The organism is Nonomuraea sp. IBHARD001 (assembly GCF_056106265.1).
The window spans coordinates 670790-784251 of record NZ_JBWBBW010000002.1; the positions used below are offsets into that span (position 1 = coordinate 670790).

Consider the following 113462-nt stretch of genomic DNA (forward strand, 5'->3'; position numbering starts at 1 on the left):
TACACATCCGTGTTTCTTGCAGGCTTTCGTCAGGGCCGAGATCGGTGACGCAGAGTGACATGACCATGGGAGGGGTGTGAGGGGAGAGGCGAGTGGGGGCTCCAGCCAGCCAGAAAGCTTCACAGATGTCAGAGCATGCTTGTGAAGATCGCTCCAGGTGATCAAAAAGTCGCTCAAAGTGTCAGATTTCGGGCATAACACGGGCCCCATCTCGTCCGGATATAACGGATTTCCACCGACAAGCACGGACCCTTGCGACGCGACCCAGAGCTACGGAAGGATCACCCAATCGAACGCTCGCCTGTGTGTGCATCCCGCTTGGCCAGGCTTGCGGCCGGCCCCCCGGGTATCGGCGAGTGACAACGTCTGGAGGCTGTCGTGAACCCACAGGAGAGCATCGACCGGTTCGGTTACCGACAGGAGTTACGGCGCGGCATCGGACTGACCGATCTGGTGTACTACGGCCTCATGTTCATGGTGCCGATCGCACCCTTCGCGATCTTCGGCACAGTGTATTTCACCTCAGGCGGTATGCCGGTCATGGCATACATCGTGGGTGTGGTGGCGATGCTGTTCACCGCCATGTCCTACGCGCAGATGGTCAAGGCCTTCCCGCTCTCCGGATCGGTCTACAACTACGCGGGCCGTGGCATCGCGGCGCCGGTCGGCTTCATGACCGGCTGGGCCATCCTGCTCGACTACCTCCTGGTGCCGAGCCTGCTGTACCTGGTCGCCTCGATCGCCATGAACGCCTCGCTGCCCGCCGTACCCGTGTGGGTCTGGGTGATCGTGTTCGTGAGCATCAACACGGCGATCAACCTGCGGGGCACCCGGGTGACGATGAAGCTCACCAGGGTGATGATCATCGCCGAGCTGGTGGTGCTCGCGCTCTTCGTGCTCGCCGGTGTCTACGCGCTGCTGCAGGGCAAGGGGCAGGGCTTCAGCCTCACGCCGCTGTTCAACTCCGAGACCTTCACCTGGCAGGTCGTCTTCGCCGCGGTGTCGATCGCGGTGCTCTCCTTCCTCGGGTTCGACGGCATCAGCATGCTGGTGGAGGAGTCGACGGGTGGCTCGGCCCAGGTCGGCAGGGCCATGCGCATCGCGCTGATCCTGGCGGGACTGCTGTTCGTCGTGCAGGTGTGGGTGGCCGCGCTGCTGGTGCCCGATCCGGCGGCCCTGCTGGCCGAGGACAAGGGCACCGCCTTCTACGACGCCGCAGCCGTCGCGGGCGGGGAGTGGCTGCGTCAGATCACCTCGACCGCGACCGCCGTCTCGTGGGGCGTCGCCAACACCCTCGTCGCGCAGGTCGCCGTCTCGCGCCTGCTGTACGCCATGGCCCGTGACCGGCAGCTGCCCTCCTTCCTGGCCAAGATCTCGGTCAAGAACTCGGTGCCCGCCAACGCCATCGTGTTCATCGCCGTGCTGTCGACCGGGCTCGGCCTGTGGATGTCGCTGCGCGAGGACGGTGTCAGCCTGCTCGGCAGCCTGATCAACATGGGCGCGCTCGTCGCCTTCGTCGTGCTGCACATCTCCGTCATCGTGCACTACGTCGTCAGGCAGCGTTCGACCGAGCTGTGGGCACATCTGATCGCGCCGATCATCGGCATGGCGATCCTGATCTTCGTCGTGATCAACGCCAATATCCTGGCGCAGATGGTCGGCCTGATCTGGCTCGGCCTCGGCATTCTCGTCCTGGGCCTTCTCTACGCCGTCGGCAGGCCCCCGACCCTGCAGAAGGTCGCCATGAAAGAGAGGATGTGACCGGCTCCATGGATCAACTGCCGCTCTACCAGGACCTGTTCCTCATGTGTCACCACGAGTCCGGTAAGCCGCTGATCCACCAGCCGTCGATGGCCCTGGGACTGGCCGGAGCGGTGCTGATCGAGCTGGTCCTCAGCGAGCGTGTCGCCCTCGCCGCCCGTGGCCGTGCTGTGGTCACCGACCACAGCCGCACGGGCGACGCGCTCGCCGACGGGCTGCTCACCTTGATCGTTCAGGACCGCGCCGACAGGGACGTCGAGTTCTGGATCAAGAAACTCGCGGTCGACATCTACGACCGCACCCGTAAGCAGCTGGTCGCCTCGGGCATCCTGGTGGCCGTGAGCAGCCGTCGTCTCGGCGTGCTGCCCTACACGCGTTACGAGCTCGCCGACATCACCTCCAGCGTGCGGGCCTCGGCGAAGGTCCGCTCGGCGGCCAACGGCCGTACCCAGGCCGATGCCAGGTGTGCCGCGCTGTGCGGCCTGGTCGCCGTGCTGCAGGTGGAGGCCGAGCTGTATGTCGACCAGTCGTCCGGCCAGCTCATCGGCCGCCTTCGTGGCATCGCGGCCGAGCACTCGCCGGTGCTGAGGGACCTCGTCGCCCTCGTCGACACGATGGTCAGGGAGGCCGCCGTGGCCGTGTTCCGCTGACGTACTTCTTCCCGGTAAGGGTGACTTGCGGCCTATCGCGTGATTCGATGATCGAAACGTTGCGCGACCTCCCTTGAGCTGAGGAGGGAAGATGGCCGGCACCCTGGACGCACAGGGCCTGCGACCGCTCGGCGACCGGGAGCGTCAGCTCGCCCCCGACCTGGCCAGAGGGGTCATGCTCGCCCTCATCGCCGTCGCCAACTCCGCCATCTACCTGTACGGCAGGCCCTACGGCATCAGGCAGCACACCGTCGAGCACGATCTGCTCGACCGTGTGGTGGCCGCGGTGAGCCTCACGGTCGTGGACGCGCGGGCCTACCCGATGTTCGCCGCGCTGTTCGGCTACGGCATGGTCTGCATCTGGAAGCGTCGCACGAGCGACGAGCAGGGCCTGCGTGTCCTGGAGCGGCGCAGCTGGGCCCTGCTCACCTTCGGCGCACTGCACGGCACGCTGCTGTTCTCCGGCGACATTCTCGGTCTGTACGGGCTGATCGGCCTGGCCGTCTGCAGGCTGCTGCGCGTGCGCGACCGCACGCTGCTCGTCCTCGCCGCGCTCTGGCTGGTGCCCGTCGCGGTGTCCACCGCACTGATCTACAGCACGCCGGAAGGCACGCCGTACCGGTCGTTCTTCTGGTCGTTCACGATGAGTGATCCGCTGGCGGCGCTGGGCTCGCGGCCGCTGGAGTGGCTGATGACGCCGTTCGGGATGCTGGGGGTGTTCAGCGCGGTGCTGGTCGGCGTGTGGGCGGGGCGCAGGGACGCGCTGACGGCGGGCAGGGGGCTCGGCCGGGTGGCGTTCTGGGGCATCCTGGCCGGCACGCTCGGCGGGTTGCCGGTCGGGCTGATCGGCGGCGGGTTCCTGGTCGTGCACGTGCCGGTCGAGATCATGGCGGTCAACGCCGTGCACGTGGTGAGCGGCATCACGGGCGGCCTCGGCTATGCGGCGCTCATCGGCGTGCTGGCCCGGCGCATCGGCGCGAGGCGCGGCCCCGTCGTCACCGCGCTCGCGGCCTGCGGCCAGCGCTCGCTCACCTGTTACCTGCTGCAGTCGGTGCTGTTCGTCGCCCTGCTGTCCCCGTACGGCGCCGCACTCGGCGGCAGGCTGGGCGCGGCGGCCACGGCCGCACTGGCGATCGGCGCGTGGGCGGTCACGGTGGTGGCGGCCGAGACGATGCGCAGGGCCGGATCGAGGGGCCCGGCCGAATGGCTGCTGCGACGGGTGACCTATCGCAAGGGCGGTTGAGCCGCCGCACACACGGGTCTGTCGGTGATGTTCAGGACGAGTCGCCTTTTGATCACGGCGTCCGGCCCGTTGCGGGTGCCCGTTATGGGCGAACGGTGTGGGATGAGGGGATAAGTATTTATCCAGGCCGTATCGCAGCGTACATTCGCGCTTGCTCGTCGCCATTGGAACGGTCCCCAGGCGGACCGGACACCCCTTCCAGGAGGACACGGCTGTGCAGCCCTACCAGTTCTTCACGCCCATTCCTGCCCCGACGGACGCGCTGCAGACGGTCAAAGACTGGTTCTACCACCGGCGTACCCAGGTCGCGGCGCTCGTGAAGTCCTACACCCCGAAGTCGGACTTCAGCCAGGACGACATGACCGCGCTGCAGAGCAAGCTCTCGGCGATGGAGAGCCTCCTCGCGACCGGCACGCCGCAGGCGACCGTCATCGCCAACTTCCAGGCCTGGCTGGGAGGCGGCAGCGACCGGTGGATGTGGGACTACTACGTCACCGACCAGCAGCGCAAGGATCAGGCCGAGCGGGTGCGCCAGGCCGAGGCCGCCCGGCTCGCCGCCATCGACCAGGCCAGGAACCGGGCCAGGAGCACCGCGCAGGGCGAGTGCGGGCGCAACGCGGGCGGGCTGCTGAGCGCCAAGGGCACCGGCCGGGTGATCGCGGGACTGGCCGTCGTCGGCGCGCCGGCCCAGGTCTACACCGGCTACAGCGGCGCCGACATGCACACCCACGTGACCCACGCGCTCATCACCCCGCTGCTGGCCGGGGTGCGCAAGGCCGAGGAGTGGCCGATCGAGGCCTGCGCCGAGGTCGACGCGCTGAAGTCCTACCTGCACAGCCAGGTGCCCGCATTCGCCTCGATCAACAACATCCCGGAGGGCTCGCTGGTCTTCCATGCGATGGTCTGGCACCCGGGCGGCATGTGGGCGGGCAAGCAGACCTCGGCCCGCTGGCAGGACAGGGGTGCCTGCGCCAACTGCGACCAGTGGCTGAAGAAGATCGGCGCCCTGCGCGCCTGACCTGGCGAGAGGCGAGGCGCGCCCGGCCCGCCGTACCCGGTGGGCCGGGTCGCGCTCGTCAGCCGGTCGGGCGGCTCCTGCGCGCGTGGTTGGCGTGCTTGCGCGCGGCGTAGGCGTGCGCGTCGGCCAGCAGGTTCCGCACGGCGGCCAGGCTCGCCTCGCCCGGGTTCAGCACCGCCGCCCACAACTGGCCCGCGTAGATCGGATGCGGGATCACGGTGTCGAGAACGGAGTGGTCGAACCCGGTCACGAAGACGCCGTCCTCGTCGCGTTCGGTGGGCGCCGGGCCGAACAGGGTGACGTACCCGGCCTTGGTCAGTCCGATGTTCAGCCGGTAGACGCCGGGACGGCTCAGCCGGGAGACGGTGTCGTAGGTGTCGCCGTTCATCAGGGTCGCGAACGGCATCTGGCGTTCGGGCGGCAGGTCGCCGTCCGGGTCGTAGAGGTAGAACCGGTCGCCCGCGTGCTCCATCGTCCTGACGGAGTCGAAGGTGTCGTTGATGTAGGTGTTCATCTGGTCCGCGTCCATGACGGGCAGCGCCTTTCGGGGTCGGGAAGCCACCCTTCAAGTGTGTCATTGAACTGCTAATTGAGGCTTTTCTCCGGACAAGCCGGTCATCGGGCGGGAAAACCTTCAAAGCAGGTCGCGGGGTGTGCCAGGATGCCTGAGCATGACGTTCGGCGTACGGCAGTTCGAGTTGGTGCTCATGCACAGGATGCGCGACCTCAACGCGCCCAGGGTCGAGGACGCGCTGCGCGAGATGCGCGCCTCCGGCGCCGAGGTGCGGGCGGCGCAGACCCTTTGGACCAGGATGGCCTACTCCGCCAGGGGGCCCAAGGGGCTGGCGATGTTCAGGCGGGTGCTCGGGCCGCCGGTCGAGACGGCCCAGCGGCAGGTCGGCAGCCTCACCTGTGACGTGGCCCGCTGGGAGTTGCCCTCCTGGCCCCGGCTGCGGATGGAGCTGGTGCTCGGTCCCGGGGGAGAGGTGTGGAACCAGTGGTTCGTGCGGCCGGCCGGGGTGCTGCCGCTGACGTTCGAGGACCTCGTCGCGTGGCGGTGCGTCGTGGGTGACGTGGTGGGCAGCTTCCCCGGTGCGGTCCAGCGGGAGGGCGGCGCGCCGCACCACTGGGCGGTCGACCTCACCCACGAGGGCAGGGCCTACCAGGCCAGATTCGTGTTCGGCCTCCTCCAGCGACTGGACGAGGCCTGATACACGGCCGATACGCGGCCAAGCGGCGATGGAGACATCCCGGGCGCAGGATGAAGGGTAGTGTCGCCAGCAGGCCGTACGTCGAGTTTGGGAAGAGATGTCTGATTTGGATGGTGGGAGTGTGCCCTCACTCCTGCTCGTGGAAGACGACGAGGTGATCCGCAAGACGGTCGCCATGACCCTGCGGCGCTACGGCTACGAGGTGTCGGCCGCGGGTGACGGGCTGACCGGGCTCGAACTGTTCCGCGAAGGCGGGCACGACCTGCTGGTGCTCGACGTCATGCTGCCCGCGCTCGACGGCATCGGCCTGTGCCGCAAGGTACGCGAGACGAGCGTCGTGCCGATCCTCATGATGTCGGCCAGGGGCGACTCCCTCGACGTGGTGTCGGGGCTGGAGGCCGGGGCCGACGACTACGTGGTCAAGCCCGTCGACACGGCCGTGCTGGTGGCGCGTATCCGCTCACTGCTGCGCCGGGCCGCGTTCACGCCGCCCGCGCCCGTCCAGCCGGTCGGCGCGCTGCTCGTCTTCGGCGATCTGAGCATCGATCCGCAGGGCCTCGAGGTCCACAGGGCGGGCGAGCCCGTCACCCTGGCGCCGAGCGAGCTGCGGCTGCTGCTGGAGTTCGCGGCCAATCCCGGGATCGTGCTCGACCGGCAGGTCCTGCTGCGCAACGTCTGGGACTACGGCTGGGACGGCGACAGCAGGGTCGTCGACCTGTGCGTGCAGCGCCTGCGCAAGAAGATCGGCGCCGACCGCATCGAGACGGTGCGCGGCTTCGGCTACAAGCTGCTGCGATGAGGCCGCCCCACTGGCTGCGCGAGCTGCTGAACTGGCGCTCCCTCCGCTGGAAGACCGCCGCCCTCGTCGCGGTCGCCGCCTGCGCCGTGACCGCCGTCGTCGGCGTGCTCGTACACCGCTCGACCTTCGCCTGGACCATGACGGTCGGCGAGCACCGCGCCTACGAGGCGCTCGAAGAGGCCTACGCCGCCCACCGGAAGACCGGGACCGACGAGGACTTCCCGCCGCCGGACGACGTCCCGCCCGCCCTGCTGGTACGCGCCGCCTTCGACGACGTCGCCTTCTGGTACGACGACAGGAAAGCGGGCGAGCCCTGGATGTGGGCGGGCCGCCTGGTCGACGGCGAGATGATGGCCGTGCAGATGGCCATGGGTCCGGAGGAGCTCAGCCTGCGCGCCCTCGACCGGCACATCGTGATGGCGGCGCTCGCCGCGCTCGCCGTCGTCTTCCCGCTCGCCGCGTTGGCCGCGGGCCTGCCGAGCCGCAGGCTGCGCCGGGTCGCGCACACCGCCCGCCGCATCGCCGACGGCGACCTGGACGCCAGGATCGGCACGAAGGGCGGCACGCGGGACGAGATCGGGGAGATCGCGGTCGCGGTCGACTCGATGGCGGGCTCGCTGCAACGACGGCTGCTGAGCGAGCAGCGTTTCACCGCCGACGTCGCGCACGAGCTGCGCACGCCGGTGATGGGCCTGATGACATCGGCCGAACTGCTGCCCGAGAGCGAGGCGACCGATCTGGTCCGCGACCGTGTGCTCGTGCTGCGGACGCTGGTGGAGAGCCTGCTGGAGATCTCCAGGCTGGACGCGGGCGCCGAACGCGCCGACAGCACGCCGGTGCCGCTCGGCGAGGTCGTCGCCGAGACCGTGCGGCGCACGGGGCTGGCCGCCGAGGTCCTGGTGAGCGGCAGGCCGGTCGTGCGGACCGACCCGCGCCGCCTCGATCGCATCATCGCCAACCTGGTCATCAACGCGCACCGGCACGGCCGTGCGCCCGTGACGGTCGAGGTGGGCGCGGGGAGTGTCACCGTACGCGACCAGGGGCCCGGGTTTCCGGCCGCACTGCTGGCCGAAGGGCCGCAACGCTTCCGTACGGGCGCGTCGGAGCGTGGGACGGGGCATGGGCTGGGGCTGGCGATCGCGCTCGGGCAGGCTCAGGTGATCGCCGCCACCCTGACCTTGGCCAACGCTCCCGGGGGTGGCGCGGTCGCCACGCTGCGGCTTGCGCAGGTGGCGGGGGAGGATGGGGCCGGGGGCTGACTTGGGCCCTTGCAGGGGGGCAATGGCAGGTTTACAATCCGAAACCATTAGGAAAGTTTCCTAATGGAAAAACGGATGCGGGGGCTCCAACCAGCCCCTACGTCTTCGGTGCGGCCAGGCCCGGCGGAAACGCACCTCGGTCTGCGGCTGCTTCGCGCGCGCGAGACGGTCGCAGGCTTGTCAGTGCCCACACCCCCCACCCCCCTGGAAGTGTGACGTGAGATTTCGTGTCCTCGTCCTCGCGCTACTCGCCGTCCTGGTGACAGGAGTAGGCGTACCAGCGATGGCCGACGCCGGCACCCGGCAGGCGAGCGTGCAGTCGGCCGCCGCCGAATGGGCCCCCTATACCGCGTATGCCACGGGCGCCGTCGTTTCCTACAACGGCGTCAACTACCAATGCATTCAGGGACACACCTCCCTGCCCGGCTGGGAGCCCAACCGGGTTCCGGCCCTGTGGAAGGTCTCCACCGGAACGCCGCCCGACACCCAGGCGCCCACGACTCCCGCGAACCTGCGGAGCACGGGCGTGACCAACAACAGCGCCTCGATCGCCTGGGACGCCTCCACCGACAATGTCGGCGTCACCGGCTACGAGGTCTACCGCGGCACCCAGTTGGTGACGACCGTGACCGGGCTGACCTACGCCGACCCTGGCCTGGCCTCCTCGACCACCTACACCTACAGCGTCCGCGCCCGTGACCTGGCGGGCAACCGTTCGCCCAACAGCGCCTCGATCTCCGTGACCACGACGGGCGGCACCGGCGTGCCCGGCCAGCCCGGCGCGATCACGGCCACCCCCGCCGACAACAGCATCGCCCTGAGCTGGGGCGCGGCCACCGGCACCGTGGACGGCTACCGCGTGTACGAAGGCGCGGTGCGGCGGGCCGACATCAGGCTGACCTCGGTCACCATCACCGACCTCGGCACCTGCGAGCCGCACACCTACACGGTCAGGGCCTACAACGGCAACGGCGAGGGCGCCGGTCGTGACGTGAGCGCCACCACCACGGGCTGCACCAACCCGAACCCGGCCAAGCTTCCCGGCGCCCCGTACCTGTACATGGGCTGGGGCAACCCGCCCAACCCGGGCACCGTGATGGACGCGACCGGCGTCAAGTCCTTCACGATGGCCTTCATCCTCGCGCAGAACGGCTGCAACCCGGCCTGGGACGGTCAGCGTCCGCTGGCGGGCGGCACCGACGCCACCGCGATCAACACGATCAAGTCCAAGGGCGGCAGCGTCGAGATCTCCTTCGGCGGCTGGAGCGGCAACAAGCTCGGCCCGAACTGCTCCACCCCCGCCGCCTTCGCCGGTGCGGTGCAGCAGGTCATCAACGCGCACGGCCCGGCCGTCGTCGACTTCGACATCGAGAACACCGACGAGTTCGAGAACTACACCGTTCAGGACCGGATCCTCAACGGTCTGAAGATCGTCCGTCAGAACAACCCGAATGTGAAGATCGTCGTCACCATCCCCACCTTCAAGACGGCGCTGAGCGCGGCGGGCGTGCGCCTGGTCAACCAGGCCAAGGCCCTGAACGTGCCGATCGACAACTACACGATCATGCCGTTCAACTTCAGCGGCACCAACATGTACCAGGACACCGTCAACGCCTCCGAAGGCCTCAAGAACGCCCTGAAGAGCGCCTTCGGCTGGACCGACGCCGTGGCCTACGCCCACATGGGCATCTCCGGTATGAACGGCAAGTCCGACCAGGGGGAGACCACCACCCCCGCCATCTGGACCCAGATCCGTGACTGGGCCAAGTCCAAGGGCCTGACCAGGTTCTCCTTCTGGGCGACCAACCGCGACCGTGTCAACGGCGGCGGCGTCCCGCAGGCCGAGTGGGAGTTCACCCGGATCACCGCGGGCTTCTGACCCGTGATCGAACCGGACACAGCACGATAGAGGGGGGCGGGTGATCACCCGCCCCCCTTTCGTCTGTCTGCGGGTCACCTGTCCGCGGGCTCCTCGACGTCGAGCAGTTCGCGCAGCAGTCGCACGCTCCTGCCCCCGTGCGCCTCCGCCTCGGGGCCGGAGCCGCTCTCGCCCAGCCTGCGCAGCGTCCGGGCCTCGCCGAAGCGGTAGCCGCTCCTGCCGTGGATGTCCAGCGCGAGCAGGGCCTGCCGTACGGCCTCGGCGGGGTCGGCCGCGGTGTGCGCGATGTCGGCCAGCGCGTTGTGCGCCAGGCCTTCGAGCAGGAGGAAGGAGCGGTCGCGGGCGATCTGGAGCGCCTGCTCCGCCAGGGCCCTCGCCTCGCCCGGCCGGTCCGCAGGGGTCACGTTCGCCAGGCCGATGAGCGCCGTGGTCCTGACCACCAGGTGGGTCTCCCCGGCCATCTCCAGGGCCCTGCGGTAGTGCTCGGCGGCCCCGGCATGCCTGCCCGTGTGCTCGCGCAGCCTGCCGAGCGTGTTGTGCGCCATCGCCTCCAGCAGGCGGTCGCCGTGGTCGCGGCCGCACAGCAGGGCGCACTCGGCCAGGACCAGGGAGGAGTCGTACCTGCCCAGGTCGCAGTCGATCTCCGAGAGGATCACCAGGCACGGCACCTCGACGGCATGCGAACCGGCGGCCTGGCTGCGGGCACGGGCACGGGCGAGATGGCCGAGCGCCTCGCGGTAGCGGCCGAGCAGATAGCAGACCTCGCCGATATTGAGGGCGATCATGCCGTCCGGGTCGGGGTGCATCGGCAGGGCGAGCGTGAGGTGGCGGAAGGCGGCGTCCAACCGGCCGAGCTGGGCGTACACCGCGCCCAGGTTGACGTGCTTGACGCCCAGCCAGGCCGAGTCGCCGTCGACCTCGTCCAGCGCTATGCCCTCGGTCAGGCGGCGGGCGGCCTCCTCCAACTGGCCCAGACGCAGGTGCGTGCCCGCCAGGTTGTTCCTGATGGAGGACATGCCCTGCTTCCACTCGCCCTGGTCGGCGAGCCTGAGCGCCTGGGCGTAGAGCGCCGGGGCGTCGCCGCGCTCCTGGAAGGCGTGCGCGTCGGCCAGCGAGAGCATGGCGGCGGCCGCGCCTCGCACGTCCTGCTCCTCGCCGGCGACCGAGACGGCCGTCTGGGCGCAGGAGAACCAGTCGTTCATACTGCCGCTGGCCCAGAAGTAGCAGCGCATGGCGTCGGTGAGCAGCCACGCCGACGGCCGCGGACCGGACCTGGCCGCCTGGTGCACGGCCGCCACCAGGTTGCGGTGCTCGACGGCCAGCCACCTGGAGGCCGAGGCCACGTCGGTGAACGAGGCGAGCGGCACACCGTCGGCCACCGTGCCCAGCGGCAGCCTGGCCCAGTGCGGATGGGTCTGGGCGACGGCCGCCCTGACCCCGAGCAGGTACCAGTCGTACAGGCGCTGCCTGGCCGCCGCCATCGCCCGGGGGCTCTCCTGCGCGCCCGCGCGTTCGGCGGCGTACAGGCGCAGCAGGTCGTGGAAGCGGTAGCGGCCGAGCGAAGACCTGTCGACCAGATGGGCTCCGGCCAGCCTGGACAGCTGCACGGCGGCCTCGTCCACGGCGCACCCGCCGAGCGCGGCGACGGCCTCGGTCGGGAAGTCGGTCCCAGGCACCAGGCTGAGCAGCCGGAACACACGCGCCGCACCCGGCGGGAGCGCCGCGTAGGACAGGTCGAACGCGGCCTGTACGGCGGTGCTCGTGGTGCCCTCGATGGCGAGTTCGGCCAGCCGGTCACCCTGGCGCAGCGCCGCCACGTAGTCGCTCACCGCGCCGTAGACGCCCCTGCTGATGTTGGCCGCCGCGATGCGCAGCGCCAGCGGCAGGTTCGCGCACAGCCGGGCCAGCTCGGCCAGCCCTCCGGCCTGCGTCTCGTGCACGGCCGGGCCGAGCACGTTGGCCAGCAGCGCCTGGGCCTCGTCGTCGCCGAGCACGCCGAGCTCCACGATCAGCGCGTCGTCGTGCACCTTCAGGCCCGACAGGTCGTTGCGGCTGGTGACGACGACCGCGCTGTGCCTGTTGGCGGGGATGAGCGGGCGCACCTGGTCGGGGCTGGTCACGTTGTCGAGCACGAGCAGCATCCTGCGCTCGGCCGTCATCGACCTGAACAGCGAGATCCTGGCCTCGACGTCGAGCGGCACGGCCGCGGCCGTCACCCCGAGCGCCAGCAGGAAGCTGGTCAGCGCGTCCCCGGCCGTCTTGGCCGCGGTGTCGGAGTAGCCGTGCAGGTTGTAGAAGAGCTGGCCGTCGGTGAAGCGGTGGCGCACCCGGTGGGCCCAGTGCACGGCCAGGGCCGACTTGCCGACGCCCGCCGTGCCGCTGAGCACGGTGACCCTGGCCGCGGTCGGGTGCGCGTCGGCGGCGGCGAGGTAGGAGTTCAGCTCGCCGATCTGCAGGTCGCGGCCGGTGAAGGTGGCGATGTCCGGCGGGAGCTGCGCGGGCATGAGCACGGGCCTCGGACCCGGCGCGGGCGACTCCTCGTGGAAGATCGCGTCGTAGGCCTCCCGCAGCTCGGGGCCGGGCTCGATGCCGAGGTCGTCCCTGAGCCTGAGCCGCAGCTCGGCGAACGCGCGCAGGGCGGCCGCCCGCTGCCCGGAGGCGGCCAGCGCGAGCAGGATCCGCGCGTTGAGCCCCTCGTGCAGCGGCTCGGCTGCGGCGAGGTCGCGCAGCCGTTCCAGCGCCTGCTGGTGGCGGCCGGCCCGCATCGCCAGGTCGGCGTACTCCAGGGTCGAGAGCAGGCGTTGCTGCGCCACGGCGACGACCACGGGGTGCTGCAGCGTGTCCCTGGTCAGGTCGGCGAGCACGGACCCGCGCCAGGCCGACAGCGCCTCCTCGTAGGCGCGCTCGGCCTCCTCCGCACGTCCGGCCCCGCGGTGCTCGGCGGCCTGTCCGACCAGGTCGGTGAAGTGCAGCAGGTCGCTCTGCCCCGCCGTGAGCGTGAGCCGGTAGCCCGCGCCCGTACGGCTGATCGGGGAGGGGCCCGCGCCCGTCCCCTCGAAGAACCTGCGCAGCCGTGAGACGTGGGTGTGCACCAGGTTCAGATAGGCGGCGGGTATCTCCTCGCCCCACAGGAAGTCGACGATCTCGGTATGGGTGACGACGCTGTTGGCCTGGAGGGCGAGCAGGCCGAGCAGGCGGCGCTGCATGGGCGGCTTGAGGTCGACGGCACGGCCGCGCACCCTGATCGTCAGCGGTCCCAGCAGCTCGATACGCAACGCCTGCTCCGGAGCGGGCTCGCCGAGGCCGAGCAGCTCCAGATCGGCCGCCGACAGGCCGACGGCCGCGGCCACCTTGCGCACCGAGCGGGCCTGGGGGCGTCTGACCAGCCCCTGCTCGATGTCGCGCAGTGTGCGCACACTGACCCCGGCCCGACCGGCCAGCTCCTGCTGCGTGATGCCCGTCCGCTTCCGATAGGCGAGCAGCGCTTCGCCCAGCGTCATGACGCCCCCCTGACACGTGTGCCCATCGCGTTGCCAAGCTACTGCTTTGGAGACGGCCGCGGCCTCCGGTTTCTGCCGATCGTGGTGACTTCTGCCGGTCTGGAGCCAAGGGATCGGTATTCGGGCAGGTCAGCGGCCTGCCGTACGGCATTAATAGGGGGTTGTCCCTCCAGCTGTCGTCCAGCCTCCTGACACGGGCCCGCAATAGGCTCGGCGTGCCGATCGCACGGGGGCGACGATGTTGCGAAAGGAACCACAGTGAGCCGAACCATGCGTAGATTGCGGTCCGGTCAGAACAGATGTCAGATCGCGGAAGGCTGGCGGGCGCCGAGCCCGCCCTGTTGTGCGCGTACGCCTTTCCGGTCGGTGGTCGCCTATGCCACCGACGGGGTGAGCTCGCTCGGGGTGAGCTCGATGAGCGCCGTGTTCGCCGATCGCTCGGCGATGGGGCTGCCGCCCATGAGCCTGCGCGTGTGCGCGGACCGCGCGGGCGGCCTGCGGACCGACCTGGGCCTGCTGATGGAGGTCGAGCACGGTCCGGAGGTCATGAAGGACGCCGACCTGATCATCCTGCTGCCGACGACGCGCAGGCCGCTGAGCCTGCGTGAGCCCGTCGCCGAGGCCGTGCGCGCGGCCTACCGGCGGGGCGCGATCGTCGCCGCGTACTGCACGGGCACGTTCCTGCTGGCCGAGACCGGACTGCTCGACGACAGGCGTGCCACCACCAACTGGGGCTGCACCGACATGCTCGCCGCCGGCTACCCGCAGGTCCTCGTGGAGCCGCAGGCGCTCTATGTCGACGAGGGCAGGATCCTGACCGGCGCGGCCGCGACCGCGGGCGTCGACATGAGCCTGCATCTGCTGCGCAGGGAGCACGGCGCCGCCGTGGCCAATGTCGTGGCCAGGGAGACGATGGTCGCGCCGCGCAGGGAGAGCGGGCAGGTGCACTACCTTCCCGCCTTCGCCGACGAGGGCACCGAACTCGACGACACCGGCCTGGCCGACGTCCTGGCCGGGACGCGCGACCGGCTGCGCGAGGTGCTGTCGGTCGAGGACCTCGCCAAGCACGCCCTGATGAGCCCGCGCACGTTCGCCCGCCGTTTCCGCCAGGCCACCGGGACCACACCGCACGCCTGGCTGCTCGACCAACGCCTCGACCGGGCCGAAGAGCTCCTGGAGACGACGGGCCTGCCGATCCAGAAGGTGGCGCACCTGGTGGGCTTCAGCTCCGACGGCGCCCTGCGCGACCACTTCGTGAAGCGTCACGGCGTGCCGCCGAGAGCCTACCGGCGGGCGTTCGGCGGGTGAGGCGTCAGGAACGCCTCAGGCCCGACCTGCGGGCCAGCTCGTCCTCGGCGCCGCTGCCCTTCCGCGTGCCCGGCCTGGCCCGGGTGACGTAGCGGAAGGGCAGCCCGCCGGGTACGGCGAGCACACCGCCGTATCTGGTGTCGCCGGCGAACCACACCTGTTCGCCGCCCGCACCGCGTCCCGGAGGCGGGAAGGAGCAGTGGCTCTGGCCGTCGGGCTGCAGCAGCACCACCCTGCCGTCGGAGCTCCAGCGTCTTCCGCCCGACCGTTCGCCGCTCGCGGCCACCACGCGCACCGACCTGCCCTGGCACGGCCACACCTGCCAGCCGTAGGTCTCCAGCACCAGCCGCTCCCGCCCCCGTGCCCGGCGCCACAACGCCACCAGCCCGGCCGCCGCGGCGAACAGAACCAGGAAGGCGACTCCCATCGCGCCCGCCGCTCCCGGCCTCGGCAGCAGCACCGCCGCGAGCACGGCCAAGGGGATCAGCACGGCCGCCGCCCAGACCAGACCGCCGCGCTCCCGCCGCCGCAGCACCTGCTCGACACCCGGGCTGCGGACGGCGGGACCGGGCAACACGGCGTAGCCGTACTCTTCGGCGATCACTGCGCACCTCCGGGTGACAGGGACGGCGGGTCCTGTCCAGTGTGCGGGTCGTCGAGCGCGTCGACGGCGTCGAGCATGACGTCCTGGGCCCTGCGTCTGGCGTGCGCCGAGCAGATCACGCTCTCGGCGAGCTCGACGGTGCTCCTGGCGTCACGGTAGCCCTGGGCGCGCAGGCGCCGGAGGCGGGCGGGGGAGAAGTCGAGCAGCCCGGTCGCGGCGCCGGTCGGGCCGGGCGCGCTCAGGGCTTCGTCCGGGCGTATCTCCAGGATCTTCGCATCGGGGAAGCGGCCCGCGTCCCACAGCACGCCTCGGGTGAGCATGGTCACCAGGATGAGGTCGAGCTCGCACCCGGCCACCAGCGGCCCGGCGGGCGCGTTGGCGTAGGCGCCGCCGAGACCGCCGTCACGGTAGAAACGCCCGCCCACCCAGCGGCCGGGCAGCACGGGCGGCAGCGCCGAACTGGCCAGCACCGCCTGGACGCGTTCGGCGGGCGTGAGGTCGTTGACCTTGATCCAGTGCGACTGGACGCCCGTCGCCGCGCTCAGCACGTCGGCCGCCCACAGGCCCTCGGGCGGCGTCGAAGGAAAGGCCGACACCCAGAACGGCAGGCCGGACGGCAGCGACGCCATGTCGACATGCGTGCGCAGCAGGCCCTCGACGAAGCCGGGCGCGAGCACCGGGCCTCGGCTCATGGCCACCAGGCCGCGCCGCCCGTCGCCGGTGACCGCGCCGACCTCCTCCCACAGGCCGCGCAGCCGTACGGCGGCCGCACCGAGGGAGGGCGAGGTCGTCACGACGGCCGCGTTCAGCGCGCCGATGCTGGCCGCGGCCACGGCGGTGACATCGACACCGGCCTCGGCCAGGTAGTCGATCACCCCCACCTGATAGGCCCCCTTGGCGCCGCCACCCGCCAGCACCAGCCCGACCCGCGCCCTCCCGCCGAAGCAGCCCTCGCTCATCGGCTCACCGCCTCCCAGCGCCGCCACGACTCGGCGGCCAGGTCGAACTGCTCGCGTACGACGAGTTCGACGAAACGCCCGGCGGTGGCGCCGCCGTCGAGCGGGCCGACCCGGCGCCTGCTCAGGGCCAGCGCCGTACGGGCCGGGCTGTCCGGTCTGGCCTCCTCAGGCAGGGAGGCCAGCTCCATGGTCAGCGCCGCCGTCCGGGCCAGCGGCCGGTCGTCGAGTGCGAGTTCGGGGCGCAGGCCGCTGTCGAGCACCTCGGCCAGCAGCAGGCAGCGCTCGGGCGAGTTCAGCTGCTCCCAGGCCTCGTCGAACTCCTTGACGAACACGATCGCCCTGGCCGGAGCCTCGGCTACCCGCTCCACCGAGGCCAGGACCGTCCTGGCCGCCCTGGGGGCGTAGGTCCGCTCGCCGTGCTGGGCGTCCCACCTGCCGCACGGCCCTGCGGCGAGCTGCCTGGCCATGAGGATCGCCTGGTAGGGCCAGGGCACGCCTCGATAGGCGCTCGCGGCGGCCGCCGCCACCTCGTCGAGGTCGCGGTCGGCCGCGTACCTGAGATCGACCGAGGCACGCCACTCCTCCAGCACGCGGAAGCGCTCGCCGACCACCTGGAGATGGCCGTCGACGAAGGCGGCCAGCTCCCCGACCTCGGCCGAGAGGCTGCGCTGGGCGTGCCGCGTCGCCTCGGTGACCGCCTTGACCTGCCTGAGGTGCTCGGCGACACGGGCCAGCGCCAGGTCGGTGACGGCGGCCGACCTGTTGGCCTCGGCGGCGGCGTCGGTGAGCGCGCGCTGGCCGACGACCAGCGCGCGGAAGGTCAGCAGCTGCTTCTCCAGCCCTTGCCCGGTCACGGCGTCGGCGAGCCTGGCGATCACTCCGGCCTCGGCGCGGTCAGCCGTCACGCCCCTGGCCACGCCGAGGCCGTTGACCAGCTCCAGCAGCCTGCGATCGGCCACTCCCGGCAGGTGTTGCGCCATGCGCCGTGCTTCCGCGCTGATCGACACTCCGCTTCGTCCTCTCCATCGCCCAGGTCAGATCGGCCAGCTCCGCGCGCATCCGCCGGGTCGGCGGGCCCGTGGCGCCCAGGCCCGCGACGGCCGTCCGCGTCACGGCCAGGCCGGGCACACACAGGGCCGATGCCGTGACGGCCGCGCGCACCTCCTCGACGCCCGAGCGCGCCAGCCAGCGCCCGCCACGCGCCGCCCAGGTGAGCGACACCTCGAACGTCGCCGCCCCGGGCAGCCCGAGCAGGTCGCGTACGGCCGCCGAGGTCGTGTCACGGTCCAGGTCGGCCGAGCTCTGCCGCTGGTCGACCCGCGTGACGACGATCCACACCAGCGAGGGGTCGAGCCCGGCCAGGTACGGCCTGACCCGCTCGGCGAACCCGGCCTGGGCCAGGCTGCCCAGCTGGGTGTAGTCGAGCACGACCACACAGCCGTGCGCCTCGGCCAGCTGCCCGGCCACGACGGTGTCGAGCAGCTCCACACCGGTCCTGCCGCCCGGCCCCGGCGTGTCGACGAACGCCGCGCGCCCGCACCCGTCCGCCGGGAGGCGTACCTCGGGCACCCAGCGGGCCAGCGCGCGCGTGCGGGCCTCCGGCAGCAGCAGGAGGGCGAGCCTGGCCAGTTCGTTGAGCTTGAACAGCCGGCGGCACACCGCGTCGGTCCCGTGCACGGCCTTGCGCGGCGCGAGCGAGCGCGGCCCCAGCTCGCGGGCGAACCTGGCCAGGGCGGGCTGCCCGTCGAGCTCGGGCGGCGACCCGTCCGCCAGCCGCTTGCCGATGAGATCGACCAGGTCGGCCACCCGTGCGGCCAGGCGAGGGTCGGGCCGCATGACGGGCTCGGAGCCGCAACGCGCCTTCGGGTCGAGGATCAGCCGGGTGGCCAGCACGGTCATCGGCTGTGCGCGATGCGGCACCAGGTCCCGGCCGAGCAGCGCGCACAGCAGGGCGGACTTGCCCGCGTTCATCGGCCCCACGACGGGGATGCGGGCCTCGACGGCCTTGCCCGCCGCCAGCCGTCGCAGATCGGCCAGGCGTGATGGGGGGAGTCGCCCGGCCGCGTTCCCGGCGATCCAGGCGAGCGCCGTCCCGGTGGCGGGGCTCAGTCCGCGCGGGTCGGGCTCGTGCTGGTCGGCCCAGGCGCGTTCGAGACGCCGGAGGCGGACCGCGAGCTCCTGCCAGCAGGCGATCGCCAGCGTCGCGGCGTGCAGCCGCCTGCCCGCCTTGCCCGGGTAAGGCGGGTGGCGACGCCTGCGTTTGCGCCGCGCGGCCACCTCGGCCGCGGCGACGCCCGCCCGCCCGCGCGCATGCAGCACGGCGGCCGAGGCCAGGCCTTCGAGCACGGGAACGAGCGAGCGCGCCGCCTGGTCGGCCGCCCTGAGCGCACGCGGGTCCGCGGCCGAGGGATGGGCGCGAGCGCTCCAGGTCAGCGCCTCCCGCAGCAGAGCGTCGAGGTCGCCCGTCATGGGCCGTCGGACGGCAGGCGCAGGCGGTGGTCGTGCAGCACCGCCAGCTCCTCGTTCACGTCGCGTTCGAGCTCGATCAAGGCGCTGCGGTGCCGCAGCCGCAGCTCCTCGTCCTGCTTCTGCAGGTCCAGCGAGCGGGTCAGCGTGTCGTGGTAGCGCTGGAGGTAGTCGCCGAGCCGGTCGTAGTACGCGGTGACCTCGCCGGTGACCCGGGTGGCGACATGCTCGTGCAGCTTGCCGCGCGCCTCGTCGAGCTGGGCGTGGAAGGCCTTGGCGAGCTGCTGCATCACGCTCTTCCTCGACACCGTGTAGACCTCCACCGACACCGGCCGTGTCTTGACGACGGTGACGTCCTTCTTCTTGAGCCAGAGCGTGTACCACAGGCGCGTGGACTCGATCTCCTCGTACTCCACGTCCCTGACCTCGACGCGCGACTGCGGATCGGCGACCGAGCCGGGGAGTTTGGCGCGGATGACGGTCTTGGGCACCCGCAGCTTGACCTTGAACGCCGTGGACAACGTCTGCGCGGCCCTGTCGATGAGCCCGCGCATCTGCCGCTCCTGCTCGACGACGATCTGGCCGGTGATCTGCCTGACCTGCGCGTCCAGGCGCGAGCGCCCGAAGTCGAGCAGCTCGCGCAGCTGCCCGGTGACCGCGCCCGCCATCTCGTCCTTGAACCGGTTGGCCTCCTCCAGCGTGGCGAACTCACGCTTGTCCGCCTTCGGCCGGTCGGAGAACAGATGGGCGAAGGCGTCGGCCAGCGCGCGTATCCCCGACCTCGCCGACTCCCAGCCGTCGGCCGGCTCGTACGGCGGGGGCGAGTCCACGCCCATCATCCGGATGTAGTGGTCGCCGTGCGCCCGCAGCTCGTTGGTGAACTGGTCGACGCTGTTCTTGAAGCGCCGCTGCAGCTCGGTGACGTTGGGCCGGTTGTCGCGGTAGCGGCGCAGCAGGTCCATCTCGGCGCTCAGCGCGGCCAGCTGCCTCTCCACCGCCTCGGCGTCCTCGCTCACCGCACTGCGTTCCAGGGAGACGATCGCGGCCAGGTCGCTCAGCGCGGCCTCGTAGCGGCGCAGCCCCGCGTCGATGACCTGCGGCCCCGCCGTCAGCCGCAACCTGGCGACCACGGTGCCGAGCAGGGCCGGGATCTTGCTCCGCCTGAGGAACAGCTCGGCGTCGTGCTTCAGGTCCTGCGCCGTGACGCCCTTCAGCCGCTCGGCGAGCTCCTCGTCGTCGTCGAGCGGGTGCAGCTCACGCAGCATCGAGGCGGCGGCCTCGCTCCGGGTGACCTGGAAGTCGTCGCCGCGCAGCCTGATCTCGGCCAGCACCCGCGAGCCGAGCAGCCCCCAGTTGGCCACCGTCTCGAACAGTTGCGTGTGCGCCTCGGCGTCGCTCATCTTGAGGCTGTGCCGTACGGCTTCGCGGGTGTCGGCGACGTTCAGGTCGTCCCTGGACTTGCGGGCGTCGATCTTGTTGACGACGGCGTAGAGCCGTTCCGAGCCGATGATCGACAGATGTCTGGCCAGGCGGCCCTCGATGTCGGCGGCGGCGTCGCTGCCCATCTGCGTGTAGTCGAGCACGACGAGGACGATGTGCGCGGCGGCGAGCTGGCGTTCCAGCGCCGGGCCGAGCCGGGTGGCGATGGCGTGCTCGTTGGGGCCCGGCGTGTCGATGATCGCCAGCTGCCCGCCCCTCGACCTTCCGGCCCCGAACGGGTGCACGTAGCCGGTCCGCAGCTCGGGCAGCTCGGAGATACGGCCGAGGAAGTCCTCCTCCTCGATGAGCAGCGCGGCCAGGCGCATCTCGTCGTTGAGCCTGGCCAGGATCCTGTGCACGTCGGCCGCGCCCCGGTAGGCGAGGGCGAGCGGGGCCGCCGTGCCGTGGCGCAGGGAGGCGGCCAGCTCGTTCAGGTAGGCGTGCTTCCTCGGGACCTCGCCGCCCCGGACCAGCGCATGGACGACCTTGCGCTCCAGCTCGGAGTAGAGGTCGAGGGTGGTGCGCGGGATCAGCAGCTCGGGGGAGTCCAGGTCCATGCCCTCGATCAGCAGGATCTTGGTCGGCAGTGTGGTCATGGGATTGGCCCGCGAGGGCAGCAGCTGGTAGCCGACGATGGCGTTGATGAGCGTCGACTTGCCCGCCTTCATCGGCGCGACGATCGGCATCAGGAGCTGCAGGTCCCGGACGTGGGCCAGATGCGCCTGGAGGTCCTGCCTGAACCTGTCGTCGTGCAGGTCGCCCTGGACGCCGAGCGCCTGCGCGTGCTCGACCAGGGCGAGGATCCGGTTGAAGGAGCGGATCACGTCCTGGTGCAGCTCCTCGATGGACCGGCTGTCGTCCTCGTTGCCGGTGGTCGTCATCGCATGCCTCCGTGCGCACTGGGGTCGGGCGGAACGACAGGCCGGTCGACTTGCTCTGTACTGATCGCGGACCGCATCCGACGTGTTACACCGTGCTCGGGTCGCATGGGGGGATTTGGCCGGATCCGGACAGGCTCCAGCGCGGCCCGTCGGGGGTGTCCTCGACACGGACACCGCACTCGGCCAGCGCCGTGCGCAGCATGTCGGCGTCGCCGTACGCGCCGGTCCTGCGGTGTTCGCCGCGCAGGACGAGGAGGCGGTCGACGATCGGGCCCAGCAGGGCGCGGGGGTCGGCCAGGCGGGAGATGACGCGGCGCAGCACCAGTCTGGCCTCGCCGACGCCGCCCGCGTCCTGCTCGGTGTCGGCGGACCAGCGGGCCAGCTCCTCCTCCAGCGCGAGCACGGCCGCGACGGCCTCGGCGGTGGCCGTCGCGGCCATGGCGGCCTCGAAACGCCGCTCGCAGGCGAGCAGCGCCTCGGCCAGTGTGGGCCGGCGATCGGGTACGGCGTCGGCGGTGCGCCGGGTGGGCGACGAGGCCTCGCCGGTCAGGTCGCCGCTGGTCAGGGCGCGTAACCGGGCCAGCGGCGCGGTCGTCCCCGCGTGCCACACCGTCTCGCGCCCGGCTCTGCGCACGGTGAGGGCGCCTCGGCCCGCCACGCGTACCTCGCCACGGTCCAGGTCGAGCACCAGGGCCGTGTGCTCGTCGATGCCCAGGACGCTCACGTCGTCGGGCAGGTCGCCTTCCATCTGGGCGAGTCTGCGTTCGCCGAGGTAGCAGAACCTGGTGTCGTGCGTGCCGCCTTCGGCGTTGTCGTAGTGCGGGATCAGCGCGACCCGCAGGCCGATCTCCCCGAGCAGGTCGAGCCCCTCACACCAGTGCGGATCGGCGCCCACCTTGTAGATCTCGTACACGGGCACGGCGAACACGCCCGCCGTACAGGCCGCGGCCGAGGCGAGCACCGTGACGCCCCTCCCGGCCCTGATCCTGGCCCGCAGCTCGCCCGCCGCCGATGTGGCACGCCAGCGCCGCAGCGCATAGGTCGGACTGCCTGGCCCGGAGAACACCCAGTCCGCCGTCACGATCTCCGTGCCGGTCACGACGTCGAGCCCCACACTGTGCGCGAAGTAGCGCCTGGCCCTGGCCGAGACGTCGGCCGCGTTCTCCTGGAAGGCGTAGGGGGTGTCGAGCAGCACGGCACGTGGTCGCGGGCCCAGCCGCGCGGCGGCCGAGCGGTGTACCTCGACCATGGTGGGGCTCGTCTCGCCCGAGCCGATCAGTACGAGCGTCCCAGGCCGCCGCGTCATCGTCGCCCACCTCTCCGTCTCGGCCCGGCGTCCGGGCCGTGCGCTTTCAGCGACGCACGGCCGGGCTCCTGCCGCAAGGGCCTACCGGCCGCGCATGGCCCGCACCGCGCCGCGATTGGTCTGGACGAGCCGGAAACGGTGGGCGTCCCCGGCGGCCTCGAACAGGGCGGCGGCGCGGCTCCAGGGCGCGTCGACCTCGTCGAGGCGTCCGGCCTGGCACAGGGCGAGCCCCAGGTTGTTGAGCGCGATGGCCTCGTCGTGCCCGGCGCCGAGCTCGCGGAAGGCGCCGGCGGCGCCGCGCTGGGCCTCGATCGCCTCCTCGGCCCGGCCGAGCTCGCCCAGCGCCAGGCCGAGGCCGCCGAGCGCCATCGCCTCCTGGTGCCGTTCGCCGCTCTCGCGGAAGGCGTCGGCGGCCCGGCGGCAGGCGTCGGCCGACTCGGCGAAGCGGCCGACGTGCCTCAGGCCGACGCCCAGGCAGCTCAGGGCGATGGCCTCGTGGTGGTGGTCGCCGAGCGCGTGATGGATCGCGACGGCCTCGGTGTGCGCGGTGACGGCCTCCTGCGGCCGGCCCCTCTCGCGCAGCGCCGTGCCGAGCGCGTTGAGGGCGAGGGCCTCGTCGTGCCGCCTGCCGTCCTCGTGGAAGAGGGCGGCGGCCCGGCGGCACGTCGTGACGGCCTGCTCGAAGTCGCGCACGTCGGTCAGGGCGAGGCCGAGGTTGCCCAGGGCGGTCGCCTCGCAGTACCTGTCGCCGCGCTCGTGGTGTGCGCTCGCGGCTCTGCGGCAGGCGGTGACGGCTTCGGCGAAGCGTCGCAGTTCGCGCAGGGAGACCGCCAGGCCGTTCAGCGTCACGGCCTCGCCGTGCCGGTCGCCGAGCCTGGCGAAGATCTTGGCGGCCTTGCGATGGGCGGTGACGGCCTCGCCGAAACGCCGTGTCCCGCTCAGGGCGTGGCCGAGGTGCAGCAGGGCGGTGGCCTCCTGGTGCCGCGTGCCGTGCCTGCCGTGCAGGGCGGCGGCCTGTTCGCACGGGGCGACGGCCTCACCGAAACGCCCGGCCACGACGAGCGCGTCGCCGAGCCCGCTCAGCGCACCGGCCTCACGCACCGGGACGCCGATCGCACGCGCCGCCCGTACGGCCAGGGAGGCGACGCCCACACTGTCGTGGATGTGGCGGCGCCAGTGCAGGTACGGGCCGATCCGGGCGGGCAGTTCGACCGCCACCTCGTGCCTGCCGGTCCGGGCGGCCACGGCCACGGCGGCGACGAGAGCGCCGTGCTCGGCGTCGAACCAGGTCAGCGCCTCCCGCCTGCCGTCCTCCTCGACGGCCCGCAATCCGCCGAGCGCGTCGTCCGCACCCGCCAGGTAGCAGGCGAACAGCCGGTCGAGCGCATGCTCGCGCCCGTCCTCGGCGGCCAGCGGCTGCCCGTGCTCGTCGGTGTGCAGCCTGACCAGGTCGTGCATGCCCCATCGGCCGGGCGCGGTGCGGACGAGCAGATGGGCCGAGGCCAGCTCCCGCAGCTCACGCCGCAGCGCACGCTCCTCGCCTCCGGCCAGCGCGGCGGCGGCGGGCAGCGACACGTCCGGCCCAGGGGCGGCGGCCAGCAACCGCAGCAGCCTGCCCTGCTCGGGCCGGTCGCGTACGAGATACCGGTAGGACAGCTCGAACGCCGCCCGCACCGCGATCGACCCGCCGGGCGCGCGCAGCACGTCGAGGCGACCGGCGGCGTCGGCGAGCTCGTCGGCCAGGTCGGCGGGCGGGCAGCCGGGATCGGCGGCGAGCAGGGCGGCCACGATCTGCAGGGCCAGCGGCAGCCCGCCGCACAGCCCGGCGATGCGCGCCGCCGCCGACGGCTGGGCCCGCACGCGGTCGTCGTCACGCCTGATGCCGAGCGCGGTGTCGAGCAGGTCGAGCGAGGTCTCGACCGGTAGCACGTCCAGGTCGAGCAGCCTGGCGGGCAGCGGCAGCGTGTGCCGTGAGGTGATCAGCAGCCGGTGGACGCCTCCCGCGGGCAGCAGCGCCCGCACCTGGTCGTCGTCGGCGGCGTTGTCGGCCACGACCAGCACCCTGGACCCGCGCTCCGCCAGCGCCGAGCGGTACAACGCCAGCGCGGCCTCCTCCGTCGAGGGGATGTCGAGATCACGCGTGCCCATCAGGCGCAGCAGGTGGCACGCCGCGGCCCCCGCGCCCATCCGTTCGCCCGGGTCGGTGGCGTAGCCGTTCAGGTTGACGAAGAACACGCCGCCGGGGAACCAGCCGAGCTCGCTCGCCCGGTGCGCGGCCAGCAGCGCGAGCGCCGTCTTGCCGACCCCGCCCATCCCTGAGACGACCGACGCCGTCACACCGGGCGCCGCGCCTCCGGGCGACAGGAACGCCAGCAGCTCGCGCGTCTCCTCCTCACGCCCGACGAATCCGGGCTCGGCGGCCGGCATCCCGGCGGCGGCCTGCGGAGCGGGAGCGACCAGATGCACGTCACCGGTGAAGACAGGGGCCCGCAGATCGCCGCCGACCGCGACCGACCGCTCGCCACCCGCCCGTGCCCGACGCTTCGCCATGCCGCACACTGTGCTGCACGCGCCCGGCGCGCTCCGCCCACGTCACCCATCCGTTACCACCGGCGAAGGCCGAAAGTCCCACGACGCCGGGACCTTAGGGACAACGAGGCCGAGCCGTACGGCACTGCCCGGACAAGGCGGCGGGCGATGGGATGGAGGCGAAGCAGAGCAGAGCAGAGCAGAGCAGAAAGGGGCCGTCATGGCCGCCATCTCCAGGTCCCAAGCGCACGGCACGCAGCTCGCCGACGACACCCGCCCCGTCGCCTACGTCTGGGCGGTGGCCAGGATCCTGCTGGGCTGGACGTTCCTGTGGGCCTTCCTCGACAAGACGTTCGGCTGGGGCCTGGCCACACCCGCCGAGCGCGCCTGGCTCAACGGCGGCAGCCCGACGACCGGCTTCCTCAAGGGCACCGGCGACAACGCGCTCGGCGGCTTCTTCTCGGGACTGGCCGGGCAGGGCTGGGTCGACTGGCTGTTCATGACCGGACTGCTCGGCATCGGCCTGGCGCTCGTCGTCGGCGCGGGCGTGCGGATCGCCGCGGTGAGCGGTGGCCTGCTCCTGCTGATGATGTGGGCGGCCGAGCTGCCGCTGGCCAACAACCCCTTCCTCGACGACCACATCGTCTACGCCGTCGTCCTGGCCGGGCTCGCCATGGTGAACGCCGGGGACACGCTCGGCGCGGGCCGGTGGTGGAGCACCACCGCGCTGGTACGGCGTCATCCCTTCCTCAGGTAGTCCGCGGGCCGCCGACGCCCACCCGATCAGCCGGGTGGGCGTTTGGCGAGTGTCCTGCCAGCCTGCCGATATGGCAGAGATCGAGCCCCGCTCCCTGATCCCGAACATGCGTCTCGACGAGCTGCTGTCGGAGCTGCAGGTACGGCTCAACGCGGTGCTGTCGACCAGGGACAGGGTGCACGCCCTGCTGGAGGCCGTCGTGCTCGTGGGCAGCGACCTGGACCTGGAGACGGTGCTGCGGCGCATCGTCGAGACCGCGACCACGCTGGTCGACGCCAGCTTCGGCGCCCTGGGCGTGGTCGGGCAGGACAACACGCTGCTGCAGTTCATCCCGGTCGGGCTGAGCGAGGAGGAGATCGCCAGGATCGAGCACTGGCCGCACGGCCTCGGCCTGCTCGGCCTGCTCATCAAGGAGCCGCGCCCGCTGCGCCTGGCCCGCATCTCCGACCATCCCGAGTCCTACGGCTTCCCGCCGGGCCACCCGCCGATGGGCTCCTTCCTCGGCGTGCCCATCCGCGTGCGCGACGAGGTGTTCGGCAACCTCTATCTCACCGAAAGGCGCGGCGGCGGCGAGTTCGACGAGGAGGACGAGGCCATCGTCGTCGCCCTGGCCACCGCCGCGGGCGTCGCCATCGAGAACGCCCGCATGTACGAGGAGTCGCGCCGCAGGGAGACCTGGCTGACCGCGACGGCCGAGATCACCACCACCCTGCTGTCGGGCGCCGACCGCCACGAGGTGCTCACGCTGATGGCCAGGCAGGCCAGGCAGATGGCCGACGCCGACCTGGTGGCCATCCTGCTGCCCGACCCCGACCGCACGGCCCTGCGCCTGGCCATCGCCGACGGCGCGCACACCGGGTCGCTCGGCCATGTCGTGCTGCCGGTCGAAGGCTCGCTCGCGGGCCTGGCCTACACCGACGGGCAGGTGCGCACGGTCGACGACCTGCCGGGCAGCGACCGGCTCGCACCCGCTTCGGTCCTGCCCGGCCACGGCCCCGCCGCCGTGGTGCCGCTCGGCGCCGCCGGGGCCGTACGCGGTGTGCTGTCGCTGGCCAGGCGTTCGGGCAGGCTGCCATTCGGGCACAACGAGATGCGCACGCTGCAGGCCTACGCCGGCCAGGCCGCCATCGCACTCGAACTCGCCGACACCCGCAAGGACGCCGAGCGCCTCGGCCTGCTGGAGGACCGCGACCGCATCGCCAAGGACCTGCATGACGTGGTCATCCAACGGCTGTTCGCCACCGCGATGACGCTGATGAGCGCCGTGCGCCTGGTCGAAAGGCCGGAGGCGGCCACCCGGGTCCGGCATGCGATCGACGAGCTGGACCAGACGATCAGGCAGATCCGCTCCACCATCTTCGCCCTGCAGTCGGTCGAGGACGAAGGCCAGCCGAGCCTGCGCGCCTCGATCGTCGACATGGTGGAGAGCGCACGCGGCCATCTCGGCTTCATGCCGGGCCTGACGATGGAGGGCCAGCTCGACAACCAGGTGCCTTCGCCGGTCGCCGACCACCTGCTCGCGGTGCTGCGCGAGGCCCTGTCCAACGCGGTACGGCATGCCAAGGCAACCCGGGTCGACGTCGCGGCCGAGGTCGGCGCCTCCCGGCTGACCCTCGTCGTCCAGGACGACGGCATCGGCCTGGGCGAGAACGACAGGCGCAGCGGCCTGCGCAACCTCCAGGAGCGGGCCGCGAGCCTCGGCGGCTCGTTCACGGTCGCCTCGCCCGCCACCGGCGGCTGCCGCCTGACCTGGAGCGTGCCGCTGCCGGAGGACCGTTTCGCCTAGGGGTGGCGATCGGCCTTCAGCCGGGCGGCGAGTGCCGCGGCCTGGGTACGGCGCTGCATGTCGAGCTTGCTGAGCAGGTTCGAGACGTAGTTCTTGACCGTCTTCTCGGCCAGGAACAGCCGCTCGCCGATCTGCCGGTTCGTCAGGCCCTCGCCGATCAGTTCGAGGATGTGGCGTTCCTGGTCGGTGAGCGCGGCCAGCGGGTCGCGGCGTGCGGCGTTGTCGCGCAGGCGGGCCAGCATGGCGGCCGTGGTCTGCGGGTCGAGCAGGGACTGGCCCGCCGCCACCGTGCGCACGGCGCTGACCAGGTCGGAGCCGTGTATCTGCTTGAGCACGTAGCCGGAGGCGCCCGCCATGACGGCGTCGAACAGCGCGTCGTCGTCGGCGTACGAGGTCAGCATCAGGCAGGCCAGGCCCGGCAGTCTGGAACGCGCCTCGCGGCACACCTGGACGCCGTTGCCGTCGGGCAGCCTGACGTCGAGCACGGCGACGTCCGGCTTGAGCGCGGGGATGCGGGCGATCGCCGACTCGGCCGTGCCCGCCCCGCCGATCACCTCGATGTCGTCCTCGATGTCGAGCAGTGCGGCGACGCCTCGCCGTACGACTTCGTGGTCGTCGACCAGGAACACGCGAATCATGCTCCGCACGCTAGCCGCTCGCGCGCGTGCGCCGGTAGGGACCAAGGTCCCGGAAGCGTGGCAGGGTCGTTGGGCTCGGTGGTCAGGGACTTCCGGCCCTGGCAGGCGGGCGGTGCGGCGGGGTCGGATGGAGGTGACCGAGGAGGACATGTCATGACCGCAAGGATCGTCGTCGGCACCGACGGCTCCGCCCACGCCGCACTCGCCGTCGACTGGGCGGCCGACGACGCCGCACGCCAGGGCCTGCCGCTCCGCGTGGTCGCCGCCGTGCAGAGCTGGCCCTACGACGTCTCCCGCTTTCCACGGCCGGACCTGGAGGAGGGCCTGACCAGGGCGGCCGAACTCGTGCTCGCCGAGGCCAGGCGCCGCGCGATGGACAGGCAGCCGGGCATCGCCGTCACCACGCAGGTGGTGCAGGGCCCGCCCGCGGTCGTACTCGGCGACCAGCAGGACGGCGCACGCGAGATCGTCATCGGCACCAGGGGCCTGGGCGGCTTCGCGGGCGCGCTGGCCGGCTCGGTCGGCGACCACCTGGCCGGTCAGGCGCACTGCCCGGTCGTGGTCGTGCACGCGCGGGAGGGCGAGCCGTACGACACGGTCGTGGTCGGCGTCGACGACAGCGACGCCGTCGAACCCGCGCTCGCCTACGCCTTCGAGCAGGCCGCCCTGCGTGACGCCGTGGTCCGTGCGGTGCACGCGTGGACGGCGCCGACGTTCGTGTACGCGCCGGAGATCGTCTACGACGCCGCCGAGGTCGCGGCTGCGGCGCACGAGGCGCTGAGCAGGCGCGTGGCGCCGTGGCGGGCGAAGTACCCGCAGATCACCGTGGTCGAGCAGGTCAGGCAGGGCCATCCGGTCGAGGTGCTGGCCGCCTCCTCCGTGACCGGCGACCTGATCGTCGTCGGCTCGCACGGCCGGGGGACGCTGGGCGCGCTGCTGCTCGGCTCGGTCTGCCGTGGCTTGCTGCACCACGCGCACTGCACGGTCGCCGTCGTGCGCTCGTGAGCCGGGCTGCGGAAGCTCAGCCAGGTCGCGGGCGAGGCGCGCGGTGGGGCGCTCGCCGACGCGGAACACCGCCTTGACCGTGCCCTCGGCGACCAGCCTCTCCACGTGCGTTTTCCGCCCGGATACACCGTTCGGTGTACGCGAAGGTGTCTGCGAACGGACGATGACCGGCCCCGGGGCCCGTCCCTAGCGTTGGGGCCATGAAGAAGACAGTCGTTCTCACCGGAACCGGCACGGCCGCCGCGGCCTTCACCGTCTCCGACGTGGTCAACACCGAGATGAGCCCCGTCGCGGAGACGGTGAGCAGGTTCGTCAACACGGGAGCCGGGTGGCTGGTGCCGCTCGGCCTGGTCGCGGTCGCGGTGGCCGGGGCCGCGCTCACGGTGGCGGTGGCGCGGACCGGGACGAGCAGGCTGGGCACGTGGCTGCTCGGCGTGTGGTCGGCGGGCGTGCTGCTGGCCGCGATCTTCCCCGCCGATCCGCCCGGACGGTGGGACGACCCGTCGCTCTCGGAGAGTGTGCACGGCCTTGCGGCCTGGGTCGCGTTCGCGGCCCTCACGGTGGCGACCGTGGTGCTGGGGCGGGCCTGGCCGCGGGACGTCCTGCTCAAGGGGGCGAGACTGGCCGTGGTCGCTGGGATGATGGTGTTCGTGGTCACGCTCGTCGATGTCATGCTGCTGCGCTCCCTGCCGCCCGTGGTCGGGGTGACGGAGCGCGTCGCGATGGCGGCCATGCTCGGCTGGATGGCCCTGGCCGCCGTCCGCCTGCCCCGCGCCCGGCCGGTCGCCACCGGGCACTCGGCCGCACCGGCCGGCGCGTGCTGATGATCGGCCTGCTCGTCCCCGCGGTTCTCACGACCGTCGCCGTCCTGACCGGGACGGCGCTGGCCGGCGCCCCGATCGACGCCTCCGTCGGCACGCTGGCCGTCGTGCTCGGCGTGCTGCTGGTCGCCCGTCGGCGATGGCCGGTCGGCGTGTTGCTGGCCTCGGCGGCCGTGCTGGTCGCCTTCCAGGGGGCCTGGCTGTTCGAGGGCGGCTGGGTGTGGCCGCTGAGTGCGGCCTGCTGTGCCGTCGCGGCGGCGGGGCGCACCCGGTGGGCGTTCGGGGTGGGGGCGTTCCTGCTGCTCTACGCCTTCGCCTGGGACTGGGCGGTCGCGGGTGACACGCCGGTCCGGGCGTTCGCCTCGGCCGGGGTCGAGTCGCTCTGGCTCGCCCTCGTGCTCGCGGCCGGCAACGCCTGGCACCTCCAGGCGCGCTGGCGTGCCCAGATGGAGCAGGCGCGTGCGGCCGACGCCGGGCGCAGGCTCGCCGAGCAGCGGCTGGAGATCTCCCGCGAGCTGCACGACATCGTCGCGCACACGCTGGCCGTCGTCGGCGTGCACCTCAATGTGGCGGCCGACGCGCTGGAGGAGTCGCCGCAGGAGGCGCGCGAGGCCCTGCGCACCGCACGCGAGGTACGCGGCAGGGCCATGGCCGACCTGCGCTCGCTCATCGACGTCCTGCGCATCGAAGGCGACGGAGCCCCGCGACCCGGCCTGGAGGGCATCCCCGCGCTCGCCGAGGCCGCCAGAGCGGGCGGCCTGCGCGTCGACCTGCACGAGGAGGGCGACCCGGCCCAGGTCACCGGCCCTCAGGCACTCGCCACGCACCGGCTGGTCCAAGAGGCGCTGACCAACACCGTCAAGCACGCGCGTGCCACCCGGGTGAACGTGCGCCTGCGTTACACCGGCACCGAGGTGGGCGTCGAGGTGGTCGACGACGGCCAGGGCGCCACGGCCCCCGTGGAGGGGCACGGCCTGACCGGCATGCGTGAGCGTGTCACCGTCCTGGGCGGCACGCTGAGCGTCGAAGGGGCCGAAGGGAAGGGTGGTTTCGCCGTGCGCGCGAGTATCCCGCTGGGCACATGACGGTCCGGGTGCTGCTCGCCGACGACCAGGCCCTGGTCCGCGCCGGTTTCCGCAGCCTGCTGAGCCGTTCGAAGGACATCACCGTCGTCGGCGAGGCGGCCACCGGAGACGAGGCCGTACGTCAGGCGCGTGCTCTTGAGCCCGACGTGATCCTCATGGACATCCGGATGCCCGGCATGGACGGCATCGAGGCCACCGCGCGGGTCCTCGCCGCACGACCGGCGACGAAGGTCGTGATCCTGACCACGTTCGACACCGACGAGCACGTCTTCGCCGCACTGCGGGCCGGGGCGAGCGGCTTCCTCACCAAGGAGGTCGAGCCCGCCGAGTTGCGGCACGCGGTCGCCGTGGTCGCCGCCGGTGAGGCGCTGCTGTCGCCGAGCGTCACGCGGCGTGTGGTCGAGCGGTTCGCCGGTCGCCCGGCCGTGGCCAGGGGGGACGACCGGGCGCTCGCGGTGCTGACCGCGCGTGAGCGCGAGGTCGTCGTCCTGGTGGCCGAGGGGCGCTCCAACGAGGAGATCGCGGCCCGGCTGGTGATCAGCCCGCTGACCGCCAAGACCCACATCACCAGGGCGCTGGCGAAGCTGGACGTGCGCGACCGGGTCCAGCTGGTGATCCTCGCCTACGAGAGCGGCCTGGTACGGCCGGGCTCGTAGGCGAGGGGCGGCTACTGCGGGCGGGAGCTGCGCACGCTGGACAGGAACGCCCTCGTGCGCTCGTGCGCGGGAGCGGCCAGCAGCTCGGCGGGCCTGCCCTGCTCGACGACCACACCGTCGGCGAAGAAGGTCAGCCGGTCGCCGACCTCACGCGCGAAGGCGATCTCGTGCGTCACCACGATCATGGTCATCCCGTCGGCCGCGAGCGTGCGCATGACCTCGAGCACCTCGTCGACCAGCTCGGGGTCGAGCGCCGACGTCGGCTCGTCGAACAACATCAGCGCCGGGTTCATCGCCAGCGCCCTGGCGATGGCCACCCGCTGCTGCTGCCCGCCCGAGAGCTGGTGCGGGCGCTTGTGCGCGTGGTCGGCCAGCCCCACCCGGTCGAGCAGTTCCAGCGCCTGCTTCCTCGCCTGCTCGGCCCGCGTGCCGAGCACGTGGACCGGCCCGCAGGCGACGTTCTCGGCCGCGCTGTGATGGGCGAACAGGTTGAAGCGCTGGAAGACCATGCCGATGTTCCTGCGGAAGGCGGCGTACTCCTTGGGCGACCACGGGTGGTACCTGCCCTCGCGCAGGGCGTGGCCGACCTCCTCGCCGAGCACGCGCAGGCTGCCGCCGAGCACCGGCTCCAGGCCGTTGACACAGCGCAGGAACGTCGACTTGCCCGAGCCCGAAGGCCCGATGACGCAGCTCACCTCTCCGGCCTCGACCGAGAAGTCGACGCCGTTGAGCACCTGCACGTCGCCGAAGCCCATCCGCACGCCGGTGGCGTGCACGACCGGGCTCACGCCGCGACCTTCGGCAAGACCTTCGCGGCCAGGCCGCCGCGGCGCACCAGCCGTACGGCGTCGGACCCGAAGCGGCGCTCCAGCCTGCTCTGCAGGAAGGTGGCGACGGTGGTCAGGAGCAGGTACCAGAGGCTCGCCACGATCAGCAGCTCCATGATCAGGTTGTTGGTCTTGTAGATCTGGCTGGCATTGGTCATCAGGTCGTGGCCCGCCACCGTGTAGACCAGCGAGGTGGTCTTGAGCATGGAGATGAACTCGTTGCCCGTCGGCGGGATGATGATCCGCAGTGCCTGCGGCAGCACGATCACCCGCATGCGCTTGGCCGGTGTCATGCCCAGCGCGTAGGCCGCCTCGGTCTGGCCCTTGTCCACGGCCTGGATACCGGCCCGCACGGTCTCGGCGAAGTAGGCGGCCAGGTTCAGCCCGAGACCCAGCATGGCGGCGGTGAAGCCGGTCATCACCTGGTTGGTGTCCCACATCAGCCCGATCGAGGTGAACGGAATCTTGATCACCAGAGCCGGGAACAGGAACGCCAGGTTGTACCAGAAGATGAGCTGGACCAGCACGGGCGTGCCGCGGAAGAACCAGATGTAGGACGTCGCCAGCCAGGTCAGCACCGGATTGTGGGCCAGGCGCATCACCGCGACCAGCACCCCGAGCACCAGGCCGAGGACCGTGGCCAGCACCGACAGCTCGATGGTGACCCAGACCCCGGCCAGGATCCGCTCGCTGAACAGATAGGTGGCGACCGCGCCCCAGTCCAGGTTCGGATTGACGACGATCAGGTAGAGCAGCCAGCCGAAGATCGCCAGCGCGGCCGAGGCGGACAGCGTGCGGCCCCAGTGTCGGGTACGGGCGACGGGGACCATCGTCCCCGAAGGGCCGGCGATCGGTTCGGTGCGCACGCTACTTGCCGCCGTTGACCACGGCCGACTGGACCGCCAGCTTGTCCAGGTTCCAGGCCGCGAGCAGCTTGCCGTACTCGCCGCTCTTGATCAGGGAGTCGAGGGCGCCCTTGACGGAGTCGATGAGGGCGGTGTTGTCGGGCTTCATACCGATGCCCCAGGGGCTTTCGGTGCCTTCGAGTGCGATGGCGTCGAGGTCGAGGCTGGGGTCGGTGGTCTTGTACGCGGCCACGACGTAGTCGGTGATGGTGGCCTGGGCGCGGCCGTTGCTGACCTGGAGCATGGCCTCGGTGTCGCCGGCGAACTTCAGGATGTTCAGGGCCTTGCCGCCGCCGGACTTGCACTCGGCGTCGTACTTCTCCGCCAGCTCCATCGACGAGCCGTTGTCCACGACCGAGACGGTCTTGCCGCACAGCTCGGCGGGGCCGTTGATGCCCGCGGGGTTGCCCTTCTTGACCAGCAGGCCGGATCCGGCCTGGACGTAGTCGACGAAGGTCACCTTGGCCTGACGCTCGGGGTTGTCGGTCATGGAGGAGATCACGAAGTCGTACCGACCGGTCAGCACGCCCGGGATCTGGGAATTGAACTCCTCGTCGGTCAGCGTGTACTTGACGCCGAGCTTCCTGGCGATGGCCCTGGCCAGCGCCGGGTCGAAGCCGATCGCGGTCTTGCCGTCGGCGGCCCACAGCTCCATCGGCGGGTAGCCGATCGAGGAGACGACCTTCAGCCCGCCCGACTTCACACTCGCGGGCACCTTGGCCGCGAGGTCCTTGTCGGGGGTGATGGCGTTGATGACGTCGGCGGCCTTCTCCTCGGCGGGAGCCTGGTCCAGGACGACCTCGGCCGCGGGCTGCGCGGCGGGATCGCCCGAGCCCGTGCCCGAGCCGGAGTCGAGGGACTGGGCGCCACAGGCGGCGGTGGCGGCCAGCAGGGCGCCGACGGCGAGGAGGGCGGGGATACGCGTGTTCACGGGGGTGCTCCTTCAGGATCGCTGCCAGCGGACTTCGCCGCCGACGACGGTGGTCATGACCTTGGTGCGCAGCACCGCGTCTGGGGACTCCAGGTAGGGGTCGGTGTCCACCGCGATGAAGTCGGCGAGCATGCCGGGGGCCAGGACGCCCTTGCGGTCCTGTTCCCCTGCCGCGTAGGCCGCGCCGAGGGTGTGCGCGGTGATCGCTTCGGCCATGCTCAGCCGCTGTTCCGGCTGCCAGCCGCCGACGGGGGTGCCGTCCTGGCGGGTACGGGTCACCGCTGCGTAGAGCGCGGCGAACGGGTCAGGGTGCTCGACGGGCGCGTCGGAGCCGAAGGCCAGGGCGACCCCGGCGTTCAGCATGCCGCGCCAGGCGTAGGAGGCCAGGTCGTGCCCGGCCAGGAGCGAGTCGACCAGGTCGATGTCGCTGGTGCAGTGCACCGGCTGCATGGAGGCGACGACGCCGAGCCTGGCCATGCGCGTCAGATCGGCCTGACGCAGGTGCTGGGCGTGCTCGATGCGGTGCCGCAGGCCGGGCGTGACGCCGATCGCCTCGTAGGCGTCGATCACCAGGTGGTTGGCCCGGTCGCCGATGGCATGCGTGGCGACGGCGATGCCCGCCTGCGCCGCGGTCCTGAACAGCGCGACCAGGTCGTCGTACGGTGTGACCGCGATGCCGAGGTTGTCGTCGTCCCCGGCGAACGCCTCGCTCATGTGGCAGGTGTGCGAGCCGAGCGCGCCGTCGCTGAAGATCTTCACCGGGCCGGTGCGGACCCAGTCGTCGCCCTGGCCGGTGCGGCGGCCCTCGGCGATGGCCGCCTCCAGGTGGACGGTCGGGATCGCCTTGTGCACGCGGATCTTCAACCGGCCCTCGTCACGCAGGCGCAGGTAGGCCTGTCTGCAGTCCTCGCCGTCGATGTCGTGCACGCTGGTGAGGCCGAGTGCGAGCAGTTCCTCCTGCGCGGCGAGCAGTTTGTCGCTCAGGTCGCCCGAGACCATGAGGGCGCGCAGCGGGTAGGAGGCGGACTCGCGCAGGATGCCGGTCGGCTCGCCGCTCGCGTCCCTGACGATCTCGCCGCCGATCGGGTCGGGCGTGGAGGCGTCGATCCCGGCCAGGCGCAGGGCGGCGGAGTTGGCCCAGACGGTGTGGCCGTCGATGTTCGGCAGGGCGATCGGCAGGCCTTGGCTGACGGAGTCGAGGGCGTACCTGTCGGGCTGGGCGGGCGGCGTCCAGGTGTTGCTGTTCCATCGGCCGCCGAACAGCCAGCCGCCGGGGCGCAGCCTGGCGACGTGCTCGTCGATCATGGCGAGCGCCTCGTCGAGCGAGCGTACGTCGCGCAGGTCGATGGCGCCGAGGCTGTGGGCGTACTGGGCGGTGTGGATGTGGGCGTCGTAGAGGCCGGGCAGGACGGCGGCGCCCGCCAGGTCGACGAGTTCGGCGTCGTGGCCCGCCGCCTCGCGGACCTCGGCCTCGGTGCCGACGGCCACGAGGTGCTCGCCGTCCACGGCCATGGCCTGGGCGGGCGGGAGGCCGCCCTGCCCGGTATGGATGGCGGCGTTGCGGTACACACGGATGCTCAAAGTGACCCTCAAGGGTGCTGGAGTGACAGTGGGCTTCACTGTAGGAGTAGCTAAAAGAACACGGAAGTGCTATAAACACGACATTTAGCAACCCTGAGAGCAAGGAATGCTAATGCTGAAGCCGGAACACCTGCGTACTCTGCGTGAGGTCATCGCCCTGGGGTCCTTCGCCGCCGCGGCCAATCGCCTCGGATACACCTCCTCCGCCGTCTCCCAGCAGATGGCCGCGCTGGAGAAGAAGATCGGCGTGCGGCTGTTCGAGCGCTCGGCGCACAGCGTGCTGCCGACCAGTGCGGCGGAGGTGCTGGCCAGGCATGCCGAGATCGTCCTGGTCGACATCGAGCGCATGGTCGCCTCGGTGCAGGCCGTGCACAGGGGGAGCGAGCGGCAGATCAGGCTCGGCCTGTTCCCCAGCTTCGCCGACCGGCTGGCCGGGGTGCTGCGCAGGATGGAGCCCGAGGACCGGGCCGGAGTGCGCATCTCGGTCGCCGAGTCCTCCAAGCTCATCCCGCACCTGGGCGCGGGCGGCGAGATGGACGCGGCGATCGTCTACCAGGTCGGCAACTCGGGCCTGTCCTGGCCTTCGGCGCTGAGCCGCAGATGGATCGCCGAGGACCGCTACAAGCTGGCGCTGCCCGCGAGCTGGGCCGACCTCTCGCCGTACCGGGCCGAACAGCTCGTCGACCTGCCGTGGATCATGCATCATCCCGGGAGCAGCGACGCCTCCTTCTTCGACGGCGTCTTCGCCCGCTGGGACCTGCATCCGCGTGTGGCCTGCCACTCGGACGACTTCAAGATCACGATGTCGCTGATCGAGGCGGGCGTGGGCGCGGCCTTCGTCGCCGACCTGGCCCTGACGGGGCACGGACCGGGCGTCGTGGTGGCCGACGTACCCTGGCTGAACACCAGTCGAAGTATCTTCGCCCTGGTCAGACCCGATCGCGAGAGCGCCAGACTGCGGGCGCTGCTGGACGCTCTCGAAGTCTGAGCATTCGACGCGGGCCCCGTCGGTCTGCCACCATCCCGTCCGCACCGGCACCTTCGTCAGGAGATCCACCTCATGCAACGCGCGGCGGCGACAGCCAGGTCGGCCGAGGCCCTCGAACGGCACGCCGAACACAACATCCTCATCGAGGCGGGCCCCAAGCCGGTCGTCGAACGCCTCGGCCACATCAGGACCGCCGCACCCGGTGGCCCCCTCGACTGCTGGACGTTCGTGGTCAAGGACATGATCGACGTCGCCGGGCTGTACACCACCCAGGGCTCGGCCCTGTACGGCACGCGGGAGGCGCTGACCACGGCGCCGTGCGTGCAGGCGCTGGAGCGTGCGGGCGCACTGCTGGTCGGCAAGGCCAACCAGCACGAGTTCGCCTGGGGCGTCACCAGCGAGAACCCGCACTGGGGCGACGTGGGCAACCCCAGGCACCCCCACCTGACGCCCGGCGGCTCCAGCGGCGGCACCGCGGCGGCCATCGCCGCGGGCGTCGCCAGGTTCGGGCTCGGCACCGACACCGGCGGCTCGGTGCGGATGCCCGCCGCCTGCTGCGGAGTCGTCGGACTGCGCCCGCGCACCGGCGCGATCGACGGCAGGGGAGTGGCGCCGCTCGCGCCGGCGTTCGACGTGGTCGGCCCGATGGCCGCATCGGTCGCCGACGTGACCCGCGTGTGGGAGGTGCTCGGCGGCGGGCAGCCGGTCGAACGGGCCGGAGACCTGGCCGGATGGCGGATCGGCGTGGTCGAAGGCTGCGCCCAGGCCGACGCGTTCGCCGCTCTCGGGGCCGAGCTGCGGACGGTCGCGCTGCCCTACGACATCCTGCGGCCGTACTGGACGATCGTCGGCGCCCAGGCCAGGCGTACCCACGAGGCGACCTTCCCGCGCAACGCGGCCGACTACAGCCCGGGTGTGCGGCGCAAGCTGGAGAGCGCCGAGGCGATCGGCCAGGCCGACCACGCGGCGGCCGTCGAGCGGCTGGGGGTGGCGCGTGCGGAGTTCGCCGGGCGGATGGCCGGGCTCGACGTGCTGGTCATGCCCACGCTCGGCGCTCTCGCGCCCAGGGTCGGCTGCGACGAGGCCGCCGTGCGCGGCGAGGTCGGGCGCATCACCTCGGTGATCTCCGCACTCGGGCTGCCCGCGCTGGCGATCGGCGACCTGCAGATCGTCGGTCGGGAGGAGTCGGCGGTGCTACGGGCGGGGCTGGCCTGGGAGTCCAGGGGTGAGGCGATCCCCGAGCCGCGCTGAGTGTGCGGCCTGGTGGTCATGGGCTCCTGGGGTCCAGGGGTGAGGCGATCCCTGAGCCGCGCTGAGTGTGCGGCCCTGTGGTCATGGGCTCCTGGGAGTCCAGGGCGGGGCGATCCCTGAGCCGCCTGGGATCACAGGCTCCATGGGTCGACGGGGACGACGCCTGTGCAGCGGCCGACCGGGTCGAGCAGCCTGCCGTACAGCTTGGTCTGGCGCAGGACGATCTGGCGGTCGGCGACCGTGAGGTGCGGGAAGCGGCGCTCCAGGCGCATCACCAGGGGGTGCAGGTCGGTGACGGCATGCAGGCCGACGGTGAGCAGCATGTTGCTCGAACCGGCGAGTGCCGCGCACGTGCGGGTCTCCGGCCAGCCGAGCAGCGCCGTGCCCGTCTCCTCCAGCAGGCGGTCGGGCATGCGCAGCCACAGCACGGCCGATGAGCGCCAGCCGGCGTGCGAGCGGGCGAGGTCGCAGCGGAAGTCGATGTCCTCGGTCGCGACGAGCCTGGACAGGCGGCGCTGCACGGTGCGTTCCGAGGTGCCGACGGTCGCGGCCAGATCGGCGTACCCGGCTCTGCCGTCGGCGACCAGGGCGCGGAAGAGCCTTCTGTCGATGTCGTCCATCTGCCGGGTGGACTCCGGTGGGCCGCTGCGCCTGGCCAGGGTCGCGGCGGTGCCCGGCGGGAGCACGCGCAGCCGCCATCGGCACGACGCCTCGAAGACGCGGGTGGCCAGATGGGTGCGTACCTTGGCCACGCCCGCCACCCTGGGCAGGTCGCTCAGCAGGTAGTCGGCGAGTGCGGGCATCGAGGCTGCGGCGGCGATCACGAACAGGTCGTGTCCGGCGGCGACGTGCTGCACGGTGATCAGGTGCCTGGCCCGCGCCAGCGTCGCCGCGACCTCGACGGCGGCCCCGGCCGCGCAGTCGATCTCCAGGAACGCCATGCTCATCTCGTGCATCTGCCGCCGGCCGAGTGCGACGGTCGTCCACGCCTCGCCCGATCCGTGCAGCCGCTGCCAGCGCCGGGCGGCCGTGGCCGGGTCCGAGCCGGTGGCCGCGCCGATGTCGACCCAGCTCGCGCGGGGGTTGATCTGCAGCGCGTCGATGAGTTCGAGATCGGTCTCCGACAGCAACCGCAGGGGCTCGATGCCGGAATCCTGCATCTCTTCTCCCTTGATGACTGATTGCCGCATATCGCGGGCGATGTCACCTTATCCGGCGATCCTGTTGGCCGCGGCTGTCCGTACGCCGCAGGCGCGACCGGCCGCGAGGAGGCTTCCTGTGACTGCGCTTCCTGAGACGGGGCTTCCTGGCACGGGGCTTCCGGAGACGACGCTCGACGAGCGGCGCGGCCGTACGCCTCGGCTGGTCGGGGTGCTCGGCGGTATGGGACCGGCCGCGACCGTCGACTTCTACGGCAAGCTCGTCGAGGAGACGCCCGCCACCGGCGACCAGAGCCACGTGCCGGTCGTCATCTGGGGCGACCCGCGCGTGCCCGACCGCTCGCTCAGCCTGCTCGGGCTCGGCGAGGACCCCACCCCCAGCCTGCGACGCGGTGTCGAGGCGCTCAAGCGCGCGGGGTGCGAGGTGCTGGCCGTACCATGCAACACCGCGCACGCCTTCGTGCCCGGGCTGGCCGACGAGGCCGGGATCGAACTGGTCAGCATCGTGGAGGTCACCGCCGACGCGCTCGCCGACGTGGGCGTCAGGGCCGCCGGGCTGCTGGCCACCACGGGCACCTTGACCTCAGGGCTGTACGCGGACGCGTTGCGCAAGCGCGAGATCGAGCCGGTCGAGCCGGACGAGGACGAGCAGCGCCTGGTGTCGGCCGCCATCGCCGCGGTGAAGGCGGGCACGGTCACCGCCGTGCACCGCAGTGCCCTGGCCGAGGTCGCCCAGTCCTTGGCCGCTCGCGGCGCCGGGCGTGTGGTGGCGGCCTGCACCGAGATCGTGCTGGCGCTGGACAGCCGCCGGGTGCCGGTGCCCGTCATGGACCCGGCTCGGCTGCTGGCGCGCAGGGTCGCCGCCGTCTCGCTGGGCTGACCGCCCGAGGGCGGGGGACGCCGGGACGTCCCCCGTGTGTCTCAGCATTGATGGCCGTTGACGCTGCTGAGCATCGGGTTGTACAGGACGTTCTGGCAGAAGTAGCTGCCGCTGGGGATGGTGATCGTGCCGTAGGTGCCGCTGCCTGATCCGCTGCAGCCGGTCGCGAAGATGATGTAGCCGATCGTGTCGGACATGAAGAATCTGACGCCGTCCGTACAGGTGTAGTTGGCGTCGAGTGCCGTGCCGGTCACGGCCGCGGCGGCGGGTGCGGCCGTGGCGGCGCTCGCCAGGACGGCGGCGGTGACGGCCGCGACGAGTGTGCGTGGAACGTGCATGAGGTGCCTTTCTCACGACGACGTTCGGACACCTGTTGCTCTACCCCGTGTGGCCCCGCGTAGCTATGCCGTCAATGCCGAGTGTCACGGCGTATGAAACCCGTCAAGAGCGGCAAATCTCCCCCATTTCGCCTGTTTGCTGGCTCTGTGGCCGCCTGTCCTGGTGGTCGCGAGGTCCTTGGAACGTCGAATGAGGAGTGGGGATGGCCGACGTCATCTTCGTCGCCCTGACGATCGCGTTGTTCGTGATCTTCGGGTTCGTGGTCAAGGCGGTGGAGCGGCTGTGAGCGTGGTCAACCTCGCCGGACTGGTCGTGGCCTGCGGCCTGGTGGTCTTCATGGTCGTGGCCCTGCTGTTCCCGGAACGGTTCTGAGATGGGCTGGATCTTCGTCCTCTCGCTGATCGTCGCGCTTGCCGTGGTCCACAGGCCGCTGGGCGACTACATGTACCGCGTCTACAGCGGCGCCAAGCACACCGTGATCGAGCGCGTCACCTATCGAATGCTCGGTGTGCGCCCGGACGCCGAGCAGAGCTGGGGCGTCTACGCGCGGGGCGTGCTGGCCTTCTCCGTGGTCGGCCTGCTGCTGGTGTACGGCCTGCAGCGGGTGCAGGACCGGCTGCCGCTCTCGCTCGGCCTCGACGCCGTGCCCGACCACATCGCGTGGAACACCGCCGTCAGCTTCGTCACCAACACCAACTGGCAGGCCTACTCGGGCGAGTCCACGATGGGCCACCTGGTCCAGATGGGCGCACTCGCCGTGCAGAACTTCGTCTCGGCATCGGTCGGCATGGCGGTGGCGATCGCACTCGTGCGCGGGTTCGCCCGCAGCAGGTCGGGCACGCTCGGCAACTTCTGGGTCGACCTGGTCCGGGGCACGTTCCGCATCCTGCTGCCGATCGCCTTCGTCGGGGCGCTCGTGCTGGTCGCGGGCGGGCTGGTGCAGAACTTCGCCGCCCCGCACGAGATCACCACCCTGACCGGCGGCACGCAGGCGATCACCGGCGGACCGGTCGCCAGCCAGGAGGTGATCAAGGAGCTCGGCACCAACGGCGGCGGCTTCTACAACGTCAACTCCGCCCATCCGTTCGAGAACGCGACGAGCTGGACCAACTGGTTCGAGATCTTCCTCATCCTGCTGATCCCGTTCGCCCTGCCGCGCACGTTCGGCCGTATGGTCGGCCAGGTCAGGCAGGGCTACGCGATCCTCGCGGTCATGGCCACGATCGCGGTCGCCAGCGTGCTGCTGACCACCGCGTTCGAACTGTCGGGCGACGCCACCGTGCCCCAGGCGGCCGGTGCCGCGATGGAGGGCAAGGACGTCAGGTTCGGCGTCGCGAACTCCGCCACGTTCGCCGCGGCCACCACCCTCACCTCGACGGGCGCCGTCAACTCCTTCCACGACAGCTACACACCGCTCGGCGGCATGATGACGCTGTTCAACATGATGCTGGGCGAGGTCGCGCCCGGCGGCGTCGGAGCCGGCCTGTACGGCATGCTGGTGCTGGCGGTGATCACGGTCTTCGTCGCCGGCCTCATGGTCGGCCGCACGCCCGAGTACCTGGGCAAGAAGATCGGCGCCCGCGAGATCAAGCTGGCCTCGATGTACTTCCTGGTCACGCCGATCCTCGTGCTGACCGGCACCGCCGTGGCGATGGGCAACCAGGCGGGCCTGGCGGCCATGCTGAACGACGGCCCGCACGGCTTCTCCGAGATCCTCTACGCCTTCACCAGCGCCTCCAACAACAACGGCTCGGCCTTCGGCGGCGTCACCGTCAACACCCCCTGGTACGACGTGGCGCTCGGGCTGTGCATGCTGCTCGGCCGCTTCCTGCCGATCATCTTCGTGCTGGCCCTGGCCGGTTCCCTCGCCGCGCAGGCGCCGGTGCCGGTCTCGGCGGGGACGCTGCCCACGCATCGGCCGCAGTTCGTCGGCCTGGTGGTCGGCGTCACGATCATCCTGGTCGCCCTGACCTTCCTCCCGGCCCTGGCGCTGGGTCCGCTCGCAGAAGGAATCCGCTGATGTCCACCCCAGTGTTGCAGTCCGCCCCCGAGACACGCGAAGGCGGCCGGGTCGGCGGCGGGCTGCTCGACCCCGGGCAGATGCTCCGCTCGCTGCCGGACGCGGTCAGGAAGCTGAACCCCGCGACCCTGTGGCGCAACCCCGTCATGCTGATCGTCGAGGTGGGCGCCGCCTTCACCACGGTGCTGGCGATCACCGATCCGTCCTTCTTCGCCTGGGCCACCGTCGTGTGGCTGTGGCTGACCGTGCTCTTCGCCAATCTTGCCGAAGCGGTCGCCGAGGGGCGGGGCAAGGCCCAGGCGGCGACGCTGCGAGCCGCCAAACGTGACACCGTGGCCCGGCTGCAATCGGGGGAGAGCGTCGCCGCCTCCGAGCTCAAGCAGGGCGATGTCGTCGTGGTCGTCGCCGGAGAGGTCATCCCCGGCGACGGCGACGTCGTCGAGGGCATCGCGAGTGTCGACGAGTCGGCCATCACCGGCGAGTCCGCCCCGGTCATCCGCGAGTCGGGCGGCGACCGCTCGGCGGTCACGGGCGGGACGAAGGTGCTCTCCGACCGCATCGTCGTGAAGATCACCCAGAAGCCCGGCGAGAGCTTCATCGACCGGATGATCGCCCTGGTCGAAGGCGCGAACCGCCAGAAGACGCCCAACGAGATCGCGCTCAACATCCTGCTGGCCGCTCTCACGATCATCTTCCTGATCGCGACGATCACCATGCAGCCGTTCGCGATCTACGCGGTCGCGGAGAACCCCGGCGTGCCCGAGACGCTCGCACTCGGCTCCGACGGTGTGTCCGGCGTCGTGCTGGTCTCGCTGCTGGTCTGCCTGATCCCGACCACGATCGGCGCACTGCTCAGCGCCATCGGCATCGCGGGCATGGACCGCCTGGTCCAGCGCAACGTGCTTGCCATGTCCGGCCGTGCGGTCGAGGCGGCGGGCGACGTCAGCACGCTGCTGCTGGACAAGACCGGAACGATCACCCTGGGCAACCGCCAGGCGGCCGACCTCGTCCCCGCGCCCGGCATCGACGTCGACCGGCTGGCCGAGGCGGCGCAGCTGGCCAGCCTGGCCGACGAAACCCCCGAGGGCCGCTCGGTCGTCGTCTACGCCAAGGAGCACTACGGCCTGCGCGAGCGCGAGGTCCACGACGCCGTCTGGGTGCCGTTCACCGCCCAGACCCGCATGTCGGGCGTGGACGTCGACGGCCGCCAGGTGCGCAAGGGCGCGGCGACCGCGGTCATGAAGTGGGTACGCGAGAACGGCGGCAGCCCCACCGGCGAGATCGGCGCTCTGGTCGACGCGATCTCCGGCTCGGGCGGCACCCCGCTCGTCGTCGGCGAGGTCGTCGAGGGCAAGGCGCGTGTGCTGGGCGTCATCCACCTCAAGGACGTGGTCAAGGCCGGAATGCGCGAGCGTTTCGACGAGATGCGCCGCATGGGCATCAGGACCGTCATGATCACCGGCGACAACCCGCTCACCGCCAAGGCCATCGCGGACGAGGCCGGGGTCGACGACTTCCTGGCCGAGGCCACTCCCGAGGACAAGCTCGCCCTCATCAAACAGGAGCAGGAGGGCGGCCGTCTGGTCGCGATGACCGGCGACGGCACCAACGACGCGCCCGCCCTGGCCCAGGCCGACGTCGGCGTCGCCATGAACACCGGCACCTCGGCCGCCAAAGAGGCCGGGAACATGGTCGACCTCGACTCCAACCCCACCAAGCTCATCGAGATCGTGGAGATCGGCAAGCAGCTCCTCATCACCAGAGGCGCGCTGACGACGTTCTCCATCGCCAACGACATCGCCAAGTACTTCGCGATCATCCCGGCCATGTTCGCCGCCGTCTATCCCGGCCTGGACGCCCTCAACGTCATGCGCCTGGACTCGCCCCAGTCGGCGATCCTGTCCGCGGTGATCTTCAATGCCGTCGTCATCGTCGCCCTCATCCCGCTCGCGCTGCGCGGTGTGCGCTACCGGCCCTCCAGCGCCTCCAAGCTGCTCTCGCGCAACCTCTACGTCTACGGCCTGGGCGGCATCGTGGCGCCGTTCGCCGGTATCAAGCTCATCGACCTGCTCATCTCGGGGATCGTGTGATGGAACGTCTGCCCGGCTGGCTGCGCCAGCACCTCGCCGCCGTCAGGGCGTTCGCCGTCCTGACCGTCGTACTCGGCCTGCTGTACCCGCTGGCCACCACGGCGCTCGCCCAGGTGGCCTTCAACGACCACGCCAACGGCTCGCTGATCGACAAGGACGGCAAGGCCGTCGGCAGCTCGCTCATCGGCCAGAGCTTCACCGACGCCGAAGGCGACCCGGTCGAGAAGTACTTCCAGTCGCGCCCGTCGGCGGCGGGCGACGGCTACGACCCGCTGTCCACCGCGGCGAGCAACCTCGGCCCCGAGGACGTCCTCGACACCCCGGGCGAGGACGGCAGGCAGTCGCTGCTCACCCAGGTCTGCGCCCGCTCCAAGGCGATCGGCGAGCTGGAAGGCGTCAGCGGCGCCCGCCCGTACTGTACGCCCGACGGTGTGGGCGCGGTGCTGAAGGTCTTCCCCGACCGTGCCGTGAGCGTCAACCAGGTCTGCCCCGCCGCTCCCTTCATCGCCGCCTACCAGGGCCGCCCGGTCGTCTGCGCGAAGCCGGGCGAGGACCACAGCGCAGGCCGTACCGTCCCGATCAGGGGCGCCGCCACGGCCGTGGTGCCCGCCGACGCGGTCACCGCCAGCGGGTCGGGGCTGGACCCGCACATCTCCCTCGCCTACGCCGAGCTGCAGGTCCCGCGGGTGGCCAGGGAACGGGGGATCACACCCGACCGCGTGAAGGCGCTGGTCGAGGCGAACACCACCGGCAGGGCGCTCGGCTTCATGGGCGAACCCGCGGTGAACGTGCTGGAGCTCAACCTCGCCCTCGACAAGGGGTGAAGGCGTGGCACGCGGCCGACTGAGGGTCTATCTCGGCGCGGCGCCGGGCGTCGGCAAGACGTACGCGATGCTCGGCGAGGGCCGCAGGGCCAAGGAGCGCGGCAAGGACGTGGTCGTGGGGCTCGTCGAGACCCACGGCCGCCCCTGCACGGCAGAACTCCTCGACGGCATGGAGACGATCCCGCGCAGGAGCATGACCCACAGGGGCGGCACGTTCACCGAGCTCGACGTCGAGGCCGTCATCGAACGCGCGCCCAGACTCGCCCTCATCGACGAGCTCGCCCACACCAACGTGCCGGGCTCGCGCAACGCCAAACGCTGGCAGGACATCGAGGACATCCTGGCTGCCGGGATCGATGTGATCTCCACCGTCAACGTGCAGCACCTGGAGTCGCTCAACGACGTCGTCCAGCAGATCACCGGCGTGCCGCAGCGTGAGACCGTGCCCGACGAGGTCGTCCGCAGGGCCTCGCAGGTCGAGCTGGTCGACATGTCGCCCGAGGCGCTGCGCCGCCGGATGGCGCACGGCAACGTCTACCGGCCGGACAAGGTCGACGCCGCCCTGTCGAACTACTTCAGGGTCGGCAACCTCACCGCACTGCGCGAGCTCGCCCTGCTCTGGGTCGCGGGCAAGGTCGACGAGCAACTCGACCGCTACCGCGCCGAACACGGCATCACCGGCACCTGGGAGGCCCGCGAACGCGTCGTCGTGGCCCTCACCGGCGGCCCCGAAGGCGACACCCTGGTACGGCGCGCCGCCCGCATCGCCGACCGCAGCAAGGGCGCCGACCTGCTGGCCGTCCACGTCACCAGGGCCGACGGCCTCACCGGCGGCGATCCGGCCGACCTGGCCAGGCAGCGGACGCTGGCCGAGTCGATGGGCGGCAGCTACCACCAGGTCGTCGGCGACGACATACCCAAGGCGCTGCTCGACTTCGCCTCCGGAGTCAACGCCACCCAGCTCGTGCTCGGCGCCTCCAGGCGCGGCCGCTTCGCCCAGATCTTCGCCCGAGGCGTCGGCGTCGAGACCACGGCCAGATCCGGAACCATCGACGTGCACATGATCACGCACGCCGAGGCGAAGCAGGGCCGGGGCCGCCCTTCCCGCAGCAGGGCGGCCCTGACCCGCGAGCGCCGCATGGCCGGATGGGCGGTCGCGGGGGCCGGTATGCCGCTGCTGGCCGCCGCGCTGCTGCCGTTCAGGGACGATCTGGCGCTGCCGAGCGAGATCCTGCTGTTCCTCGTCATGGTGGTGGGGGTGGCGCTCGTCGGCGGCATGTGGCCGGCGATCACGGCGGCCGTCGGCGGGTCGTTGCTGCTCAACTTCTTCTTCACACCGCCGCTCGGCGAGTTCACGATCTCCGATCCGGAGAACCTTCTCGCCCTGGTCGTCTTCGTCGTGGTCGCCGCGGCCGTGAGTGCGATCGTGGACGTGGCGGCACGGCGCAGCAGGGAGGCGGCCAGGGCGAGCGCGGACGCCGAGGTGCTGGCCACACTCGCCGGGCACGTCCTGCGGGGCGAGTCGGCGCTGTCGTCGCTGCTGGCCAGGCTGCGCGAGACCTTCGGCCTGACCTCGGTCACCCTGCTGGAACGCCTCGGCGAGCCGGGCCCCGACGACCGCTGCGAGCCCGAGGCGTGGCGCATCGTGGCCACATCGGGCGGCGCCCCTTCGACCTGCCCGGGTACGGCCGACACCGATGTGGTGATCGACGAGGGCCTGGTCCTGGCCGCGACCGGGAAGCTGATCGACGCCTCGGGGCGCAGGGTGCTGGAGGCGTTCGCCGCCGAGGCGGCCGTCGCCCTGCGTCAGGAACGGCTGGTCGCCGAGGTGGGCCAGGCCAGGCCGCTCGCCGAGGCCGACAGGATGCGCACCGCCCTGCTGGCCGCGGTCAGCCACGACCTGCGCACGCCGCTCGCCTCGGCCAAGGCGGCCGTCGACAGCCTGCTCAGCAGTGAGATCGACTGGTCGCCCCAGGACAGGGCGGAACTGCTCGCCACCGCGCACGAGTCGCTGGCCAAGCTGGAGCGGCTGGTGGCCAACCTGCTCGACATGAGCCGCCTGCAGGCCGGGGTGCTCGGCCTCGACCTGCAGCCGGTCGCCCTGGAGGAGGTGGTGCCGAGAGCCGTCGACGACCTGGGCCCCCTGCGTTCCGGCGTCGAGGCCGACGTGGCCGCCGGGCTGCCGGAGATCGTGGCCGATCCCGCGCTGCTGGAGCGTGTGCTGGTCAATCTCATGTCCAACGCCGTGCGCTACAGCCCGCCGGGCCGCACGGTGCTGCTCACGGCCAGCGCGCATGCCGGACTGGTCGAGATCCGCGTCGTCGACGGTGGGCCCGGCATCCCGGCCGAGGCGCACGAGCAGGTCTTCCTGCCGTTCCAGCGGCTCGGCGACCGCGACAACCACTCCGGCGTCGGGCTCGGCCTCGCGCTGTCGCGCGGTCTGGCCGAGGCGATGGGCGGCACGCTCGTACCCGACGAGACCCCAGGGGGAGGGCTCACCATGATTCTCACCATGCCCGTGACGCCGGAGGCGCGCCCATGACGCACGTCCTGGTCGTCGACGACGAGCCGCAGATCCTGCGGGCACTGCGGATCAACCTGGTGGCCAGGCACTACGAGGTGACGGCGGCGGCCGACGGCGCGGGCGCACTGCGCCAGGCCGCCGACGCCCATCCCGACCTGGTCGTCCTCGACCTGGGCCTGCCCGACATCGACGGCGTCGACGTCATACACGGGCTGCGCGGGTGGAGCCGCGTGCCGATCATCGTCCTGTCCGGCCGGGCGGGCAACAGGGACAAGGTCGCGGCCCTGGACGCCGGGGCCGACGACTATGTGACCAAGCCCTTCGGTATTGACGAACTGCTCGCCCGGATCAGGGCCGTCACCCGGCGCACGTCGGTGCAGGAGGCCGAGCAGGCCCGTGCGGTGATCGGCGAATATGTGATCGACCTGGCGGGCAAGACGGTCTCGGGCGGGCTGCGGCTGACGCCGACCGAGTGGCACATCCTGGAGATCCTCATCCGCAATCCCGGCAAACTGGTCAGCCAGCGGTATCTGCTGACCGAGGTGTGGGGAGCCACCTATCTGAAGGACACGCACTACCTGCGCCAGTACATGGCCCAGCTCCGCCGCAAGCTCGAACCCGATCCCGCGCGCCCGGTCCACCTGCTCACCGAGCCGGGCATGGGCTACCGGTTCAGGCCGTAGCAGGGCCTCCGCCCGATCGCCGGTCGCGGGTCCGGCCCAGGAGGACCAGGATGCGCTGGGCGTCGGTGAGGAGGCTGCCGCTGATGGCCCAGCCGTCGGGGTGGTCGACCTGGCCCGCCTGGATCTCGGCGGTCATCCGGTCGTGGATGCGCACGGCCTGGGACTCGGCGCGCGAGAGCAGGGAGGCGGCGCTGTCGTGCCGGTCGAACAGGGCGGTGAGGGCGGCCGAGAGCAGGTCGAGCAGGGTGGCGTAGTCGCGCGAGAAGTCGGCGCTGACGTCGGAGGTGGAGGCGTGGTCGAGGTGGGCCATCGCATGCACGATCGCCCGGATGTGCGCGCTGACCGAGGTCATCGCCCGCAGGTGCGCGGCGCGAGAGTCGGTGGCGGGGAGCAATCGGTGGCGCAGGTTGTAGCGGCGGCTCTCCTTGCCGTCTGCCACCGCGGCGGCGGCGACGGCCAGGCGCTCCTCCAGCAGGGCGGTATGGCGCTGCCAGCGGGGCAGTCCGTCGAGGTTCCAGCCGTCGTGCAGGCCTTCGGCGATCTCGTCGAGCAGGGTGGCCGCCTGTTCGGCCAGGTCGCGCAGGGCGGCCTCGGGCCGGTGGCGGTAGAGCGGCGGCCACAGCACGGTGTTGACCACGGCCCCGCAGGTCGCGCCCAGCGCGGTGGCGACGACATAGGCCAGCAGGTAGCGCTCCTGCGATCCGGCCCCGAAGGAGAGCATGAGCACGGCGGTCGTGGCCACGTCGGAGCCGTGCCTGCCCATCCGGTGCCAGCGGGCCGCGACCAGGGCGGGCGGCACCACCAGGACGAGGCTGAGGGCGTTGAGGCCGATCAGATGGCCGATGCTTCCGGCCAGCATGACCCCGGCGGCGACGGCGGCCACGCGCCGCAGCCCGTTGGTCAGGGTCTGGTACACGGTGGCGTGCACCATGATCACGGCGGTGGCGGGTGCGATCCAGATGCTCTCGCCCGGCAGCAGCCTGCTGGCCAGCAGCCAGGCCAGCACCGCCGCGAGCGTCGCCTTGCCGATCTGACGCGCCTGGAGTCGCTGGTCGGAGTGCCGCCGGGTCAGCCCGGCGGCCTGGGCCCGCACATACGCCGCCTCCCGCCGCACAGCCCGCACCCATCGATCACGCCGTAAAGGGGTCACAGCATGACATTCATCGATAAATCCCCTCGCGACAAGCCCGAGATCTTCGGAGCCTGACGCGCAGGCCGGGGATCCTCAGAGCCTGATGCGGACCAGCACCGGCAGATGGTCGCTGCCCCGTGCGGGCAGCAGCCGCGAGTCCACGGGTACGGCCGAGCGGGTCAGCACATGGTCGATCCTGGCCACCGGAAAGGCCTCGGGCCAGGTGAAACCGAAGCCCGTCCGATCGGCGGCCAGCCGTGAGGTGAGCGGCGCGAGCCCCCGGTCGTCGAGCACCCCGTTGAGGTCGCCCAGCAGGACCACCCTGGCCAGCGGCTCGGCGGCCACGGCCGCGCCCAGTGCCAGTGCGCTCTCGTCCCTCCTGGCCGCGTCGAACCCGCTCCGCGGCCGGAGGCGCACCGAGGGCAGATGGGCGACATACACGGCCACGTCCCCGTACGGCGTGCCGGCCGTGGCCCGCAGGCCCCTGCTCCACTCGGCCGTCAGGTCCTTGGGCTTGATGTCGACGGCACGGCCGTCGCGCAGCGGATGCCTGGACCAGAGCCCGACCGTGCCCACGACGAGGTGATGGGGATAGCGCGAGGCCAGGGCGGCACGGTAGAGCGGCAGCGCCGCAGGGGTGAGCTCCTGGAGGGCGACGAGGTCGGCCCCGGTCCGCCCGACGACGTCCGCGGTGGCGGAGGGCGTGGGATTGGCGTCGTCGACATTGTGCTGCACGACGGTCAGCTGGTGGGCCCGCGTCGGGCCGGTGGGCAGCAACGACGGGCCGAAGAGGACGAGCCAGACGGCGGCGGGCAGTGCGGTGGCGGCGAGCGCGAGGACCGATCGCCGTAACAGGGCCAGGCCGAGCAGCGCCGCGACGGCCAGGCCGAGCCACGGCAGGAACGTCTCCAACAGGCTGCCCAGACGCCACCCCGTGTTGGGCACGAAGGCATGCAGGGCCAGGGCCGCCGCCACCAGAACGGCCAGGCAGGCGAGGATCCGGCCTCGCCTGTTGCCTAATCCACTATAAATTGGTAGGAAATACATATGTCCATCCCTGTCCCGCCGATGCCGCTGTGACCTCGTCACCTTCGCCCCCCGTACTCGAACGTCCCGCAGCCGAGCCGCGCAGCCGCAGGCCGGACGGGCCGAGGCGGCGCGGGCCAGTGCTCAAGCGGTTCGGCGTGCGGGTGCTCGCCGTCCTCGTACTGATCATCCTGTGGCAGGCGGTCGCCTTCGCGGCGGCGAATCCCTCGTTCGTGCCCACGCCCAAGGCGGTGTGGGACCAGCTGATCCGGTTGTCGACCACACACGACGGCATCCGCGGCTACAGCGGCAGCCTGCTCGTCGAGCACCTCGGGGTGAGCCTGCGCCGCATCCTGCTCGGTTCGGCGATCGGGGTGGCGGCCGGGCTCGTCGTCGGCGTCGTGCTCGGCGCGGTGCCGTGGATCCGCGTCGTGGCCGAGCCCGTCGTCACCTTCGTCAGGGCGCTGCCGCCCCTGGCGTACTTCAGCCTGCTCATCATCTGGTTCGGCATCGACGAGACGCCCAAGCTCTGGCTGCTGGCCATCGCGGCGATGCCGCCGGTCGCCGTCGCCACCGCCGCGGCCGTGCACGGCGCGCCGAAGGACCTGGTCGAGGCGGCGAGAGCGCTGGGCGCCTCCCGCTGGGACGTCACCAGGGACGTCGTGCTGCCCAACGCCCTTCCCGAGATCTTCACGGGAGTACGGCTCGCGGTCGGCATCGCCTACTCATCGGTGGTCGCCGCCGAGACCGTCAACGGCGTGCCCGGCATCGGCGGCATGGTCAGGGACGCCCAGCGCTACCTGCAGACCGATGTCGTGGTGCTCGGCCTGCTCGCCATCGGCCTGTCCGGGCTGCTCATCGACGCGGCGCTGCGCACGGCCGAGAAGCGGCTGATCCCCTGGCGCGGCCGTACCTGACCTCCGTTGTTCGTGATCCACCGTGCACCCCCCGAAAAGGAAACCGCCATGCGCCTGAAGCTCGTCCTCCCCCTGGTCCTCGCCGCCGCCCTGACCGCGTGCGGCGACGGCTCCGCCTCCTCGGGCGGGGAGGGGGCGGGTGCCAAGAGCATCCGCGTCGCCTACCAGGCCTTTCCCAGCGGGGATCTCATCGTGAAGAACAAGAAGTGGCTGGAGCAGGCGCTGCCCGGCTACACGATCCAGTGGACGAAGTTCGACTCGGGCGCGAGCATCAACACCGCGTTCGTCGCCAAGAGCGTCGACATCGCGGCCATCGGGTCCAGCCCGGTCGCCAGGGGGCTGTCGGCCCCGCTGAACATCCCGTACCAGGTCGCGTTCGTGCTGGACGTGGCCGGTGACAACGAGGCCCTGGTCGCGCGCAACGACAGCGGCGTGACGGCGATCGAGGGGCTGCGCGGCAAGAAGGTCGCCACGCCGTTCGCCTCGACCGCCCACTACAGCCTGCTGTCGGCGCTGGACAAGGCGGGTGTGGCCGAGTCCGAGGTGAATATCATCGACCTGGAGCCGCAGGACATCCAGGCGTCGTGGACCCGGGGCGACATCGACGCCGCCTACACCTGGCTGCCGACGCTGAAGGAGCTGAAGAAGACCGGCAGGACGCTCGTCACCAGCCGCGAACTGGCCGCGTCGGGCAAGCCCACGCTGGACCTCGGCGTGGTGTCGACGGCGTTCGTCCAGGCCCATCCCGACGCGGTCGACGCCTGGCGCAAGGTGGAGGCCAGGGCGCTGCAGCTGATCGCCGACAACCCGGACGAGGCGGCCACCGCCGTCGCGGCCGAGCTGAACCTCACCAAGGAGGACGCCAAGGACCAGCTCAGCCAGGGCGTCTTCCTCAAGCCCGCCGACCTGGCCGGTCCCGAATGGCTGGGCACGCCGCAGGCGCCGGGCGGCCTCGCGCAGAGCCTGCTGGACGCGGCGAAGTTCCTCAAGGACCAGCAGAAGATCGACGCCGTCCCCGACCTGGCCGCCGTGCGCGGCGCCATCTACACCAAGGGTCTGCCCGATGTCCTCAAGCCCTGAGCCCGTCGTCTCCGTACGCGACGTCGAGCACGTCTACGGCACGGGGCCCGATGCCGTGGTGGCGCTCGGGCCGCTCTCGCTCGACGTGCCCGAAGGCGCGTTCCTGGTGATCGTCGGGGCCTCCGGCTGTGGCAAGAGCACACTGCTGCGGCTGATCGCCGGGTTCGAGGAGCCCACGTCGGGCACGGTGCTGGTCGGCGGCGGTCCGCCCGTGCCGGGCAAGGGGGCCGGGCTGGTCTTCCAGCAGCCCAGGCTGCTGCCGTGGAAGAGCGTGGCAGGCAATGTCGAGCTCGCCCTTCGTTATGCCGGGGTGCCGCGCGCCGAGCGGCAGCGGCGGGTGCCCGACCTGCTCCGGAGGGTGGGGCTGCACGACGTCGAACACCGCAGGACCTGGCAGATCTCGGGCGGTCAGCAGCAGCGCGTGGCCATCGCCAGGGCCTTGGCGGGCGACACCGGGCTGCTGCTGCTGGACGAGCCGTTCGCCGCGCTCGACGCGCTCACCCGCGAACGGCTGCAGGAGGACCTGCGCCTGGTGAGCACCCAGACCGGCCGTACCTCCGTCTTCGTCACGCACAGCGTCGAGGAGGCGGTCTTCCTCGGCAGCAGGGTCGTGGTGCTGTCCAGCAGGCCGGGCCGGATCGCCCTCGACCTGGACATCGCGCTGCCCCGCACCGGCCTCGGCCCCGACGAGCTGCGCGCCCTTCCCGAGTACGCCGCCCTGCGCGCCACGGTCAGCCAGGCCGTGCGCGCGGCGGCGGCCGCCTGACGCTCAGCCGACGGCCTTCTCCAGCTGTGCCTTGGTCATCTTGGACCGCCCCTTGACGCCCTTCCTCTTGGCCTCGGCGTAGAGCTGCTCCTTGGTACGGCCGGCCGCGCCCGAGTGCGAGCGCAGGCCGCCGCGCCGGGAGGAGGAGATGTCGTCGAGGGAGGTACGGCTGGCCGTCTTCGACTCGCCCGCCCTGGCCCGCTCCTTGTTCACGGTACGGGCCGCGATCTCCTCGGCGACCTTCTCGCTCTCGCCGCGTGCGCGGACGCTGTCCTTGATGTGTTCGTACTGCCGTTCCCGCTTCGGGCTCGATCCCCGTGGCATGGCGTCGCTCCTTTCCGGTGTTCGTCTCCTTCCGCTCCCATGCCCGTGACGGGGACGGCGAACCGCATGGCCGAATCCACGAATCGGCGGCCCGGCGGTGGTGGGAGCGGACGAACGCGGCTGCTCACCCCGGACCTATGCTCATCGGGAGTGCCGCCAGAAGGGATGCCAATGTCGAAAACGGGCGAAATGGGGACGTGGTTGCAGTGGCGGCTGCCCGAACTGCTCGCCGAGTACGGCGTGCCGGGCGCGGCCGTGGCGGTCGGGACGGGCCAGGAGATGGCCGAGGCGGCGGCGGGCGTGCTGAGCACCGCGACGGGCGTCGAGGCCACGACCGACTCGATCTTCCAGATCGGCTCCATCACCAAGGTGCTGACCGCGACCCTGGTCATGCGGCTGGCCGACGAGGGCCGGGTCGACCTCGACCTGCCGGTGCGCGCCTACCTGCCCGAGTTTGCGATCGCCGACGAGCGGGCCGCCCGCCGGATCACCGTACGGCAGCTGCTGTGTCACGTGGCCGGGTTCGAGGGCGACATCTTCACCGACACCGGCAAGGGCGACGACTGCATCGCCGCCTACCTGGACGTGCTGGGCGAGGTGCCGCAGCTGTTCGAGCCGGGCGCGATGTTCTCCTACAACAACGCGGGCTTCTGCGTGCTCGGCCGCCTGGTCGAGGTCGTGCACGGCGAGCCGTTCGACGCCTGTATGCGCACGCGCCTGTTCGAACCGCTCGGCATGACGCACGCCGCCTGCGACCCGTACGAGGCGATCGTGCACCGGGCGGCCGTCGGGCATGTCGAGAACGCCGAGTCCGGCGGGCTTGAGCCGACGCGCGTCTGGGCGATGGCACGTTCCAACGCGCCCGCCGGTTCGATGCTGGCCATGCGCGCCCGCGACCTGCTGGCCTTCGCCCGTATGCACCTCGCGGGCGGCATCGGCCCCGGCGGCGAGCGGGTCCTGAGCCTGGCGGCCGTCACGGCGATGCGGCAACCGCAGATCCAGCAGCCCGACATCGCCCAGGGGGCGGCCTGGGGGCTCGGCTGGGAGCTGTTCGACCTGTCGGGACCCGTCGTGCTCGGCCATGACGGCAACACGATCGGCCAGTCGGCCTTCCTCAGGCTCGTGCCCGATCGCGACCTGGCCCTGGTGCTCCTGACGAACGGCGGAGCACCGAAACGCCTGTTCCGCGCGGTGGCAGGCCACATCCTGCGCGAACTCGCCGAAGTCGCCCTGCCCGAGCCCCCCACGCCTGACCCCGCCGCCCCCACACCCGACGCCTCCCGCTTCACCGGCGTCTATCTGTCCAGCACGAGCGAGACGACGATCAGCACGGACGGGCGGGGACGGCTCTGGCTCGACCGCGTGCCGCTGGGCGAGGCCGCCGAGCTCGGCGATCCGTCCTACCGCACCGAACTGCTCGCCTGGCGCGGCGACTCCCTCATCCCCGCCGAGCCCGAAGGCGGCGTGCACGCGCCCCTGGCCTTCCTGGGCGACGACGGCACCGGCCGTGCGGCGTACCTGCACACCGGGCGGGCCGACAAGCGGTCCCCGTGACCGGCCCCGGCGATCAGTTCGTCCGGCCGGACGAACGCGGCCCCGAAGGTTCGATGCGCGCAACGAACACCACCAGGGGGATCGCGTCCCAGTATCGACGAGTGGATGTGGAGAGCACTGCGGTGAGCACAGCCGTGAGCACGAGCGACACACGCGGTCCCGTGTACGGCGAGCGCGTGCTGACGATCGACAGCCTGTCGGTCGAGATCAGGCGCGGTGAGCGGGTCGTCCGCCCGGTCACCGACGTCAGCCTGGTCCTGCACCGGGGCGAGACGCTCGGCATCGTCGGCGAGACCGGCTCGGGCAAGTCCATGACCGGCCTGGCCATCATGGGCATGCTCCCCTCGGGCGGCAGGGTGACGGCAGGCTCGATCGACTTCGACGGCAGGCAGCTGGTCGGCCTGCCCGCGGCGCGGTACCGGGCGATCCGCGGCAACGACATCGCCATGGTGTTCCAGGACTCGATGACCGCGCTCAACCCGACCCGCAGGATCGGCGACCAGGTGGCCGAGCCGGTGCGCCTGCACCTCGGCGAGTCCCGGCGCGCCGCACGGCGGCGTGCGGAGGAGATGCTCGCCCTGGTCGGCCTGCCGAGGCCCGCCGAACGGCTCGACGACCACCCCCACCAGCTGTCGGGCGGCATGCGCCAGCGCGTGATGATCGCGATGGCCCTCATCTGCGAGCCGCGCGTCGTCATCGCCGACGAGCCCACCACGGCGCTCGACGTCACGATCCAGGCCGAGATCCTCGAACTCCTCGACGACCTGAAGTCCAGGCTCGGCATGTCGATGATCCTGGTCACGCATGACATGGGAGTGATCGCCAGGCATGCCGACCGTGTCGGCGTGATGTACGGCGGGCGCGTCGCCGAGACCGGGCCGACCGGCGCGCTGTTCGAGCGCACCAGGCACCGCTACACGCACGCGCTGCTGGCCTCGATCCCCTCGCTCACCCACGACAGGGGTGAGGAGCTGCACAGCATCCCGGGCGCGCCACCGGACCTGACGACCGTCCTGCGGGGCTGCCCGTTCGCCGCGCGCTGCGAGGCCGCGAGCGACAGGTGCGAGCAGGAGACGCCCCCGCTCACGACCGGCGAGGACGGCCACGCCTACGCGTGCTGGCACCCGGCGTCCGGCCCGGCGACCAGGCGGCGCGCCCGCTTCGTCACCACGCGCGAGCCCGCGCCCGAGCGGGCGGAGCCGAGGCTGCGCGTGGTCGACCTGGTCCGCGAGTACCCCGTGGGCGGCGCCGGGCTGTTCGGCGCGCGCCGCACCGTGAAGGCGGTGTCGGGCGTGAGCTTCGAGGTGGCCGACGGCGAGACGTTCGGGCTGGTGGGCGAGTCGGGCTGCGGCAAGTCCTCGCTCGGCAGGATGCTGGTCGCGCTGGATCGGCCCACGTCGGGCGAGGTGGTCTTCGAGGGCGAGACGGTCAGCCGGATGAGCGCGCGTGCGCTCGGTGCTCGCCGTACCCGGTTGCAGATGATGTTCCAGGACTCCAACGCCTCGCTCGACCCCCGGATGCGCATCGGCACGATCCTGCGGGAGCCGATGGCCATCCAGGGGGCGGGCGGCCGGGCCGAGCGGACCGCGCGTGCGCTTGAGCTGCTGCGGGACGTGGGGCTGCCCCCGGGCGTCATGGAGCGCTACCCGTATGAGCTGTCCGGCGGGCAGCGGCAGCGCATCGGGCTGGCCCGCGCGCTCGCCCTCGACCCGAAGGTGCTGGTCGCCGACGAGCCGGTCAGCGCGCTGGACGTCTCCATCCGCTCCCAGGTGCTCAACCTGATGCGCCGACTGCAGCTGGAGCGCGGGCTCAGCAGTGTGGTGATCTCCCACGACCTCGCCGTCGTGCGGTATCTGGCCGACCGGGTCGGCGTGATGTACCTGGGCAAACTCGTCGAGACCGGGAGCACCGAAGAGGTGTACCGGTCGGCCGCGCACCCCTACACGGCCGGGCTGCTCGCGGCCGTGCCCGAGGCCGATCCGTCGACGCGTGGGCCCGGCCCGGACACACGGGTACGCGGCGAGCTGCCCAGTCCGATCGATCCGCCGAGCGGCTGCCGCTTCCGTACCAGGTGTGCGCTGGCGAGCGGGCGGTGCGCCGAGGTGGAGCCGGTGTTGCGGCCGGTCACCGGCACCCACCAGGTCGCCTGCCACCACCCGTTGCGTCCGGCGGCGATCTCGCACGGAGAGGCACAGCGCCCATGACCTGGTACGTCGTCCGGCGGCTGGCGATCTCGCTGCTGGTCCTGCTCGGCATCTCGGTGGCGGTCTTCCTGCTGCTGCACCTGGTCTCCGACAGCCCGGGACGCGTCGTGCTCGGCCAGCGGGCCACGCCCGAGGCGGTGGCGGCCTTCAACCACGAGCACGGCTTCGACCGGCCCGTCGTCGTGCAGTACTTCACCTACCTCGACCAGCTCCTGCACGGCGACCTCGGCCGCTCCTACAAGCTCAACGAGAACGTCTCCACCCTGCTGTGGCAGAACGCCGGTCGCAGTGCGATGCTCTCGCTCGCCGGGCTGGTGCTGGCCCTGGTGATCGCGGTGCCGCTCGGCATCCTGCAGGCCGTCAGGCGCAACAGCGTCACCGACAGGCTGGCCACCGCGGTGTCGTACGTGCTCTACGCGACGCCCTCGTTCCTGCTCGGGCTGATCCTCATCGCCCTGTTCAGCCAGGCGCTGCCGATCTTCCCGGCGGAGGCGTCGCAGTCGCACTCGCCGTGGGTGGTCTTCACCGATCCGCGTGCGATGGCGCTGCCGGTCATCACGCTGGCGGTGACCAGTGTCGCGATCTTCGCCCAGTACCAGCGCTCGTCGGCGCTCGACCAGCTCGGCCAGGACTACATCCGGGTCGCGCGGGCCAAGGGGCTGCCCGAACGGCTGATCCTGGTGCGTCACCTGCTGCGCAACGCCTGCCTGCCGCTGGTCATGCTGGTCGGCACGCTCATCCCGACGCTGCTGGCCGGAAATCTGATCGTCGAGTCGCTCTTCAACTATCCGGGGCTCGGCCTGCTGTTCCTCAACAGCCTGCAGCGCGAGGACTACCCGGTGCTGCTGGCCTACACCCTCATCGGCGGCGTGCTGACCGTGGCGGGCAACCTCGTCGCCGACGTCCTGGTCGCCTCCGCCGACCGCCGAATCGAGCTGAGAAAATGACCGCACACGAGGCGGCGGCCACGACCGTCGCGCCCCGGGGCCGTAGCCCGGTCCTCGCCGCGCTGCGCCGCCATCCGCTCGGTCTCGCGGGCGGCCTGCTGCTCCTGCTGCTCGTCGGGTTCTGCTTCCTCGGCCCGGTGTTCTACCCGACCAACCAGACCGAGGTCGACCTGGTCAACGCGGCGCTGCCGCCGGGTCCCGGGCACCCGCTCGGCACCGACACCAACGGGTTCGACGTGCTGGGCAGGCTGATGGCCGGAGGCCAGGTCTCCCTGCAGATCGGCCTGCTCGCCGCCCTGTTCGCCACCACGATCGGCACCGTGTACGGAGCCGTCGCCGGGCTGGCCGGAGGGGTGGTCGACGGGTTCCTGATGCGGCTGGTCGACATCATGCTGTCGATCCCGTTCCTGTTCTTCGTCCTGATCCTGTCGGCCAGGTTCCATGCCAACGCGCTCGCGCTGAGCCTGGTCATCGGCGGGTTCTCCTGGCTGGTGTCGGCCCGGTTGGTGCGCGGGGAGGTGCTGACGCTCAGGGTCAGGGAGTTCGTGCTGGCCGCGAAGGTGATGGGCGCCTCCCGCAGGCGGATCATCCTGACGCACCTCATCCCGAACGCGCTCGGCGTGATCATCGTCAACATCACCTTCCAGGTGGCCGACGCCGTGCTCGTCGTGGCCGCGCTCGGCTTCCTCGGCTTCGGCCTGACCTATCCGACGGCCGACTGGGGCAGCCAGCTGGCCAGCGGCGTCACCTACATCTCGGCCGACTACTGGTGGCTGATCTATCCGGCGGGCGCCTGCATCATCCTCACCGTCCTGGCACTCAACCTGCTCGCCGACGCGCTCAGGGACGCCGTCGGGCGCCGGGCCGACTAGCACATCTCCGCACCCCCCAGAATCTAGGAGCAAGCAATGACGCACGTGTCCGGTATGCGGCGAGGCCGTCTCGCGGTGGCGCTCACCGCCGGGGTCGCGGTGCTCGCGACCGCGTGCAGCAGCGGTGGCGGCGGCACGACCAAGGACGTCTCCGGCGCCTACAGTGCCAAGCCGACGCAGTCGGGCACGCCGAAGGACGGCGGCACCGCGACGGTCGCCCTGACCCCGGGCCTGAGCCCCAACTACATCTACCCCTACCCGCCCGCGGCGGCCAACGGCACCGTCATCGCCAGAGGCCTGATGTGGCGCTCGCTGTATCGCCCGAGCGGCGAGGGCGACCAGATCTCCGACGCCGAGCTCAGCCTGGCCGACCCGCCCGTCTACAGCGACGACCGCCGAAGCGTCACGATCAAGATGCGCGACTACAAGTGGTCGAACGGCAAGCCGGTCACCGCCGACGACGTCGTCTTCTCGCTGGCCCTGCTCAAGGCGGCACTCGCCGAGAGCCCGGCCAACTGGAGCTTCTACACGCCCGGCCAGTTCCCCGACGGCGTCACCGCCCAGGCCACCGCGCCCGACACGCTCACCCTCACGCTGGAGACCGCCTACAACCCGTCGTACCTGATGTCGATGCTGACGCTGCTGTACGTCATGCCGTCGACGGAGTGGAACATCGCCGAGACCGGCGGCCCGCACCTGGACTACGAGCAGGCCAAGAACGCCAAGGCGATCTACCGCTACCTCACCAAGCAGTCGGAGTCGCAGTCGACGTTCGCCACCAACCCGCTCTGGCAGGTCGTCAACGGCCCGTACCGGCTCAAGAGCTTCGACTCCACGACCGGCTCGTTCTCGCTCTCGCCCAACGAGAGCTACAGCGGCCCCGGCGACTCGCGTCTCGACCAGGTCGACTTCAAGGCCTTCACCTCGCCCGCCGCCGTGCTCAACCAGTTCAAGGCGGGCAACCTCACCGTCGGCACGCTCGACTCCAGCTACGTCACCCAGATCGACGAGCTGAAGGCCAAGGGCTACAACGTGTACGGCGCGCCCGCTCCGGCCAGGTTCGACGCGCTGACCATCAACTTCGGCAACACCACCGGCAACTTCGACAAGGTCGTCGCCCAGCCGTATGTCAGGAAGGCCCTGCAGCACCTGATCGACCAGCAGGGCTACATCGCCAGCCGGGGCATCTACAACGGAGCCGGATCGCCGAACTACAGCACGGCCGGCCACGACTCGCCCTACCCTCCGGCGTTCGGCGACAAGCCGCCCTACCCCTACGACCCGGCGGCGGCGCAGAAGCTGCTCACCGACAACGGCTGGAAGGTCACCCCGGGCGGCGCCACGACCTGCGAACGGCCGGGCACGGCGGCGGGCGAGTGCGGCGACGGCATCCCGAAGGGCCAGACGATCGGCTTCACGCTGGCCTCGGCCAACAGCCCGGCCTTCGTCGGCGCCAGGGACGTCGCCTTCGCCTCGGCGGCCAAGAAGCTCGGCATCGACATCAAGATCGTCACCAAGTCGCTCAACTACATGTACGCCAACTACGGCAACACCTTCGCGCCCGCCACCAAGAACGAGTGGGCGATGCAGGACTACGGACCGCTGTACCTGGCGGCCGGGTACCCGAGCAGCAACACGGTGTTCAACACCGAGGGCAGCTTCAACCTGGGCAGCTACCGCAACGCCGAGGTGGACAAGCTGATCGAGGCCTCGACGTTCGGCGAGGACGGCAAGGCGCTGGGCGCCGAGGTGAACGCCCTGGCCGAGGACCTGCCGGTGCTCTTCTTCCCGACGCCGCACACGCTGGTGGTCTGGAAGAACACACTGTCGGGGCCGCAGTCGTCGTTCAACGCGCTGATCAGCTTCCTCTACACGCCCGAGCTGTGGTACTTCCACGACTAGGAGTGCCGATGATCATCGACCTCGACGACCCCGCGGTCCTGCGCGACCTGGTCGGCGACGCCCGTGTGGTGGCGCTCGGCGAGGGTGCGCACAACATCACGCAGTTCGCCGACCTCAGGGACACGCTGCTGCGCAGGCTGGTGACCGAGCTCGGCTTCACGGCCTTCGTGATGGAGTCGGGCTTCCCCGAAGGGCTGGCCGTCGACGCCTGGATCGGCGGCGGCCCGGGCGAGGTCGAGCGGGTCGCCGACGACGGGATCACCTACGGCTTCGGCCGCAGCGAGGCGATGTGGAGGCAGCTGCGCTGGATGCGGGCCCGCAACGCCGCCGGCGGGTCGCGGGTCGGCTTCTACGGCATGGACCTGCCCGGCTCCTCCACCTCGCCGGGCCCGGCCGTGCTGGCCTGCCTGCGGCGAATGCCCTCGCGTCCCGGTGACGAGGAGCTGGCCCGGCTGAGCGACCTGGGCGGGCGCACCGAGGCCGCCGTGCGGTTCGAGGCGATGGGCGCGGCCGGGCGTGCCCGGCTGGTCGAGGGGCTCATGCGGCTGGCCGAACGGGCCGACGCCCAGGACGACCCGGTCGTGCGCAGGTGCGCGGCGTCGTTGCGTGCCTTCGTCGCCGAGCTCGGCGTGCCCGCCGAAGGGCCGTACCCGAGGGAGGTGTTCATGGCCGAGACCGTGCGCTGGGTGCTGGAGCGGGAGCGGCGGGTCGTGGTGAGCGCGCACAACGCCCATGTCAGGCGCACCGCGCTGCACGGCAGGGCGACGATGGGCGGCCTGCTGCAGGAGGCGGGCGTCGCGGCCCTGGTCATCGGGACGACCTACGGGGCCGGGCCCGAGGTCGTCTTCGCCCAGCGCTCGCCGCGTCCCTTCGACTGTGAGGTGAGCCTCGCCGAGCGCACGCTCAGGGCCGACGGCATCGAGGCGCGGCTGCAGCGCCTCGGCCCGCCGGTGGCCGCGGTCGACCTGCGGCGGGCGCCCGCCGCACTCTTCGAGGGCGTCGCCGGTACCCAGACGGCCGGTGGGCTCGACCCCGTCGACGACTTCCGCTCTGCCTTCGACGTCCTCGTCCACGTCCGCGAGGCCACCCGCGTGCCCGGCGCCTTCGAGCGCACGCGCGCGGAGTTCGGCCCTTCCCCCGAGCAGCCGGAGTCACCGTGACCTTCGCCTACCCGCCCGCCCGTACCGTCGAGGTCTTCGAGGACGTCGCGGGCGTCCGCGTGCCCGACCCGTACCGCTGGCTGGAGGAGGAGAGCCAGGAGGTGCGGCTGTGGCAGCGACGCCAGGCCGAGCTCGCCACCGAGGTCGCCTTCGAAGGCCAGGACCCGCAGGCCGTACGTGAGCTGATCCGCGCCTGCGACACCGGCTACCGTCCCGCCGTGCCGAGACACGCGGCCGGTCGCTGGTTCCGCGCCGTGACAGGGGCGCAGGGCGAGGCGCCCGTCGTGGTGGTGGCCGGAACGCCGCTCGGCGAAGGCAGGACGGTGCTCGACCTGGCCGCGTTCGGCACGGCAGGGCGGCCGGCCGTGCTGTCGTGGCTGGCGCCCTCGCCCGACGGGCGGGTGCTCGCGGCCGGGATCTGCGTCGACGGCAGCGAGCACAACACGATCAGGCTGGTCGAGGTGGACACGGGCGAGCTCCTCGAAGGGGCGCCCGAGCAGGTCCTGCACAGCGCGTGGGCCGGAGGCGTGTCGTGGCTGCCCGACAGCGGCGCCTTCCACTTCCTCGCGCTGACCGGCACGCCGGAGGAGTTCAGACAGGCGGTCTTCCGCCACACGCTCGGCCCCGGTCCCGTCACCGCGCTGGAGCCGATCCCGGTGCCCGAGGGCTCACGCGAGTACACGCTGGTGCAGACCGCGCCCGGCAGTCGCTGGGCGGTCGCCTGCCACCGGGTGGGCAGCCCGATCCCCGTCGCCGTGCGCGACCTGTCGGACCCGGGATCGGCGTGGCGGCCCTTCGTCACCTCGTGCGAGGGCATGCTGGCCGGTCATGTCGTCGGGGAGCGCTACATCGCGGTGACCGACGTCGGCGCGGCACGCGGCCGGGTGGTCGCCGTCCCGCTCGACGCCGCCGATCCCGGCGAGCCGTCGGGGTGGACCGAGCTCGTGCCCGAAGGCGACACGGTGCTGCGGTCGCTGACGCCGGTGGGGGAGTACCTCTATCTGAGTGAGTTCGACCGGACGTTCGCCAGGGTGCGGATCATCGACGGCTCCGGCGCGGTCGTGGGCGAGGTGCCGCTTCCCGGTCGCGGCGCCGTCGCGGCGCCGTTCTTCGCCCTGACCGCGCTGGCGGCCGGGACGCCCTGCGACGACTTCGTCTTCTCCTTCTCCACCCTGACCAGCTCGTGGGGCCTGTACCGTCACCGTCCAGGCTGGGCGGAGACCGAGACGCTGTCGCCTCCGGCGATCACGCTCGACGCCGTGGTCGAGGAGGGCACGGCGCTCGCCGCGGACGGGGTGGAGGTGCCCTACCACCTCGTACGGCGGGCCGGAGCGGGCGGCGGGCCCGAGCCGGTGCTGATCTCGGCGTACGGCGCGGCCAATGTGCCGACGTTGCCGCAGTACCAGCCGGACCTGGCGGCATTCGTGGCCTCGGGCGGCGTGCTGGTGCAGGCGTACCTGCGGGGCGGCGGCGAGTTCGGCAGGGACTGGTACCTGGCCGCGCACCGCGAGCGCAGGCACGTGCGCGACGACGACCTGGTCGCGGTCGCCGAGCACCTCATCGCCGAAGGCCGCACCGAGCCGGGCAGGCTGGCGGTGACCGGCGGCTCCGACGGCGGCCTGATGTGCGGTGTGGCCGTCACCACCAGGCCGGACCTGTGGTGCGCCGTGCTGCCCAGGGCGCCGCTGCTCGACCTGATCGGCGGGACCCGCGATCCCTATCTGGACTTCGTCATCCGCAAGGCGTGGGCGGACCCGGACGACCCGGAGCAGGTGCGCAGGCTGCTGGGGCGCTCGCCGTACCAGCTGGTGCGGCCGGGGCGCTTTCCCTCGGTCTATCTGCAGGCGGGGGCGGCCGATCCGAGGTGCCGGCCGTGGCACGCGCGTAAGTTCGCCGCGCGGTTGCAGGCGGCGCAGCTCGGGCCCGCGCCGATCCTGGTGCACGTCTTCGACGACGCGGGGCACGGCGCGGCGACCTCGCACGACGTCGCGCTCGCCCAGGACGCCGAGTGGCTGGCCTTCCTGATCAGGACGCTCGGCCTTCGGGAGCGTTCCAGTCCCCGGGAGCCGATCTGATCGCCATCAGGCGCAGCTGCAGCATGGCCGAGAGCCGGTCGTTGGGCGCGCCGAGGTCGATGTCGCCGACCTCGGCCGCCCTGCGCAGCCGGTAGCGGAAGGTGTTGGGGTGCACGTACATCGCCGCGGCGGCCACGGCGACGTCGCCGAACGCGTCGAGCCAGGCGCTCAGCGTCTCGACCAGGCTGCTCTGGTGCTCCCTGTCGTAGGCCACGACACGGGCGACCGAGCCGCTCGGGATGTCGCCGCGCGGCACGATGTCGGCCAGCTCCAGCAGCAGCGCCTCGACGTGCACGTCGTCGAGCCTGGCCACCTGCCGCCCGTCCACCCCGGAGCGCAGCACCCGCAGCGCACGCTCGGCGCCCTGCCGCGAGCGGGCCAGCGCCGAGCTGTCGGCGGCGGCCTGCCCCACGCCGATCAGCGGCCGCAGCCGCGAGCCGACACGGGCAAGGAACTCCGAGGCCACGAGCACGGCACGCTCCTCGGCGCCCTGCGGCAGGATGCCGTAGGCGACGTCGCCGATGAGCGCCGCCGCCGCCCTCGGATGCACGGCCGACAGGTGCATGGCGAACGCGTCGGCCAGCCGTTTGCGCTCGGCGGCCAGCTGCGCGGGCAGCGGCGGCTCACCGGCCGGGCCGACGACGGTGAGCACCAGCACGACGGCGGGCTCGTCCTTCAGCCCCAGGCGGCGCACGGCCTCCAGCGACCCGGGCCCGCTCTCCAGCGCGGTGCTGAGCAGCTCGGCGCGTAGCCGCCGCTCCATGTCGGCGTCGGCGCGCTGCCACACCATGTGCATCGCGACCAGCTTGGAGGCTTCGTACAGCGCCTCGTCGCGCTCCTCGCTCAGCGGCTCGGGCACGACGACCCAGATCGTGCCGAGGATCTCGTCACCGGCGCGCACCGCGATCGCCGCACGCGGCAGCTCGGGCGGGTGCGAAGGGTCGCCGGGCTCGGGCAGCGGCGCGACGAAGACCGGCCTGTCGCTGCGGTAGATCTGCTGGAAGACCCCGCGCTCCTCCAGGATGCGGGTGTAGTGGCCGGGCACCTGACGGCCGAGGATCGTCTGGACCCGGGAGGCGTCGGTCTCCTCCTGCATGCTGGAGAAGGCCAGCAGGCGCGAGTTGCGGTCCTCGATCGTGACGGGCGCGTCCAGCAGCGAGGCGATGGCGTTGGCGACGGCGAAGAGGTCGCCCGACCTGATCCGGCCCACCGTGTGCGGCCCGGCCTCGTCCTGGCCCGAGTCGGCGGTGAGCGTCCTGAGCATGCCGGTCAGATGCGTCCACGACGCGCCCCTGGCGAAGGCCAGCACCGCGACGCCGGACTCGCGCGAGGCGGCCAGCAGCCGGTCGCCCGCCTCGACCGGCGCGCGGACCACGAGCCCGGCGGCGCCGTGCCCGCCGAGCTGGGTCACCACCTTGACGATGTCGTCGGGCTCGTGCAGCCCGACGCCGAGCACCAGCGCGCCCTCGGGCAGCTCGGGCTCGTCGAGCGGGTCGTAGATGACGACGCCGCCGATGTCGCCCGCCTGCCCGGCGTCGCCGCAGACCACGTCGAGCAGGGTGGAGCCGAGTTCCTCCAGGACACGGGCGAGGCTGGCTCGCGGGAGGCCGGTCACGTGGACACGCACACGCCCGAAGCTAGCTCAGCCCGGGTGCCCCGCCGTTCGTTCCGCATGACGAAATCATGCCATCCGGCTTGTCGGGGCAGACAGGTCAGGGGGTGCGCGACGGCAGCCAGACGCTGGCGACCGTCATCTCCTCCAGCACCTCGGGGATCGGGGCGACGCCGAGGCCCGGCCCGGTGGGAACGGCGAGATGACCCTCGTCGAGGCGGAACGGCGTGGTGAGGTCGGTGCGGTAGTAGCGATCCGACGCCGAGGTGTCGCCCGGCAGGGTGAAGCCGGGCAGTGCGGCCAGCGCCACGTTCGCGGCCCGGCCGATCCCGGTCTCCAGCATGCCGCCGCACCACACGGGCACGTCGTGCGCGGCGCACACGTCGTGGATGCGCCTGGCTTCGAGGTAGCCGCCCACCCGGCCGGGCTTGATGTTGACGATGCGGCACGCGCCCATCGCGATCGCGTCGGCGGCGGCGCGTGCCGAGACGATCGACTCGTCCAGGCAGATCGGCGTGGTGAGCCGCTCGGCCAGCATGGCGTGCCCGATGAGGTCGTCCTCGGCCAGCGGCTGTTCCAGCAGGAGCAGGTCGTAGGGGTCGAGCCCGGCCAGATGCCCGGCGTCCGACCTGCGGTAGGCGGTGTTCGCGTCGACCTGCAGGGCGATGTCGCCGAAGCGTTCGCGTACGGCGCGGACCGGCTCGACGTCCCAGCCGGGCTCGATCTTCAGCTTGATCCGCAGGTACCCGGCGTCCAGGTACGCGCCGACCGTGTCGAGCAGTTCGCCGATCGACCCGGTGATGCCCACCGACACCCCGCACGGCACCCGGTCGCGCACGGCCCCGAGCGCCTGGCCGAACGACATCCCGGCGGCCCGCAGCTCGGCGTCGAGCACGGCCGTCTCCAGGGCCGCCTTGGCCATGCGGTGTCCCTTGAACGCCGACAGCGCGGGCGCGACCCGGTGCGCCGACACCTCCCGCGCGCCGTGGAGCGCCGGGACCAGGTAGCGGCTCAGCACGTCGGCCGCGGCGTGCGTGTACTCCGACGAGTACAGCGGCGCCGTGCCCGCACCGCACTCGCCCCAGCCTTCGGCCTCGTCGGTGACCACGCGCAGCACCAGCGCCTCACGCACGGTCTCGGTGCCGAACGAGGTGCGGAAGGGGGAAACGAGCGGCACCCGGATGGTGCGGATCTCGACTCCGGTGAGCTTCACTGCGTCTCCTGTCTGTCCATGACGTACCAGCCGGCCCGGTCGAAGCCGCGTACCCGGGCGCCGGCGTCCAGCAGTGCGCCGAGCACGTCGCGCAACGCCGTGCGCCACTCGGCCGCGCGGGCGGGATCGTGCTCGCGCATCGCCTCGACGTCACCGGGCACGCCGACGAGCACGACGCGCGCGTCCGCCCGTCCGGCGATCGGCCCGCCGGAGTCCGACACGCCCAGCGCCACGGCCGCGCCCTGGGCCAGTGCGGCCCCGGCGTCGGTCAGCCTGGCCGTGCCAGCGCAGGCGGCCACCGCGTCCGGCGACTCCAGCCGCCAGCGGATGAGCACCCTGTCGGTGTCGTCGGCGCGGTTGATGTCGTCGTCCATCGGGCCGTAGAAGTTCGGCAGGTACTCGTCGGGGTCCGCGGCCAGCTTGGCGATGTTGAAGTAGGCGTTGCGCCTGACCAGCGGGTCGAACGTCCAGCACACCTCGCCGACGCCGCGCGACATCGCCCAGGCCCGCTGGTGCAGCTTCAGTGCGAACCCGACGTTGCGCCCCTGCATGCGGGCCAGCACTCCGGCGATGTGACTGTGCAGGGCCTCGCGCGCCGGAGGGGAGAAGAAGCCGAAGCAGGCGCCGACCATCTCGCCGCGTTCGAAGGCGCCGCTGACATAGCTGCCCGCTTTGGCCATGGCGACGAGCAGATCGGCCGTCACGGGCGGGTTGTTCTCGCCGGTGCGCCAGATGTGCTCGTACAGGCGGCGGACGGCCTCCAGGTCGGCGACGCTGTCCAGCGGGCGGATGTCGACGCCTGCCAGGCGCGCGGCCGTCTCGGCTGCCGCCCATGCCGTCTCGACGGGCACGTACGTGCGGCGGTCGCGGATGAGATCAGTCACGGCTGTCATGGTTTCAGCCGTTCCATCCGCTCAGCTGGTCCGCGCGAACGGCAGGACGGCTCCCGATTCGTCCGGACGGACAACCCCCGGCCGCCAGCAGATCGGCCACGAGCGCGGCGAGCAGACGCGTACGTCCGGGCAGCTCGGCCACCAGCACGTGCTCGTCGTCGGCATGCGCTCCGCCGCCGACCGCGCCGAGGCCGTCGAGGGTCGGCGTGCCGACGCCCGCGGTGAAGTTGCCGTCGGAGGCCCCGCCGACCGCCACGGAGGCGAGCGGCCCCACGCCGAGCTCGTCGGCGAGCCCGCACGCCCGCTCGAACAGCTCCCTTGAGGCCGTCGCGCGCATCGGCGGCCGGTTCGGCCCACCCCTGACCTCCACCCCGGCCCCTTCCAGGTACGGCCTCAGCCCGAGCATCGCCGCGTGCACCCGCTCCTGCTCGGCCTCCTCCCACACGCGCACGTCGACGTCGAAGGCGGCCGAGCCGGGAACGGTGTTGGCCGTGGTGCCCGCATGCAGCCTGGCCGGTGTGACGGTCGTGCCCAGCGCGGGATCGCCGAGCCCGGCGACGGCCGTGACCTGCCTGGCCAGCTCGACCCCGGCATTCACCCCGCGCTCGGGATCGAGCCCGGCATGCGCCGCACGCCCCCGGATCAGCACCTCGTAGCGCGAGACGCCCTTGCGCTCGGTCTTCAGCGCGCCGCCTGGCCCGGCGGCCTCCAGCACCAGCGCGGCGCGGCACAGGCGGGCGTTGTCCTCGATGAGCCGTCGCGAGGTGGGCGAGCCGGGCTCCTCGTCCCCTGTGATCAGCAGGAGCACGCCGTCCAGGTCGTCGAGCGCCGCGAGCGCGTGGAAGGCCGTCACCAGGCCGGCCTTCATGTCGAAGCATCCGGGCCCGCGCAGCACGCCGTCGCGTACCTCGAACGGATGGCTGTCGAGCGAGCCGATCGGCCAGACGGTGTCGTGGTGGCCCAGCAGCAGCACCTTGGGCTCGCGGCCGAACCGCCACAGCAGATGGGTACGCCCGTCGACGACCACACGCGCCGCCTCGGCCCCCATGCGGGCGGCGCCGACCTCGGCGACCACCTCGGCGCTGCGGGCGACGGCGGCCAGGTCGTCCGACGGGGACTCGCAGCGGACGAGCCGCTCGATGTCGGCCAGCATCAGCTGTTCGTCGGGCTTCGGAAGGGAGGTTGTCGTGCGGTCGTGTCTCGTGGTCGCGGTGTCGGATGGATGCACCGTTCCAGCATGGACAAGCACGTGGCAGGGGGGCCTGTCGCTTCGGCCAAGGGTGTGGCCGCCGATTGGGGCACGGCGACGAAGCCGGGTTACAAGTCGGACGAAGCGCCCGAAAAAGAGATCTATTCGTGTCCCGATGCCAGCATTCTTTGCTCATGACCGCTGGGCGACAGGACTACGAACAGCACTTGGCGCAGACGATCGCCAAGGCGCGCCGCGGCGCGCGGATGCGCCTGCTCTACGTCGTGCTGCAGTACGTGGTGATCACCGGCCTGTTCACCGCCGCGATGCGCTGGTGGGCCACGAGTGGCGACCCGCTCCTGTACGAGCGGCTGCCGGGCTGGCTCTGGCTGGGCGTGTGGTGTCTGGCGATCTTCACTTCGCTGGCCGTCGCCCTGTTCATCGCCTGCTGGCGGAGCGACGGCCGCAACGCCGAGACCTACCTGCGGGCCGGACTGTCGTTCCAGGTCGGCAGGAAGGTCTATGTCGTGTCTCCGCCGCCCGTGGAGTCGGGCACGCTGGAGAGCGCCGCTCAGCCGGTCGAGTAGCCCGAGGCGGCCAGGTCGCGGGCCAGGCCGTCGAGGACCAGGTCGAGGCCGTAGCCGAACTCGTCGGCGTAGGAGTAGCCGGGCTTGAGCGCGTGCTCCACGATCATCTCGGTGAGGTGCGGATAGGCGTCGGGCGCCATCTCGGCCAGCATGCCGTCGGCCACGCCTTCGAGGCTCTCGGTCGTGTCGAACGGCAGGCTGGTGGCCTGCAGGGCGAAGCCGTAGACATAGCTGTCGAGCACCGACACCGCATGGGCGGCCAGCGGCAGCGGGAACCCGGCCCCGCGCAGGACGCCGAGCATGGCGTCGTGGTGGCGCATGGTCGCGGGGCCCGGCGTGGCGCGTGACTGCATGACGCCGAGCGACCAGGGGTGCCGGGTGAGCGCGTCGCGGGCCGAGAACGCCCTGCGGCGCATGGCCGGGTGCCAGCCGTCCTCGCCCTGAGGCAGGTCGATCTCGGCGAAGACCAGGTCGACCAGGCCGTCGAGGATCTCCTCCTTGCCTGCGACGTGATGGTAGAGCGACATGGCCTCGACGCCGAGCAGGTCGGCGACCTTGCGCATGGTGAGCGCCTGCAGGCCCTGCTCGTCGGCCAGGCGGAGGGCGACGCCCAGCACGCGCTCCTTGCTGAGCGGCTCGCGTGGCCCGGTCTTGGCGGCCATCGAACGTCCTCTTCTCCTCGCGGCTGGCCGTGAGGCGGGTGCCGCGGCATTGACAACCTTACCACGTAAGCCTATCTTACGCCGTAAGGCACACTTACGCCGTAAGGGAGCATCTCATGGTCACCTCAACCGTCCCCGCCAGGTCCGCACCGCGCTCGGCCGTCCGGCTGGCCCGGGCGGCGGGCCTGCTCTATCTGGTGCTCGCCGTACTCGGGATGGTGGTGCCGACGGTCGTGGAGTCGGTGCTCGCGCAGGGGGACGCCGGGGCCACCGTGCGGCGGGTGCTCGACGCCGGGCCGCTGTTCGGGCTCACGATGGTGGCCGGGGTCGGGCTCGTGCTCGCCGACACCGCCGTCGCGGTCGTGCTCCATCTGCTGCTGCGGGCGGCGGGGCCGGTGCTCTCGCCGCTGGCCGCTGCCTTCAGGCTCGTCTTCGCCGGGCTGCTGGCGGTGGCGGTGTCGCATCTGTTCGAGGCCAGGGCGCTGGTGGCCGGAGGTGCGCTCGGCGACGGGCGGCGTGCGGTCGCGGCGCTGGAGGCGGTGGAGGCGTTCGGGGTCGGGTTCAGGTTCGCGCTGGTGGTGTTCGGGGTGCACGTCGTGCTGCTCGGCGTGCTGCTGTACCGCTCGGGCTACGTGCCGAAGGCGCTCGGCGCGCTCAGCGTCGCCGGTGGCGTTGCCTATGTCGTGGGGAACCTGGGCGGGTTCTTCGCCGAGCCCGGTGTGCTGGTGAACGGCATGCTGACCGCACTCATGATCGTCGCCGAGGTCGGCCTGATGTTGTGGCTGCTGATCAAGGGGGTACGCGCCTGAGGACGCGCCTCACCTGCCGTGGCACCCGCACGCCGAGGCCGGACGGGCGGCGGCGCCCGGCGGCTCCTCGTTCGCGGCGGCCTCGACCTGCGACAGGATGCGGGCGCGGTCGGCGGGAGCGAGATAGCGGCCCCGCGTGACGACCGCGTGCACGCGGCGCGTGTTGCCGATGTCGGTCAGCGGATCGGCGTCCAGCACGACCAGGTCGGCATACCTGCCAGGCGTCACCGTGCCCGACACCTCGCCGAGCCCGGCGCACCGCGCGGCGTCACGGGTGGCGGCGCGCAGCGCCCGCATCGGCGACAGGCCCGCCCGGACCAGCAGGCCCAGCTCGGTGTGCAGGTCGAGGCCCGGATAGACGAACGCGCCCCCGGCATCGGTCCCGGCCACGATGCCGACCCCGGCCTCCGCCATCGCCCCGACCAGGCGCAGTTGCGCCTCGAAGTAGGCCTGCCACTTCGCCAGCTCTTCCGGGGTCATCGGCTGGCGGTAGTACAGGAGTTCGTCGCGCCACCACTGACGCACCGACGGCGGCATGTACCTCAGCGGCGCCTGCAGATCGGCGTCGCCGAGTATGTCCTCGGCCGTGCGCCGGAAACGCTGCACGGTCACCAGCGTGGGCGACTGCCACACGCCGCGCCCGGCCATCGAGGCGTACAGCCCGGCGGCCCTGCGCGGGCTGTGGCTCGCCGCCGCGTCGCGTTCGAGGCGCCACCACTGACGGCCCCACCAGTCCGGATGCGCGGGATCGTCCGGCATGGCGGCGAGTTCGGCATACAGCTCGCGTGCCCTGGACGACGTCGACAGGGACATGCCGTACAGGTGCTCGATCGTGTGCTGGCCCAGCCTGACGGCGTCGTCGACGGGCACCCGGGCGGGCACGTGCCCGGCGAAGGGCAGCCGCAGCCGTCTGGCCTCGTCGGCGACGTGGGCGTAGGCCTCGGGCGAGAGGTAGGAGTAGACCTTGGCGAAGTCCGAGCGCTCCCGCCTGGCCTTGCGCACCGCGGCACGAGCCTCGGCCTCGGTGCTGACGACGTCGCTGCCCGGCCATGCGCCCGGCGGTCCGTCGATGAGGTTGCTCGCGATCACCATCCGGGGGCCGAGCAGGTCGCCGCGTTCGATGCGCCGCCGTACCTCGTGCGTCTGTGGTGTGCCCGCCATCTCCCTGACGCCGGTGACGCCGTGCACCACGTGCAGGGGCGGGAAGGTGCTGGTCAGCGTGCCGTTGTGCACGTGCATGTCCCACAGGCCGGGGATGAGGTGCTTTCCGGCCAGGTCCACCACCCGCACCCCGGCGGGTACGGCCTGGCCGCGGCCGCGTCCGACGGCGAGGATCCGGTCGCCCGCGAGGACGACGACGGCGTCGCGCACGGGCCTGGCGCCGGTGCCGTCGATCAGTGTGGCGCCGGTGAGCACGGTGACCTCCGGACGTCCGGCCGATGCCGCCGCACCCGGCCACACCGCCCCGAACGCCCCTCCCGCCAGCCAGGCGAGCACTTGTCTGCGGTGGAACGCGTTCACGGCTACCTCACGGGATCACGGTGGTACCTGACGTCACGGTCGGCGCGATCACGAGTCCCGTCAAGAGGCCGGGCATAGCAGTTCGGTATGCACATTTCGCTGCTTTTCATGACGAATGACCGGTGTCAGCGTGAAGGAGGCGAAAGCCAAGCGAAAAGGAAAGGAGGTGCGTGTGGTGAGACGTCTGGCCTGCCTGTTCGCGGTGGTCCTGGCGACGGCGCTGGTCGCGGGGCTCACCTCCCCGGCCGTCGCCGTCCCTCCCGAGCCCGACTACACCGTCGCACTGACCGAGACGTCGGGCACGACCGACGCGGGCGGCGTGGCGAGCACCACGTTCACCAGTACCGTCATCACCGGAGGCACGTCGATCGCCCTGTCGGCGAGCGGTCTGCCCGCCGGGGTGAGGGTCGTCTTCGCCCCCGAGTACACCTACAGCGGCGGCAGCTCCGCCGTCGCGATCATCACCTCTCCGACGACACCCGTCGGCACCCACCCGATCAGCATCGACGCGCGGGCCGGTATCAGCCACTCGGTCACCTTCACCCTGACCGTGACCACGCCCCAGCCGGAGACCGCGTTCGGCGTCACGCTGAGCGACCCCGCGCCCGTCGTCAACCGGGGCGAGTCCGGCGTGGTCACCCTGACCAGCACGGCCGGCACGGGCGACCCGCAGAGCGTCACGCTGTCGGCCGTGGCCGGACACGCGGGCATCGGCGTCACCTTCAGCCCCTCGACCATCACCGCTGGCGGCACCGTCGCCGTCACCCTCTCACCGACCGCGCTGCCGTTCGGCTCCTACAACGTCATCGTGTACGCGACCGGAGTGGTCAAACGCGCCGCCGTCCTGCGGCTGACCGTGCGCGACGGGCGTCCCGACGACTTCTCCGTCCGGCTGCTGCCCGCCGTCGCGACCGTCGACCCGGGCCAGGGCGCGAGCACGACGGCCATGCTGCAGATCACCCAGGGCCGCAGGCAGCGCGTGACGCTCTCGGCCACCGGCGCGCCCCCCGGGGCCACCGTCACGGGCTGGCCGAGCCCGGCCGACAGCGACGGCTACGTCGTCGTCGGCGTCGTCACCGCACCCAAGACCCAGGCGGGTGTGTACCCCATCACGCTGGCCTTCACCGGCAGTGTGACCCGCACCGCCGTCCTCACCCTGACGGTACGGCCGCGCGTCATCCCCGTCTGGCGTGCCGGCTACGTCTACTTCAACGGCGACCTCGCCTCCTACAACGGCGTGGTCTACCGCTGCACCTACACCCACACCTCGATGTCCGGCTGGGAGCCGCCCAGGGTGCCCAGCCTGTGGACGCTCTGGTAGCGCGGCGGAGGTGGAACGCGGCTGCCTCGTGTCCGCAGCGCACGAGGCAGCCCCGCGTGTCAGCGGCGTGACAGTGCCGTGTGCGCGGCGATCGGCATCGTGCTTCTCAGGTCGGAACGACGATGAGAAGGAGATCGGTATGACGGAGCGGGCGCTGGCCGAGTTCGTGCGGACGGTGGCGGTGCGGGCGGGCATCCCGGGGATGGCCGTGGGGGTGTGGGCCGGAGGGCGCGAGGTGTTCGGCTCCTACGGTGTGACGAGTGTCGAGCACCCGGTGCCCGTCGGCGCCGACACGCTGTTCCAGCTGGGCTCGGTCACCAAGACCTACACGGCCACGGCGTTGATGCGCCTGGTGGAGGAGGGCCGGGTCGCCCTGGACGCGCCGGTGCGCGCCTACGTGCCCGAGCTGGTGCTGGCCGACGAGCGGGCGGCGGCGGAGATCACCGTGCTGAACCTGCTCAACCACACGGCGGGCCTCGACTGGAACCTCGTCGTCGACACCGGCGAGGGCGACGGGGCGCTGGCGGCGTTCGTCGCGAGGATGGCCCGCCTTGAGCAGATCGGCGCGGTCGGCGCCCGTGCCTCCTACAGCCAGGCCGGCTACAACCTCGCCGGCCGCATCCTGGAGAACGTCACCGGCCTGACGTACGAGCAGGCGGTGTCCTCCCTGGTCCTCGGACCGCTGGGACTGACCGGCAGCTTCTACGCTGCCGACGACGTCATGACCAGGAGCTTCGCGGTCGGCCACAACCCGGACGCCGACGGGGTCATGGCCGTGGCCAGGCCGTGGCGCCCCTACCGGGCCAACAACCCGGGCGGCGGCCTGGTGTCGTCGGCGCGCGAGCAGCTGCGCTGGGCGCGCTTCCACCTGGGCGACGGCAGGTCCGAGAGCGGCGCGCGGGTGCTCACCCCCGAGACCCTGTACGGCATGCGGCGCCAGACGGTCGCACTGCCGGGCAGCTCGCTCGGCCAGGGACTGGGCATCGGCTGGTTCCTGCGCGAGGTGGACGGCTTGCCGGCGTTCGGGCACGGCGGCTCGGCCAACGGCCAGTTCGCCGAGCTGCTCGTCGTGCCGGACCGCGACTTCGCCGTCGTCGTGATGTGCAACGCCGGTCCCGACGGCACGCCCGCCAACCAGGCGGTCGTGCGCTGGGCGCTGGAGACCTACCTGGGAGTCGTCGAGCGCGACCCCGAGCCGCTGCCCTTCGACGCGGCCAGGGCCGACGAGGTCGCGGGCGTCTACGACATCGACGCCATGACGCTCGTCGTCGCCGTGGACGACGGCGGGCTGACGCTGGCGGCCAGGATCAAGCCCGAGGTCAGGGCCGCTTCCGACGCCGAGCTGCCCCCGGACTACGAGCCCGCCGCGATGGGCCTGCTGCCCGGCGACGCCGACGAGTACATCGTCGTCGAGGGCGGACTGCAGGGGCAGCGCGGCTTCTTCACCCGTGAGGACGGCCGGATCGTCGGCGCCGATCTCGGTGGCCGTCTGTTCGTGAAGGTTCACCCCTGAGTGAGTGTTCGCACCCCGCCGCCCGTGTGAAACTCCGACCACACCGACGAGAGGAAACCCCATGGGCGACGAGCCGCAGGCCAGGGCGAGGGCGATCGTCTCACTGCTGGCGAGGAACGCCGAGCAGGGCGACAGGGAGGGGAGACTGCCCGGCGAATCGGTCACGGCGCTCACGGAGGCGGGGCTGTTCCAGCTCCTCACGCCGAGGCGGTACGGCGGCGAGCAGGCCGATCTGCGTACCCTGTTCGACGCCTGCGCCGAGCTCGGGGAGGGGGACGGCAGCGCGGCGTGGGTGGTGGCGCTGTGCAACTCGTGCGCCTGGCTGGCCGCGCACTTCCCGGAGCGCGCGCAGGAGGAGGTGTTCGGGACGGGCGAGCCCGCGGTGATCGCGGGGGTGCTGACGCCGACCTGCCAGGCCGTCCGGGTCGAGGGCGGGTTCCGGGTCACCGGGCGCTGGCCCTACGCCTCGGGGATCTGGCACGCCGACTGGGCGCTCGCGGGGCTGCCCGTGCTGGACGCCGAGGGACAGGTCGTCGACCAGATGCTGGCCCTGCTGCCGTCGGGGGAGTACACGATCGACCGCACGTGGCTGGTGGCGGGGATGCGGGCGACGGGCAGCGACTGCGTGGTCGCCGACGACGTCTTCGTGCCCGACCACCGCACGCTGTCGCTGATGGCGGCGATCGTCGGTGAGCATCCGGCCTGGCAGGGCGACGAGGCGGCCTACCGGTCTTCGCCCGTGCCCTTCGTCGCCACCCTGCTGGTGGCGCCGCTCATCGGCCTGGGCCGTGCGGCGCTGAAGCTGGTGACGGCGAAGGCGGCGAGCAAGCCGGTCACCTTCACACTGGTGCAGACGCAGCGCGACTCGGTGGCCTTCCAGCTCAGGGTGGCCGAGGCGGCGATCACCCTCGACACCGCCGAACTGCACGCCCGCCGCGCGGTCGAGACCGTCGACGGCGCCGCGGCCTCGGGCCTGCAGCCGGACGCCTTCGCCCGCGCCCGGGTACGCGCCGATCTGGCCTGCGCGACGGAGAGCGTGCTGAAGGCGATCGACCTGCTGATGACGGCACACGGCGCCGGTGGTTTCGCCGACGCCAGCCCGCTGCAACGCATCTGGCGCGACGCGGGCATCGCCGCCAGGCACGCGATCCTGCAGCCCGCCGTCGGCTACGAGCTGTACGGCAAGGCCCTGCTCGGCGTCGAGCAGGACCTCACCCCTCTCGTGTGAGCGCCGCCCGCTGTTACCCGGCCGACTTGACGAGCTCGTCGATCGCGTAGGGCAGCGACAGCAGCGTGCCCTGCGACATGGCGGCGCCGACGGCCGGGCCCTCACTGTCGAGCAGGTAGGAGACCTTGCCGTTCTTGACCGCGGGCAGGTTGGCGAACAGCTTGAAGTTCTTCAGCGCGTCCTGGTCGGCCTGGTCGGCGATGACGAAGATGTGGTCGACGTCGATCAGGTCGATGCGCTCGGGGGACAGCACGGTGTAGAAGCTGCCTTCCGCGATCTTGTCGATCTCCGTCGTGCCCTTGAAGCCGATGCCGGTCACCATGCGCCCGCGTACGTCGGTCGTGGTGAAGGGCGCGACCGAGTCCTTGTACCAGGACACCGCGACGGCCGTGCGCTCGGCGAACTCCGGGTGCGCCGCGCGTGCGGCGTCGAGCTTGCCCTGGATGTCGGCCACCATCTTGGCGCCCTCGTCGGCCTTGCCGAGCGCCTTGGCGATGTGCACGGCGTTGTCCTGCCACGGAGCGCTGAACGGCTCCTTCTCGGTCTTGGTACGGCCGACCGTCGGGGCGATCTTGGAGAGCTTGTCGTAGGCGGCCTGGTCGATCTCGGAGTAGACGGCGATGATCAGGTCGGGCCTGAGCGAGGCGATCTTCTCGTAGTTGGGCCCGGCGTCGCCGTTGTTCATGATGACCTCGGGACGGGTCTCGCCCCACTTGTCCTTCACCCACGGCCACTGCGTGTTGATGTCGGGCGTCTTGCCCGGCGGGTTCGGGTACTGGTCGACCATGCCGACCGGCTTGATGCCGAACGCCAGGACGGCCTGGTCGTCGGTGTAGCCGACCGAGACGACCCGCTGGGGCGCCTGGGTGATCTGCGTGCTTCCGAACGCGTGCTCCACCGTGACGGGGAACGCGCCTCCCGCTGCGGCCGACGGGGCGGCGGCCTCGGCGGCCGGCTTCTCGGCCGAGGTGGAGCCGCAGCCCGCGAGGAGCAGGGCGGCGGACAGGGCCACTGCGGCACGCCGCAGGGACGTCAGGCCGGTGGTGCGGTGGAGGAACATCCGGAATCCCTAGCTTTAGTGCAATGCGCTACAAATCTGACCAAAAGCAGGAAGACCGTAACATGGGTTGATTAGGTGAGCCTAACCTTGGTCCGCCAGGTGTGACTGTTGCCTCACCTGTCGCGCCGCAGATTGGCCCGCACCAGCAGGTACACCAGGAACGGCCCGCCGATCGCCGCCGTCACCACGCCGACCGGCAGGCTGATCGGCAACGCCGTACGCGCGACCAGGTCGGAGGCGATCAGCAGCAGCGCCCCGACCAGCCCGGAGGCCACCAGTGGAGGCGTGGGGCGGCGCAGGAGTCGCAGCGCGGCCTGTGGTGCGACCAGGGCGACGAACGGCACCGGGCCGGCCGCGCTCACGGCCACCCCGGCCAGCAGCACCGCGCACAGCAGCAGCACCGCCCGCACCGCCGAGTGCCGCACCCCGAGGCCGGTCGCGACGTCGTCGCCGAAGTGCAGCGGCCTGAGCTGGAAGGCGACGCACGACACGACGACCAGCAGGGCCAGCGCGCCCCACAACGCCACCCAGACCTCGCCCCACGTGCGGTTGTCCAGCGAGCCGACCAGCCACGCCTGAGCCCTGGCCACGTCCCTGATGTCGGCCGTGACCAGCAGCCAGGCGGTGATCGCCTCGGTCACGGCGCTCACCGAGATGCCGATGAGGATGAGCCGCAGCCCGTTGATGCCACGCCGCCAGGCCAGGAAGTACACCAGCAGCCCGGTCCCGAGACCACCGGCGAGCGCCGCCGCCGACAGCCCGACGGAGTCGACGATCGCGGCGGCGGTCCCGCCCGACACCGTCACCAGGAACACCGCGACCGCACTCGCACCGCCGGTGATACCCAGGATGTCCGGACTGGCCAGCGGATTACGGGCGATGGACTGGGTGAGCGCGCCCGACACCCCCAGCGCGACCCCCACCACGAGACCCGCCAGGGCGCGCGGCATCCGCAAATCCATGATCACGAACTCGTCGACCCGCTCGCCCTGCCCGAACAGCGTCGCGATCACCTGCGGCAGGCCGATCGGGAAGTCCCCGACGCCGATCGACACGCAGAACACCAGGAAGACGGCCGCCGCCAGGACCACCGTGACCACGAACGGCCAGGCCCGCCACAGGAACGACACCCCGCCGAGCCGTACGGCGGGGCGCTTCGTCGTCGTCTCGTTCATACCGTCTTGAACTTTCCGCGCCAGACCAGCGCCGCGAAGAAGGGAGCGCCGACGAGGGCGACGACGACACCGGCCTGCAACTCGCCCGGCCTGGTCACCACACGTCCCACGATGTCGCAGGTCAGCAGGATGAGCGCGCCGAGCAGCCCGGCGCACGGCACCAGCCAGCGGTAGTCGGGCCCGGTCACCCGCCTGGCCAGATGGGCCACCATGAGCCCGAGGAAGGCGATCGGCCCGCAGGCGGCGGTCGCCGCACCGGCCAGCAGGGTGATGGCGACGATCCCCACCACCCTGGTCCGGGCGACCTGCACGCCCATGCCCCTGGCCACGTCGTCACCCAGGTTGAGCAGGTTGATCGAAGGCAGTGTGGTCAGCGCCAGGACCAGCCCGAGCCCGATGAACGCGCTCACCGGCCAGATGACGTCGAACCCGGCACCGGCCACCGACCCGGCGTGCCAGAACCGCAGCGCGTTGAGCGAGGCCTTGTCCGACAGCGCGACGGCCGTGGTCATCGCCATGAGGAACACCGCCACCCCCTGCCCGGCCAGTGCCAGCGTCAGCGGATTGCCCGCCCCCTTGCCGATGCTCGCCAGCCCGAACACCACGACCCCCGCCGCCGCGGCCCCGAGAAAGGCGAACCAGACGTACTGGTACGGCTGGACGAGACCGAACAGCATGATCACCGTGACCACGGCGAACGAGGCGCCCGAGTTAACGCCGAGCAGCCCGGTGTCGGCGATCGGATTGCGCGTGTAGCCCTGGATGAGCGCCCCGCTCACCCCGAGCGCGACTCCCGCCACGATCGCGAGCACGGTCCTCGGCACGCGCACGGTCCGCACGATGAGGGAGATCTCGCTGAGGCGCTGGTCGAGCACGACCCCGGCCTCCTGCGTGCCGAACAGGCCGTGCCACACCTCGGCCGGGCTCAGCGCACGCGCGCCGACGGCCAGCGACAACGCGCACGCGACCAGGAGTGCCGCCGCGAGCACGCCCAGGCCCACGACCCGCCGCCGCCGGGCGGGTGCGACGCCCGATGTGGGACGTTTCCCGACAGTCGTAGTCATTCGACGTACGTTATCCCTTTGCTCCGCCGGGCAGCGCACGGCCGCGACCGGGCCTAAGCTGGGCGACCGTGGAATATCTCGTGTACGGCCGCGACCGCCCCGGCAGCGCCGACCTCAAGGCGAGCCTGACGCCCGAGCATTGGTCGTTCCTCGACGTCTACACCGACGAGCTGATCGCCCGGGGCCCCACGCTGACCGGGCACGGCGACGACGCCTCCACCGGCAGCGTGCACATCGTCGACCTGCCCGGCGACGAGGCCGCCCGGACGTTCGCCTTCGAGGAGCCGTACTATCGCGGCGGCGTGTTCACCTCGGTCGAGATCTACCGCTTCCGCAATGTGCTCGGCCGCACGATGTGGGACTTCACCGCAGCGGTCGACGGATACGACCGATATCTGGTGATCACCTGGGACGCCTCGGGGGCCGCGCCCGTCACGTCCGAGCACATGATCGTCTTCGGCGAGCTGCTCGCACTCGACGGTGAGACGCGGCTCGGCTGGGCGGCCACCGTCGAGGCCCCCGGTGAGCAGGAGGCCAAGGCGCTGCTGGCCATCGGAGGCGAGGCCCGCACCGAGGCGCACCCGTGGTGCTTCGGCGGCAGGCGATAGCCCCCGACGGTTGATCAGCCCCGGCGCAACGGCAGCCCGAACCCGCACGGGACGTCGCGCCCGGCGGGCGTGTCGGCCCACGCCGGGTCGAGCGCCGCCTTCACGAAGTGCAGCACACGCGGATCGAACGGCAGCATCGCATGTCCGGACGTGTCGCTCGGACAGCCGTCCTGCAGCGTGATGTTCTTCACCGTCGCCCCCGCGACCGGCGCGATGAACGCCTTGTGGTACGGCGTGCTGATCGCGTCGTACCTGGTGGCGATGACGGTGTAGTCGATGCCGGGACGGCTTTCGGGACTGGCGTTCAGCTTGGTCATGAACGGCGACCCCACCAGTTGCTGACGACCGGCCACCCCGCCGACGAGGCCGGTGACCAGGTCGGCCAGACCGAGCGGACCGAGCAGGACCTTGACGGCGTGCAGGCCGGACGCGGTGGTGCCGTGGTAGGTGCCGGCCAGCGACACGTACCTCTTCACCTTGCCGTCGCCGCCGAGGAAGTTGATCCAGTAGCGCGGCAGCATGCCGCCCTGGGAGTGGCCGACCAGGTCGACCTGCTCGGCGCCGGTCCGCTTGAGCACGCCGTCGATGAAGGCGCCGACCTCGCGGGCGTTGGACTCCAGATCGGCCATACCGCCCTGGGTGGGCAGCGGGGCGACCAGCGAGGCGCCGTCGAGGCCGTAGGTGAGGGCGAAGACGCAGTGCCCGCGTTTCATCAGCTGCTTCGACAGCGGTCCCCAGGTGATCGGCGCGTTGACGAACGTGCCGTGGATCAGGACGACCGGCCTGGGATGCGTCTTCGACCTGCAGCCGTAGTCGTTGACGCCGGGAGGCAGGGCGTCGAGGCTCAGCACCCCCGCCACCCCGCTGGTGAGCACGTCGAGCACGGAGACGTCGTCGCTGGGGTCGCGCGGGGCGGGCTGCGCGGGCGTGGAGAGGGTGAGTGACAGTGCGGTCACCAGGTTGATCATCACGTCAGCTGCGTTTTCCGGTGCCCGGTGCGCGCAAGCCCAGGAGATGATCAAGATCGGCTCTACAGTGGGGCGTGGAGCCTCCGACCCTGGACGGTGATCGTGATGACGGCGAGCCATCCGCGTTTCGCCCGCCTCTACCCGCGTGCCGGCGACCACGAGGACGCGCTCGGCGCACTCGCCCACCGCCGGGAGCTGCTGGCCGGGCTCGAAGGCCGCGTCCTTGAGGTCGGGGCCGGGCACGGCGCCAACTTCGCCCACCACCCGCCCGCCGTACACGAGGTCGTGGCGGTGGAGCCGGAGGCGGGGCTGCGCGTGCCTGCCGTGCGTGCGGCCGGGCTGTCATCTGGCCCGCGACACCGTGTCCGCCATCGCCTCGGCCGGGTTCACCATCGACGAGGTCAGGCGTTTCGACTTCCGGCCCGGCGGGCGCACCACGCCGAGCTCACCCCGCGTCATCGGCAGGGCCACCCGGCCGTGAGCCGGGCAGGAGCATGCGCGCGAGCGCGTCGGCCGCCCAGTCGCGCCAGCGGGCCCGGCTCCAGCCCCTGGTGTGGACGAGCAGGTTGTAGGTCTCGGGCGACAGCACGGCCAGGGCGATGTCGGCGGCGCTCGCGGCGTCCAGGCCGTCGCGCAGCGGCGTCTTGGCGGCCAGGGCCTCGGCGAACACGCGCTGCACGGTGAGGCGCTGCTCCAGATTGGCCGCCCAGACGGCGCCCAGGTCGGGCTCGGTCGCGGCGGCGCTGCGGACCACGTCGAGCAGCGGCGCCGCACGCAGGTAGATGTCGGCGGCGCCGTCCACCTGGCGGGCGAGCTGCCCTTCGGGCGAGGGGTCGTCGAGCGCCTCGCGCGCCCAGGTGCGCCGCAGGGTGGGCACGGGATGGTCGTCACCGGCCACGGCCTGGTCGAGCGCCGTGGTCAGCAGGGCGCGTTTGGTGCTGAAGGCGTAGTAGACGGTCTGCTCGCTCACCCCGGCCTCGGCCGCGATGGCCACGATGCTCGTCGCGGTGTAGCCGTACGCGGTGAACAGCCGGGTGGCCGCTTCGGTGACGCGCGCCCGGGTGGCCCTGGCCCGCGCGGTCCGGCCGTCCTCTTTCTGATGGGAGCTCACGACTTGACTATAGCGGCACTACAAAAACATTCTTAGAGGGTGACTATAGAAACTTCGGTCCTCGTTCTCGGCGGCTACGGCGCGGTCGGCAGGCACGTCGCCGCCGCCCTCGCCGACCGGCCCGGCATCCGTGTGACCGTCGCCGGGCGCGACCCCGCGAAGGCGCGTCCCGTGCCCGGCGCCGCCGTCCTGCGCCTGGACGCCGCCGATCCCGCCGCCCTGGCCCGTGCGCTCGACGGCGTCACGGTGGTGGTGATGTGCACCGAGATGGACAATGCCCGGGTCGCCCGCGCCTGCCTGGAACGCGGCGTGCACTATGTCGACGTCTCGGCCTCGCCCGCCGTGCTGGAGGGTGTCGCCGCCCTCGACGCCCTGGCCGTGCGGCGTGGGGCGAGTGCGGTGCTGAGTGTGGGCCTGGTGCCCGGTGTGAGCAATCTGCTGGCCCGGATCTGCGTGGACAGGGCGCCGGCCCAGGCGTTGCGGATCGGCGTCCTGCTCGGCTCAGGGGAGCGGCACGGCCCTGCGGCGCTCGCCTGGACCCTGGACGGGCTCGGCGCCCTGCGGGGCTCGTGGCCGATGCGCTTTCCCGGCCCGTACGGCACGCGGGTCGTGCGGCGCTTCCCGTTCTCCGACCAGTACACGCTGCCCGGCACGCTCGGCGTGGCCGATGTGCGGACCGGGTTGTGCCTGGACTCGCGGGTGCTGTCACGCCTGCTGGCGGCGGCGGGCCGTCCAGGGGTGGCCGGGCTGCTGCGGCGGCCGGGCGTGCGCGCGCTGCTGCTCGCCGGGCTGGGGCGGTTGCACGCGGGCGGGGACGGATTCGCCGTGACGGTCTCGTCCGGCGAGGTCACGGCGTCGTTCGCGGGCAGGGAGCAGAGCCGCGCCACCGGTCGTGCCGCCGCCCTGCTCGTTCCCGCCCTGTCGTCGTCGCCGTCCGGCGTGCGACACCTCGACCAGCTGGTCGATCCCGTCGCCTTCCTGACCGAACTCGCGGAGTCCGGCTTCGAGCTGACGCTCGGCTGACGGCGCGGCCCTGCTGGTCAGCCCCGTCGGTCGGCCCGGTCAGTCGTCCTGGGCGGCGGCGCGTTCGATGGCGGCCTTCACCAGGCCGAAGATCGCGCCCTGGAGTGCCGCGGCGACCAGGACCTCGCCCCATCCGTAACGGGTGGAGTCAGCCTCGGGCGGTTCGGGCTTGCCCGAGGCGAGCTTCCACACCTGCTTGAAGACGACCCCGGCCACCAGACCGCCGAGTACACCGCCTGCCATCCGTGCTGGTTTCGCGATGACCTGTTTCATGACGGTCACGCATACCCCCACGAAGCCGGACTAGTCAGGTCGAACGGGTCAGGAAGGAGTCGGCTCCTCGACCGGCACCAACGGACAGTCGTGGATCACGAAGATCGCCTCGCCCTCGGCGCAGGCCTCGCCGTCACAGGCCTTGACCGGCGTCCGGAACGTCCCGGTCGCGCTCGGCACACCCGACACCGTGCCGTCGACGCCGATCGTCACGCCCGGAGGCAGCTTGGCCGGATCGGTGACCGTGTAGGTGATCACCCGCTCCGGGATCTGCGGGACGGCGACCGTACCCGTCAGCTTCTGGCCGACCGGCCCCGACAGGACCGCGTCGGGCGCACTCGGCGGCACGGCCGGTTGCGCCGGGCCCTCGCAGGTCACCTGGACCGAGTCGAGGAAGTTGCCATAGCTGGGGCTCCCGGCAGCCGACGAGATGGCCTGGAAGGCGATCCTGGTCGTCGTCTGGCCCGCCGGCACCGTGTACGTGCCCTGGTAGCGCCCCCACTTGTCACCGCCGTCGGCGATGTCGACGCCGGTGCCTCCCGTCGGCGTCTGCGCGACCCCGTTGACGCGGACCTGCATGACGTCCTTCTTCGCCGCCGTCGTCGAGCGTGCCCGGTGGGCCAGGCTCCACTTCAGCGTGGAGCCCGGAGTGGTGGCGATGTCCTGGTAGAGCGCGGAGGCGGTGTAGGCGTTGATCTCCGCGAACTGCGCCCCGCTGTCGGCCGCGACCGTGACGCCCGCCGCCGTGTTGCCGGGCCCCCAGATCTCGATGAACCCGTCGGGCGAGGTCGTACGCCACCCCGGCACGGTCTTGCTCAGCCACCCGTGCCCCTTGATCCCCGGCGGCTCCTCGAACCCGCCGTTCAGCACCGAGCACGCGACGACACCCTGCGCCGAAGCGGCCACCGGCATATGCACGACAGGCACGGCGAGCGCCGCACTCAGCAGGAAGATCACTGTTCTGTTCACATACTCCATGATCACACAGAGTGGCCTAATGATCGCTGTGCATGAGTCTCGCGGTGTTTTGGGAGACGCCGAACCTACGGAAATTGCTGATATTTCTATATGCGCGGCACGTACGAGTCCGCCAGGCGCAAGGTGCGGGAGGCGGCGAGGGAGCTCGGCAGGCGGGGCGTGCCGTTCGTCATGGTCAACAGGGAGCAGCCGGTGCGGTGGGGCGACCCGAGCGTGGCCGACAACAGCGCGGGGACCGTGCTCGCCGCCGAGTTCCTGCTGGAGCGGCTGGCCGACCCCCGCACCTCCCCTGCGCACGCTCCTGCACCCGGCCGTGCTCGTGCGCAGGTCGACCCATGCGCCCGCGCCCGGTCAGGCTCCGTAACCGCGCAGGAACAGCGCCTCGGTCAGCGCCATGTTCGCGATCTCGCCGGGATGCACGCTCTCGTTGGGCGCGTGGATGAGCGTGAGCGGCTCCTCCACACCCATGAGGATGATCTCGGCGTCCGGGTAGGTGTCGTGGAAGACGTTGCACAGCGGGATCGACCCGCCCTGCCCCAGCCCGGCCGCCTCCACCCCGTAGGCCTCACGCATGGCCGCGCGCAACGCCGTGTACGCGGGCCCGTCGGTCTTGGCCAGGAACGGCTGGCCGGACGCCTGCCGTTCCACACTGACGTGCACACCCCACGGCGCCACCGCCTTGAGATGGGCGATGAGCGCGTCCTGCGCGTGCACGGCGTCCATGCCGGGCGGCACGCGCAGGTTGAGCCTGGCCTTGGCATGCGGCTGGATGGCGGCGGCCGACCCGACGACCGGCGGGCAGTCGATGCCGAGCACGGTCAGGGCGGGCCTGGCCCACAGCATGTCGGACACGGTGCCGTCGCCCAGCAGCCGCTCCCCGCCCAGCACGTGCGCGTCGGCGGTGAACTGCTCGGGCGGGTACGGCGCGCCCTGCCAGGTCTGGGTGTTGTCCAGGCCCCGCACCGTGGTGTTGCCTTCGGCGTCGCGCAGGGTGGACAGCATGTGCACGAGCGCGGCGAGGGCGTCGGGCGCGGCCCCGCCGAACATGCCGGAGTGCATCTCGCTGCCGAGCGCCTCGACCGAGACGACCACGTCGGCCAGGCCGCGCAGGCTGATGGTGAGCGCCGGTTCGCCGACGGCCGCGCCGCCGGTGTCGCAGACCAGGATGGCGTCGGCGCGCAGCAGGTCGGCGTTCTTGGGCACGAAGTCCTCGAGGCCGCCGGTGCCCTGCTCCTCCGAGCCTTCGACGATGAGCTTGAGCCCGACGGGCACGTCGTCGCCGAGTGCGCGAAGGGCGGTCAGGTGCATGAGGATGTTGCCCTTGCAGTCGGCCGTGCCTCGGCCGTACCAGCGGCCCTCGCGCTCGGTGAGCTGCCAGACGGGGGTGTTCCAGGCGTCCTCGTCGAGCGGCGGCTGCACGTCGTAGTGGGCGTAGAGCAGCACGGTCTTCGATCCCGGAGGGCCGGGCCGCTCGCCGTACACGGCCTTGCTGCCGTCCGCGGTCTCGACCAGGCGCATGCCGGAGAAGCCGACGCCCTCGAAGGCGTCGAGCACCCACTGGGCGGCCTTCTCGCACTCCTGCGGCGGGAACTGGCGCGGGTCGGCGACCGACCTGAACGCCACCAGTTCGGTCAGCTCCTCCTTCGCCCTGGGCATCAGGGCGGCGATGCGGTCACGCAGTTCCATCGTGGTCACCCTTCGAGCTTCAGGCTGTTGATCGTGTCGTCGAACTCCTGCTGCTTGTTCGGGCAGTACACCTGCACGAGCAGCCCGGCGCCCTTGACGAGGCGTTCCGCGGCGATGACCGGCCGCTGGCCGGGGCCCGCCGCGCCGGTGGTCAGCGCGGTGGCCTTGGCCACCGTGCCCGCCGGGTCCGCGCACAGCGCGCCGCCGTCCTTGCCGAGCGCCTGGACGAGCACGTCGGTGTCGACCGGCCGCAGCCCGGCGGCGACGAGCCGCTCGTTGAGCTGCTTGGCCTTGCTCTGCGCCGTGGCGGTGGCGTTGGCCTGCCTGGTGCCCCACATGATGGCCATGACGACCAGCACGACCACCACGAGCAACCCCACGGCGGTGTAGGTGACCCAGGTCCGCTGTGTGGTCATGACGCCTCCTCCTCGACGGCGGCGGCCCGCTCCGGGTTGCGCCACGACGGCTTGCTGAGCTTGATGAGCAGGTACGGCACCGCCAGCCCGACCAGGACCAGCCCGCCGCCGACGATGAGGAAGTAGGTGAGCGGACTGCCCGAGCCGAACTGCGAGGGCGGCACGAACCCGATGATCATCGCGGCGGCCGAGGCGACGAATCCGACGACGCACAGCAGCCCGAGCGCCGGTGCCTTGAAGCCGCGCGGATGGTCGGGCTGCGTGCGGCGCAGCCGTACCGCGGAGACGAACATCAGCAGGTAGACGATCAGATAGATCTGCGTCGTGATCACCGAGAGGATCCAGTACGCGCTGGAGACGTTCGGGATGAACGCGTACAGCAGCGCGATGATCGTGGTGACGACGCCCTGGGCGACGAGGATGTTCTGCTGGACGCCGTGCTTGTTCAGCTTCTGCAGCGACGGCGGCAGCCAGCCCTCCTCGCGGCTGATCATCAGAACGCCCTTGGACGGTCCGGCCAGCCAGGTGAGCATGCCGCCGAGCGAGGCCGCGATGATCAGCAGTCCGAAGATCGGCGTCAGCCACTGCACGCTGAAGTGCGCGAACATCGTGTCGAACGCCTGCATCACGCCCGCGGTGAGGCTGGTGCTGTCGGCGGGCACCACCCAGCTGATCGCCAGCGCCGGCAGGATGAAGATGACCAGCACCAGTCCGACGGCCAGGAACATCGAACGCGGGAAGTCCCTGCCGGGGTTCTTCAGGCTGGAGACGTGCACGGCGTTCATCTCCATGCCCGAGTAGGACAGGAAGTTGTTGACGATCAGCACCAGGCTGGCGATGCCCGCCCACGGCGGCAGGATGTGCGCGGCGTCCATCGGCGCGGCCGACGCGTTGCCCTCGCCCAGGAAGATCATGCCGAGCACGATCAGCACCGTGCCGGGCACCAGGGTGCCGATGATGAGCCCGGCGCTGGACAGGCCCGCGACCGTCTTGGTGCCCCGGCTGGAGACCCACACCCCGGCCCAGTAGATGACCACGATGACGATCGCGGTGTAGAGGCCGTTGCTGGCCAGCGCCGGATTGATGACATAGGCGAACGTGCTGGCCACGAAGGCGAGCAGGGTCGGGTAGTAGAAGATCGTCATGGCGAACTGGCACCACACGGCCAGGAAGCCCAGCTTCTTCGACAGTCCCTGGCTGACCCAGTTGTAGACGCCGCCGCTCCAGCCCGACGCGAGTTCGGCCGAGACCAGTGCGGTCGGCAGCAGGAACACGATGGCGGGCACGATGTAGAGGAAGATCGCCGCCAGGCCGTACACGGCCATGCTCGGTGCGGCCCGCAGGCTGGCGACCGAGCTTGTGATCATGAATGCGAGCGCCACCCACGAGATCCAGGCGGTCGCGGGCTTGGTCGTCGCGGCCTTGGCCCTGGGAACCGCTCCCGAATCCCCGGGAACATCAATCGAACTCATCGCAGCATCCCCCGATGCATAGGTTCGTCTCTGTGATCCTTCCATTACTTTGGGTAGGTAAACGTCGTGAAAGGCGATGAAAGAGCCCTGTTGGTGGATCTCTCCCGGTTGCTACTCGCGGGCAGTGCCGAGGGCGTCTTCCTCGTCCGCGACTCCGTGCGCAGGATGGCGGCGGCCTACGGGCTCGACGCCGACCTGCTCGTCCTGCCCGACCAGCTCATCCTGCGCATCGGCGAGGACACCTTCGACGTGGTCGAGGCCACGCCCGGGCTCTCGCTGGTCCGGATGGAGCGCGTCAAGACGCTGGTCGGACGGATACACGCCGGGCTCGGCGTGCCCGAGGCCAGGCGCGAGCTCGACGCCATCCTGGCCGCGCCGCCGCTCTACCCGTGGTGGTTGCGCGTGCTCGGCGTGGTGCTGTTCACCTCGGGGTTCGCGCCGAGCGTGGTGCCGACGGGCGCCGAGTTCCTCATCACGGTGGTGCTCGGGGCGGTGATGGGCGTGCTGTTCGTCGCGTTCGGCGGCAGGCGGTGGGAGCCGCTGCTGCCCCTGGTCGGGTCGTTCGTCGTGGGCTGCCTGACGCTGACGGTGTTCGCCGACGCCGCCTACCGCGCCGGGCCCGTCATGCTGATGCTGCCCGCGCTGTTCATCGTGATCCCCGGCGACTACCTGTCGGCGGCCTCGGCCGAGCTGGCCGTCGGCCGGATCGCGGCGGGCGCCACCCGGCTGGTCTGGGCCGGCTTCACCCTCGTCCAGATCATCATCGGCGTCGTGCTCGCCGCCCAGGCGACGGGGGCGGGGCGGCAGGCTTTGTTCGAGAGCACGCAGCCGGGCACGCTGCCGTTCTGGGTGGTGGTGCTGGCCTGGGTGCCCTTCACGGTGGGGCTGGCGCTGACGTTCGACGCCAGTATGCGCAACGTGCCGCTGATGGCGGCCCTGGTCGTCGGCACCTATGTGCTGTACGCCGGGTTCGCCAAGGTCGGCGGCGACCTCGTCGGCACGCTGGTCGCCGGGGCCGCGCTCGGCGCGCTCGCCACCCTGCTGGCGCGCTCGCCCACCCGGCCGCCACGTCTCGAGCTCGTCGTCGGCGGGTTCTTCACCCTGACCGTCGGCAGCCTCGGCCTGCGGGGCGTCACCGCGCTCATCGGCGGCCATCCCATCGTCGGCGCCCAGGACCTGTTCAGTTTCCTGCTCATCGTGCCCACAGTGGCGCTGGCGCTGCTGGCCGGGTTCCTGCTGGTGCGGTGAGGCTCACCGCAGGCGGCCGAGCACACTCGTCACGACCGGCATGAGCCCGGCGCAGACGGCCTGCGGGCTGTCCTTGGCGTACTCGTCGGTGCTGTAGGTGCTCACGGTGATCAGATGGCGGCCCTGGCGCACCAGGATCGACCCGGCCGAGCGGGCCTCGCGGCGGGTGACGCAGTAGGCCTGCTCACCGGCGCCCAGGGGCTGTCCGCCGTCCATCCTGGCCGACAGGGCCATGGAGTGCGCGGGCGCCGGAGTGCCGTCGTAGGAGGTGAGCTCCACCTTGAGCACCAGCAGCTCCTTGTCGCCGTCCCCGGGCACCGAACGGCGGCACGCGCTCGTCGTGTAGGTGTAGGGCCGCCTGTCGGCGACGGTGGTGTCGATGCTGAAGTCGGTCACCCCGACCGCCGTGCCGATCTCCTCCTCGACGAACGGCAGCGCCCTCCTGCGGTACAGGGCCTGGACGTCGGCCGCACGCAGCAACGCGCAGGCCGAAGGCGGTTCGGAGGCGACGAGCGGGCTGTCGAAGCCCAGCCTGGTCATCCCGGTGGGCCTGGCCGACTGCTTGCGCAGATTGACGGCCACGGTCCTGACGACGGGCGAGACCAGCCTGGTCCGGCCCGGCAGCATCAGGCTGACGACCACGAACGTACGGCCGAGGCGCAGCGTGTAGTTCGCCCTGCCTTCGGCGTCGACCGGGCCCTTGGTCATGACGGCGACGGGACCGACGGCGGGCCTGGCGACGTACTTGTCGAACATGTATCGCGTGGCGCGGTCGCTGACATACCCCGCCTGGTAGACCTGGACCTCCAGATAGCCGCGCCCGACCGTCAGGTAGCGGCATCGGTTGGGCGGCTGGTGCGGCAGGAACAGCTCGTCGGAGGCGTCGATCCTGCCGGTGCCCTGGCCGTCGAAGTAGGAGCGCTCGACGACTCCCGCCAGCGGGTTGGGATGCAGGCGCAGGCCGTGGCCGCCAAGATCGGCGATGGACAGCAGGTTGCAGGCGGCGATGACCGGGACACCGGCGTAACGAGCGGGGGCGGCGCTGCCGCGTGTCGCGAGCGGGGCCGGGTCCATGATGCCGTCGTCGGCGTCGTCGGTGAAGCCCTCGCGTGCCACCGGCCGGGGGCCGCCCGGCTCGGCCGCCGTCGCCGTGACCGAGGCCCGGGGCGTGCCACCGCCCGTCATCCGGGTGAACACGACCACCGCGCCGACCGCGACCAGGACGACGGCCAGCAGTGAGGCGACGATCACCAGGGCGAGCAGGCCGCCGCGCCGCCTGGGCGGTGGAGGCGGTGGTGGCGGCAGGTAGCGGTGTGCCGGCTGATAGGGCGGCTGAGCCATGTACGTCCCCCGGAAGACCTGCAGCGGATGCCGATCATTGATCGTGATGGATGCTACTGCGGGGGGATGAGTCGGGATGCGGCCAAGTTTCGTGGCATTCCTGCCAGCAGGTCAGAAGATCTTCATCTTGTCGATCATGGTCCAGCTTTCATGGACCTTGATCGCGTTGGCGTACTCGCCCTTGGCGATCCAGTCGCCCAGCTTGCGCGTGCCCGCGTGCTTCTTCAGCTGCCCGTTGAACTCGCCCGCGTTGTAGTACACGTATGTCCAGTAGACGAGCTCGGCCGTCGTGGGAGGGGCGTAGCCGTGCGTCCTGACGTCGGCCAGGAACAACGCACGGCGGCGGCGCATCAGCGCGGCGAGGCCCTGCAGCGCCATCGTCAGCGACGGGAAGACCGCCGAAGGCACCGTCGAGCTGAACTCGTTGCGGCGCGAGTCCGGCGTGACCTTCGACAGGTCGTAGCCGGGCGGCAGGAAGTCCTTGGCCGGGCGGTTGGCGGCGTTCAGGTCGGTGAAGAAGTGGTCGGTGCCGAGGAAGTCGAAGCCGGAGATCGGCTCGGTGACCTTGACACCGCCCAGCTGCGCCTCGGTCGGCTCGGCGTCCGGGCCCAGCCCGATCCGCCCGCGCACATAGGCGTCCAGCCCCTCCTTGAACGCATAGACGTAGAGCTGGTCGGCGGGCAGGTCGGCGCTCGCGGCGGCGAAGACGGCGTCGAGCACCTGGGTGGGAGTGTTCTTCAGCCAGTACTTCGCCTGCGACTTCGGATGGGCCTGGCCCAGCTTGGCCAGGGGCGTGGTGAAGGCGGCGAAGAAGCCGTGCTCCTTGGCCTTGTACTCCTTGCTCTTCGCCTTGGCCCGTTCGGCGACCAGGTCGTTCCAGAGCGCCTGGAGCCTCTTCTCGGCGGCCGCGTTGCCCGCCGTCGCGAGTGCGGAGGTGATCTTCGCCCGGCCTGCCTTCAGGTTGAATTCCACGCTCTTGCCCTGCTGGATCTCGCGCAGTGCGGCCCTGAGCACGTCGACGTCGGCCTTGGTGCTCGCGTCGGGGGTGAGGAAGCCGCTCTTGGCGTTGTCCATGACCTGCTCGCCCCTGGTCTTGCGGTGCACCACGGGTGAGCGCCCGCCGGTCAGTGCCACGTGGGCCAGCTCGTGTGCGATCAGCGCGTGTCCCGCCCTCGTGCCCGGCCGGTAGAGGTCGCCGTCCAGGCCGATCCGCTCGCCGTGGGTGAACGCGGCGGCGTCCAGTGCGCCCGCCGTACGCCTGGTGTGGTCGTCGGTGTGCACTCTGACCCGGCTGAAGTCGTGGCCGAGCCTGGCGCCGAAGTGCGCGCGCGCCTCGGCGGGCAGCGGCACGCCCTCGGGGGCCGCGCTGACGGCGGGCAGCTCGGGGGAGCCGTCCAGCGCCCTGGCGGCGAGCCGGTCGGCGGCGTGCTCGGCGGCGTCGCCCGGCCGGGAGAGGGCGACGGGCCGCCTGGGGGACTGCTCGTACACACTCATGATCGCCACAGTACGTCGCCGAGGGGGCGGCGTCGTGTTACCGAGCGCGACGAAGCCGTTCGGGCAGGCGAGGGTTTCAGCGCCGCGACGGGAGCCTGACCACGGTGACGAAGAACTCGTCGATCTGCCGGATGGCCGCGATGAACTGCTCCAGGTCGACCGGCTTGGTCACATAGGCGTTGGCGTGCAGCTTGTAGCTGCGCAGGATGTCCTCCTCGGCCGACGACGTGGTCAGCACCACGACCGGGATGGCGGCCAGGTCCGGGTCTGACTTGATCTGCTCGAGGACCTGACGGCCGTCGTACTTGGGCAGGTTCAGGTCGAGCAGCACGAGGTCGGGACGCGGCGCGCCGACGTGCTCGCCGCGCTTGTAGAGGAAGTCGAGCGCCTCCAGCCCGTCCCGGACGACGTGCAGGGCGTTGCGGATCTTGTTGTCCTCGAACGCCTCACGGGTGATGAGCTCGTCGCCCGGGTCGTCCTCGACCAGCAGGACGTCGATGGGCTGTGACTGGTCAGGCATGCGGTACTTCCTTGGGTGCGGGGTCGGACGCGGGAAGGGTGAAACAGACGCGGGTGCCGCCTTCGGGCGGGTTCTCCAGCCAGATACGGCCGCCGTGGTGCTCGATGATCTTCTTGCACAGTGCCAGGCCGATCCCGGTGCCCGAGTAGGCCTCGCGGCTGTGCAGGCGCTGGAAGATGACGAAGACCTTGTCGGCGAACTCCTCGGGGATGCCGATGCCGTTGTCGGTGACGCTCACCTGCCACGGCCCTTCGGGGCTCTGGCGCTCGCAGGTGATGCGCACCACCGGCGTCTCGCCGGGCCTGCGGAACTTGACGGCATTGCCGATCACGTTCTGCCACACCATGGTGAGCAGCGTCGCGTCGCCGCGCACGCCGGGCAGGTGCTCGGGCCGCTCGACGCGTGCGCCCGTCTCCTCGACGGTCGTGCTCAGATTGGCCACCGCCCGGTCCACGCAGGCGTCGAGGTCGACCTGCTCGGGCGGGCCCTGCTGGCGGCCGACGCGGGAGAAGGTGAGCAGGTCGTTGATCAGGACCTGCATGCGGGTGGCGCCGTCGGTGGCGAAGGCGATGTACTGCAGGCCGCGCTCGTCGAGCTTGTCGCCGTACCTCTTGGCGATGAGCTGGCAGAACGTGGCGACCTTGCGCAGGGGCTCCTGCAGGTCGTGCGAGGCGACGTAGGCGAACTGTTCGAGCTCGGCGTTGGAGCGGCGCAGGTCGACGGCGTGCGCGTCGAGCTCGTCCTTCTGCCGTTGCAGCTCGGCCTGCTGGTGCTTGGCGACCTCCAGGTCGGCGACGATACGGCGGCGCATGGCCTCCACGTCGCGGGCCAGGTCGGCGATGTCGGCGGGGCCGTGCGCGCCGATGTGGTGGGTGTAGGTGCCGGAGGCGACCCGCCTGGCCGCCACGCGCAGGTTGTCCAGCGGGACGACGACGGCACGCTGGAGCAGCACGGCCATGGTGATCCCGCCGACCAGCAGCAGGGCGAGCATCGCGGCGAAGAAGGCGTCACGCGTGGCCTGCAACCGGCCGACCTCGGCCCTGGTCTGCTCCCTGAGCTGGGTGAAGTGATCGTTCTGTACGGTGAACAGCGCCCGGATGTCGTCGAAGGCCCGCTTGCTCGCCTCCACCCGCACGGGGTCGATCGGCGTCTTGGCCCGCGCGGCGGCGATGAGCGGCTCGGCATAGGCCCGGCGCCAGGCGATCGCCGCGTCGCGCAGCGTGGCCACGTCGCCGAGCTGCTGAGGGTGCTCGTCGATCAGCGCGGTGATACGCGCCGCCCGTGCCTGCTCCTCGCGCACGCCCTGGATGTAGGGCTCGAGGAACTGCGGATCGGCGCTCAGCAGGTACCCGCGCACACCGGTCTCCTGGTCGACCAGGGCGTTCTGCAGCAGCAGGGTCTCGACCCGCGCGGGCGAGACGACGTCGGACAGCCGGTCGGACAGCTCGGTGGTACGGCTCAGCAGCGTGCCGCCGACCACGGCGCAGACCAGGACCAGGATCCCCATCACCGCCATGACCAGGATGAACCAGTGCCTGACGGTGAGCCTGCGCCAGCGGCCGACCGGCCCGGCGTCCTCGCTCATCGTTCCTCCTTCCACCGCAGATGCACCACGGCCAGGTCGTCGATCGAGGTACCCGAATCGGTCGCCGCCTCGACCCCGGCGATCAGGGCGTCGAGGAACTCGGGCCCCGGCAGGTCGCCCAGCCCGCCGGCCAGGTCGGCCAGGCCGCTCTCGTCGAGCCGCTCGGCGCTGTCCCCGGCGAGCGGGCGTTCGAACAGGCCGTCGGTGAACAGCACCAGCGCCGCGCCCTCGGGCAGCTTCAGCTCGTTGAGCGGGCAGTCGGTGGGCGGGATCGGCAGGCCGAGCGCGGGACCGGCGGGCGGGTCGAGCAATCGCACGTCGCCTCCCGTGCGGACGAGCAGGGCGGGATGCCCGGCCCGCAGCACGCGTACCGAGCGGCGGTCGGCGTCCAGGCTCACCATGCAGATCGTGGTGAAGATCTCGGTATTGGCCCTTTCCGCCTCCAGGATGCGTTGCAGCTGCCTCAGCAGTGCGGGCCCGCTCACGCCGCTCAGCACCAGCGTGCGCCAGGCCACCCGAAGGCACACCCCGAGCGCCGCCTCGTCGGGCCCGTGGCCGCACACGTCGCCGATCACCGCGTGCACGGTGCCGTCGTCGGCCTCGACCACGTCGTAGAAGTCACCGCCGAGCAGGGCTGAGGTACGGCTCGGCCGGTAGCGTGCGGTCACCTCGATCGGCGCGGTGCTCAGCAGCGGCACCGGCAGCAGGCCACGCTCCAGACGGGCGTTCTCCTGGGCGTGCGCCTGGCCGATCCGCAGGGCGGCAGCCGCCTGCTCGGCCTGCTTGCGCTGCACGGCGTAACGGATGGCCCGGCCCAGCCACTCGCCTTCGACCTGACCTTTGACCAGGTAGTCCTGCGCTCCGGCCGCGACTGCGGCCAGGCCCGACTCCTGCTCGGCCCGTCCGGTCAGCACGACGACGGCCGCGCCGGGCGCCGCGCTCAGCACGGTCTCCAGGGCGGACAGGCCCTGCGCGTCGGGCAGGTGCAGGTCGAGCAGCACGCAGTGCGGGGTCTCGTCGGCCAGTGCCTTGCGGGCCTCGCCGAGCGAGTGCACCCAGCGCAGCCTCACCGTCAGGCCGCTGTCGTCGAGCAGCTCCTCGACCAGGAGCGCGTCGGCCGGGTCGTCCTCGATCAGCAGGACGACGAGCTCCCGCTCGGTGGCGTCGGCGATCGGCGCCCTCACATCGAACAAGGCGACCCTCCGTACCGAAGCCTGCCTGGGCAAGGCGGTTCCAAGCGAAAAGGCGCCCCGGATTCCGAGACGCCCCACCCGCAACCGCCGATCATAGTCGCTGATAACTACCGAAACGGACGAAATGCCCGCCTGGGTGGCGTGTGGATGTCGAAGGGCAGGTGGGGCTCGGCCAGGATCGAGTGCGGCGGCGTGTCGGGGGTGATCAGCCCGAGGCGCTCGAACACGGGGAAGCGCGCCGACGTGGCCGCGAGGTGGCGCGGGCGCATGACCGGGTGCCAGATGCTGTACGCGCCGATGTCGCCGTCCCTGCGCCGGTACCACCCGGCCGTGGGGTGGGTCAGGCGCTCCAGCCACTCCGGCTCGGCCGCGAAGCCGTCCAGTGCGGTGGGCGGCTCGGCGACCTGTTCGGCATGGCAGCAGGCGTCACCGGCTTCGAGCCGCCAGCGGGCGGGGGATCCGGCCCAGTCGGCGCCGATGCGGATGCGGTCGCGGCTCCACGGCATGCCCCACACGTGCCGGGGGATCGCCACGACGGGATGGTCGAGCGCGGTGCCGAAGAACCAGACGCCCGACCGGCCGTGCGCGGTGACGTAGGCGCGGTAGTTGATCTGCCCGCAGTCGATGCCCACCTGCGGCAGGAACCTGAAGTGGAAGTCGCGGTCCTTGAACGCGACCGCCGAGACCAGGCTGCCCGGCCCGTCGGCGAACATCAGGGTCATCGGGGCGAATCCGTCGGGCAGCAGGCGCGCCAGGGCGTCGACGTCCACCCGGTAGCTGACGATGGCGAAATCGTCGAGGTCGGTCTGCGCGTGGAACCACCGGGGTTGCGGCCTCGGTGTGCCGACGAAACTCATGAACCCGAACATTACGGAATTTGGGCCCGCCGGGTGGCCGGTTCCGGTCTTGTCGGGCAGGACGGCTTCGCGTCAGGTGGAGTTGCGCACCGGCTGCAGGTCGGCGGCGTCGAGCGCCTCCTCCAGCGTGGGATGCAGGCTCATGATGGAGGCCACGCCGGTGATCTCCAGCAGTCGCAGCACCCGCTCGTGCGGCGCGACCACGAACAGGGCGCCCGCCGCCTTCTGCAGCCGGGCCTGGACGCCGATGAGCTTGGCCAGACCGGTGCTGTCCATGAAGGTGACGGCACGCAGATCGAGCACCAGCGGCTCGTCGGCATCGGGATGAGCCTGCTCGACGAGCTCGGAGAAACCCGGTGCGTTGGTGGCGTCGACCTCGCCTTCCACCGTGATCAGATTCCCGCCGCCGATCCGGCGGGCCGTCGTCGACAAAGGGGTCACGAGAGCTTCTCCCTCCTCGTCGGTCCAAGCGGTCTGATGCTCCTTCCAAGGCAACCACAGAAGGCAGTTGCCGGAAAGGCTCTTCTCCCTAATGCGCGGCAACCCGTGTGCTGAACGTGACCTACGGGGTAGGGGACGGGCATGGCAGGACGGAACGTACGCCTGGGGGCGTCCGCCGTGGCTCTGGTCGCCGGGCTCGCGGCCTGCTCGTCGGCCGACACCGGCCAGGCGCTGGACGCGGCCGCGCGCTTCTCCGCCGCACTCGCCGAAGGCAGGGCGGAACAGGCGTGCGCTGCTCGGCCGTTAGGAGGCGTGAGGGATGGGGGGTTCGTCAAGGACAACGCGTTGAGCCTGTTCCTCGGGCCGGCCTTCCTGGCGGCCCCGGCCGGGCAGTCGTTCGCGGGCAGGTGGCCGAAGGGGGAGAGGCGATCGGCCGGCTCGCCCGTGTGAGCTCATCGGACTTCGCGGTGGACGTGGCGGAGAACTGGCAGTCGGAGTTCCTCGCCGTCCTGTCCATGGTCATCCTGTCGGTGTACCTGCGCCAGCGCGGCTCCCCCGAGTCCAAACCGGTCGGCACGCCCCACACGACGACCGGACTGGAGAGCTGACCGCCGCCCTCAGTCCTCGCGGTTGCGCGAGACGATCGAGGCGTTGAGCGCGGTCGCGAACGCCGTCCAGGCCGCGTACGGCAGCAGCGCGACTCCCGCACGGCGGTCGGCCCGCAGGAAGCGCCTGACCAGGTCGATGTTGGAGGCGTTCAGCAGGGCGATGTCGGCCAGGGCCAGGCGTGGCGCGCGTGCGGCGAAGAACAGCGGCGTCCAGGCGGCGTTGAGCGCCAGGTTCACCGCGAACGCGCCGCCGAGCGCGGCTCGGTCGTCGCGGGCCTCGGTCAGCGCCCGCGCGCCCGCGTAGGCGATGAGCCCGTACAACGGCGTCCACACCAGTCCGAAGGCCTGGGGCGGCGGCTGCCACGGCGGTTTGCGCAGCTTGCGGTACCAGGACGACCCGGCGTCGGTGGCCAGCCCACCCGCGACGGCCACCACGGTCACCGCACCGGCCGTCTTCGCCAAATTCCGCAAAAAGGCACGTTTCTCCATATATGGCCTCTTACCCGAGTCCCGCCTGGGCATGCCCGGGTCGTGGTGCGCATCGGCGGGTGCGATGCGGGTAGCGGGGCCGCATGAAGGTTGCCGCATGAAGGTTGTTGTCGTGGGTGGGACGGGACAGGTGGGGACGGGCGTGGTCTCGGCCCTCGCGGGCGATCCGGCCGTCGAGTCGATCGTCGCCGTGGCCAGGCGGGAGCCGGGCGGGCTGCCGGACAAGGTGTCGTGGCGCGCCGCCGACGTGGTGAGCGACGACCTGGACGAGCTCTTCCGCGACGCCGATGCCGTGGTGCATCTCGCCTGGCTGTTCCATCCGGCCAGGCGGCCCACCGTGACCTGGCGGGCGAACGTCGTGGGCGGCATGCGTGTCTTCGAGGCCGCCGCACGCTCCGGCGTCCGCGCCCTGGTGCACGCCTCGTCGGTCGGCGCGTACTCGCCCGGCTCCGGTGAGCGTGCCATCGACGAGAGCTGGCCCACACACGGCTGGCCCGGCGCCTCCCACGCCATGGAGAAGGCCTACCTGGAGCAGGTGCTCGACGACTTCGAGCACGACCACCCACGGGTACGGCTGGTGCGGATGCGGCCCGCCTATGCCTTCGGGCGCACGGCATCGGCCTTGGCTTCGGCCGGGCAGCAGCGGCCGTCGTCCGGGCTCAGGCTGCAGGCCCTGCACTCCGCCGACGCGGCCGAGGCCTACCGGCTGGCCGTGACCAGGCCGGTCTCGGGTGCGTTCAACCTGGCGGCCGATGCGGTGCTCGGCGGCGATCACCTGGCCGAGCTGCTGGACGCCGGGCCGGCCAGGGTGTCGTCGGGCCTGGCCAGGGCGGCGCTGGCCGCGGCCTGGCGGCTCCGGCTGGTTCCCGCGACGCCCGGCCTGCTGGAGATGGCGGCGCAGGCCCCGATCATGGACACCGGGCGGGCGCGTGCCGAACTCGGCTGGCGGCCACGGCACTCGGCCGCGCAGGCACTGGCGGAGTACGCCGAAGGCCTGCGCGGGAGCACCCTCGCCCCGCCGCCGGACATCGGCTCCCTGGGCCGCCTGCGCGATCTCGGCATCGGGCCCTCGAGCCAGGCGGGGTGAGAAGGAGGAAAGGCGGACGCCGGTGTCGGGCAACACCGGCGTCCGCGTGCCCTGCGGTCGTCAGACGGGGGATCAGACGACGGCGGGCGGGATGTTGTGGTTCAGGCGGAAGATGTTCTGCGGGTCGTAGACGGCCTTGATCTCGGTCAGGCGCTGGAAGTCCTTCGGCTCGTAGGCGGCGGCGACGTTCTTGGCGTCGTCCGCGCCGTTGAGGAAGGTGAGCGTCTGGCCGCCCGTGGTCCAGGGCGCGAGGGCCGCGAACACACGCTCGTGCGCGGGCCTGACATCGGCGATCTCGGCACGTTCGAGCCGTGAGACCACATTGATCGCGAAACGCGCGCTCCGGTGGCCGATGGCGTTGGGCACGGCCGGGGGCCGGGCGAGCCGCCCGCCGAGGTGACGCAGCTCGACGACGTGCGGCACCGGCTGGTGCGGCCCGACGAGCTCCAGCAGCGCGCGCACGGTGGAGGCGTCGAAGTCGCTCAGCAGCGCCGTGCCCGACTCGAACGTGCCGGGGAAGGGCGGGTCGTTGTGGATGGACCCGGACTGGGCGAAGGGCAGTTCGGTGACGGTGTCGATGAACGGGTTGAGCGCACGGAACGGCGCCACCAGCCCCTCACCGGCGCCGAGGGAGTCGGCGGCGTATGCGATGCGGACGTGCACGACATAGCGGCCACGCAGCGGCGGCGGCAGCGCGGGGACGTCGGGGAAGGCGATCAGGCCGATGGAGGAGGTCAGCTCGTCCGGCACGGTCGTCGTCCACTGGGCGTAGGTGTTGAGCACCTCGGCCGCCTGGCTCGCGTCGAAGAACAGCCCGCCGCCGTAGATCGTGGTGATCGGCATGAGGTCGATCTCGATGCCGGTCACCACGCCGAAGTTGTCCCTGCCGCCGCGCAGCGCCCAGAACAGGTCGGGGTCGGAGGTCTCGGTGACATGGCGCAGCCTGCTGTCGGCCGTGACGACGTCGATGCTGCGCACGTGGTCGGCGGCGAAGCCGTACCTGCGGGAGAGCAGGCCGAGGCCGCCGCCGAGGGTGTAGGAGATCACGCCGACGCCGGGGGCCGAGCCGGACAGCGGGGCCAGGCCGGCGGCCGCGGCCGCTTCGATCACCTTGTCCCATGTGGTGCCGGCGCCCACCCAGGCGGTCCCGGCCTCGGCGTTGAGGCGCACCTCGGCCAGCCGGGAGGTGTTGATCAGCACGCCCTCGTCGGCGGCGACGGCGGCCAGCGCGTGTCCGGTGCCCTGCACCGCGACGGGAAGCCCATGCGTGCGGGCGAAGGCCACCGCGACCTGCACGTCCGCAGGGCTCGCAGCGCCGATCACCACATCGGGGCGGTGCTGGCGTGCGGTCTGGTGCCCGGCGCGCTCGGCGTCGTAGCCTTCGTCGTCGGGGACGTGGACCGGCCCCTTCAGCTGCTTGGCCAGCGTGTCGATCGCCTCGGCGTCGACACCGGTGACCTTCTTTTCCTCGTGGTCGAAACGGCTCATCAAATTCCCACCTCTGCCGGTTTTCGGGGATTCGCCACTGGATCGGCCATACGACAACACATGACGGCTCGCTGGGCCTCGTCATGGTTGTGAAGTTTAGTAAAGCTACTGTACTATTAGCGGGATTATATTGTCAAGCAGCCTGACAAATGGATTGCACCAGAAAGGTCGCCCGACATGACGACGCAATCCGAGGGGCGCGGCGAGGAGGGCACGCACCAGCCGCCGCTTCCCGCACTTCTCACCCGGGCCAAGGACATCACGATCGAGCTGCTGCACCAGCGGCTCGCCGAGGAGGGGCTGGAGGGGATCCGCTATCGGCACGGATCGGTCTTCCGGTACATCGACGACGAGGGATCGCGCCTGACCGTGCTCGCCGATCGCGCGGGACTCAGCAAGCAGGCCATCGGCGAACTGGTCGACGAGCTGGAACGGCTCGGCTACGTCGAACGCGCCACCGACCCGAAGGACCGCAGAGCCAAGATCATCCAACTGACCGGGCGAGGCGTGGAGGGCCAGGCGGCCGCATCGCGCATCCTCGGCGACATCGAGCAGTGGTGGGTCCAGCGCCTCGGCGAGGACCGCATCGCGATGCTGCGCGGCACGATCAAGGAGATCATCACCCTGCACGGCGGCTAGGAGTCGCCCTCTGTGCGAAAAAGCGGAACCCGCTCGTCAGAGCACGCGGCCCCGCCGTCACGGCAAGTGCGTCCCAAGTGTCACCTTCCGGCAGAGGAAGGCGATGCCAAGTCGCCGCCAAGCCTGCGGCAAGACGGATGGGCGACGGTAGGGGACGTGTATCCCCGAGCCCCATGGCGATCCGCGGCGCGGCCCGTGCCGCGCGTGGCGACCCTGACGGCTGTACCCGGGGTACTCGAAGGGCGCTTTCCGCACAGAGGGTGGACTTCTACAGGAGGAGACTCCAGACATGCCAACGCTATGCAAGCCGTCGGTGCGTGTGCCGGAGTATGTCATCACACTGGACGACACGCTGAGATTCGCCGAGCAGGCTCACGCGGGCAAGCCGCAGCTTCCGTTGGCGCTTCGACTGATCACGAACACGGGTGTGCAGAAGCGGCACCTGGTGCAGCCCATCGAGGAGGCGCTGCGCCACCCCGGCTTCGAGGAACGCAACCGCATCTTCGAGCTGGAGTCGCAGAAGCGATGCCCGGAAGTCATCGCCGAGGCCCTGGCCAACGCCTCGCTCACGGTGCAGGACATCGACGCGATCATCTACGTGTCGTGCACAGGGTTCACGATGCCCTCGCAGACCGCATGGCTGATCAACAACCTGGGCTTCAGGTACAACACCCGGCAGATCCCCATCGCGCAGCTCGGCTGCGCGGCCGGAGGCGCGGCGATCAACCGCGCACACGACTTCTGCAAGGCCTATCCCGACAACAACGTCCTGATCGTCTCGTGTGAGCTGTGCTCGCTGTGCTACCAGCCCGAGGACGACGGCGTCGGCTCGCTGCTGTCGGACGGCCTGTTCGGCGACGCGGTCGCGGCGGCCGTGGTACGGGGGAGCGGCGGCACCGGTGTGGCGCTGGAGCGCAACGCCTCCTACATCATCCCGGACACCGAGAACTGGATCTCCTACGCCGTGCGCTCGACCGGCTTCCACTTCCAGCTCGACCGCCGGGTCCCGGGCACGATGGAGCCGCTGGCCCCCGTGCTGCGCGAACTCGCACTCGAACACGGCTGGGACGTCGGCAACCTCGACTTCTACATCATCCACGCGGGCGGCCCGCGCATCCTGTCCGACCTGAGCAAGTACCTCGGCGTCGACAACAGCATGTTCCGCCACAGCTGGTCGACGCTGACCGAGTACGGCAACATCGCCAGCGCCGTCGTGCTCGACGCGCTGCGACGACTGTTCGAGGAGGACACGATGTCGCCGGGCGCCACCGGGGTGATCGCCGGCTTCGGGCCGGGCATCACGGCGGAGATGTCGGTGGGCACCTGGTCCCAGGACGGGCGGACCGGCATCGAGCGCATCCCCGAGGTAGCGGCGGCGTCCCGCTGAGGCCAGGCCGCCCACCGTCGGCGCGCGGACGCGTGCCGCCCACCCCGCAGCAGTCAGGAGGCAGCGTGAGCAACGACCACCCCACGCCGGACCGGATCATGGAGATCGCCAACGGCTACTGGGCCACCGGCATCCTCGGCTCGGCGGCGAAATACTCGCTCTTCACCCATCTCGACGAGGGCGTCGACACCGCCGAGCAGCTGGCGGCCAAGGCCGGGATCTCGCTGCGGGGCGCGCAGACCCTGCTCGACGGGGTCGTCGGCCTCGGCCTGGTCGAACTGCACGGCCAGAGCTACCGCAACACCGCCGAGTCGTCGGAGTACCTCGTCGAGGGCAGGCCGGCCGGTCTCAGCGGCTACGCGAAGCTCAAGCTGGGCCAGATGGACAAGCTGGGCAGCCTGCTGGAGGTCTTCCGCACCGGAGGGCCGGTCGCCGCCATGACCGAGGTGGCCGACAACCCGCACTGGGAGGACGTGGTCCCCGCCATCGCCGCCCAGTCGGTCCCGGTGGCGACGGTCGCGGCCGACCTGCTCGGCCTGGCGGAGGCCGGGGAGATCTCGATCCTCGACCTCGGCGGCGGCTCGGGCATCTTCTCCGCCATCTGGCTCGAACTCAACCAGCGGGCCCGTGCGACCCAGCTCGACTGGGAGCCGATCAACGCCATCGCCCGCAGGCTGCTGAAGGAGCGGGGGGTGGCCGAGCGGTTCACCGTCGTCGACGGCGACCTGCACACGGTGGACTTCGGCCAGGACGTCTACGACGTCGTCGTGTACTCCCACGTCGCACACCAGGAGGGCGCCGAGGACAACATCGCGATCTTCAAGAAGGTCAGGGCTGCGCTCAGGCCCGGCGGCACACTGGTCGTCTGCGACTACGTCGTCGACGACGACCGCGGCGGGCCGTTCTTTCCGCTTCTGTTCGCCTCGGAAATGCTGCTCAAAAGCAAGAAGGGCGGGACCTGGCGTAAGAGCGACTACCGGGCCTGGCTCGGCGAGGCGGGATTCGACGACATCACGTTCCATTCGACGTCGTCGCCCACGACTTTGGTCTTCGCCCGATAAAAGCCGGAGGATATTACGCGATTCTCGGTAAACACGCGCGGCCGGTCGCCGTACCTTCCCCGGCTTCTGGCCGCGGTGGCGCGCCCGCCGCGCGGCGGGTATTCTCGTCCCGGTGCATCTGAGTAGGTGTATCGAATTCAACGTGCTGGGTTCGCTGTCCATCCGGCGAGACGGTCAGGACCTCCTGGAGATGACCGGGAAGCCCAGGCAGGTGCTCGCCCTGCTGTTGCTCAACGAACCGCACCGGGTCTCGACCAGCTCGCTGATCACCGAGCTGTGGGACAGCTCGCCGCCGCGCAGCGCCGCGACCACCCTCCAGACCCACGTCTTCTATCTCCGCACGGAGTTCGCCAGGAAGCTCGGCGTGCCACGCGACCTGGTCACGCAGGACCTGCTGCAGACCCGCGTCGGCGGCTATCGCGTCGACCTGGGCAAGGCCACCTTCGACCTGCCGGAGTTCCACCGGCTGCGCTCACTCGGCCGCACGCTGCTCAACACCGGCGACGTCCTCGGCGCCAGCCGCCTGCTGAGCGAGGCGCTCGGCCTGTGGCGGGGCCCGGCCCTGCTGGACGTCGATCACGGCAGGCTGCTGCGGGCGGCGGTCGCCGAGCTCGACCAGTCCAGGCTGGACACGCTGGTGCTGTTCTTCGGCACGCAGCTGGACATGGGCAGGCACCGCGAGATCCTGAGCGAACTGGCCAGGCTCGTCGTGCGCCACCCGCATCACGAGGAGCTGCACGCGCAGTTCATGATCGCGTTGTATCGCTCTGGATATCGCACACAAGCCCTTGAGGTGTTCGAACGGCTCAGACTCGGTATTCAGGACGAGTTCGGCATCGAGCCCTCCAGCCGCATCACCCGCCTGTGCGGCCTGATGCGGGTGGCCGACACCGCTGCCGTCGACGCCGCCAGTGGGTACGGCAACGCCAAGGCCGGGTGACGGCCCGCGTCAGGCCTGCAGCACCGGGAGCTCGCTGGGCAGCGGCCACACCGGCCGCTCCTCCAGCTCGGGGTCGGAGGTCAGGATGGCGTCGTAGTACCTCTGCAGCTTGAGCGAGGGCTCAAGGCCGAACCTGCCGACCATGTCGGCCCGCAGCCTGCGGAAGGCCTCCAGCGCACGGGCGCGATAGCCCGATCGGTACAACGCGATGATGAACTGCGCGTGCAGCCCCTCGTTGAACCGGTCGAGCGAGACCAGGTTCATCAGCTCGCCCAGGATCTCCCTGTGCCTGCCGAAGCGCAGTTCGAGCTCGATGCGGTGGTTCAGCATCGTCGCCTTCGACTGCTCGAGACCGGCCACCTCGGCCCGGATGCTCGGACCCGGCTCGACGCCGGCCAGCGCGGGGCCGTTCCACATCGACAGCGCGGTGCGGAAGTTGCGTGCGGCCTTGACCAGGTCGCCCTCGGCCATGGCGGCCACGCCCGTCTGCTCGCGCTGACGGAAGCACCTGAGGTCGAACCAGGAGGACTCGGTGACGAACTCATAGCCGTTGCGCGCCCTGCGCAGGATCTCGTTGCCGACGACGTCCATGGTGAACCCGGTCGCCTCGGCGAGTCTCTTGCGCAGTTCGAAGATGTAGATCTGTACGGCGGCGCGTGCCGTTTTCGGTGCCGCCCCGTCCCACAACTCGTCTATCAACGCGGAGGTCGGCACGACCCGCGAGTAGTTGAGCAGGAGCAGAGCGAGAATCTGCCGCGGCTTGCGGGCGACGGGCGCCATCTCGCCGTCGGCACTCAGGATCCGCAGCGGCCCAAGAAGGTGAATCCGGATGTCGATTCTCCTCTCTGGACAACGGGTCTGGCCTGGCCATGACACCGTTCCCCTTCCGTCCCTGCGCCGGTGAGATCACCGGATGGAGCGCGACAAGAAGAGTCGCGGGCACCGGTGCTCCGCCGTACCGGCGCCGGGCCGGCTTCCCTGGAGGCGGCGCGGTCGACGAGGAGCCTCCGCGCGTCGCGTGATGTGAACAGCCATGGCCGTGTGGCCACTACCCCGTTGGCTGGACCCTAGTCGCGAACATGTAAACCGCTAATTCTTAACAAAGAAATATCGAATTTCGATCTCAATCTTTGCCTGATCGTATATTCGTCACAGATGGTTTGTCAAGAAGCCTGATTATTCACTCTCTGTAATCGAATTCGAGTCGCGCCAAGTCGTCACCAACTCGCCGAACAGTCCCAGCCAAGTCCGGTGACCGATGCTGGGCAGCGGTAGCCGCGACCGCAGGATCCCCGCCGGATCGCAGCGACGTCGGGCGCCGCTGTGGTGTGACCGAGTCGAAGGGACGAGTGCATGACCGCAGAAACCACGCTCGCGCGATTCCGTGAATACATGGTGGGACCTGCGCGGTTCATGAACCTGCTGTCGGTCTTCGAGCTGGGCGTCGTCGACGCGCTGAGGGGGAGCGAGGGGCTGACGGCGGCCGAGCTCGGCGCCGTGGCCGGGGCCAAGCCCGAAGCGGTGGAGCAGCTGCTGTTCCTCCCGGTCAAGGAGGGCTTCATCGCCTTCGACGAGGCGTCGGGCCGCTACACCCTGGACGCGCTCGCCGACCTCGACGACCTGGAGCTCAAGCGACCGCTCGACTTCATGGACAAGATCAAGGTCACCACGCTCAGGCAGCTGTTCTACCTCACCGAGAGCGTCAGGTCCGGCACGCTGGTCGGCCTGCGCGAGCTCTACGGGTTCGAGGGCGACCTCTACGAGGCCATGACCGTGCACGCCGACCTGCGTGAGTCCTGGTCCAGGCTGATGGACTCGGTCACCGCACGCATCGACCCCTGGTTCTTCGGCAATGTCGACATCCCGCCGGGCTCGCGGGTGCTCGACCTGGCGGGCAACACCGGGCTCGGCGCGCTGCACACCCTCAAGTACCGGCCTTCGCCCGGCCTGACGGTGACGACGTTCGACCTGCCGGGGCGCGAGGAGGCGTGCCTGCGCACCTTCAAGGAGGCCGGAGTCGACGACCGGTGCTCGTTCATCGGCGGCGACGTCTTCGTCGAGGTGCCCAAGGGCTTCGACGTCGTCCTGATCAAGCACTTCCTCAACATGTTCGACAAGAGCGAAGTGTTCAAGATCCTCAACGGTGTGCGCGACTCGCTGGAGGTCGGCGGCCAGGTGCACATCCTGGTGCCGATCTACTCCGAAGACATCAAGGAGTCGTGCACCGTCGACTACTACCCGAGCTTCTTCCTCGGCTGCGCCACAGGTCAGGGCGGCCCGCAGAAGCTGTCGACCTTCGTGAGCTGGCTGGAGGAGTGCGGGTTCACACTCACGAAGGCCATCGCGCAGCACCCCTCGGAACTGCCGCCGGACGCCCTTCCCCTGCAGGGCATCCTCAGCGCCACCAAGAGCGTGTGAGCGCCCCGGGCCTCCCGCACCGCACGACCACCCTTGCACGCACCGCACGACTCGGAGGGATCAGAACATGACCACAGCAGCCACGCTCGCGCGATTCCGCGAATACATGGTGGGACCCGCGCGGTTCATGAACCTGCTGTCCGTATTCGAACTGGGCCTCATCGACGCGCTCAGGGGCAGCACCGGCCTGACCGCGGCCGAGCTCGGCGCGGTGGCGGGAGCCAAGCCGGAGGCCGTGGAGCAGCTGCTGTTCCTGCCGGTCAAGGAGGGCTTCGTCGCACACGACGAGGAGTCGGGCCGCTACACCCTCGACGCGCTCGCCGCGGTGCCCGAGGCCGAGCTCAACGGCGTGGTCGGCTTCATGCAGTTCATCAAGGTCGTCACGCTCAGGCAGCTGTACTACCTCACCGAGAGCGTCCGCAGCGGCACCCTCGTCGGCCTGCAGAAGTTCTACGGCTTCGACGGCACCCTGTACGAGGCGGCGGCCACCCACCGCGACATCGGCGACCCGTGGTCGCGCGTGATGGACGCCACGACCGCCCGCATCGACCCCTGGTTCTTCGACAACATCGACGTGCCCGAGGGCTCGCGGGTGCTGGACCTGGCCGGCAACACCGGTCTCGGCGCCATCCACACGCTGAAGTACAAGTCCTCGCCCGGCCTGACGGTGACGACGTTCGACCTGCCCGAGCGCGAGGAGGACGCCCTGCGCAACTTCCGCGAGCAGGGCGTGGACGAGCACTGCTCGTTCATCGGCGGCAATGTCTTCGACACCATCCCCAAGGGCTTCGACGTCGTGCTGATCAAGCACTTCATCGACATGTGGGACAAGGACGACGTCCTCAAGATCTTCGCAGGCGTCAACCAGTCGCTGGAGGTCGGCGGCCAGGTGCACATCCTGGTGCCGATCTACCCGGAGAACGTCAAGGACACCGACAACTACACCATCGACTTCTTCCCGAGCTTCTTCCTCGGCTGCTCGATGGGCTACGGCGGGCCGCAGAAGGTCTCGGTGTACCGCGCCTGGCTGGAGGAGGCCGGGTTCAAGGTCACCCAGACGCTGACCAAGGACCCCGCCGACCTGCCGAGGTACGCCCTGCCGGTGCAGGCCATCCTGTCGGCGACCAAGACCGCCTGACCCGGGGCCGGTCGCGGCCAACGCGGGACCGGCGACGACGCGACCCGCACCCGGCCCGCCCGTACGGCGGGCGCCGGGGCGGGTCGCCGAGCCGTCCCGCTCCACTGCACGCCAGAGAAGGGGAGCACGATGACGTCGAAGCAGGCCTCGCGAGTGTTGATCATCGGCGCCGGGATCGCCGGAATGGCGGCGACGATCGCCCTGAGGCGTGCCGGGGCCCAGGTCGATCTCATCGACATCGCGCCCGAGTGGAAGGTGGCGGGCGCGGGCCTGACCATCACCGGGCCGACGCTCAGGGCCTTCCAGCAGCTCGGCGTGCACGACGAGGTGGCCGAGCTCGGCTATGTCGGCGAGGGCATCCGCATGTGCACGGTGGCGGGCGACCCGATCAGGGACATCCCCACCGCCATGCCGCCGGGCTCGGGCGTGTGCGGCTCGGGCGGCATCGCCAGACCGGTGCTGTACAAGATCCTCTCGGCCCGTGTGCTCGGCTCGGGCGTCAGCCCGCGTCTCAGCACCTCCGTCGCCGGGATCGAGCAGGACGACGACGGCGTCGACGTCACCTTCAGCGACGGCGGCACCGGCCGCTACGACCTGGTCGTCGGGGCCGACGGCATCTTCTCGCGGACCCGCGACCAGGTCCTGCCCGGCTCGCCCGGCCCCGAGTACACGGGCCAGAGCGTGTGGCGCACGTTCGTACCGCGTCCTTCGTGGGTCGACCAGCGCTACTACTTCCTCGGCGGTGAGGCCAAGGTCGGGTGGACGCCGATCTCGCCGACCGAGATGTACCTGTTCGTGGTCGAGCGCACGCCGAGGCTGGTCCGCGAGCGCCACGAGCTGCCCGAGGGTCTCATCCGCCTGCTCGAACCCTACGGCGGGTACGTCAAGGAGATCAGGGAGTCGATCACCAAGGACACCGAGATCGCCTTCAGGCCGCTGGAGTCGTTCTACCTCCCGGCTCCCTGGTATGCCGGGCGGGTCATCCTGATCGGCGACGCCGCCCATCCCACGACGCCGCAGCTGGCCTCCGGCGCGGGGATCGCGGTGGAGGACGCCCTGGTGCTCGGCGAGGAGTTCGCGGCACGCGACACGGTCGCCGAGGCGTTCGCGGCCTTCACCCACCGGCGTGAGGAGCGGTGCAAGCTCGTCGTGGAGAGCTCGATCGAGATCGGCAGGCTGGAGCAGATCCAGGCGCCGCCCGAGGAGCAGACCGCCGTCATCAAGAGGGCGATGGAGAAGCTGGTGGAGCCGATCTGAGGCCGGGCCGGCCGGGCGTGCGCGGACCGGCCGGTGTGGATCCGGGGGTGGCGGGAGCTGTCGATGCTTCCGCCACCCCTTTCGCGTGTGCGGGACCGGTCTGTGCGATATGGCATGTCCTGCCGTACCGGCTCGACCGGTATTTCCCCGGCGCGTGAAGTCGGGCGGTTAGGAGTTCTTAAGTGGATTTTGAGTGAGCGTTCCTAGCCTCGAAGAAAGCAGACATTTTGCGCGATTTGTGAAGGGCTGGCCCGGTGGCGGGGAGGTTAAGGGCCAAACAAATTCCACTGGTTCGAGGTTATTTATAGGTCGCTTTCCTATTTCGGGCGGTTCGATGTGCCGGCAAACATGAGCCGAATTATGGATCGCCTGCGAAACGCGCTACCGATCACGCGCGGGGGTACTGAGCACGGTTCGGCAGAAAATCGACAACTGACCTGACCCGGAAAGACGCTAATGACTACCGCATCAGTCGTCAGGATCGCGCATCACCATACCCCGCCGGGCTCCGTCCGGCGGGCCGACAGACAGCCGTCAGACGCCCAGGAGGCTTCCCAGATCATGGTGAGGTTTCGGGCGCTTGGCCCTGTGGAGGCCACGGTCTGCGACAGGCCGGTGGACCTGGGGGCGCCCAAGCAGCGCGCGTTGCTCGCCCTGCTGGTGAGCCAGGTGGGGCAGCCGGTGCCGGTGGACGTCATGCTGGAAGTGCTGTGGGCCGGTCATCCGCCGCCGTCGGCGATGACGTCGTTGCAGGCGTATGTCTCCAATCTGCGCAGGTTGCTGGAACCCGAGCGTGCGCCCAGGGCTCCGGCGACGGTGTTGCGCACCACCCCCTTGGGCTACCTGCTGGACCTCGACGCCGTCGACGTCGACGTCCGCCGTTTCAGCGAGCACGCCAAGGCCGGATGGCGCGCCCGCGACAGGGGCGACTCGCGGCAGGCGCTGGGGGAGTTCGAGTCGGCGCTGGCGTTGTGGCGTGGCCAGGCCTATCCGGAGGTCGCCGACGCGCCCTGCGTGGTGCCCGAGGTGGCCAGGCTCGAGGAGTTGCGCCTGTCGGTCTTCGAGATGCGCTGCGCCGCACTGCTGGCCATGGGCGCGCACGAGGTGGTCGTGGCCGAACTCGGCGCCTTCATGAAGGCCAACCCCCTGCGCGAGCACGGGTGCGAGCTGCTGAGCCTGGCGCTGTACCGGGCCGGGCGTCAGGCCGAGGCGCTCGAAGTGCTGCGGACCATGCGGCTGTCGCTGAACGAGGAGATGGGCATCGACCCCGGTCCCGCCCTGCAACAGCGCTGGAGCGAGATACTCAACCACGCGCCGACCCTGGACTGGCGGCCCGTGCCCGCCGTGCCGACCGTGCCCGCGCAGGCCGAGCCCCCCGCCCCGCCGAGAGCCGTGCCCGCCGTACCCGCGCCCGCGCCGCCCGCCGACGCCGAGACGTTCGTCGGCAGGCAGGAGGCGTTGCGCCGGTTGACCGAAGAGCTGGTCGCGGCCGAGGCGGGCCGGGGCAGGGCGGTCACGGTCTCGGGCGAGCCGGGCATCGGCAAGACCAGCCTGCTGCGGCGTTTCGCCGAGCTCGCGGGCGTCCCCGTGCTGTGGGGCGCCTGTCCCGAGCACGTGTCGGCGCCCTCGCTGTGGCCCTGGGAGCAGGTGTTGCGCGCTGCGGCGGTGGCCTTTCCCGAACACCCGCTGCCCGCACCCGTGGCCGAGCTGCTGGAGCGCGACATCAGGGCGGCGCCCGACGACGAGGACGCCGCGGGTGTGGCGTTACGGAGGTTCGAGGCGATCGTCGCCTATCTCACCGAGGTGTCGCAGAGCACTCCTGTCATGATCATGCTCGACCACTTCCACCGGGCCGATCCGTGCTCGCTGCGGCTGCTGGCCCACCTCGCCGAGTCGGCTCCGGCGCTGCGGCTGCTGCTGGTGGTGTCCTACCGCTCGGACGAGGCGCCGATCCTGTCGGAGACGCTGGCCTCGCTGTCGCGGGGCAAGCTGGCACGCGTCGATCTCGAAGGCCTGGACCCCAACGACACCATGGCCCTGGCCGGGACCGTGCTCGAGCAGGAGATCGGCATGCGCACGGCCGAGGGCCTGTGTGCCCGCACCGAGGGCAATCCGTTCTTCCTGCTGGAGCTGATCAAGCTGATGACCAGCGAGCAGCGCCTGGACGACCCGCACACCGCCCCCGTGCCCGTGCCCGTGCGGGAGGTGGTGCTGCGCCGCGTGGCCCGGCTGCCACGGCCCGCCGCCGAGCTGCTTTCGGTGGCGGCCGTCGCGGGCAGGCACTTCGCCATCGAGGTCGTCGCCGAGGTCGTGCCGATCGAGATCGACGCGGCGCTGGCCATCCTGGACATCGCGATCGAGGCGGGGCTCGTGGTGGAGGACCAGGAGCGGCTCGGCTGGTTCCACTTCACCCACGCCCTGGTCGCCGAGACGTTGTACGAGACCACCGGACGGCTGCGCAGGGCGCGCCTGCACCGGCGGCTCGGCGTGGCGGCCGACATGGCGTGGGGCCGTGGCGCGGTGAGCACGGCCGAAGGCGCCGGGCAGTGGCTGCAGGCCCAGGACGCCTCGGTGCCGCTGACCCTGCTGCCGAGAAGGCCGGCCCACCAGCCGGTCACGGCGGCGCCGCAGTACGACAGCGGGGCGCCTGGGGCGCCTCCCGCCTGGTCGGCGGCCGCATGGCCGTTGAGCAGCCTGACCCGGACGGCAGAGCAGCCCGGCCTGCCGGCCGACTAGTCCCCAGAAGGAGAGACGACAACCATGGTTTCGACGGAGACTCCCGTGACCGTATCCACCGATGTGCCGTTCCTCGACGTGATGGCACCCGACTTCGACTTCGGCTCGCCCGAGGTCATGGCGGCCCAGGAAAGCAGCTGGTACGCCGACAGCCCGCTCGGCCTCCTTGTCCTGCGATACGCCGAGGCGCAGGAGTTCCTGCGCGACCGCAGGCTCGACCACAACGGCCGCGGCTACATGGAGCAGAGCGGCGTCGTCCAGGGCCCGATCTTCGACTGGTTCGTCCCCATGATCAACAACCGCGACGGCGACGACCACAGGCGGCTGCGCGGCCTGGTCACCAAGGCGTTCACGCCACGCATGATCAACGAGCTGCGGCCGTTCGTCCGCGAGCAGGCCGTGCTCATGGCCGACCGGATCGCCTCCTCCGACGTCTCGGAGTTCGTCGACAGCTTCGCCGACCCGCTGCCGCTGGCCGTCATGTCCAAGCTGCTCGGCGTGCCGAACGAGGACTACGACACCTTCCGGCTGTGGACCAACGACATCGGCCTGGTCTTCAGCATGGTGCACGGCGCCGACATCGTGGCGCGC

The 113462-nt window shown here is 71.2% G+C and carries 101 protein-coding genes (1 of these 101 cut by a window edge); 56 read left to right on the forward strand and 45 right to left on the reverse strand.

Going from position 1 to position 113462, the window contains the following annotated elements:
* Positions 1-378 precede the first annotated feature (378 nt).
* The 4 genes from ACTWNK_RS05340 (at position 379) to ACTWNK_RS05355 (ending at position 4672) form a co-directional block, all read left to right on the forward strand.
* Entirely contained in the window at positions 379-1761 is a 1383-nt protein-coding gene (locus ACTWNK_RS05340; protein ID WP_474302391.1) for an APC family permease, read from the forward strand.
* An 8-nt stretch (positions 1762-1769) separates the two neighbouring features.
* Entirely contained in the window at positions 1770-2411 is a 642-nt protein-coding gene (locus ACTWNK_RS05345; protein ID WP_474302392.1) for a GOLPH3/VPS74 family protein, read from the forward strand.
* Positions 2412-2502: 91 nt separating this feature from the next.
* Entirely contained in the window at positions 2503-3654 is a 1152-nt protein-coding gene (locus tag ACTWNK_RS05350) for a DUF418 domain-containing protein (RefSeq protein ID WP_474302393.1), read from the forward strand.
* 214 nt (positions 3655-3868) lie between these two features.
* Positions 3869-4672: a hypothetical protein gene (locus tag ACTWNK_RS05355; RefSeq protein WP_474302394.1), complete on the forward strand. Its 804-nt coding sequence runs from the start codon at positions 3869-3871 to the stop codon at positions 4670-4672.
* Between the two features lie 58 nt (positions 4673-4730).
* On the opposite strand, the gene ACTWNK_RS05360 is transcribed toward ACTWNK_RS05355, so the two are convergent.
* Positions 4731-5201, reverse strand: a complete 471-nt coding sequence (locus ACTWNK_RS05360; RefSeq protein WP_474302395.1) for a DUF6194 family protein — start codon at positions 5199-5201, stop codon at positions 4731-4733.
* Positions 5202-5343: 142 nt separating this feature from the next.
* On the opposite strand from ACTWNK_RS05360, the gene ACTWNK_RS05365 reads away from it, so the two are divergent.
* From ACTWNK_RS05365 to ACTWNK_RS05380, 4 genes are all read left to right on the forward strand, one after another.
* Positions 5344-5883: a hypothetical protein gene (locus ACTWNK_RS05365; protein ID WP_474302396.1), complete on the forward strand. Its 540-nt coding sequence runs from the start codon at positions 5344-5346 to the stop codon at positions 5881-5883.
* 97 nt (positions 5884-5980) lie between these two features.
* Entirely contained in the window at positions 5981-6682 is a 702-nt protein-coding gene (gene cseB, locus ACTWNK_RS05370; protein ID WP_474302397.1) for a two-component system response regulator CseB, read from the forward strand.
* Positions 6679-7941 (forward strand): sensor histidine kinase, encoded by a 1263-nt coding sequence (locus ACTWNK_RS05375; RefSeq protein ID WP_474302398.1) that lies wholly within the window; start codon positions 6679-6681, stop codon positions 7939-7941. Before cseB ends, ACTWNK_RS05375 begins: the two co-directional genes overlap by 4 nt.
* Before the next feature lie 217 nt (positions 7942-8158).
* The gene (locus tag ACTWNK_RS05380) at positions 8159-9820 is read left to right on the forward strand and encodes a carbohydrate-binding protein (protein ID WP_474302399.1); all 1662 of its coding nucleotides are present in this window, start codon (positions 8159-8161) and stop codon (positions 9818-9820) included.
* Positions 9821-9894: 74 nt separating this feature from the next.
* Here ACTWNK_RS05380 and ACTWNK_RS05385 read toward each other — a convergent pair whose 3' ends face one another.
* On the reverse strand, positions 9895-13320 hold the full coding sequence (locus ACTWNK_RS05385; protein ID WP_474302400.1) for a BTAD domain-containing putative transcriptional regulator: 3426 nt from the start codon (positions 13318-13320) through the stop codon (positions 9895-9897).
* 414 nt (positions 13321-13734) lie between these two features.
* Here ACTWNK_RS05385 and ACTWNK_RS05390 point away from each other — a divergent pair, with 414 nt between their 5' ends.
* Complete coding sequence (locus tag ACTWNK_RS05390; RefSeq protein ID WP_474302401.1) at positions 13735-14628, forward strand: GlxA family transcriptional regulator; 894 nt, start codon at positions 13735-13737, stop codon at positions 14626-14628.
* A 4-nt stretch (positions 14629-14632) separates the two neighbouring features.
* Here ACTWNK_RS05390 and ACTWNK_RS05395 read toward each other — a convergent pair whose 3' ends face one another.
* From ACTWNK_RS05395 to ACTWNK_RS05425, 7 genes are all read right to left on the reverse strand, one after another.
* The gene (locus ACTWNK_RS05395; protein WP_474302402.1) at positions 14633-15232 is read right to left on the reverse strand and encodes a hypothetical protein; all 600 of its coding nucleotides are present in this window, start codon (positions 15230-15232) and stop codon (positions 14633-14635) included.
* On the reverse strand, positions 15229-16191 hold the full coding sequence (locus tag ACTWNK_RS05400; RefSeq protein WP_474302403.1) for a patatin-like phospholipase family protein: 963 nt from the start codon (positions 16189-16191) through the stop codon (positions 15229-15231). The genes ACTWNK_RS05395 and ACTWNK_RS05400 overlap by 4 nt, the downstream gene beginning before the upstream one ends.
* Positions 16188-17171, reverse strand: a complete 984-nt coding sequence (locus ACTWNK_RS05405) for a hypothetical protein (protein WP_474302404.1) — start codon at positions 17169-17171, stop codon at positions 16188-16190. The genes ACTWNK_RS05400 and ACTWNK_RS05405 overlap by 4 nt, the downstream gene beginning before the upstream one ends.
* The gene (locus tag ACTWNK_RS05410; RefSeq protein WP_474302405.1) at positions 17086-18660 is read right to left on the reverse strand and encodes a hypothetical protein; all 1575 of its coding nucleotides are present in this window, start codon (positions 18658-18660) and stop codon (positions 17086-17088) included. The genes ACTWNK_RS05405 and ACTWNK_RS05410 overlap by 86 nt, the downstream gene beginning before the upstream one ends.
* Positions 18657-21017 carry a dynamin family protein gene (locus ACTWNK_RS05415; protein ID WP_474302406.1) on the reverse strand — a complete coding sequence of 787 codons (2361 nt, stop codon included), beginning with the start codon at positions 21015-21017 and terminating at the stop codon, positions 18657-18659. Before ACTWNK_RS05415 ends, ACTWNK_RS05410 begins: the two co-directional genes overlap by 4 nt.
* 85 nt (positions 21018-21102) lie before the next feature.
* A complete protein-coding gene (locus ACTWNK_RS05420) occupies positions 21103-22323 on the reverse strand; it encodes a type 1 glutamine amidotransferase family protein (protein ID WP_474302407.1) in 1221 nt (406 codons plus the stop codon).
* An 81-nt stretch (positions 22324-22404) separates the two neighbouring features.
* Complete coding sequence (locus ACTWNK_RS05425; protein ID WP_474302408.1) at positions 22405-24873, reverse strand: ATP-binding protein; 2469 nt, start codon at positions 24871-24873, stop codon at positions 22405-22407.
* Between the two features lie 199 nt (positions 24874-25072).
* Between ACTWNK_RS05425 and ACTWNK_RS05430 the strand changes: the two genes are divergently transcribed.
* Together ACTWNK_RS05430 and ACTWNK_RS05435 are read left to right on the forward strand one after the other, a co-directional pair.
* Entirely contained in the window at positions 25073-25609 is a 537-nt protein-coding gene (locus tag ACTWNK_RS05430) for a hypothetical protein (RefSeq protein WP_474302409.1), read from the forward strand.
* A gap of 70 nt (positions 25610-25679) precedes the next feature.
* Positions 25680-27395, forward strand: coding sequence for a sensor histidine kinase (locus ACTWNK_RS05435; RefSeq protein WP_474302410.1), 1716 nt, complete (start codon positions 25680-25682; stop codon positions 27393-27395).
* Here the strand turns inward: ACTWNK_RS05435 and ACTWNK_RS05440 are convergent.
* Positions 27392-28033, reverse strand: coding sequence for a response regulator (locus ACTWNK_RS05440; RefSeq protein ID WP_474302411.1), 642 nt, complete (start codon positions 28031-28033; stop codon positions 27392-27394). The two genes, ACTWNK_RS05435 and ACTWNK_RS05440, sit on opposite strands and share 4 nt — an antisense overlap.
* Before the next feature lie 153 nt (positions 28034-28186).
* Here ACTWNK_RS05440 and ACTWNK_RS05445 point away from each other — a divergent pair, with 153 nt between their 5' ends.
* From ACTWNK_RS05445 to ACTWNK_RS05460, 4 genes are all read left to right on the forward strand, one after another.
* Positions 28187-29038, forward strand: coding sequence for a universal stress protein (locus tag ACTWNK_RS05445; RefSeq protein ID WP_474302412.1), 852 nt, complete (start codon positions 28187-28189; stop codon positions 29036-29038).
* Between the two features lie 200 nt (positions 29039-29238).
* Positions 29239-29862 (forward strand): DUF998 domain-containing protein, encoded by a 624-nt coding sequence (locus ACTWNK_RS05450; protein ID WP_474302413.1) that lies wholly within the window; start codon positions 29239-29241, stop codon positions 29860-29862.
* Positions 29862-30944: a sensor histidine kinase gene (locus ACTWNK_RS05455; protein WP_474310838.1), complete on the forward strand. Its 1083-nt coding sequence runs from the start codon at positions 29862-29864 to the stop codon at positions 30942-30944. Before ACTWNK_RS05450 ends, ACTWNK_RS05455 begins: the two co-directional genes overlap by 1 nt.
* A complete protein-coding gene (locus tag ACTWNK_RS05460) occupies positions 30941-31600 on the forward strand; it encodes a response regulator transcription factor (protein WP_474302414.1) in 660 nt (219 codons plus the stop codon). Before ACTWNK_RS05455 ends, ACTWNK_RS05460 begins: the two co-directional genes overlap by 4 nt.
* Positions 31601-31611: 11 nt before the next feature.
* Here ACTWNK_RS05460 and ACTWNK_RS05465 read toward each other — a convergent pair whose 3' ends face one another.
* The 4 genes from ACTWNK_RS05465 to ACTWNK_RS05480 are packed head-to-tail and all read right to left on the reverse strand — an operon-like array spanning position 31612 to position 35844.
* On the reverse strand, positions 31612-32355 hold the full coding sequence (locus ACTWNK_RS05465; RefSeq protein ID WP_474310840.1) for an amino acid ABC transporter ATP-binding protein: 744 nt from the start codon (positions 32353-32355) through the stop codon (positions 31612-31614).
* A gap of 29 nt (positions 32356-32384) precedes the next feature.
* Positions 32385-33293, reverse strand: a complete 909-nt coding sequence (locus tag ACTWNK_RS05470; protein ID WP_474302415.1) for an amino acid ABC transporter permease — start codon at positions 33291-33293, stop codon at positions 32385-32387.
* A gap of 1 nt (position 33294) precedes the next feature.
* Entirely contained in the window at positions 33295-34263 is a 969-nt protein-coding gene (locus tag ACTWNK_RS05475; protein WP_474302416.1) for an ABC transporter substrate-binding protein, read from the reverse strand.
* Between the two features lie 12 nt (positions 34264-34275).
* On the reverse strand, positions 34276-35844 hold the full coding sequence (locus ACTWNK_RS05480) for an amidohydrolase (protein WP_474302417.1): 1569 nt from the start codon (positions 35842-35844) through the stop codon (positions 34276-34278).
* A gap of 112 nt (positions 35845-35956) precedes the next feature.
* Between ACTWNK_RS05480 and ACTWNK_RS05485 the strand changes: the two genes are divergently transcribed.
* The gene (locus ACTWNK_RS05485) at positions 35957-36832 is read left to right on the forward strand and encodes a LysR family transcriptional regulator (RefSeq protein ID WP_474302418.1); all 876 of its coding nucleotides are present in this window, start codon (positions 35957-35959) and stop codon (positions 36830-36832) included.
* Between the two features lie 72 nt (positions 36833-36904).
* Entirely contained in the window at positions 36905-38083 is a 1179-nt protein-coding gene (locus ACTWNK_RS05490) for an amidase (protein ID WP_474302419.1), read from the forward strand.
* Between the two features lie 131 nt (positions 38084-38214).
* Here the strand turns inward: ACTWNK_RS05490 and ACTWNK_RS05495 are convergent, their stop codons facing one another.
* Positions 38215-39243 (reverse strand): Lrp/AsnC family transcriptional regulator, encoded by a 1029-nt coding sequence (locus ACTWNK_RS05495; RefSeq protein ID WP_474302420.1) that lies wholly within the window; start codon positions 39241-39243, stop codon positions 38215-38217.
* Positions 39244-39361: 118 nt separating this feature from the next.
* Between ACTWNK_RS05495 and cuyB the strand changes: the two genes are divergently transcribed.
* The gene (cuyB, locus tag ACTWNK_RS05500; protein WP_474302421.1) at positions 39362-40123 is read left to right on the forward strand and encodes a cysteate racemase; all 762 of its coding nucleotides are present in this window, start codon (positions 39362-39364) and stop codon (positions 40121-40123) included.
* A gap of 41 nt (positions 40124-40164) precedes the next feature.
* Here cuyB and ACTWNK_RS05505 read toward each other — a convergent pair whose 3' ends face one another.
* Positions 40165-40461, reverse strand: a complete 297-nt coding sequence (locus ACTWNK_RS05505) for a hypothetical protein (RefSeq protein WP_474302422.1) — start codon at positions 40459-40461, stop codon at positions 40165-40167.
* Positions 40462-40744: 283 nt separating this feature from the next.
* On the opposite strand from ACTWNK_RS05505, the gene kdpF reads away from it, so the two are divergent.
* Genes kdpF through ACTWNK_RS05535 form a run of 6 tightly spaced genes read left to right on the forward strand, consistent with a single transcriptional unit; the run spans position 40745 to position 48603 of the window.
* Positions 40745-40834, forward strand: a complete 90-nt coding sequence (gene kdpF, locus ACTWNK_RS05510; protein ID WP_474302423.1) for a K(+)-transporting ATPase subunit F — start codon at positions 40745-40747, stop codon at positions 40832-40834.
* 1 nt (position 40835) lies between these two features.
* Complete coding sequence (gene kdpA, locus ACTWNK_RS05515) at positions 40836-42482, forward strand: potassium-transporting ATPase subunit KdpA (protein WP_474302424.1); 1647 nt, start codon at positions 40836-40838, stop codon at positions 42480-42482.
* Positions 42482-44572, forward strand: coding sequence for a potassium-transporting ATPase subunit KdpB (kdpB, locus tag ACTWNK_RS05520; protein WP_474302425.1), 2091 nt, complete (start codon positions 42482-42484; stop codon positions 44570-44572). Before kdpA ends, kdpB begins: the two co-directional genes overlap by 1 nt.
* The gene (locus tag ACTWNK_RS05525; protein WP_474302426.1) at positions 44572-45396 is read left to right on the forward strand and encodes a potassium-transporting ATPase subunit C; all 825 of its coding nucleotides are present in this window, start codon (positions 44572-44574) and stop codon (positions 45394-45396) included. Before kdpB ends, ACTWNK_RS05525 begins: the two co-directional genes overlap by 1 nt.
* A gap of 4 nt (positions 45397-45400) precedes the next feature.
* Positions 45401-47938 (forward strand): DUF4118 domain-containing protein, encoded by a 2538-nt coding sequence (locus tag ACTWNK_RS05530; protein ID WP_474302427.1) that lies wholly within the window; start codon positions 45401-45403, stop codon positions 47936-47938.
* Positions 47935-48603, forward strand: coding sequence for a response regulator (locus ACTWNK_RS05535; protein WP_474302428.1), 669 nt, complete (start codon positions 47935-47937; stop codon positions 48601-48603). Before ACTWNK_RS05530 ends, ACTWNK_RS05535 begins: the two co-directional genes overlap by 4 nt.
* Here ACTWNK_RS05535 and ACTWNK_RS05540 read toward each other — a convergent pair.
* Both ACTWNK_RS05540 and ACTWNK_RS05545 read right to left on the reverse strand, forming a co-directional pair.
* Positions 48593-49726 carry an FUSC family protein gene (locus ACTWNK_RS05540; RefSeq protein WP_474302429.1) on the reverse strand — a complete coding sequence of 378 codons (1134 nt, stop codon included), beginning with the start codon at positions 49724-49726 and terminating at the stop codon, positions 48593-48595. The two genes, ACTWNK_RS05535 and ACTWNK_RS05540, sit on opposite strands and share 11 nt — an antisense overlap.
* 102 nt (positions 49727-49828) lie before the next feature.
* Positions 49829-50782 (reverse strand): endonuclease/exonuclease/phosphatase family protein, encoded by a 954-nt coding sequence (locus tag ACTWNK_RS05545; protein WP_474302430.1) that lies wholly within the window; start codon positions 50780-50782, stop codon positions 49829-49831.
* A gap of 29 nt (positions 50783-50811) precedes the next feature.
* On the opposite strand from ACTWNK_RS05545, the gene ACTWNK_RS05550 reads away from it, so the two are divergent.
* From ACTWNK_RS05550 to ACTWNK_RS05560, 3 genes are read left to right on the forward strand one after another with little or no spacing between them, the layout of a single operon-like run.
* On the forward strand, positions 50812-51678 hold the full coding sequence (locus ACTWNK_RS05550) for an ABC transporter permease (protein WP_474302431.1): 867 nt from the start codon (positions 50812-50814) through the stop codon (positions 51676-51678).
* A gap of 48 nt (positions 51679-51726) precedes the next feature.
* Positions 51727-52758, forward strand: a complete 1032-nt coding sequence (locus tag ACTWNK_RS05555; protein WP_474302432.1) for a taurine ABC transporter substrate-binding protein — start codon at positions 51727-51729, stop codon at positions 52756-52758.
* Positions 52742-53524: an ABC transporter ATP-binding protein gene (locus tag ACTWNK_RS05560; RefSeq protein WP_474302433.1), complete on the forward strand. Its 783-nt coding sequence runs from the start codon at positions 52742-52744 to the stop codon at positions 53522-53524. Before ACTWNK_RS05555 ends, ACTWNK_RS05560 begins: the two co-directional genes overlap by 17 nt.
* 3 nt (positions 53525-53527) lie before the next feature.
* On the opposite strand, the gene ACTWNK_RS05565 is transcribed toward ACTWNK_RS05560, so the two are convergent.
* A complete protein-coding gene (locus tag ACTWNK_RS05565; protein WP_474302434.1) occupies positions 53528-53848 on the reverse strand; it encodes a hypothetical protein in 321 nt (106 codons plus the stop codon).
* A 189-nt stretch (positions 53849-54037) separates the two neighbouring features.
* On the opposite strand from ACTWNK_RS05565, the gene ACTWNK_RS05570 reads away from it, so the two are divergent.
* The 7 genes from ACTWNK_RS05570 (at position 54038) to ACTWNK_RS05600 (ending at position 64562) form a co-directional block, all read left to right on the forward strand.
* Entirely contained in the window at positions 54038-55402 is a 1365-nt protein-coding gene (locus ACTWNK_RS05570) for a serine hydrolase domain-containing protein (RefSeq protein WP_474302435.1), read from the forward strand.
* Between the two features lie 122 nt (positions 55403-55524).
* Positions 55525-57606: a dipeptide ABC transporter ATP-binding protein gene (locus tag ACTWNK_RS05575; RefSeq protein WP_474302436.1), complete on the forward strand. Its 2082-nt coding sequence runs from the start codon at positions 55525-55527 to the stop codon at positions 57604-57606.
* Positions 57603-58553 (forward strand): ABC transporter permease, encoded by a 951-nt coding sequence (locus ACTWNK_RS05580; protein WP_474302437.1) that lies wholly within the window; start codon positions 57603-57605, stop codon positions 58551-58553. The genes ACTWNK_RS05575 and ACTWNK_RS05580 overlap by 4 nt, the downstream gene beginning before the upstream one ends.
* Positions 58550-59425, forward strand: coding sequence for an ABC transporter permease (locus tag ACTWNK_RS05585; protein ID WP_474302438.1), 876 nt, complete (start codon positions 58550-58552; stop codon positions 59423-59425). The genes ACTWNK_RS05580 and ACTWNK_RS05585 overlap by 4 nt, the downstream gene beginning before the upstream one ends.
* A gap of 36 nt (positions 59426-59461) precedes the next feature.
* The gene (locus ACTWNK_RS05590; RefSeq protein WP_474302439.1) at positions 59462-61327 is read left to right on the forward strand and encodes an ABC transporter substrate-binding protein; all 1866 of its coding nucleotides are present in this window, start codon (positions 59462-59464) and stop codon (positions 61325-61327) included.
* Between the two features lie 8 nt (positions 61328-61335).
* Complete coding sequence (locus ACTWNK_RS05595; protein WP_474302440.1) at positions 61336-62487, forward strand: erythromycin esterase family protein; 1152 nt, start codon at positions 61336-61338, stop codon at positions 62485-62487.
* Positions 62484-64562, forward strand: coding sequence for a prolyl oligopeptidase family serine peptidase (locus tag ACTWNK_RS05600; protein WP_474302441.1), 2079 nt, complete (start codon positions 62484-62486; stop codon positions 64560-64562). The genes ACTWNK_RS05595 and ACTWNK_RS05600 overlap by 4 nt, the downstream gene beginning before the upstream one ends.
* Here the strand turns inward: ACTWNK_RS05600 and ACTWNK_RS05605 are convergent.
* The 4 genes from ACTWNK_RS05605 to ACTWNK_RS05620 all read right to left on the reverse strand — a co-directional run bounded on the left by ACTWNK_RS05605 (position 64513) and on the right by ACTWNK_RS05620 (position 69508).
* Positions 64513-66189, reverse strand: a complete 1677-nt coding sequence (locus ACTWNK_RS05605; protein WP_474302442.1) for a PucR family transcriptional regulator — start codon at positions 66187-66189, stop codon at positions 64513-64515. The two genes, ACTWNK_RS05600 and ACTWNK_RS05605, sit on opposite strands and share 50 nt — an antisense overlap.
* Before the next feature lie 85 nt (positions 66190-66274).
* Positions 66275-67387 carry an o-succinylbenzoate synthase gene (gene menC / locus ACTWNK_RS05610; protein ID WP_474302443.1) on the reverse strand — a complete coding sequence of 371 codons (1113 nt, stop codon included), beginning with the start codon at positions 67385-67387 and terminating at the stop codon, positions 66275-66277.
* The gene (locus tag ACTWNK_RS05615) at positions 67384-68271 is read right to left on the reverse strand and encodes a GNAT family N-acetyltransferase (protein WP_474302444.1); all 888 of its coding nucleotides are present in this window, start codon (positions 68269-68271) and stop codon (positions 67384-67386) included. The genes menC and ACTWNK_RS05615 overlap by 4 nt, the downstream gene beginning before the upstream one ends.
* A 13-nt stretch (positions 68272-68284) precedes the next feature.
* Positions 68285-69508: a M20 family metallopeptidase gene (locus tag ACTWNK_RS05620; RefSeq protein WP_474302445.1), complete on the reverse strand. Its 1224-nt coding sequence runs from the start codon at positions 69506-69508 to the stop codon at positions 68285-68287.
* 9 nt (positions 69509-69517) lie between these two features.
* Between ACTWNK_RS05620 and ACTWNK_RS05625 the strand changes: the two genes are divergently transcribed.
* Together ACTWNK_RS05625 and ACTWNK_RS05630 are read left to right on the forward strand one after the other, a co-directional pair.
* Positions 69518-69667, forward strand: a complete 150-nt coding sequence (locus ACTWNK_RS05625; RefSeq protein ID WP_474302446.1) for a hypothetical protein — start codon at positions 69518-69520, stop codon at positions 69665-69667.
* Positions 69664-70056 carry a hypothetical protein gene (locus tag ACTWNK_RS05630; RefSeq protein ID WP_474302447.1) on the forward strand — a complete coding sequence of 131 codons (393 nt, stop codon included), beginning with the start codon at positions 69664-69666 and terminating at the stop codon, positions 70054-70056. The genes ACTWNK_RS05625 and ACTWNK_RS05630 overlap by 4 nt, the downstream gene beginning before the upstream one ends.
* On the opposite strand, the gene ACTWNK_RS05635 is transcribed toward ACTWNK_RS05630, so the two are convergent.
* Positions 70041-70718, reverse strand: a complete 678-nt coding sequence (locus tag ACTWNK_RS05635) for a TetR/AcrR family transcriptional regulator (protein WP_474302448.1) — start codon at positions 70716-70718, stop codon at positions 70041-70043. The two genes, ACTWNK_RS05630 and ACTWNK_RS05635, sit on opposite strands and share 16 nt — an antisense overlap.
* A 116-nt stretch (positions 70719-70834) precedes the next feature.
* Here ACTWNK_RS05635 and ACTWNK_RS05640 point away from each other — a divergent pair, with 116 nt between their 5' ends.
* Positions 70835-71527 carry a DUF4386 domain-containing protein gene (locus ACTWNK_RS05640; RefSeq protein ID WP_474302449.1) on the forward strand — a complete coding sequence of 231 codons (693 nt, stop codon included), beginning with the start codon at positions 70835-70837 and terminating at the stop codon, positions 71525-71527.
* A 9-nt stretch (positions 71528-71536) separates the two neighbouring features.
* On the opposite strand, the gene ACTWNK_RS05645 is transcribed toward ACTWNK_RS05640, so the two are convergent.
* Positions 71537-73048, reverse strand: a complete 1512-nt coding sequence (locus ACTWNK_RS05645; RefSeq protein WP_474302450.1) for an amidohydrolase family protein — start codon at positions 73046-73048, stop codon at positions 71537-71539.
* A 172-nt stretch (positions 73049-73220) separates the two neighbouring features.
* On the opposite strand from ACTWNK_RS05645, the gene ACTWNK_RS05650 reads away from it, so the two are divergent.
* The 3 genes from ACTWNK_RS05650 to ACTWNK_RS05660 all read left to right on the forward strand — a co-directional run bounded on the left by ACTWNK_RS05650 (position 73221) and on the right by ACTWNK_RS05660 (position 77110).
* Positions 73221-74369: a carbohydrate-binding protein gene (locus ACTWNK_RS05650; protein WP_474302451.1), complete on the forward strand. Its 1149-nt coding sequence runs from the start codon at positions 73221-73223 to the stop codon at positions 74367-74369.
* 139 nt (positions 74370-74508) lie between these two features.
* Positions 74509-75882 carry a serine hydrolase domain-containing protein gene (locus ACTWNK_RS05655; RefSeq protein ID WP_474302452.1) on the forward strand — a complete coding sequence of 458 codons (1374 nt, stop codon included), beginning with the start codon at positions 74509-74511 and terminating at the stop codon, positions 75880-75882.
* A gap of 61 nt (positions 75883-75943) precedes the next feature.
* Entirely contained in the window at positions 75944-77110 is a 1167-nt protein-coding gene (locus ACTWNK_RS05660) for an acyl-CoA dehydrogenase family protein (RefSeq protein ID WP_474302453.1), read from the forward strand.
* A gap of 13 nt (positions 77111-77123) precedes the next feature.
* Here ACTWNK_RS05660 and ACTWNK_RS05665 read toward each other — a convergent pair whose 3' ends face one another.
* The 3 genes from ACTWNK_RS05665 to ACTWNK_RS05675 form a co-directional block, all read right to left on the reverse strand.
* A complete protein-coding gene (locus ACTWNK_RS05665; RefSeq protein ID WP_474302454.1) occupies positions 77124-78170 on the reverse strand; it encodes an iron-siderophore ABC transporter substrate-binding protein in 1047 nt (348 codons plus the stop codon).
* A 113-nt stretch (positions 78171-78283) separates the two neighbouring features.
* Complete coding sequence (locus ACTWNK_RS05670) at positions 78284-79345, reverse strand: FecCD family ABC transporter permease (protein ID WP_474302455.1); 1062 nt, start codon at positions 79343-79345, stop codon at positions 78284-78286.
* Positions 79342-80409, reverse strand: coding sequence for a FecCD family ABC transporter permease (locus ACTWNK_RS05675; protein ID WP_474302456.1), 1068 nt, complete (start codon positions 80407-80409; stop codon positions 79342-79344). The genes ACTWNK_RS05670 and ACTWNK_RS05675 overlap by 4 nt, the downstream gene beginning before the upstream one ends.
* A 68-nt stretch (positions 80410-80477) precedes the next feature.
* On the opposite strand from ACTWNK_RS05675, the gene ACTWNK_RS05680 reads away from it, so the two are divergent.
* Positions 80478-81017, forward strand: coding sequence for a YciI family protein (locus ACTWNK_RS05680; protein WP_474302457.1), 540 nt, complete (start codon positions 80478-80480; stop codon positions 81015-81017).
* A gap of 14 nt (positions 81018-81031) precedes the next feature.
* On the opposite strand, the gene ACTWNK_RS05685 is transcribed toward ACTWNK_RS05680, so the two are convergent.
* Positions 81032-81973: an esterase/lipase family protein gene (locus ACTWNK_RS05685; protein WP_474302458.1), complete on the reverse strand. Its 942-nt coding sequence runs from the start codon at positions 81971-81973 to the stop codon at positions 81032-81034.
* Positions 81974-82313: 340 nt separating this feature from the next.
* On the opposite strand from ACTWNK_RS05685, the gene ACTWNK_RS05690 reads away from it, so the two are divergent.
* Positions 82314-82466 carry a hypothetical protein gene (locus ACTWNK_RS05690; RefSeq protein WP_474302459.1) on the forward strand — a complete coding sequence of 51 codons (153 nt, stop codon included), beginning with the start codon at positions 82314-82316 and terminating at the stop codon, positions 82464-82466.
* Here ACTWNK_RS05690 and ACTWNK_RS05695 read toward each other — a convergent pair.
* Entirely contained in the window at positions 82431-83096 is a 666-nt protein-coding gene (locus ACTWNK_RS05695) for a TetR/AcrR family transcriptional regulator (RefSeq protein ID WP_474302460.1), read from the reverse strand. The two genes, ACTWNK_RS05690 and ACTWNK_RS05695, sit on opposite strands and share 36 nt — an antisense overlap.
* Positions 83097-83135: 39 nt before the next feature.
* Here ACTWNK_RS05695 and ACTWNK_RS05700 point away from each other — a divergent pair, with 39 nt between their 5' ends.
* Positions 83136-84119: a saccharopine dehydrogenase NADP-binding domain-containing protein gene (locus ACTWNK_RS05700; RefSeq protein WP_474302461.1), complete on the forward strand. Its 984-nt coding sequence runs from the start codon at positions 83136-83138 to the stop codon at positions 84117-84119.
* 39 nt (positions 84120-84158) lie between these two features.
* Here the strand turns inward: ACTWNK_RS05700 and ACTWNK_RS05705 are convergent, their stop codons facing one another.
* From ACTWNK_RS05705 to gadC, 5 genes are all read right to left on the reverse strand, one after another.
* Entirely contained in the window at positions 84159-84362 is a 204-nt protein-coding gene (locus ACTWNK_RS05705; RefSeq protein ID WP_474302462.1) for a DUF4235 domain-containing protein, read from the reverse strand.
* A gap of 78 nt (positions 84363-84440) precedes the next feature.
* Positions 84441-85361: a hypothetical protein gene (locus ACTWNK_RS05710; RefSeq protein ID WP_474302463.1), complete on the reverse strand. Its 921-nt coding sequence runs from the start codon at positions 85359-85361 to the stop codon at positions 84441-84443.
* A gap of 360 nt (positions 85362-85721) precedes the next feature.
* On the reverse strand, positions 85722-87056 hold the full coding sequence (locus ACTWNK_RS05715) for a M20/M25/M40 family metallo-hydrolase (RefSeq protein ID WP_474302464.1): 1335 nt from the start codon (positions 87054-87056) through the stop codon (positions 85722-85724).
* Positions 87057-87061: 5 nt separating this feature from the next.
* A complete protein-coding gene (locus ACTWNK_RS05720) occupies positions 87062-87472 on the reverse strand; it encodes a hypothetical protein (protein ID WP_474302465.1) in 411 nt (136 codons plus the stop codon).
* Positions 87469-88944 carry a glutamate/gamma-aminobutyrate antiporter GadC gene (gene gadC / locus ACTWNK_RS05725; RefSeq protein WP_474302466.1) on the reverse strand — a complete coding sequence of 492 codons (1476 nt, stop codon included), beginning with the start codon at positions 88942-88944 and terminating at the stop codon, positions 87469-87471. Before gadC ends, ACTWNK_RS05720 begins: the two co-directional genes overlap by 4 nt.
* A 93-nt stretch (positions 88945-89037) precedes the next feature.
* On the opposite strand from gadC, the gene ACTWNK_RS05730 reads away from it, so the two are divergent.
* Complete coding sequence (locus ACTWNK_RS05730; RefSeq protein WP_474310841.1) at positions 89038-90192, forward strand: threonine/serine exporter family protein; 1155 nt, start codon at positions 89038-89040, stop codon at positions 90190-90192.
* Between the two features lie 3 nt (positions 90193-90195).
* Here ACTWNK_RS05730 and ACTWNK_RS05735 read toward each other — a convergent pair whose 3' ends face one another.
* From ACTWNK_RS05735 to ACTWNK_RS05765, 7 genes are all read right to left on the reverse strand, one after another.
* Positions 90196-91533 (reverse strand): hypothetical protein, encoded by a 1338-nt coding sequence (locus ACTWNK_RS05735; protein WP_474302467.1) that lies wholly within the window; start codon positions 91531-91533, stop codon positions 90196-90198.
* 111 nt (positions 91534-91644) lie between these two features.
* A complete protein-coding gene (locus tag ACTWNK_RS05740; RefSeq protein WP_474302468.1) occupies positions 91645-93027 on the reverse strand; it encodes an eCIS core domain-containing protein in 1383 nt (460 codons plus the stop codon).
* Between the two features lie 76 nt (positions 93028-93103).
* Positions 93104-93547: a response regulator gene (locus ACTWNK_RS05745; RefSeq protein ID WP_474302469.1), complete on the reverse strand. Its 444-nt coding sequence runs from the start codon at positions 93545-93547 to the stop codon at positions 93104-93106.
* Positions 93540-95132: a sensor histidine kinase gene (locus tag ACTWNK_RS05750; RefSeq protein WP_474302470.1), complete on the reverse strand. Its 1593-nt coding sequence runs from the start codon at positions 95130-95132 to the stop codon at positions 93540-93542. The genes ACTWNK_RS05745 and ACTWNK_RS05750 overlap by 8 nt, the downstream gene beginning before the upstream one ends.
* Positions 95129-96316 carry a PP2C family protein-serine/threonine phosphatase gene (locus ACTWNK_RS05755; RefSeq protein WP_474310842.1) on the reverse strand — a complete coding sequence of 396 codons (1188 nt, stop codon included), beginning with the start codon at positions 96314-96316 and terminating at the stop codon, positions 95129-95131. Before ACTWNK_RS05755 ends, ACTWNK_RS05750 begins: the two co-directional genes overlap by 4 nt.
* A gap of 116 nt (positions 96317-96432) precedes the next feature.
* Complete coding sequence (locus ACTWNK_RS05760) at positions 96433-97182, reverse strand: DUF2071 domain-containing protein (protein ID WP_474302471.1); 750 nt, start codon at positions 97180-97182, stop codon at positions 96433-96435.
* 72 nt (positions 97183-97254) lie between these two features.
* A complete protein-coding gene (locus ACTWNK_RS05765; RefSeq protein ID WP_474302472.1) occupies positions 97255-97623 on the reverse strand; it encodes an STAS domain-containing protein in 369 nt (122 codons plus the stop codon).
* Positions 97624-97764: 141 nt separating this feature from the next.
* On the opposite strand from ACTWNK_RS05765, the gene ACTWNK_RS05770 reads away from it, so the two are divergent.
* Both ACTWNK_RS05770 and ACTWNK_RS05775 read left to right on the forward strand, forming a co-directional pair.
* Positions 97765-98073 carry a hypothetical protein gene (locus ACTWNK_RS05770; protein WP_474302473.1) on the forward strand — a complete coding sequence of 103 codons (309 nt, stop codon included), beginning with the start codon at positions 97765-97767 and terminating at the stop codon, positions 98071-98073.
* Positions 98070-98231 (forward strand): DUF6766 family protein, encoded by a 162-nt coding sequence (locus ACTWNK_RS05775; protein ID WP_474302474.1) that lies wholly within the window; start codon positions 98070-98072, stop codon positions 98229-98231. Before ACTWNK_RS05770 ends, ACTWNK_RS05775 begins: the two co-directional genes overlap by 4 nt.
* 9 nt (positions 98232-98240) lie before the next feature.
* On the opposite strand, the gene ACTWNK_RS05780 is transcribed toward ACTWNK_RS05775, so the two are convergent.
* The gene (locus tag ACTWNK_RS05780; protein WP_474302475.1) at positions 98241-98702 is read right to left on the reverse strand and encodes a TspO/MBR family protein; all 462 of its coding nucleotides are present in this window, start codon (positions 98700-98702) and stop codon (positions 98241-98243) included.
* Positions 98703-98817: 115 nt separating this feature from the next.
* Between ACTWNK_RS05780 and ACTWNK_RS05785 the strand changes: the two genes are divergently transcribed.
* The gene (locus ACTWNK_RS05785) at positions 98818-99807 is read left to right on the forward strand and encodes an NAD-dependent epimerase/dehydratase family protein (protein WP_474302476.1); all 990 of its coding nucleotides are present in this window, start codon (positions 98818-98820) and stop codon (positions 99805-99807) included.
* 72 nt (positions 99808-99879) lie between these two features.
* Here ACTWNK_RS05785 and ACTWNK_RS05790 read toward each other — a convergent pair whose 3' ends face one another.
* A complete protein-coding gene (locus ACTWNK_RS05790) occupies positions 99880-101295 on the reverse strand; it encodes an FAD-binding oxidoreductase (protein WP_474302477.1) in 1416 nt (471 codons plus the stop codon).
* A 177-nt stretch (positions 101296-101472) separates the two neighbouring features.
* Here ACTWNK_RS05790 and ACTWNK_RS05795 point away from each other — a divergent pair, with 177 nt between their 5' ends.
* The 4 genes from ACTWNK_RS05795 (at position 101473) to ACTWNK_RS05810 (ending at position 105322) form a co-directional block, all read left to right on the forward strand.
* Entirely contained in the window at positions 101473-101934 is a 462-nt protein-coding gene (locus ACTWNK_RS05795; protein ID WP_474302478.1) for a MarR family winged helix-turn-helix transcriptional regulator, read from the forward strand.
* Between the two features lie 289 nt (positions 101935-102223).
* Positions 102224-103321 (forward strand): type III polyketide synthase, encoded by a 1098-nt coding sequence (locus ACTWNK_RS05800; protein WP_474302479.1) that lies wholly within the window; start codon positions 102224-102226, stop codon positions 103319-103321.
* 65 nt (positions 103322-103386) lie between these two features.
* Positions 103387-104382 (forward strand): class I SAM-dependent methyltransferase, encoded by a 996-nt coding sequence (locus tag ACTWNK_RS05805; RefSeq protein WP_474302480.1) that lies wholly within the window; start codon positions 103387-103389, stop codon positions 104380-104382.
* 142 nt (positions 104383-104524) lie between these two features.
* Positions 104525-105322 carry an AfsR/SARP family transcriptional regulator gene (locus ACTWNK_RS05810; protein ID WP_474302481.1) on the forward strand — a complete coding sequence of 266 codons (798 nt, stop codon included), beginning with the start codon at positions 104525-104527 and terminating at the stop codon, positions 105320-105322.
* Between the two features lie 9 nt (positions 105323-105331).
* Here the strand turns inward: ACTWNK_RS05810 and ACTWNK_RS05815 are convergent, their stop codons facing one another.
* A complete protein-coding gene (locus ACTWNK_RS05815) occupies positions 105332-106102 on the reverse strand; it encodes an AfsR/SARP family transcriptional regulator (protein WP_474302482.1) in 771 nt (256 codons plus the stop codon).
* A gap of 573 nt (positions 106103-106675) precedes the next feature.
* Between ACTWNK_RS05815 and ACTWNK_RS05820 the strand changes: the two genes are divergently transcribed.
* The 5 genes from ACTWNK_RS05820 to ACTWNK_RS05840 form a co-directional block, all read left to right on the forward strand.
* Positions 106676-107740 carry a methyltransferase gene (locus ACTWNK_RS05820; protein WP_474302483.1) on the forward strand — a complete coding sequence of 355 codons (1065 nt, stop codon included), beginning with the start codon at positions 106676-106678 and terminating at the stop codon, positions 107738-107740.
* A 67-nt stretch (positions 107741-107807) separates the two neighbouring features.
* Positions 107808-108878, forward strand: a complete 1071-nt coding sequence (locus ACTWNK_RS05825) for a methyltransferase (protein ID WP_474302484.1) — start codon at positions 107808-107810, stop codon at positions 108876-108878.
* A gap of 129 nt (positions 108879-109007) precedes the next feature.
* Positions 109008-110135 (forward strand): FAD-dependent oxidoreductase, encoded by a 1128-nt coding sequence (locus ACTWNK_RS05830; RefSeq protein ID WP_474302485.1) that lies wholly within the window; start codon positions 109008-109010, stop codon positions 110133-110135.
* Positions 110136-110696: 561 nt separating this feature from the next.
* A complete protein-coding gene (locus tag ACTWNK_RS05835; protein WP_474302486.1) occupies positions 110697-112871 on the forward strand; it encodes a BTAD domain-containing putative transcriptional regulator in 2175 nt (724 codons plus the stop codon).
* 45 nt (positions 112872-112916) lie between these two features.
* Positions 112917-113462 carry the start of a cytochrome P450 gene (locus ACTWNK_RS05840; protein WP_474302487.1) on the forward strand. Its footprint extends 663 nt past the window's final position, so only the first 546 of its 1209 coding nucleotides appear in the window; its start codon is at positions 112917-112919; its stop codon lies off the right edge, out of view.

Bases quoted from the DNA above. Each gene is read 5' to 3' on its own strand.
- ACTWNK_RS05345 (WP_474302392.1), top strand. From the start codon at position 1,770: ATGGATCAACTGCCGCTCTACCAGGACCTGTTCCTCATGTGTCACCAC.
- ACTWNK_RS05350 (WP_474302393.1), top strand. From the start codon at position 2,503: ATGGCCGGCACCCTGGACGCACAGGGCCTGCGACCGCTCGGCGACCGG.
- ACTWNK_RS05360 (WP_474302395.1), bottom strand. From the start codon at position 5,201: ATGGACGCGGACCAGATGAACACCTACATCAACGACACCTTCGACTCC.
- ACTWNK_RS05365 (WP_474302396.1), top strand. From the start codon at position 5,344: ATGACGTTCGGCGTACGGCAGTTCGAGTTGGTGCTCATGCACAGGATG.
- cseB (WP_474302397.1), top strand. From the start codon at position 5,981: ATGTCTGATTTGGATGGTGGGAGTGTGCCCTCACTCCTGCTCGTGGAA.
- ACTWNK_RS05375 (WP_474302398.1), top strand. From the start codon at position 6,679: ATGAGGCCGCCCCACTGGCTGCGCGAGCTGCTGAACTGGCGCTCCCTC.
- ACTWNK_RS05385 (WP_474302400.1), bottom strand. From the start codon at position 13,320: ATGACGCTGGGCGAAGCGCTGCTCGCCTATCGGAAGCGGACGGGCATC.
- ACTWNK_RS05390 (WP_474302401.1), top strand. From the start codon at position 13,735: ATGAGCGCCGTGTTCGCCGATCGCTCGGCGATGGGGCTGCCGCCCATG.
- ACTWNK_RS05400 (WP_474302403.1), bottom strand. From the start codon at position 16,191: ATGAGCGAGGGCTGCTTCGGCGGGAGGGCGCGGGTCGGGCTGGTGCTG.
- ACTWNK_RS05405 (WP_474302404.1), bottom strand. From the start codon at position 17,171: ATGGCGCAACACCTGCCGGGAGTGGCCGATCGCAGGCTGCTGGAGCTG.
- ACTWNK_RS05410 (WP_474302405.1), bottom strand. From the start codon at position 18,660: ATGACGGGCGACCTCGACGCTCTGCTGCGGGAGGCGCTGACCTGGAGC.
- ACTWNK_RS05415 (WP_474302406.1), bottom strand. From the start codon at position 21,017: ATGACGACCACCGGCAACGAGGACGACAGCCGGTCCATCGAGGAGCTG.
- ACTWNK_RS05420 (WP_474302407.1), bottom strand. From the start codon at position 22,323: ATGACGCGGCGGCCTGGGACGCTCGTACTGATCGGCTCGGGCGAGACG.
- ACTWNK_RS05425 (WP_474302408.1), bottom strand. From the start codon at position 24,873: ATGGCGAAGCGTCGGGCACGGGCGGGTGGCGAGCGGTCGGTCGCGGTC.
- ACTWNK_RS05430 (WP_474302409.1), top strand. From the start codon at position 25,073: ATGGCCGCCATCTCCAGGTCCCAAGCGCACGGCACGCAGCTCGCCGAC.
- ACTWNK_RS05435 (WP_474302410.1), top strand. From the start codon at position 25,680: ATGGCAGAGATCGAGCCCCGCTCCCTGATCCCGAACATGCGTCTCGAC.
- ACTWNK_RS05440 (WP_474302411.1), bottom strand. From the start codon at position 28,033: ATGATTCGCGTGTTCCTGGTCGACGACCACGAAGTCGTACGGCGAGGC.
- ACTWNK_RS05445 (WP_474302412.1), top strand. From the start codon at position 28,187: ATGACCGCAAGGATCGTCGTCGGCACCGACGGCTCCGCCCACGCCGCA.
- ACTWNK_RS05450 (WP_474302413.1), top strand. From the start codon at position 29,239: ATGAAGAAGACAGTCGTTCTCACCGGAACCGGCACGGCCGCCGCGGCC.
- ACTWNK_RS05455 (WP_474310838.1), top strand. From the start codon at position 29,862: ATGATCGGCCTGCTCGTCCCCGCGGTTCTCACGACCGTCGCCGTCCTG.
- ACTWNK_RS05460 (WP_474302414.1), top strand. From the start codon at position 30,941: ATGACGGTCCGGGTGCTGCTCGCCGACGACCAGGCCCTGGTCCGCGCC.
- ACTWNK_RS05465 (WP_474310840.1), bottom strand. From the start codon at position 32,355: ATGGGCTTCGGCGACGTGCAGGTGCTCAACGGCGTCGACTTCTCGGTC.
- ACTWNK_RS05485 (WP_474302418.1), top strand. From the start codon at position 35,957: ATGCTGAAGCCGGAACACCTGCGTACTCTGCGTGAGGTCATCGCCCTG.
- ACTWNK_RS05490 (WP_474302419.1), top strand. From the start codon at position 36,905: ATGCAACGCGCGGCGGCGACAGCCAGGTCGGCCGAGGCCCTCGAACGG.
- ACTWNK_RS05495 (WP_474302420.1), bottom strand. From the start codon at position 39,243: ATGCAGGATTCCGGCATCGAGCCCCTGCGGTTGCTGTCGGAGACCGAT.
- ACTWNK_RS05505 (WP_474302422.1), bottom strand. From the start codon at position 40,461: ATGCACGTTCCACGCACACTCGTCGCGGCCGTCACCGCCGCCGTCCTG.
- kdpA (WP_474302424.1), top strand. From the start codon at position 40,836: ATGGGCTGGATCTTCGTCCTCTCGCTGATCGTCGCGCTTGCCGTGGTC.
- kdpB (WP_474302425.1), top strand. From the start codon at position 42,482: ATGTCCACCCCAGTGTTGCAGTCCGCCCCCGAGACACGCGAAGGCGGC.
- ACTWNK_RS05525 (WP_474302426.1), top strand. From the start codon at position 44,572: ATGGAACGTCTGCCCGGCTGGCTGCGCCAGCACCTCGCCGCCGTCAGG.
- ACTWNK_RS05535 (WP_474302428.1), top strand. From the start codon at position 47,935: ATGACGCACGTCCTGGTCGTCGACGACGAGCCGCAGATCCTGCGGGCA.
- ACTWNK_RS05545 (WP_474302430.1), bottom strand. From the start codon at position 50,782: ATGTATTTCCTACCAATTTATAGTGGATTAGGCAACAGGCGAGGCCGG.
- ACTWNK_RS05555 (WP_474302432.1), top strand. From the start codon at position 51,727: ATGCGCCTGAAGCTCGTCCTCCCCCTGGTCCTCGCCGCCGCCCTGACC.
- ACTWNK_RS05560 (WP_474302433.1), top strand. From the start codon at position 52,742: ATGTCCTCAAGCCCTGAGCCCGTCGTCTCCGTACGCGACGTCGAGCAC.
- ACTWNK_RS05565 (WP_474302434.1), bottom strand. From the start codon at position 53,848: ATGCCACGGGGATCGAGCCCGAAGCGGGAACGGCAGTACGAACACATC.
- ACTWNK_RS05570 (WP_474302435.1), top strand. From the start codon at position 54,038: ATGGGGACGTGGTTGCAGTGGCGGCTGCCCGAACTGCTCGCCGAGTAC.
- ACTWNK_RS05580 (WP_474302437.1), top strand. From the start codon at position 57,603: ATGACCTGGTACGTCGTCCGGCGGCTGGCGATCTCGCTGCTGGTCCTG.
- ACTWNK_RS05585 (WP_474302438.1), top strand. From the start codon at position 58,550: ATGACCGCACACGAGGCGGCGGCCACGACCGTCGCGCCCCGGGGCCGT.
- ACTWNK_RS05590 (WP_474302439.1), top strand. From the start codon at position 59,462: ATGACGCACGTGTCCGGTATGCGGCGAGGCCGTCTCGCGGTGGCGCTC.
- ACTWNK_RS05595 (WP_474302440.1), top strand. From the start codon at position 61,336: ATGATCATCGACCTCGACGACCCCGCGGTCCTGCGCGACCTGGTCGGC.
- ACTWNK_RS05625 (WP_474302446.1), top strand. From the start codon at position 69,518: ATGGACAAGCACGTGGCAGGGGGGCCTGTCGCTTCGGCCAAGGGTGTG.
- ACTWNK_RS05630 (WP_474302447.1), top strand. From the start codon at position 69,664: ATGACCGCTGGGCGACAGGACTACGAACAGCACTTGGCGCAGACGATC.
- ACTWNK_RS05635 (WP_474302448.1), bottom strand. From the start codon at position 70,718: ATGGCCGCCAAGACCGGGCCACGCGAGCCGCTCAGCAAGGAGCGCGTG.
- ACTWNK_RS05640 (WP_474302449.1), top strand. From the start codon at position 70,835: ATGGTCACCTCAACCGTCCCCGCCAGGTCCGCACCGCGCTCGGCCGTC.
- ACTWNK_RS05655 (WP_474302452.1), top strand. From the start codon at position 74,509: ATGACGGAGCGGGCGCTGGCCGAGTTCGTGCGGACGGTGGCGGTGCGG.
- ACTWNK_RS05660 (WP_474302453.1), top strand. From the start codon at position 75,944: ATGGGCGACGAGCCGCAGGCCAGGGCGAGGGCGATCGTCTCACTGCTG.
- ACTWNK_RS05665 (WP_474302454.1), bottom strand. From the start codon at position 78,170: ATGTTCCTCCACCGCACCACCGGCCTGACGTCCCTGCGGCGTGCCGCA.
- ACTWNK_RS05670 (WP_474302455.1), bottom strand. From the start codon at position 79,345: ATGAACGAGACGACGACGAAGCGCCCCGCCGTACGGCTCGGCGGGGTG.
- ACTWNK_RS05675 (WP_474302456.1), bottom strand. From the start codon at position 80,409: ATGACTACGACTGTCGGGAAACGTCCCACATCGGGCGTCGCACCCGCC.
- ACTWNK_RS05705 (WP_474302462.1), bottom strand. From the start codon at position 84,362: ATGGCAGGCGGTGTACTCGGCGGTCTGGTGGCCGGGGTCGTCTTCAAG.
- ACTWNK_RS05715 (WP_474302464.1), bottom strand. From the start codon at position 87,056: ATGGAACTGCGTGACCGCATCGCCGCCCTGATGCCCAGGGCGAAGGAG.
- ACTWNK_RS05720 (WP_474302465.1), bottom strand. From the start codon at position 87,472: ATGACCACACAGCGGACCTGGGTCACCTACACCGCCGTGGGGTTGCTC.
- gadC (WP_474302466.1), bottom strand. From the start codon at position 88,944: ATGAGTTCGATTGATGTTCCCGGGGATTCGGGAGCGGTTCCCAGGGCC.
- ACTWNK_RS05735 (WP_474302467.1), bottom strand. From the start codon at position 91,533: ATGGCTCAGCCGCCCTATCAGCCGGCACACCGCTACCTGCCGCCACCA.
- ACTWNK_RS05740 (WP_474302468.1), bottom strand. From the start codon at position 93,027: ATGAGTGTGTACGAGCAGTCCCCCAGGCGGCCCGTCGCCCTCTCCCGG.
- ACTWNK_RS05745 (WP_474302469.1), bottom strand. From the start codon at position 93,547: ATGCCTGACCAGTCACAGCCCATCGACGTCCTGCTGGTCGAGGACGAC.
- ACTWNK_RS05750 (WP_474302470.1), bottom strand. From the start codon at position 95,132: ATGAGCGAGGACGCCGGGCCGGTCGGCCGCTGGCGCAGGCTCACCGTC.
- ACTWNK_RS05760 (WP_474302471.1), bottom strand. From the start codon at position 97,182: ATGAGTTTCGTCGGCACACCGAGGCCGCAACCCCGGTGGTTCCACGCG.
- ACTWNK_RS05770 (WP_474302473.1), top strand. From the start codon at position 97,765: ATGGCAGGACGGAACGTACGCCTGGGGGCGTCCGCCGTGGCTCTGGTC.
- ACTWNK_RS05785 (WP_474302476.1), top strand. From the start codon at position 98,818: ATGAAGGTTGTTGTCGTGGGTGGGACGGGACAGGTGGGGACGGGCGTG.
- ACTWNK_RS05790 (WP_474302477.1), bottom strand. From the start codon at position 101,295: ATGAGCCGTTTCGACCACGAGGAAAAGAAGGTCACCGGTGTCGACGCC.
- ACTWNK_RS05795 (WP_474302478.1), top strand. From the start codon at position 101,473: ATGACGACGCAATCCGAGGGGCGCGGCGAGGAGGGCACGCACCAGCCG.
- ACTWNK_RS05800 (WP_474302479.1), top strand. From the start codon at position 102,224: ATGCCAACGCTATGCAAGCCGTCGGTGCGTGTGCCGGAGTATGTCATC.
- ACTWNK_RS05815 (WP_474302482.1), bottom strand. From the start codon at position 106,102: ATGGCGCCCGTCGCCCGCAAGCCGCGGCAGATTCTCGCTCTGCTCCTG.
- ACTWNK_RS05820 (WP_474302483.1), top strand. From the start codon at position 106,676: ATGACCGCAGAAACCACGCTCGCGCGATTCCGTGAATACATGGTGGGA.
- ACTWNK_RS05825 (WP_474302484.1), top strand. From the start codon at position 107,808: ATGACCACAGCAGCCACGCTCGCGCGATTCCGCGAATACATGGTGGGA.
- ACTWNK_RS05830 (WP_474302485.1), top strand. From the start codon at position 109,008: ATGACGTCGAAGCAGGCCTCGCGAGTGTTGATCATCGGCGCCGGGATC.
- ACTWNK_RS05835 (WP_474302486.1), top strand. From the start codon at position 110,697: ATGGTGAGGTTTCGGGCGCTTGGCCCTGTGGAGGCCACGGTCTGCGAC.